This is a genomic window from uncultured Shimia sp., from assembly GCF_947498095.1.
Lineage (GTDB): Bacteria > Pseudomonadota > Alphaproteobacteria > Rhodobacterales > Rhodobacteraceae > Shimia.
Window position 1 is genome coordinate 168793 of the sequence record NZ_CANMJE010000004.1, and the last position, 100115, is coordinate 268907.

The 100115-nt window shown below is 56.2% G+C and carries 99 protein-coding genes and 1 tRNA gene (1 of these 100 running past the window's edge); 35 read left to right on the forward strand and 65 right to left on the reverse strand.

The features are described 5' to 3' along the window. Positions 1-288, forward strand: the 3' portion of a protein-coding gene (locus Q0932_RS09645; RefSeq protein ID WP_299351796.1) for a hypothetical protein. The gene continues 54 nt to the left of window position 1, outside the view; the window shows 288 of its 342 coding nt (coding positions 55-342); its start codon lies beyond the left edge, outside the window; it ends in the stop codon at positions 286-288. A 10-nt stretch (positions 289-298) separates the two neighbouring features. Then, positions 299-760, forward strand: coding sequence for a phage holin family protein (locus Q0932_RS09650; RefSeq protein ID WP_299351798.1), 462 nt, complete (start codon positions 299-301; stop codon positions 758-760). A 14-nt stretch (positions 761-774) separates the two neighbouring features. On the opposite strand, the gene Q0932_RS09655 is transcribed toward Q0932_RS09650, so the two are convergent. Continuing rightward, positions 775-1713: a mechanosensitive ion channel family protein gene (locus Q0932_RS09655; protein ID WP_299351799.1), complete on the reverse strand. Its 939-nt coding sequence runs from the start codon at positions 1711-1713 to the stop codon at positions 775-777. Positions 1714-2158: 445 nt separating this feature from the next. On the opposite strand from Q0932_RS09655, the gene cls reads away from it, so the two are divergent. After that, a complete protein-coding gene (cls, locus tag Q0932_RS09660; protein ID WP_299351802.1) occupies positions 2159-3568 on the forward strand; it encodes a cardiolipin synthase in 1410 nt (469 codons plus the stop codon). A 60-nt stretch (positions 3569-3628) separates the two neighbouring features. Here the strand turns inward: cls and Q0932_RS09665 are convergent, their stop codons facing one another. From Q0932_RS09665 to Q0932_RS09700, 8 genes are all read right to left on the reverse strand, one after another. Beyond that, the gene (locus tag Q0932_RS09665) at positions 3629-4918 is read right to left on the reverse strand and encodes an AI-2E family transporter (protein ID WP_299351804.1); all 1290 of its coding nucleotides are present in this window, start codon (positions 4916-4918) and stop codon (positions 3629-3631) included. A 263-nt stretch (positions 4919-5181) separates the two neighbouring features. Beyond that, positions 5182-5421 carry a hypothetical protein gene (locus tag Q0932_RS09670; protein WP_299351806.1) on the reverse strand — a complete coding sequence of 80 codons (240 nt, stop codon included), beginning with the start codon at positions 5419-5421 and terminating at the stop codon, positions 5182-5184. A gap of 108 nt (positions 5422-5529) precedes the next feature. Next, positions 5530-6447, reverse strand: coding sequence for a hypothetical protein (locus Q0932_RS09675; RefSeq protein ID WP_299351808.1), 918 nt, complete (start codon positions 6445-6447; stop codon positions 5530-5532). A 19-nt stretch (positions 6448-6466) separates the two neighbouring features. Further along, positions 6467-7252, reverse strand: coding sequence for a hypothetical protein (locus Q0932_RS09680; protein WP_299351810.1), 786 nt, complete (start codon positions 7250-7252; stop codon positions 6467-6469). A 2-nt stretch (positions 7253-7254) separates the two neighbouring features. Beyond that, positions 7255-8970 (reverse strand): alkaline phosphatase family protein, encoded by a 1716-nt coding sequence (locus Q0932_RS09685; protein ID WP_366141401.1) that lies wholly within the window; start codon positions 8968-8970, stop codon positions 7255-7257. 65 nt (positions 8971-9035) lie between these two features. Beyond that, the gene (locus Q0932_RS09690; RefSeq protein ID WP_299351814.1) at positions 9036-9632 is read right to left on the reverse strand and encodes an HdeD family acid-resistance protein; all 597 of its coding nucleotides are present in this window, start codon (positions 9630-9632) and stop codon (positions 9036-9038) included. Between the two features lie 89 nt (positions 9633-9721). Then, entirely contained in the window at positions 9722-10231 is a 510-nt protein-coding gene (locus Q0932_RS09695) for a DUF1269 domain-containing protein (protein WP_299351815.1), read from the reverse strand. Positions 10232-10382: 151 nt separating this feature from the next. Next, positions 10383-11960: an arylsulfatase gene (locus Q0932_RS09700; RefSeq protein ID WP_299351817.1), complete on the reverse strand. Its 1578-nt coding sequence runs from the start codon at positions 11958-11960 to the stop codon at positions 10383-10385. A 276-nt stretch (positions 11961-12236) separates the two neighbouring features. On the opposite strand from Q0932_RS09700, the gene Q0932_RS09705 reads away from it, so the two are divergent. Further along, a complete protein-coding gene (locus Q0932_RS09705; protein WP_299351819.1) occupies positions 12237-13244 on the forward strand; it encodes an AraC family transcriptional regulator in 1008 nt (335 codons plus the stop codon). An 82-nt stretch (positions 13245-13326) separates the two neighbouring features. Here Q0932_RS09705 and Q0932_RS09710 read toward each other — a convergent pair whose 3' ends face one another. From Q0932_RS09710 to Q0932_RS09740, 7 genes are all read right to left on the reverse strand, one after another. Further along, complete coding sequence (locus Q0932_RS09710) at positions 13327-14172, reverse strand: YihY/virulence factor BrkB family protein (RefSeq protein ID WP_299351820.1); 846 nt, start codon at positions 14170-14172, stop codon at positions 13327-13329. Positions 14173-14177: 5 nt separating this feature from the next. Then, entirely contained in the window at positions 14178-15071 is an 894-nt protein-coding gene (locus Q0932_RS09715; protein WP_299351821.1) for a YegS/Rv2252/BmrU family lipid kinase, read from the reverse strand. A 406-nt stretch (positions 15072-15477) separates the two neighbouring features. Then, the gene (locus Q0932_RS09720) at positions 15478-15696 is read right to left on the reverse strand and encodes a hypothetical protein (RefSeq protein WP_299351823.1); all 219 of its coding nucleotides are present in this window, start codon (positions 15694-15696) and stop codon (positions 15478-15480) included. A gap of 121 nt (positions 15697-15817) precedes the next feature. Beyond that, positions 15818-15894, reverse strand: a tRNA-Arg gene (locus tag Q0932_RS09725). Positions 15895-15903: 9 nt separating this feature from the next. Next, on the reverse strand, positions 15904-16860 hold the full coding sequence (locus Q0932_RS09730; RefSeq protein ID WP_299351825.1) for a Hint domain-containing protein: 957 nt from the start codon (positions 16858-16860) through the stop codon (positions 15904-15906). 3 nt (positions 16861-16863) lie between these two features. Further along, positions 16864-17346: a toxin-activating lysine-acyltransferase gene (locus tag Q0932_RS09735; RefSeq protein WP_299351827.1), complete on the reverse strand. Its 483-nt coding sequence runs from the start codon at positions 17344-17346 to the stop codon at positions 16864-16866. Between the two features lie 149 nt (positions 17347-17495). Further along, entirely contained in the window at positions 17496-17807 is a 312-nt protein-coding gene (locus Q0932_RS09740) for an ETC complex I subunit (RefSeq protein ID WP_299351829.1), read from the reverse strand. Between the two features lie 553 nt (positions 17808-18360). Here Q0932_RS09740 and uvrB point away from each other — a divergent pair. Continuing rightward, entirely contained in the window at positions 18361-20547 is a 2187-nt protein-coding gene (uvrB, locus tag Q0932_RS09745; protein WP_299351831.1) for an excinuclease ABC subunit UvrB, read from the forward strand. Positions 20548-20552: 5 nt separating this feature from the next. On the opposite strand, the gene Q0932_RS09750 is transcribed toward uvrB, so the two are convergent. Then, positions 20553-21356 carry a DUF3800 domain-containing protein gene (locus tag Q0932_RS09750; RefSeq protein ID WP_299351833.1) on the reverse strand — a complete coding sequence of 268 codons (804 nt, stop codon included), beginning with the start codon at positions 21354-21356 and terminating at the stop codon, positions 20553-20555. Positions 21357-21390: 34 nt separating this feature from the next. Here Q0932_RS09750 and Q0932_RS09755 point away from each other — a divergent pair, with 34 nt between their 5' ends. Beyond that, positions 21391-22368 carry a formate/nitrite transporter family protein gene (locus tag Q0932_RS09755; protein WP_299351835.1) on the forward strand — a complete coding sequence of 326 codons (978 nt, stop codon included), beginning with the start codon at positions 21391-21393 and terminating at the stop codon, positions 22366-22368. Between the two features lie 46 nt (positions 22369-22414). After that, positions 22415-22843 (forward strand): hypothetical protein, encoded by a 429-nt coding sequence (locus tag Q0932_RS09760; protein WP_299351837.1) that lies wholly within the window; start codon positions 22415-22417, stop codon positions 22841-22843. A gap of 57 nt (positions 22844-22900) precedes the next feature. Here the strand turns inward: Q0932_RS09760 and Q0932_RS09765 are convergent, their stop codons facing one another. The 5 genes from Q0932_RS09765 to Q0932_RS09785 form a co-directional block, all read right to left on the reverse strand. Next, positions 22901-23716: a sugar phosphate isomerase/epimerase family protein gene (locus Q0932_RS09765; RefSeq protein WP_299351839.1), complete on the reverse strand. Its 816-nt coding sequence runs from the start codon at positions 23714-23716 to the stop codon at positions 22901-22903. Positions 23717-23750: 34 nt separating this feature from the next. After that, positions 23751-24263: a hypothetical protein gene (locus Q0932_RS09770; protein ID WP_299351841.1), complete on the reverse strand. Its 513-nt coding sequence runs from the start codon at positions 24261-24263 to the stop codon at positions 23751-23753. Positions 24264-24275: 12 nt separating this feature from the next. Next, a complete protein-coding gene (locus Q0932_RS09775; RefSeq protein WP_299351843.1) occupies positions 24276-24683 on the reverse strand; it encodes a universal stress protein in 408 nt (135 codons plus the stop codon). A gap of 20 nt (positions 24684-24703) precedes the next feature. Continuing rightward, positions 24704-25111 carry a universal stress protein gene (locus Q0932_RS09780; protein ID WP_299351845.1) on the reverse strand — a complete coding sequence of 136 codons (408 nt, stop codon included), beginning with the start codon at positions 25109-25111 and terminating at the stop codon, positions 24704-24706. Positions 25112-25188: 77 nt separating this feature from the next. Beyond that, entirely contained in the window at positions 25189-25506 is a 318-nt protein-coding gene (locus Q0932_RS09785; RefSeq protein WP_299351847.1) for an antibiotic biosynthesis monooxygenase family protein, read from the reverse strand. Between the two features lie 138 nt (positions 25507-25644). Here Q0932_RS09785 and Q0932_RS09790 point away from each other — a divergent pair, with 138 nt between their 5' ends. The 3 genes from Q0932_RS09790 (at position 25645) to Q0932_RS09800 (ending at position 27862) form a co-directional block, all read left to right on the forward strand. Next, positions 25645-26289 (forward strand): hypothetical protein, encoded by a 645-nt coding sequence (locus tag Q0932_RS09790; protein WP_299351849.1) that lies wholly within the window; start codon positions 25645-25647, stop codon positions 26287-26289. A 130-nt stretch (positions 26290-26419) separates the two neighbouring features. Beyond that, positions 26420-26740 (forward strand): hypothetical protein, encoded by a 321-nt coding sequence (locus Q0932_RS09795; RefSeq protein ID WP_299351850.1) that lies wholly within the window; start codon positions 26420-26422, stop codon positions 26738-26740. A 156-nt stretch (positions 26741-26896) separates the two neighbouring features. Next, positions 26897-27862, forward strand: a complete 966-nt coding sequence (locus Q0932_RS09800) for a LysR family transcriptional regulator (protein WP_299351852.1) — start codon at positions 26897-26899, stop codon at positions 27860-27862. 4 nt (positions 27863-27866) lie between these two features. On the opposite strand, the gene Q0932_RS09805 is transcribed toward Q0932_RS09800, so the two are convergent. Then, on the reverse strand, positions 27867-29387 hold the full coding sequence (locus tag Q0932_RS09805; RefSeq protein ID WP_299351854.1) for a trimethylamine methyltransferase family protein: 1521 nt from the start codon (positions 29385-29387) through the stop codon (positions 27867-27869). Between the two features lie 179 nt (positions 29388-29566). Here Q0932_RS09805 and Q0932_RS09810 point away from each other — a divergent pair, with 179 nt between their 5' ends. Then, on the forward strand, positions 29567-31969 hold the full coding sequence (locus tag Q0932_RS09810; RefSeq protein ID WP_299351856.1) for an FAD-dependent oxidoreductase: 2403 nt from the start codon (positions 29567-29569) through the stop codon (positions 31967-31969). A gap of 61 nt (positions 31970-32030) precedes the next feature. Here the strand turns inward: Q0932_RS09810 and Q0932_RS09815 are convergent, their stop codons facing one another. Then, the gene (locus Q0932_RS09815) at positions 32031-32465 is read right to left on the reverse strand and encodes a low molecular weight protein-tyrosine-phosphatase (protein WP_299351858.1); all 435 of its coding nucleotides are present in this window, start codon (positions 32463-32465) and stop codon (positions 32031-32033) included. Between the two features lie 119 nt (positions 32466-32584). Between Q0932_RS09815 and Q0932_RS09820 the strand changes: the two genes are divergently transcribed. Further along, entirely contained in the window at positions 32585-33283 is a 699-nt protein-coding gene (locus Q0932_RS09820; RefSeq protein ID WP_299351859.1) for an NAD-dependent deacylase, read from the forward strand. An 89-nt stretch (positions 33284-33372) separates the two neighbouring features. On the opposite strand, the gene Q0932_RS09825 is transcribed toward Q0932_RS09820, so the two are convergent. From Q0932_RS09825 to meaB, 4 genes are all read right to left on the reverse strand, one after another. After that, on the reverse strand, positions 33373-33840 hold the full coding sequence (locus Q0932_RS09825; RefSeq protein ID WP_299351861.1) for a copper chaperone PCu(A)C: 468 nt from the start codon (positions 33838-33840) through the stop codon (positions 33373-33375). 63 nt (positions 33841-33903) lie between these two features. Continuing rightward, positions 33904-34251, reverse strand: a complete 348-nt coding sequence (locus Q0932_RS09830; RefSeq protein ID WP_299351863.1) for a hypothetical protein — start codon at positions 34249-34251, stop codon at positions 33904-33906. 106 nt (positions 34252-34357) lie between these two features. Beyond that, entirely contained in the window at positions 34358-34648 is a 291-nt protein-coding gene (gene rpmB, locus Q0932_RS09835; protein ID WP_299351865.1) for a 50S ribosomal protein L28, read from the reverse strand. A gap of 235 nt (positions 34649-34883) precedes the next feature. Continuing rightward, positions 34884-35867, reverse strand: a complete 984-nt coding sequence (meaB, locus tag Q0932_RS09840; RefSeq protein ID WP_299351867.1) for a methylmalonyl Co-A mutase-associated GTPase MeaB — start codon at positions 35865-35867, stop codon at positions 34884-34886. 301 nt (positions 35868-36168) lie between these two features. Here meaB and hrpB point away from each other — a divergent pair, with 301 nt between their 5' ends. From hrpB to Q0932_RS09855, 3 genes are all read left to right on the forward strand, one after another. Next, positions 36169-38613, forward strand: coding sequence for an ATP-dependent helicase HrpB (hrpB, locus tag Q0932_RS09845; RefSeq protein ID WP_299351869.1), 2445 nt, complete (start codon positions 36169-36171; stop codon positions 38611-38613). A gap of 100 nt (positions 38614-38713) precedes the next feature. Further along, positions 38714-39172, forward strand: a complete 459-nt coding sequence (locus tag Q0932_RS09850; protein WP_299351871.1) for an NUDIX hydrolase — start codon at positions 38714-38716, stop codon at positions 39170-39172. 91 nt (positions 39173-39263) lie between these two features. Next, complete coding sequence (locus Q0932_RS09855; protein WP_299351873.1) at positions 39264-40748, forward strand: anion permease; 1485 nt, start codon at positions 39264-39266, stop codon at positions 40746-40748. Here Q0932_RS09855 and gndA read toward each other — a convergent pair. The 4 genes from gndA to Q0932_RS09875 form a co-directional block, all read right to left on the reverse strand. Continuing rightward, on the reverse strand, positions 40741-42162 hold the full coding sequence (gndA, locus tag Q0932_RS09860) for an NADP-dependent phosphogluconate dehydrogenase (protein WP_299351875.1): 1422 nt from the start codon (positions 42160-42162) through the stop codon (positions 40741-40743). The two genes, Q0932_RS09855 and gndA, sit on opposite strands and share 8 nt — an antisense overlap. Positions 42163-42230: 68 nt before the next feature. After that, on the reverse strand, positions 42231-43265 hold the full coding sequence (locus tag Q0932_RS09865; RefSeq protein WP_299351877.1) for a 2-dehydropantoate 2-reductase: 1035 nt from the start codon (positions 43263-43265) through the stop codon (positions 42231-42233). A 236-nt stretch (positions 43266-43501) separates the two neighbouring features. Beyond that, entirely contained in the window at positions 43502-44428 is a 927-nt protein-coding gene (gene argF, locus Q0932_RS09870; RefSeq protein WP_299351879.1) for an ornithine carbamoyltransferase, read from the reverse strand. A gap of 4 nt (positions 44429-44432) precedes the next feature. Then, positions 44433-45614, reverse strand: coding sequence for an aspartate aminotransferase family protein (locus Q0932_RS09875; RefSeq protein WP_299351881.1), 1182 nt, complete (start codon positions 45612-45614; stop codon positions 44433-44435). A 304-nt stretch (positions 45615-45918) separates the two neighbouring features. Between Q0932_RS09875 and Q0932_RS09880 the strand changes: the two genes are divergently transcribed. Further along, complete coding sequence (locus tag Q0932_RS09880) at positions 45919-46794, forward strand: DMT family transporter (protein WP_299351883.1); 876 nt, start codon at positions 45919-45921, stop codon at positions 46792-46794. Between the two features lie 4 nt (positions 46795-46798). Here Q0932_RS09880 and Q0932_RS09885 read toward each other — a convergent pair whose 3' ends face one another. Beyond that, positions 46799-47599: an ABC transporter permease gene (locus Q0932_RS09885; protein WP_299351885.1), complete on the reverse strand. Its 801-nt coding sequence runs from the start codon at positions 47597-47599 to the stop codon at positions 46799-46801. A 125-nt stretch (positions 47600-47724) separates the two neighbouring features. On the opposite strand from Q0932_RS09885, the gene Q0932_RS09890 reads away from it, so the two are divergent. Continuing rightward, entirely contained in the window at positions 47725-48291 is a 567-nt protein-coding gene (locus Q0932_RS09890) for a GcrA family cell cycle regulator (protein WP_299351887.1), read from the forward strand. 35 nt (positions 48292-48326) lie between these two features. On the opposite strand, the gene Q0932_RS09895 is transcribed toward Q0932_RS09890, so the two are convergent. The 3 genes from Q0932_RS09895 to Q0932_RS09905 all read right to left on the reverse strand — a co-directional run bounded on the left by Q0932_RS09895 (position 48327) and on the right by Q0932_RS09905 (position 52436). Continuing rightward, entirely contained in the window at positions 48327-49106 is a 780-nt protein-coding gene (locus Q0932_RS09895) for a prephenate dehydrogenase (RefSeq protein WP_299351889.1), read from the reverse strand. A gap of 185 nt (positions 49107-49291) precedes the next feature. Continuing rightward, positions 49292-50491 (reverse strand): multidrug effflux MFS transporter, encoded by a 1200-nt coding sequence (locus Q0932_RS09900; protein ID WP_299351891.1) that lies wholly within the window; start codon positions 50489-50491, stop codon positions 49292-49294. A 16-nt stretch (positions 50492-50507) separates the two neighbouring features. Then, positions 50508-52436 carry an AsmA family protein gene (locus Q0932_RS09905; RefSeq protein WP_299351893.1) on the reverse strand — a complete coding sequence of 643 codons (1929 nt, stop codon included), beginning with the start codon at positions 52434-52436 and terminating at the stop codon, positions 50508-50510. Positions 52437-52570: 134 nt separating this feature from the next. Here Q0932_RS09905 and rimO point away from each other — a divergent pair, with 134 nt between their 5' ends. Next, entirely contained in the window at positions 52571-53956 is a 1386-nt protein-coding gene (gene rimO, locus Q0932_RS09910) for a 30S ribosomal protein S12 methylthiotransferase RimO (RefSeq protein ID WP_299351987.1), read from the forward strand. A gap of 226 nt (positions 53957-54182) precedes the next feature. Beyond that, a complete protein-coding gene (locus Q0932_RS09915; RefSeq protein WP_366141402.1) occupies positions 54183-54485 on the forward strand; it encodes a DUF393 domain-containing protein in 303 nt (100 codons plus the stop codon). 202 nt (positions 54486-54687) lie between these two features. On the opposite strand, the gene Q0932_RS09920 is transcribed toward Q0932_RS09915, so the two are convergent. The 8 genes from Q0932_RS09920 to Q0932_RS09950 all read right to left on the reverse strand — a co-directional run bounded on the left by Q0932_RS09920 (position 54688) and on the right by Q0932_RS09950 (position 58429). Next, positions 54688-55686, reverse strand: a complete 999-nt coding sequence (locus tag Q0932_RS09920; protein WP_299351895.1) for a helix-turn-helix domain-containing protein — start codon at positions 55684-55686, stop codon at positions 54688-54690. An 83-nt stretch (positions 55687-55769) separates the two neighbouring features. Then, positions 55770-56132, reverse strand: coding sequence for a diacylglycerol kinase (locus tag Q0932_RS09925; protein ID WP_299351897.1), 363 nt, complete (start codon positions 56130-56132; stop codon positions 55770-55772). 61 nt (positions 56133-56193) lie between these two features. Continuing rightward, positions 56194-56448, reverse strand: a complete 255-nt coding sequence (locus Q0932_RS09930) for a DUF6455 family protein (protein WP_299351899.1) — start codon at positions 56446-56448, stop codon at positions 56194-56196. Continuing rightward, positions 56445-56738, reverse strand: coding sequence for a DUF6455 family protein (locus Q0932_RS09935; protein WP_299351901.1), 294 nt, complete (start codon positions 56736-56738; stop codon positions 56445-56447). The genes Q0932_RS09930 and Q0932_RS09935 overlap by 4 nt, the downstream gene beginning before the upstream one ends. Next, a complete protein-coding gene (locus tag Q0932_RS09940; protein ID WP_299351903.1) occupies positions 56735-57013 on the reverse strand; it encodes a DUF6455 family protein in 279 nt (92 codons plus the stop codon). The genes Q0932_RS09935 and Q0932_RS09940 overlap by 4 nt, the downstream gene beginning before the upstream one ends. Further along, a complete protein-coding gene (locus Q0932_RS20555; RefSeq protein WP_366141403.1) occupies positions 57010-57273 on the reverse strand; it encodes a DUF6455 family protein in 264 nt (87 codons plus the stop codon). Before Q0932_RS20555 ends, Q0932_RS09940 begins: the two co-directional genes overlap by 4 nt. Before the next feature lie 80 nt (positions 57274-57353). Then, positions 57354-57710 carry a YigZ family protein gene (locus Q0932_RS09945; protein ID WP_299351904.1) on the reverse strand — a complete coding sequence of 119 codons (357 nt, stop codon included), beginning with the start codon at positions 57708-57710 and terminating at the stop codon, positions 57354-57356. Between the two features lie 5 nt (positions 57711-57715). After that, the gene (locus Q0932_RS09950; protein ID WP_299351905.1) at positions 57716-58429 is read right to left on the reverse strand and encodes a M48 family metalloprotease; all 714 of its coding nucleotides are present in this window, start codon (positions 58427-58429) and stop codon (positions 57716-57718) included. Positions 58430-58538: 109 nt separating this feature from the next. Here Q0932_RS09950 and Q0932_RS09955 point away from each other — a divergent pair, with 109 nt between their 5' ends. After that, a complete protein-coding gene (locus Q0932_RS09955; RefSeq protein ID WP_299351906.1) occupies positions 58539-58781 on the forward strand; it encodes a hypothetical protein in 243 nt (80 codons plus the stop codon). Here the strand turns inward: Q0932_RS09955 and Q0932_RS09960 are convergent. Both Q0932_RS09960 and Q0932_RS09965 read right to left on the reverse strand, forming a co-directional pair. Beyond that, positions 58778-59029 carry a DUF167 domain-containing protein gene (locus Q0932_RS09960; protein WP_299351908.1) on the reverse strand — a complete coding sequence of 84 codons (252 nt, stop codon included), beginning with the start codon at positions 59027-59029 and terminating at the stop codon, positions 58778-58780. The two genes, Q0932_RS09955 and Q0932_RS09960, sit on opposite strands and share 4 nt — an antisense overlap. Before the next feature lie 55 nt (positions 59030-59084). Beyond that, positions 59085-61010, reverse strand: coding sequence for a DUF3604 domain-containing protein (locus Q0932_RS09965; RefSeq protein ID WP_299351909.1), 1926 nt, complete (start codon positions 61008-61010; stop codon positions 59085-59087). Positions 61011-61205: 195 nt separating this feature from the next. Between Q0932_RS09965 and Q0932_RS09970 the strand changes: the two genes are divergently transcribed. The 3 genes from Q0932_RS09970 to Q0932_RS09980 are packed head-to-tail and all read left to right on the forward strand — an operon-like array spanning position 61206 to position 63682. Beyond that, positions 61206-62327 (forward strand): class II histone deacetylase, encoded by a 1122-nt coding sequence (locus Q0932_RS09970; protein WP_299351910.1) that lies wholly within the window; start codon positions 61206-61208, stop codon positions 62325-62327. A 57-nt stretch (positions 62328-62384) separates the two neighbouring features. Continuing rightward, positions 62385-62966 (forward strand): nitroreductase family protein, encoded by a 582-nt coding sequence (locus Q0932_RS09975; RefSeq protein WP_299351911.1) that lies wholly within the window; start codon positions 62385-62387, stop codon positions 62964-62966. Then, on the forward strand, positions 62951-63682 hold the full coding sequence (locus Q0932_RS09980; RefSeq protein WP_299351914.1) for an EI24 domain-containing protein: 732 nt from the start codon (positions 62951-62953) through the stop codon (positions 63680-63682). The genes Q0932_RS09975 and Q0932_RS09980 overlap by 16 nt, the downstream gene beginning before the upstream one ends. On the opposite strand, the gene Q0932_RS09985 is transcribed toward Q0932_RS09980, so the two are convergent. Both Q0932_RS09985 and mce read right to left on the reverse strand, forming a co-directional pair. Next, the gene (locus tag Q0932_RS09985) at positions 63618-63908 is read right to left on the reverse strand and encodes a DUF1467 family protein (RefSeq protein ID WP_299351916.1); all 291 of its coding nucleotides are present in this window, start codon (positions 63906-63908) and stop codon (positions 63618-63620) included. The genes Q0932_RS09980 and Q0932_RS09985 overlap by 65 nt on opposite strands. Positions 63909-63985: 77 nt before the next feature. Then, entirely contained in the window at positions 63986-64390 is a 405-nt protein-coding gene (mce, locus tag Q0932_RS09990; protein ID WP_299351919.1) for a methylmalonyl-CoA epimerase, read from the reverse strand. Positions 64391-64555: 165 nt separating this feature from the next. Between mce and Q0932_RS09995 the strand changes: the two genes are divergently transcribed. After that, positions 64556-65272, forward strand: a complete 717-nt coding sequence (locus tag Q0932_RS09995) for a response regulator (RefSeq protein WP_299351921.1) — start codon at positions 64556-64558, stop codon at positions 65270-65272. A gap of 7 nt (positions 65273-65279) precedes the next feature. On the opposite strand, the gene Q0932_RS10000 is transcribed toward Q0932_RS09995, so the two are convergent. From Q0932_RS10000 to Q0932_RS10025, 6 genes are all read right to left on the reverse strand, one after another. Next, positions 65280-65996 (reverse strand): GNAT family protein, encoded by a 717-nt coding sequence (locus Q0932_RS10000; RefSeq protein WP_299351923.1) that lies wholly within the window; start codon positions 65994-65996, stop codon positions 65280-65282. Positions 65997-66060: 64 nt separating this feature from the next. Then, complete coding sequence (locus tag Q0932_RS10005) at positions 66061-67287, reverse strand: DUF1501 domain-containing protein (protein ID WP_299351925.1); 1227 nt, start codon at positions 67285-67287, stop codon at positions 66061-66063. An 11-nt stretch (positions 67288-67298) separates the two neighbouring features. After that, the gene (locus Q0932_RS10010) at positions 67299-68684 is read right to left on the reverse strand and encodes a DUF1800 domain-containing protein (protein WP_299351927.1); all 1386 of its coding nucleotides are present in this window, start codon (positions 68682-68684) and stop codon (positions 67299-67301) included. A gap of 144 nt (positions 68685-68828) precedes the next feature. Further along, positions 68829-70679 (reverse strand): aspartate--tRNA ligase, encoded by a 1851-nt coding sequence (aspS, locus tag Q0932_RS10015; protein WP_299351929.1) that lies wholly within the window; start codon positions 70677-70679, stop codon positions 68829-68831. Between the two features lie 104 nt (positions 70680-70783). Further along, a complete protein-coding gene (locus tag Q0932_RS10020; RefSeq protein ID WP_299351931.1) occupies positions 70784-71434 on the reverse strand; it encodes an aminotransferase class IV family protein in 651 nt (216 codons plus the stop codon). Beyond that, positions 71389-72474: an aminodeoxychorismate synthase component I gene (locus Q0932_RS10025; protein ID WP_299351933.1), complete on the reverse strand. Its 1086-nt coding sequence runs from the start codon at positions 72472-72474 to the stop codon at positions 71389-71391. The genes Q0932_RS10020 and Q0932_RS10025 overlap by 46 nt, the downstream gene beginning before the upstream one ends. 231 nt (positions 72475-72705) lie before the next feature. On the opposite strand from Q0932_RS10025, the gene carB reads away from it, so the two are divergent. Beyond that, the gene (gene carB, locus Q0932_RS10030; protein WP_299351935.1) at positions 72706-76038 is read left to right on the forward strand and encodes a carbamoyl-phosphate synthase large subunit; all 3333 of its coding nucleotides are present in this window, start codon (positions 72706-72708) and stop codon (positions 76036-76038) included. 80 nt (positions 76039-76118) lie between these two features. Here carB and Q0932_RS10035 read toward each other — a convergent pair whose 3' ends face one another. From Q0932_RS10035 to Q0932_RS10045, 3 genes are all read right to left on the reverse strand, one after another. Further along, on the reverse strand, positions 76119-77426 hold the full coding sequence (locus tag Q0932_RS10035; protein ID WP_299351937.1) for an ABC transporter permease subunit: 1308 nt from the start codon (positions 77424-77426) through the stop codon (positions 76119-76121). Then, positions 77423-78229 carry an ABC transporter ATP-binding protein gene (locus Q0932_RS10040; RefSeq protein ID WP_299351939.1) on the reverse strand — a complete coding sequence of 269 codons (807 nt, stop codon included), beginning with the start codon at positions 78227-78229 and terminating at the stop codon, positions 77423-77425. The genes Q0932_RS10035 and Q0932_RS10040 overlap by 4 nt, the downstream gene beginning before the upstream one ends. Before the next feature lie 110 nt (positions 78230-78339). Beyond that, entirely contained in the window at positions 78340-79341 is a 1002-nt protein-coding gene (locus Q0932_RS10045; protein ID WP_299351940.1) for an ABC transporter substrate-binding protein, read from the reverse strand. 558 nt (positions 79342-79899) lie between these two features. Between Q0932_RS10045 and Q0932_RS10050 the strand changes: the two genes are divergently transcribed. From Q0932_RS10050 to Q0932_RS10060, 3 genes are read left to right on the forward strand one after another with little or no spacing between them, the layout of a single operon-like run. Beyond that, positions 79900-80367 (forward strand): MarR family transcriptional regulator, encoded by a 468-nt coding sequence (locus Q0932_RS10050; RefSeq protein WP_299351942.1) that lies wholly within the window; start codon positions 79900-79902, stop codon positions 80365-80367. A gap of 48 nt (positions 80368-80415) precedes the next feature. Next, positions 80416-82566: an indolepyruvate ferredoxin oxidoreductase subunit alpha gene (locus Q0932_RS10055; RefSeq protein WP_299351944.1), complete on the forward strand. Its 2151-nt coding sequence runs from the start codon at positions 80416-80418 to the stop codon at positions 82564-82566. Continuing rightward, positions 82563-84101, forward strand: coding sequence for an indolepyruvate oxidoreductase subunit beta family protein (locus tag Q0932_RS10060; protein WP_299351946.1), 1539 nt, complete (start codon positions 82563-82565; stop codon positions 84099-84101). The genes Q0932_RS10055 and Q0932_RS10060 overlap by 4 nt, the downstream gene beginning before the upstream one ends. A 57-nt stretch (positions 84102-84158) precedes the next feature. Here the strand turns inward: Q0932_RS10060 and Q0932_RS10065 are convergent, their stop codons facing one another. Beyond that, positions 84159-84314: an SDR family oxidoreductase gene (locus Q0932_RS10065; RefSeq protein ID WP_299351948.1), complete on the reverse strand. Its 156-nt coding sequence runs from the start codon at positions 84312-84314 to the stop codon at positions 84159-84161. A gap of 266 nt (positions 84315-84580) precedes the next feature. Here Q0932_RS10065 and Q0932_RS10070 point away from each other — a divergent pair, with 266 nt between their 5' ends. Next, positions 84581-85492: an AraC family transcriptional regulator gene (locus Q0932_RS10070; protein ID WP_299351950.1), complete on the forward strand. Its 912-nt coding sequence runs from the start codon at positions 84581-84583 to the stop codon at positions 85490-85492. Between the two features lie 66 nt (positions 85493-85558). Here the strand turns inward: Q0932_RS10070 and Q0932_RS10075 are convergent, their stop codons facing one another. The 4 genes from Q0932_RS10075 to Q0932_RS10090 form a co-directional block, all read right to left on the reverse strand. After that, entirely contained in the window at positions 85559-86155 is a 597-nt protein-coding gene (locus Q0932_RS10075) for a potassium channel family protein (RefSeq protein WP_299351952.1), read from the reverse strand. An 80-nt stretch (positions 86156-86235) separates the two neighbouring features. Then, complete coding sequence (locus Q0932_RS10080) at positions 86236-87441, reverse strand: cation:proton antiporter (RefSeq protein WP_299351954.1); 1206 nt, start codon at positions 87439-87441, stop codon at positions 86236-86238. Positions 87442-87475: 34 nt separating this feature from the next. Beyond that, a complete protein-coding gene (locus Q0932_RS10085; RefSeq protein WP_299351956.1) occupies positions 87476-88531 on the reverse strand; it encodes a hypothetical protein in 1056 nt (351 codons plus the stop codon). 31 nt (positions 88532-88562) lie between these two features. After that, the gene (locus Q0932_RS10090) at positions 88563-89627 is read right to left on the reverse strand and encodes an efflux RND transporter periplasmic adaptor subunit (RefSeq protein ID WP_299351958.1); all 1065 of its coding nucleotides are present in this window, start codon (positions 89625-89627) and stop codon (positions 88563-88565) included. A 1421-nt stretch (positions 89628-91048) separates the two neighbouring features. Here Q0932_RS10090 and Q0932_RS10095 point away from each other — a divergent pair. The 3 genes from Q0932_RS10095 to Q0932_RS10100 all read left to right on the forward strand — a co-directional run bounded on the left by Q0932_RS10095 (position 91049) and on the right by Q0932_RS10100 (position 93675). Continuing rightward, complete coding sequence (locus Q0932_RS10095) at positions 91049-92200, forward strand: lytic murein transglycosylase (RefSeq protein ID WP_299351960.1); 1152 nt, start codon at positions 91049-91051, stop codon at positions 92198-92200. A gap of 510 nt (positions 92201-92710) precedes the next feature. Then, positions 92711-92944 (forward strand): integrase core domain-containing protein, encoded by a 234-nt coding sequence (locus Q0932_RS20560; RefSeq protein ID WP_366141404.1) that lies wholly within the window; start codon positions 92711-92713, stop codon positions 92942-92944. 476 nt (positions 92945-93420) lie between these two features. Beyond that, positions 93421-93675: a hypothetical protein gene (locus tag Q0932_RS10100; RefSeq protein WP_299351962.1), complete on the forward strand. Its 255-nt coding sequence runs from the start codon at positions 93421-93423 to the stop codon at positions 93673-93675. A 254-nt stretch (positions 93676-93929) separates the two neighbouring features. Here the strand turns inward: Q0932_RS10100 and Q0932_RS10105 are convergent, their stop codons facing one another. Further along, a complete protein-coding gene (locus tag Q0932_RS10105; protein ID WP_299351964.1) occupies positions 93930-95321 on the reverse strand; it encodes a hypothetical protein in 1392 nt (463 codons plus the stop codon). 130 nt (positions 95322-95451) lie between these two features. Between Q0932_RS10105 and Q0932_RS10110 the strand changes: the two genes are divergently transcribed. From Q0932_RS10110 to Q0932_RS10120, 3 genes are all read left to right on the forward strand, one after another. Next, positions 95452-95679, forward strand: a complete 228-nt coding sequence (locus tag Q0932_RS10110) for a hypothetical protein (RefSeq protein WP_299351966.1) — start codon at positions 95452-95454, stop codon at positions 95677-95679. Between the two features lie 105 nt (positions 95680-95784). Next, complete coding sequence (locus tag Q0932_RS10115; protein ID WP_299351968.1) at positions 95785-97479, forward strand: sulfatase-like hydrolase/transferase; 1695 nt, start codon at positions 95785-95787, stop codon at positions 97477-97479. A gap of 70 nt (positions 97480-97549) precedes the next feature. Then, a complete protein-coding gene (locus tag Q0932_RS10120) occupies positions 97550-98359 on the forward strand; it encodes a hypothetical protein (RefSeq protein WP_299351970.1) in 810 nt (269 codons plus the stop codon). A gap of 142 nt (positions 98360-98501) precedes the next feature. Here the strand turns inward: Q0932_RS10120 and Q0932_RS10125 are convergent, their stop codons facing one another. Both Q0932_RS10125 and Q0932_RS10130 read right to left on the reverse strand, forming a co-directional pair. Beyond that, a complete protein-coding gene (locus Q0932_RS10125) occupies positions 98502-99293 on the reverse strand; it encodes a hypothetical protein (protein WP_299351972.1) in 792 nt (263 codons plus the stop codon). A 664-nt stretch (positions 99294-99957) separates the two neighbouring features. Further along, positions 99958-100115, reverse strand: a 158-nt coding sequence (locus Q0932_RS10130) for an integrase core domain-containing protein (RefSeq protein ID WP_299351989.1), incomplete at its 5' end; no start/stop codon positions are given.

The window sequence follows — 100115 nt, forward strand, 5'->3', positions numbered from 1 at the left end:
CTTAGAAAGAGGGGATTTATGGCGACCAAAGCGGAACTGGAAGCAGAGCTTCTAGACCTCAGGAGACAGTTGGCGGAACGCTCTTCGCAACAGGAAGAAGCACGCGAAGATGAAGACGTCGAAGCGCTGCCAGACAAGGATAAGGCGGAAACGCCTAGTAACCAAATGGATTGGGATAAAGAAGTTTCTGAAATCATGGCTGAACTTCATGACCTTCCCCACAAACAACAGCTGCTCATCGCGCTCGGCGCTTTCGCTATTGGCTTTTTAGCTGGCCGCGCAAGATAGGAACCAAATTATGAACCGTATTTCTAGAAACATCTCTATCGTGCTGCGCGCAGAGCGCCTGATCGCCCAGCGTCATCTTGCAGTTCTTCGGCGCCAAACCGGGTTGATGGCGGCCGCCGGAATTGCCGCAGGTGTCGGCCTGATTATGCTAAACGTATCAGCCTATCTGGCTTTGTCACAAACCATGCCCCAACCCTCGGCGGCTTTGATTGTAGCGCTCGTCAATATGGCGCTGGCGGTACTGTTGGTGTCATTGGCGAACAAATCCAATGTTGAACAGGAAACCGCCCCCGTCACAGAAGTGCGCGACATGGCACTGGAGGATATTGAAGCCGAAATGCGCGGATTTGCTGGTGAGGCGAAGGCAACGGCCGAAGCTGTCAAGAAAATGGCGAGCGATCCGTTTGGCGCCATTGCTCCTGGAGTTGCCGGGACAGTTGCCAAGGCCGTGATCAAGAACCTGAAGAGTTGACCTGAAGACCAGAGTTACAGGTCGGATGTACTGTCCGGCATGTTCAGCGTTTGCGTCGGGTAGGCGAGTGCAGTATCGCAAGCACTCGCCAGCTCCATAATCTTCAGGGTCAGACGCTCGGCTACTTCCAGATAGTTTGCGTAATCGGGATCGTTTGTCCAAGCATAGAACATCACGAGGACCGCACTGTCCGACAGGCCTTCGACGTGCACATACTGCGGCGCATCCTCAGAAACGTCAAAGTCACCGCTTTCTTTCAAGTGCTTTCTCAAGGTGTCGCAGAACTCCAAAATCTGAGCTTGGGTCGTCGCTAAAACCAAAGGTATGCTCAGTTTTACACGACGATTGCGTCGCTGCGAGTAATTCAGCACCACCGCGTTGGCGAGTTCTGAGTTGGGAATGTATCTAGGAATTTGGTCAAAGCCCCGAAGCAATGTCGACCTCAGGTCAATTTGTTCAACGGTGCCGACAAAAACCCCTTCGATCTGAACCACATCCCCAACAGAAAACCTCTTTTCACTGATGTTGTTCATACCGGCGACCAGATTTCGGATAAGATCCTGTGTCGCAATTGCCAGCCCTGCGCCCAAAACACCGACACCCGTCAAAGCAGATGAAATGTCCACTTCCCAGACGGTCAACAGTGCCGTGATCCCGAACAAAACGACCCCAAAACGGGCTACCCGCTCCATCCAACCACTTTCCATTTTCACGCCTAAGCGTGTTTCGCCGCTCAGAAGAGAAACAAAGGGGCCGCATAGATTATACCAGCCAGCAAACACGGCCAAAACGGCGATGGATGTCAGGACGCGACGCACGAGACCATCTGCAAACTCAGGAAGTTGCAAAACATCCAACGCCAGAAAGATTGATAAAGTCACGATCAAGATCGACGTTGGTACAGTTAACTCGGTTTTCGTTTCATCCGATAGGCCTACGGCAAGGCGGGTCATTAAACTATCCAACGCCCCAACAACCATTTTGGCCAACGGCTTGCGTAGCCAGATAACAATCGCAACAAAAACAATCGCGATGAGAACGCCAATCTGGTCCGCGGATGAAAGCCAACCTTGCACTCTCGCAACAAGGTCAGAAACTGCTTCCTTAAAGGGCATTTGGTTTTACCGTTCGCTGTTAATCTTTTTCTGGCAACCAACTATCGCCAGCGGTTATGTGGATCTGACTGGGATGCGCTTTACTTTACAGCGACAGAGTAAAAGAAAATGCAGCTTTTTCAATTTTTTGCAGTGCCTGCCTCTGCAATGGATCTTACGTGTATCTTAAATGCAAATTTTGAAATATCTTTGTTTTGTATTGCGGGTTCACTCTGAACAAAATTGATAATTGTGGTGTCATGCTCTTGAAATAATTCAGTTCTCCTTAGGAGGTTTTGCCAAGATGATAGCGTCATTCGCCATAGCGGCCCTAATCGTTCTCGAGATTATTGCAATCTGGTTTGCTTGGCGCGCTGTGTCGTCATCAAGGACGTCGCAAGGCGCCGTCGGTTGGGTCGTTTTCTTGATAACTGCCCCCTATCTCGGGGTTCCTTTGTATCTCTTTCTGGGGCATCACAAGTTCAAGGATTACCTGATTGCGCGCCGTGACAGTGAAGAAATCATCGAAGGTGTTCAGAATTACAAACTGGCCAACGCCCCTGTTTCAAACCCGGATTTCCCTGTAGAGCCGTTTGAGGCAATTTCAGAATTGCCCGCTGTTCGAGGAAACAACATGCGGATCTTGATCGATGGGGCGCAAACATTTGCGGCTATCTTCGATGCGCTCGACGCCGCTAAAGACTACATTCTGCTACAGTTCTACATCATCCATGACGACGAGATTGGACGTGAGTTAAAGACGCATCTGATAGCGGCAGCCCAACGAGGTGTCACTGTCCGGGTCATGTTCGATGCTGTTGGCTGCGTTGGGTTGCCTAGAGAATATCACGAGGAGCTTCGATCCTCTGGCGTTTTGGCCATTGATCCCAAAAGCACTCGAGGCCCGAAAAACAGGTTTCAGCTTAATTTTCGAAATCACCGAAAGACTGTTGTTGTGGACGGAACCGTAGCCTTCACAGGTGGGCTGAATGTCGGCGACGAATACATGGGCAAAAGCGCCAAATTCGGAGCTTGGAGAGACACGCATGTAGAGCTAAAGGGCCCAGTCGTTTCTCAGCTTCAGCTCATATTTGCAGAAGACTGGCACTGGGCTACAGGTGAGTTGATGGTAGACCCTCTGAACTGGGAAGCCCCTCATGCATCCGAGGATATGACCGGCATGATCGTCCCGACCGGGCCAGGCGATGAAATGGAAACCGGTGCGCTTTTCTTCTTCTCGGCCATTTGTGCTGCCAAAGAACGCGTGTGGATCGCGTCGCCTTACTTCGTGCCTGACACCGATGTTTTGACAGCTTTGAAACATGCCTCGCTTAGAGGTGTTGATGTTCGTATTTTAGTACCCGAAGTTATCGACCACAAAATCCCTTGGCTTGCGGCTTTTGCCTACTTCAACGAAATCCGGCAAGCGGGCGTAGAAGTTTGGCGCTATGACGAAGGATTCATGCATCAAAAAGTGGTTCTTGTGGATGAGAGCTTGGCGGCGATTGGGACGACTAATATGGACAACCGCTCATTCCGCCTGAACTTTGAAGCCATGGCCGTCATGTTTGATTCCGAGGCCGCAAAGCAAACCGCTGCCTTTCTGGAGAAAGATTTTGCGCGGGCATTCAAGTTAGACAAAGAGCTCTCAGAGCAACCGAGGCATATCCGGCTTGGCGCGCCCGTGGCACGGCTGTTCTCTCCGGTACTGTGAGACCAAGCAGCTACGCTAAACGGTAAGTTTGTTTTCTGATGCAACGCGAGATTTCACGCGTTAAGTGTCGTCTCTCGCCAGTTCGCGTTTCAAGGCCTCTACCTCTTTTTCCAGGTCGGCCTTTGATGCCGTGAACTTTCCTACCTGCCCACTGGCTGAAGGTGCGTCGACGGAATGCTGCTCATCTGGCTCAACCAACTGCTGGATCTCCGAGACAGTTTGGTCATCGCCAGGGCTTTCATCTGCCTGCTGCAACAAACTCGGTATTTCCTTCCAAACCGCAACAAACACTCCAGTGATGACCGGGCCAAAAACCAGCCCGGATGCGCCAAACAACGCAAGCCCGCCTAAGGTGCTGACAAAGATCATCAGATCCGACATTTGTGCATCACGTCCCACGAGCGATGGCCGCAGAACATTATCTATTGTCCCGACCACCAAGCCAGCCCAAAGCGCCAGCCCAATTGCAGCCGGAAATTCGCTGTGAAACGCCAGATAGGCTGCCCCACCAAATACCACGCCAGTTGCACCAATACCTGGAATAGCTGCTGCAATCGCCATCACAACGGCCCAAAAAGCAGGGCCCTCGATCCCTGCCGCCCAAAAACCAAGGCCCCCGAGTGCACCCTGTATCACGCCGATCAACAAAGTTCCTTTTATCGTCGCTCGGCTAACGGACACAATTCTTTCGTGCAGTTTGTCCTGAAGATCGACGCTTAGCCCGGAGTTCTCGAGGATTGGGCGAAATGCAGTGTCTTTTAGCGGTAAGAAAAAGAACATCGCATACAAGAAGGTGAAAAGGCTTAGGAAGAATTTTGCTGTACCATTGGTTAAGTGAGATAGTTCAGTCGTTAGGAACGAAGCCGCCGAACCTAGCAGCCCTTCTGCCTTTTCAAAAACCAGAGGGCCCGCTTCTGTCAGCTCCTTGGCAAACGGAACCCAGCTCGGAAATTCAAACGTTCCGCCTTTCAGGGCGGCGGCATCTTCGGATAGCGTTTCAATGACCTGATCCGCGCCTGCCACCAACCCGGAAGCCTGAACCGTCGCAAGATATCCCACTCCAATGAGCGGTCCCACTACAAGCAGCACGCCAACCAATACGGTAATGGTACTGGCTAGGCCTTCTCGTTTTCTGGTTCGGATCAGAACCCATGTGTAAAATGGTTGGACAAGTGCTGCAAAAATCGCGGCCAGTGCCAGCGCTGCCAGAAATGGACGAACGAGCTCTACAAAGGCAACACTGACTAAAAGTGCCAGGATTACAAAAGATGCCAAAGCAATTGTCTGACGCGAGACGGCAACAGCGGGCTCTCTGAATTCAGTTGCGGAGTCATCGGCATCATCAGTCATTCGTCTTGACCCCTTGCATCTTGGGAAGTGGTGCAATTTCAAAAATGGAACGCGCAATGCGGCAAAAAAAGGCCCTAGAGGCACCTGTTTCTAATAGTGACTAACATACTTAGGTTTCAAAGTAGAGGTCAGCACGTGAATCGAGCCAACCTCTACCAAATGGCGTTCAATCATTTTGCCGCCTGCAATCATGCCCGACGTTTGCCTAAGCCCAAACGACCCTCAAACAATAAAACTGATTTTGGAGCATTCTGGCCCGCCTGTTAACCAACTGCCTTCTTAGCGTTGTCATAGGCAGCTTTCATTTTGAGCCCAAGTTCACGGGCTGCTTCACCAACCTCGTCAGCAGTTTGGTCGAATTGGGATTTTGAAAGGAATTTGTCCCATTCAGATACAAGTGAATCCCACTCTTCCTCTGCTTCCATTGATCCGAGATGCAACTGAAGTTTGATCTCGTCTCGTTTTTGTTGAAGTTCAGCCATCATACTTTTTAGATCTGTCATTTCTTTTCCTTTCTTTAGATTGGATTGGCGCAACACTTTTTGCGACTAATCTGCGTCAGCTATTTTGGAAGACGCAAAATGCTATTCTTCAGCGTCTTAATAATTGATTCAGGTCAGAGCTTCTTTAGCCAGAGCCATTGATGCATCTAGCTTGGATTTACGTTCTTTGTAGTCAACCTGAATTTCAGCTTTGCGCGTTTCAAATTTTTGGCGGGTGTTTTCTTTGGCCGTTGCAATTTGCTCATCAATCGCTTCGAGCCTCGCCTCTGTTTGGCTGTCCAGTTCATCAATGCGATCTAAAATTTTCTCCATGGCTGCGTTTGCTTTGGACTTTGCAGCATCGATCTTGTCGTGGATTGCCTGTTTGGTCTCATCGCTTGATTGCTTCCACTCATCCTTGAGCTCTGCGATCTCCCGATCAAGCTCGGCCATGTCTGCTGCGTATTGTTCATCAATTGAATCGATGCGCGGCTTACGGAACACCACCCCACCAGCTTCACCCATTTTGACATCCAAGGGTGAGGTCCAGACTTCATCAACCGACGCCACCACGCAAGACTTCCCTGGAAGCAGTTCGACACTGACTTCATCAAGCATCGCAGAGTCAATTCCGGCCACCCAAAGGTCACGGTAAACACCGAACAGGCCTCCTGTCATTGATCCGACAGCCATTCCTGACGCAGCGGCAGACGCAGCGGCCGCAGAACCGGCGATTGCAGCACCGGACGCAACAGCCAGAGGGCCAGCCAAAACACCTACCATGCCGCCAATGACAAGGCCCAATGCGGTTCCCAATGGCCCTTCGTCTTCCACCTTCTTGACCTCGACTTTTCCGTCGAGATCTTTCCCGATCACAGCAGCCGCATACACAGCAAGTTCTCCTGTTGCATGCAGCCCTCGCAAGGCTGTCTCGCCTTTGAAAGCAGCGTCATCATTTTCAAAAACAACAGCGACAAATTTTTCCATAATAGCATTCCTGATTGTTGGGTTAGATTGATTGATGTGTTTCAAAACTAGGGCCGGCATGAGCCACGCGCCCCACGGGTCATTGGAACTGCATGTTGAGCGCCATGTAGATTTGCCACTTTGGCTGGCCGGCGCCCTTAGTGAAAACCGAGTACTGTGGCTCAACAAAAAAGTTGTAGACGGTGTTGCCGCGCTTGGTGACTTTCCCGAGCCTAAGACCCAGTGGAACCGCATAACTGTCAGTGGCAAAATCGTACGTCCAGATCGGGGCACCACCTGTGTAATACCCACCACCAAGCTGATAAAAAGCAAATGGCTGAATGGCGCCAAGACTTGCGCGTTGACGGCCGTTCGTATCCCCAACACCTGTGCGGTACGTCAAAAGATAGCCATACTGAAACACAGGCGATGTCGCATTGAAGTAGACGTTTGCCAACCCAAGCTGCCACTGATCCGCTCCCAGGCGGTCATCAGAGGCCGTTGGGGCCACCACTTGCGGGCCAAGTGCAAAACTAACTCCAGGATTGCCTGTATCGAATTGGTAGGCTGCAAAAACGTCGAAGTCTCCGATCCCGCTCACCTCTTGACCACCTGCACCTACAGGCAACGTATTAAACGGTAAAGAGGCCCGGATTAGCCAATTTGAATCACCGATTGTGACCGGCTTCGCGTATCGCAGAACAAATTGATTTCCAGTGGCATCACCAGGACCAGTAAACTCTCCGAAGTAGTAATTCTGGATGTTAAACGCAGTTATGTCCGCCAATGGGTTGTTGGCTTGGGCGGCGTCTGACTGGGCCAGAACCGGCGCACCAATTGTGCATAAAACGGCTATTTTTGCGAAGTGCTTCAGTAACGATCTCATGGTCAGTCCTTTATCCTTGGCATCGCTTCAGGTAGGGGAGCGCCCACTGCGCCGGAAGGCGGCTTGGTGCCTAAAATGGCCGCAATCGTTGGCGCGACATCTACAGTTTCGACACGTCGTACGACTGTCTTGGCTGCAATATTCTTTCCGGAAATAATCAAGGGAACATGGGTGTCGTATGTCCACGGCGAGCCATGTGCGGATGCAACGTGCAACCCGTCGAAATCAGCTACAAACCAATGCGGTTCAAACACCACATAGATGTCTCCGGATCGATCTGGATTAAAGTTTGCCAAGACTGCATCGCTAATCTTGGTTTTGGCAAACGCCCCTTTTCGCAAGTCCGAGCTACTGACGGCATAGGCAATTCCTGGGAGCTTCTGAAGTTCATCAGAAACCGCCCGTTCAACAACCAATGGATCCAAATCGCGTTCGGAAATGAGGTCTTTGTTCAAATAGACGTAAGGGTTGGAGAAGTTTTGAACCAGTTCTTTGGACTCGCCAAAATCCATTTGCAGCCGCACAAATCCTGGTTCCGTGTCGACGCGTTCAAAATCGAACAAACCCGCCTCAATGCCCAGTGTTGCAAGGTAGTCTGGGTGTTCAGGAGCACCGTGATCCGCCGATAACACGATCAATGTGTGTTCCAGCCCCACAACGGAGTCTACATATTGCAACAGGCCGGCAATTTGCCTGTCGAGATGGGCAAAGTTGTCTTCGGCTTCCAGGCTGGATGGGCCGAATATGTGGCCAACATAATCCGTCGATGACAAGCTGACGGACAGGTAGTCAGTCACCGCGTCTTGACCGAGCTGTTCTGCGTCCAACAGGGCCTTGGCAAAGTCGACAGTAATTTCATCCCCTGCGGGGCTTAGGGTTAGAAAGGTCGTGAAGTAGCTTCCGTCGGCCGGGCCCCAGTTGTGCGGGAATGTACGGCCAAATCCCGGCAATGCTGTTTCCCATGGCTGATCATCCCGGTCGGCAAAGGCATAATCCGAGGCGTCCCCCAAAAGCGTCCAATCGCGGTTGGCATAAGACGCGACAAGGCCCTTGGCATCCCATTCCCCGATCCAACTTGGGTAGGCGTCATTGTAAAAAGTACTTGTAACAAACCGGCCTTCTGACTTTGAGAACCAGTACGCTTTACCAGCGTGGCCCGCCATCGCAATTGCCCCGCGATCTTTGACTGACACCCCAAACACTTTGGGCGTCGGGCCAAAATGTAAGGCGATTTCATCGGAGATCGTTGAACTTATGATATTGCGTGGCGACCGCCCATCCGTTGTCGCAGCTCGCTGGGTTGGATCAATTTCATTGTCGGCGTCAATTCCAGAGGCCCCAACCAGCGGGTAATCTGGATCTTGCACGTTGTAAAACGGCGCACCTGTCTTTCGATCAAACCAAAGATTGGCGACCATGCCATGAATGGCTGGATCCGTACCAGTTGCGAGTGTTGTGTGACCAACAATTGTTTCGGTGTTGGCATGGCGGTGATGGGTGTTGGTGAAGTTAACGCCATTTTCCAGAAGGTATCGGAACCCACCATCGCCCAGGTGGGCACTGTATCTGTCGATTAGGTCTCCCCGCAACTGATCTACGGTTATCTGAAGTACCAGTCGGGGCTTTTCCTGAGCATTTAAAACAGATGGAATTGCGAAGCCCAGGCAAATGGAGACAAGTTTCAACACCGAAGGAGAAAGGCTAGAGCTGGGCATCATTTCGTCCCTTCAAGAGCGAGTACATTGGTGGCTGAACTATGTGGATCACAGTCGCCCGCTGTTGTTCAGACAGCGACTGACACGCCATTTTTCAAACCAAATGCAAAGCGGACGTACCCCGCGCCTTCGCTGACAAGCGACACACCTGCGACAATTCCCAACAAAGTTACACTTACTTCCGGGTAAACTGTGACTAGGTAGATCGAGGCGAGCACCGAGATTGCGCCACCAAAAATCACCCAACCAGAGCCAGCTTCCGGTCTGGCCATTACGCCCACCGCGATCCGGAGTAATCCATTCACAAAAAATGCCGTGATCATCACTAAGGTCAGTGCCATCAGCCCCTCAAGCGGGCGGAAAAGAAGCATGAGGCCGGCGAAAGTGTTGAAAACCCCAAGGATCAAATAAGTGATCCGAGCGTCCCAGCCATCGTCTGTCGTAAAAACCTGAACCAGCATTGTGATACCGGCAACTACAAAAAACACACCAACAATCACTTCAACGACCAAAGACACCATGAACGGCGCAAAAAACGCAGTGCTACCGCCGATTATCATCAAAATCCCGAGCGCCAAAAACCAGCCCCAGTTGTTTTGAACTTTGCTAGTAGTGTTTCCCATTTGCTTCTCTCTCTTTTGGAAATTTGGTTTGGTGTTCGCCAAGAAGCTCCACCCGCAGAAACTCGACTCGAGGTTCAGACCTTTTCCGGCGCCCAAAAATTTTTTGACTACCGGAAAAGAAATCGACTTGATTAACCTCCGGCCAAGGCTGCACGAAGCTCTTTTTCATCGCTGACAGACAAAGACGTCTCGATAACTTCGCCCTTCATTCCTTCCAGTTCGTTTAACAATTTCGTAGGGCGACTCGACCATCCAATCACGGCCAATGCCGAAGAGTCGGGGCCCATTTTTGACCCCACACGCGCCGCCAGGGCGTCTTCTTCGTCGGCCTGATCCAACATTCCAGCCAAGGTTCCGGACCCCGCTCCAAGAGCCGATCCAGCAACAAAACCAGCCGCCGGGTTACCAGCCATGGCGCCAATCAATGTTCCGGTCAGCGCGCCAATGGAAGTCCCTCCAAGGAACCCTGCCGCAGTCAGCGTGTCAGAGTTGCGCGTTCGTACGACACCGTTTTTGTCACGGGTCATCACGACGGCCTCGTCCAGATCAACTTCCCAATCCATGCTCATTTTCTGCAAGCGAAGCAGTGCTTCGTCGGCCGTGTGACGGCCTTCAAAAACAATTACGACTAAGTCAGTCATGGTCTCTCCTAATGATTTTCTAGAGTGCAATTCAGCGATGAAAATCCGCATGCGCTGCCAGCTAAACTGTGAATGTGTTTCAGTCCTGAGGCTCATGCGCCGCGAAATCTTCTTGTCGCGGCGCATGGCTAAGAGTTCTGCAAACTCGGGGTTACTTGCTCCCGTTGTTTGCCTCCATCAGCTCCATGACCTGATCGATGGAAAAGCTGGCTGGTTTCTGACGTGGTGGGAATTCCTGGAATGTCCCCAGGAACTGCCCCACATACTTCTGCGCCGGCACCAGGAAATAGATCCGATCAATCATCCAGTCGTAGTAAGTATTAGAAGTCAGATGAGCTTGCTCATACGGGTCACGTCGTAGGTTGGTGATCAAAGGAACGCGCAGGGCTGTCCAAGGCTCGATCCATGCACGCAGAGTCGAAACCGCTTTCTGCTCCAGGAAGATCAGTTTCCAATCGTCATAGCGCAGAGCCGTCAGTTCTCCTGTATCCGCGAAATAGAAAATCTCGTGGCGTGGCCCGTCTTTTGTCTCGCCAGTCAGAATGGGCAAGAAATTGTAACCGTCCAGATGAACCTTGTACTCGCGGCCAATCGCTTGAACGCCACCTGCTTTCAGCTGTTCCTTGATGTCCGGATTACCTGCCGCAGCAAGGAATGTCGGCAGCCAATCCATGTGGTGCATAATTTCGTTAGACACCGAGTCTGGTTCGATTTTGCCAGGCCAACGCACGAGCGAAGGCACGCGCCATCCACCTTCCCAGTTGGTGTTCTTTTCACTGTAGAAAGGGTTAGAACCGGCATCAGGCCAAGTGTTCTTATGGGGGCCATTGTCCGTTGAGTAGTGCACGATGGTGTTGTCAGCGATGCCCAACTCGTCCAGCACATCCAATAGTTGGCCGACATGCATATCGTGTTCGACCATGCCGTCGCCATACTCGTCTTGTCCCGAGATTCCGAAATGCTCGTCTTTCACGTGCGTGCGAAAGTGCATGCGCGTGCCGTTCCACCACACGTAGAAGGGTTTGCCTTGCTCATTGGCGCGCTTGATAAAGTCGATGGCGGCAGCAACAGTTTCATCGTCGACCGTCTCCATCCGTTTTTTGGTGAGCGGACCCGTGTCTTCAATTTTTCCATCGGCCGAAGCCTTAATGACCCCACGCGGTCCAAACGCCTCGCGAAATGTTTGCCCGTCGGCCAATACAGCATCACCGGGATAATCCCGGTTTTCCGGCTCTTCTTCGGCGTTCAGGTGATACAAGTTGCCAAAGAACTCATCAAATCCGTGGTTCGTCGGCAGCATCCGGTCCTGATCACCCAAGTGGTTCTTGCCGAATTGACCAGTCATATACCCCAGAGGTTTCAGAAGGCCCGCAATCGTTGGGTCTTCTTCCTGCATCCCCAGATCTGCCCCAGGAAGGCCGACCTTTGACAGACCTGTCCGATAGACAGATTGACCCATGATGTAGGACGAGCGGCCAGCGGTACAGGACTGCTCACCATAGTAATCGGTGAACATCATGCCTTCGTCTGCAACCCGGTCAATATTGGGCGTCTCATAGCCCATCAGACCACGGGTGTAGGCAGAGATATTGGATTGCCCAATATCGTCGCCCCAGATCACCAGAATGTTTGGTTTGTCTTGGGCCCAAACTGGCGCCGCAACAAACAGGACAGCGGCGGTAAACGCGCCCAGTTTTGCTGTCTTTGTTAAACTAAATCTGTGTTTCATGAGTTCTCCCAAAATTCTCAAAAAAACCGCACATCAATCCCGCGACTGACGGCAACGCGATCAGACTGTCAGTCGCCGCGAAGAATTGAATTTTAGCGAAAGTTGGACCCCGGCATGTCGGCAAACGCGAATCAAAGAGTCATTTAGGGCATATCTTTTAAAAAAATATGTATGCTACTCTTAAAAAGAGTAGCAATTTCACTTTGAGAGTAACGATAAAACAGCGGATCAAACGCAAGGATATCCGGCGTGCTTCGCTGGGTGTGTGCCAGATACATGACCACTAAAACCGATGAATTCACTATCAGAGCGGGTGCCTTCCACGGGCCTGCGCTGTTGCTGGCCGATAGCGTTCGAAAATCCCAAACGACTCTTCAATCTCTTCAGTTGCCGACAGACCCCGAACAGATTGTTGATGTTTCAACCTATCTGAAAGGCATGCGGTCAATAACCCGGCTGGCGGGGGACGAGGATTTCTTTGTATGGGCCGGCTTTGTTCAAAAAGTAGAGGAGTTGGGCTTTTTTGGTCGTGCCATCATCTCTGCCGAAACCTTGTGGGATGCGTTGCAGATCGCAAGATCGGCACTGTTGTACTATCAGAGTGACTCAGAGCTGGTGATCAGGGTTTACAACAAGCGCTGTCATATTTGGTATTTCAACCCATTTAACGAACGCCAAGGCATTCATGACGTTCAGTACACAATGGGCCTATTGGCCAACGTGATTTGCCTAAGCCACCTTCGGTTCGACCCTGACATTTTGATCGCATACCCAAATGGTTCAACGTCTCATTTTCCGCCTGAAAGCCCTATCAAACAGGTTCGAAACTCAAAACAAGGCTACATTTCTTTCGACGAACGACTGCTGAAATCGAAGATGACAGGAACGGATAGTCTGGGTGCTGAGGTGTTGTCGCGGTACTTGAATGATAGATCCATAAAGGTTGAGAACAAACCACTTTTGAAGGACGTTGTCGGTGGTCTTGTTCGCGCGTCTTTTGGCGTCGCCCCTTGGACACTGGTCAACACGTCTCAGGCATTGCAAGTGCACGAAAGGACCCTGCAAAATCGCCTAAAATCTGAAGGGACCTCATTTCGTGAAATCGTGCAGGCCGAACGCCACATCATGTCCAAGCGCCTTCTTTTGGCCGGGAGAAGTATCGAAGAAACATCCGAAGCACTCGGCTTTGACCATCGGCAGAGTTTTTCCGAAGCTTTCTCTGGATGGGAGGGCATGTCTCCATCCATATTCCTAAAAACGCAGGAACCGCAAAGCGCCAATTAGGCAAGTGGGTAAGAAGGCTTCGCATTCTTAGCTATCGATTACTTCGCACGGGTTCTAGGTGATAGGATACTTCCGAAGGATTCTACGCGTCGTCGATCTCATCACCACCGAATGCAATGAGGCGTCCGTTAACCTCAGCTCCGATAACAAATATTGTGGCCATCAAATACAAAAACACCAGGGCCGCCATGACGCCGGCCAATCCAGCATAGGTCACGCTATAAGAAGAAAAGCTTGTGACGTAGAGAGCAAAAATACGTCCTGAGGCTATCCAAAGTACCACCGTCAAAACCACACCTGGAGCGACTTGTTTCAAAGTATGATGGGTGCCGGGCAACCAAAGGTGGCACGCAAACACCGAAAAAATTAGCAGCACAAATGAAACCCCGAGCCGTAGGGTTTCGTGGCCGTACCATGTCGCGATATGCGTTTCATCACTCGTTTTCAACAAGTCAAAAAACAGCGGGACAGCAAAGGTCAAAAGGGCGGCAACTGTCAGAATTGCAGATCCACACAGGACAAACACAACACATAGCACTCGCGACTTCCAAAGCGGCCGGGGATCATTTTCGCGATAGGCATCGGTCAATGCTTGCCGGATTGCATCCACACCATTTGAGGCAAAAAATACCGCTAAGAGGCCCCCAACGGTCATTGCCTTAACACCGCTGTCTCGCAAAACAGCCTTCACTTCGATAACGATGGGCTCCGCTATACTATCCGGCCAAGTTCCATAGATGAATTCGACGACATCCAAGCTTGAGAATTCGGACGACACGGCTTGGGTCAAGGACAATGCAAATACCGTAAAGGGAAACAATGCCAGCATCATGGACATGGCAATATGACTGCTTTTGCTCCAGCCATGGTTTCCGTCAAACCGTACCAAGGCCGCCCAGAGGGCTTGTAAAATGGGCCTAAAACTCATTTGCGTTAGTTTGGAGCAGGCGCAACAAACAACAGGCGTCCTGGCAAAACATCTATTTCGAATTTTGTTTCAACCATAGGCTCTCCGTCGAGGTTCAGATGGAACGGCTTCTCGGTTTTCAGAACCACGGATTTTACCTGCGACCTGTTTACGATTGTCGAAGCGGGATCCTTACTCTCCAGCAATCCCGCAAACCCAGTTGAAACGGTTTGCAGGCTTTCTGTCGAAAGTAGGCCAAGGTCTAACAAGCCGTCTGAAACAGACGCCGCTGGAGCCACATCAAATCCACCACCGGCGTAGCGGCTGTTTGCAATGACCAAGGCGGTGACGGCCGTTGGAACAGCTGGCCCTCCATCGATACTGATTGACGCTTGTGCAGGTTGCAATTCGGAGATCCGCGCCAGCCCAGAGAGCGTATAGGCCAAGCCTCCCAATCTGCGTTTTACTTCTTGCGGCGTTGTCGCCGTTATCATGGCACCGAACCCGCCGCTGGCGACATTCACAAAATGCGTGCCGTTGATCCTGCCCACATCAATGGGGTTGGCTTGTCCTGTGGCGGCTACCCGGATTGAATGGCCCAGGTCGCGCCCAAAATCACCATAAGCTCGCGCAAAATCATTGGCTGTTCCGAGCGGCACCAATCCCAGCGAGACTTCGACGCCAGCAGAACAAGAAAGCAATGCATTTGTGACTTTGTTTAACGTGCCATCACCACCGGCTGCGATCACGCGTTTCGTTCCGCTCTTTATCGAGCGGCGCATTATCTTGCGGAGTTGCTTGCGCGACCATGGCACCCAAACATCGATATCCAGATCTTTTTGAATGGACTTCAGGACTTCGCGCACTTCCGGGCGGGCTGCGGATTTTCTATTCAAAAGAAGAATTGTTTTCTTGCTCATTAGTAACCCACAGATTTCATTAGTTGGAAAATAGTCAGGGTGCTCTCTATTTGGGCAGAGTGTCAAATGGAAATCCGGCGAACCAACACGGAGGACAATGGTTTAACACTAGGCTCAAGATTAGAAATCGCAGTAGAAAACAAGCGCGAAAAAATTGCCTGTCTTATGCCTCGATCCCCAGTGGACACGACGAGCCACAAACAACTTCTGACCAAATTACAATACTTCACAAACATGGTGCTGACGTAAACCAAGCCGCCATCGAAAGGTATTTCAGCGGTAGACGCCTTTTTTCTTCCTATCCGCGCTGCACACTAACTCGCTACCAGAGTTAAGCTATCAACCTTTTAAAACAACTGGATGAGCTCAAGTTCGAGTTAACAAATTGCCAAAACACCAACCCATCCTAGGAGTGGTCAATTTCACTCTGCCCAAAATCAACCAGAATCCGGATCAACTCTCTTGATCGGCGCAAGCTGGCACACCGTGAGAAATCAACAGCCAGCACTTCATAAGCCTCCATCGTAAGCGGGATCATCCATTGATCTACACCTCGTTCTTCTGCATAGGCCGCATGCATCGAGCGCAGAATTGCAGGAATATGGCTGTGTGTCGGTGTCCCCATCTTGCAGACCACACGTGTCGTCAAAGCCCAAAAACCTGAAAAAATCATTGACGCCGATTTGCACGAAACATGGGAAATTTGCACGCTTGTGCCCCATTGGCAGCAGAAAAACTCAGGAAATTGGCGATCCCGGAAGGACTCGAACCCTCAACCCCCTGATTAGAAGTCAGGTGCTCTATCCAGTTGAGCTACGGGACCGCTTGTCGGTTACCTAATCGAAGAATTCCGCTTTGCCCAGATGCTTTCTGCATCCGGTTCGGGCAACAATCGGTCTCGCATGACGCGCGCCTCAAAGCCTCGCAAAACGGCGCGGGCGGTGCGTCCGTAGCTCTGAGGCAAGGTGCTGAGGTCGGGAAAGAGAGTAAAGAGCTCTTCGCGCTGCGCTATGTCCAGCCCATCCATTCCGACCGTGCCGGGATAGAAACTCTCGCTGGCGCAACCGCTTGAGGTGACAACCTGATGCGTGTCGAACAAGAGGTGGATGTAACCCACACGATCAACCGCCTCGCGTCGAATTGAGAAATCATTGATCAAAGCATTGGCAGAACACAACACTTCAGGCTCGCCAAACAACAGTTCCGCATCCCTGTGTTCTATCAGGATACGATGCATCGGGCTGACCAAAATATCGCGGTCTGGAACACCAGGCCCAAACGCCCCGGCAGCAATCCGGATGGGTTGAAACTTTTGTGCGGTCTCGGGGTTGTGCAGCGCCACTTCGGTTCGTCCAACCCAGCGGATGGCTTGCGCGCCACCATCTCGTGTTAACACTAGATCCCCGGCAATCAGGCTCTCGACCGGTCGCGGCCCATGAGGTGTATCGATGAGCGTGCCAACAACAAAGCAGGGCGGATCTGTTGCACCGTTGATCGTAATCGTGATCGTTGTCGTGCCATTGTTCGAAGTGACTGTAAAAACTTCGGTCAGCGTCTCGCCATCGTCCAACTCGGCAATCGAGGGATGGTCATTGGTCGCGGAATAGGTCCACACACCATCGTCATCAATAACAAGTGTACTGCCATAGGCCCCGGAAATTGTTTCCGCTGTCCACTGGCCGGTATCGTCAGTCAGGAAATAGTCCACGTCACCGCTGGTGGAGATCAGACCGCCAACAACGCCGGAGTCTTCCGTAACTTCACCAGAGTCTGGGAGAGGAAAACCCATCGCCTAGCCCTCCGCCTTGCCAGAAAGGTCTGACCACACGTCCAAGCGCTGCCCCCGGGGTTTGCGAGCATCCCCCCTGACCACGCGGCGCACACGTCCGGATGCATCTATGCGGGCAAACTGAAAGGGTTCTGGCGGCGGATTGCGGGCAATGTTCCGGGCAACCACCCTGCCATGGCCAAAAGGCGCCAGCAGATCCAGAAACCAGAGGTTTTTTCCACTGACCCAATCTGCTTCGGTTGGCGGGATACGCTCGTAGAGCATACGCTCGCTGACGTCGTCAGACAGGCGCGCCCAAATCAACGCCGCAGCCGTCTTGCCATGCTCATTTTCAAAGAAGCGAACACAACCGCTATTGATTGCCGGGTGAAAGATGCGTGCGAGGGCAAAGGCAGGTAGCTGTCGATGCAGCGGACAATAGCCCGCAAGGAATTGCAGCCTTCCAATGGAAAGCAAGTCGGACTCTGTCGGTCCGACGCCTTGCATTTGCGTCGCCTTCGCTGACATGCTCAATGTACCTGCCTGCCCCGTTTTTTTGGTGGGGTCTTGCGAACAAGATAGTGCAGTGCGAATCACATGTCAAAAAGACAAAAGACCCGCCAGGGCAGGTCCATCAGGTCGGCTATCAGGCCGGTTTAATGCGTCCACGGACCTTTGCGGTTCGTAGCAAAGTTTTCACCATAGCCACCGGCACGAATGTTGGGCTTGCGCTTGTTGGGATCAACAACCTGAGCGTCGATGCCATTTTCTTTGGCATAGTCCAACGCGGCCTCTTTGCTTGTAAAGCGCATCTTAATCTGGCTTTGCGTGTCGCCCGAGCCTGTCCATCCCATCAACGGATCCACTTCGCGTGCCTCGGCAGGGGCGAACTCCAGAACCCAGTTCCTAGTTTTTGCCTGACCAGACGTCATGGCGTTGCGAGCGGGCTGATAAATACGGGCGATCATTGCAATCTCCTAGGGTCTGAGAACCTTATCCGGGATTCAAGCCGGGCGGGCAAGTCTGGATTGTGAGGTTTTCGGCAATTTGCGTGGGCAAAAGTGCCGCAAGCAGCCTTGACGACAGATCAAACCACGGGGAGCGAGGGGTGTGAATGCGGCCCAGCCCGTCGCCAAGTCTGCTGCTTGCCCCTTGACCATACCGAGCCAGCAATTTCGATAGCAAGCGGGCAAGTCAATTTATTTCATCTTTGGTGCGATTTCTTTGCAATTCTTACCGGACCGGCCAGATAGTTTGACCAATTTCACGAAATCCAAGGGACAAAACCACCGATTTTGGCAGCTGCAGCGCCGCTTATTCGCCCCACTGAGTGACCTAGGGTCAAGGAGATTCGAAATCGCGGCAGTTTCGGACAGTCAATTGACACAAACCCGATCGCATTTTCTGGCCATAAAGACGAATTGAGGCCCTCCTGACAATTAATGACAGCAGACCTTGGAAACAGGGCTTGAACCAGAACAAAAAGAGATCAAATCTAGGGAAGATCAAGGAATCCCCGTAATGCCCCATGTCCACACCGACTCGTCACTGCCAATGACGCAACCCATCCCGGCACGTCCCAAGCTGGAAGGTGGCAAGCAATTTGTTATGGCCACCGAGTTTGAACCCGCAGGCGATCAACCCACCGCCATCCGGGAACTCTCTGAGGCGATCACTGAAGGCGAGCGCAATCAGGTGCTTTTGGGCGCCACGGGGACGGGCAAGACCTTTACCATGGCCAAGGTGATCGAAGAGACTCAGCGCCCTGCCATCATCCTCGCGCCCAACAAGACGCTTGCGGCGCAGCTTTATGGTGAGATGAAAGGGTTCTTTCCCGACAATGCCGTGGAATATTTTGTCAGCTTCTACGACTACTACCAGCCCGAGGCCTATGTCGCGCGCAGCGACACCTATATCGAGAAAGAAAGCCAGATCAACGAACAGATCGATCGCATGCGCCACTCGGCCACGCGGGCATTGTTGGAACGCGATGACGTCATCATCGTGGCTTCGGTCTCTTGCATCTATGGCATCGGATCGGTTGAAACTTACTCGGCCATGACACAGGATCTGGTCGTCGGCAAAGAATACGATCAGCGCGCGGTGATGGCCGAATTGGTCTCGCAACAGTATCGCCGCAACGATCAGGCGTTTCAGCGCGGGTCGTTCCGGGTGCGCGGTGACAGTTTGGAAATCTTTCCAGCCCACCTTGAAGATCGCGCCTGGAAACTGTCGTTTTTTGGCGAAGAACTGGAGAGCATTACCGAGTTTGATCCCCTGACCGGCGAGCGCACCGGCACGATGGAGAAAATCCGCGTCTACGCCAACTCTCACTACGTGACGCCCAAGCCGACGCTCAACCAGGCCGTCATCTCGATCAAGGAAGAGCTGCGTCAGCGGCTCGACATCCTTGTAAACGAAGGCAAACTGCTAGAGGCGCAACGCCTTGAGCAGCGCTGCACCTTCGACATCGAGATGCTCGAGGCCACCGGTCATTGCAACGGGATCGAGAACTATTCGCGCTATCTGACAGGGCGCGCGCCCGGTGAGCCGCCCCCAACGCTATTTGAATTCATCCCCGACAACGCGATTGTGTTTGCGGATGAGTGCCACGTTTCAGTGCCTCAGATCGGCGGAATGTACAAAGGCGACCACCGGCGCAAATTCACGCTGGCCGAACACGGGTTCCGCCTGCCGTCTTGCATGGACAACCGCCCGCTGAAGTTTGAGGAATGGGACGCCATGCGCCCGCAGTCGGTCTTTGTCAGCGCCACCCCTGCCAAATGGGAGATGGAGCAGGCCGGCGGTGTTTTCACCGAACAGGTGATCCGCCCCACGGGTCTGCTTGATCCGCAGGTCGAAATCCGACCGGTTGAGATGCAGGTTGATGACCTCTTGGACGAGGTTCGCAAGGTCGCCGCTGATGGCTTCCGCACGCTTGTCACCACGCTGACCAAACGCATGGCCGAAGATCTGACCGAATACCTGCACGAACAGGGCATTCGCGTGCGTTACATGCACTCGGACATCGACACGTTGGAACGGATTGAGATCCTGCGCGACCTACGGCTGGGGGCGTTTGACGTGCTGGTCGGCATCAACCTGTTGCGCGAAGGGCTGGATATTCCTGAATGCGGGCTGGTGGCCATCCTCGACGCGGATAAAGAGGGCTTCCTGCGCTCGGAAACCTCGCTGATCCAGACTATCGGCCGTGCGGCGCGCAACGCCGAGGGTCGCGTCATCATGTACGCCGACCGCATCACAGGGTCGATGGAGCGCGCATTGAATGAGACCGACCGCCGCCGCGCCCGCCAGATTGCCTATAATGAAAAACATGGCATCACCCCGGAAACGGTGAAAAAGAACGTCGAGGACGTTCTGGCCGGGCTCTATCAGGGCGACACCGACATGAACCGCGTTACGGCCAAGGTCGACAAACCCCTGCACGGCGCGAATTTGGAAGCGGTCCTCGACGGCCTCCGCGCCGACATGCGCAAGGCGGCTGAGAACCTCGAATTCGAAGAAGCCGCCCGCTTGCGGGACGAGGTCAAACGGCTGGAAGCCGTCGACTTGGCCGTCGCGGATGATCCGATGGCTCGGCAATACGCCGTTCAGGCTGCAAGCGACGCCGCCAAGAAGGCCGGTGGTCGGTCAACCGCCGGGCGTGGCGGCATGCGCGGTGGGAATGTGAAGCGGCGGGGGCGGTAAGCAGGCTAGCCTCTGCGCAACGGAAAAGCCCGAAGAGTCTCCAACTGCTCCTTTACGTCTTCGTCTAACTTTAAGTCGTCTATTGAATGGATACACTTCAGTCCATTCTCAATGATTTTGCCGTAACGGTCTGCGCCAAAACGCTTGTGCAGTTCGGTGAAATACCGTGGCTCCGGGATATTCATGTTTGTTCGCGTCTTGTTTGTACATTGGTAGGTCGCGTGAGCGGCCAAGTCCGCAAACTTCAGCAATGGCTCTTCATCTTTTCCTTTCTCAAAAAACGCAAATGGATTGAATACCCTCAAGTTCTTTGCCTCTTCATGTAAGGGGTTGTCCTTGATGGACACTACATATCGGCGAAGCGCGTCGTATTTATGATTGCGTCTTTCGAAAATGACATTTGGAATGTGGTGGTCCAACCCTTTCCCGATCAAGTACTTTCCAACCTTTTCCAAAAGGTAGACTGTGCACTTATTATAGAATTTATCCGGGTTGTTTTTAATCATTATCGAATAGTCACCGAGAGTTTCCTTATTTGAGACGACAGCAAACATCCGGCAGTTCAGCTTAGCGGCCTCGCGCGACCAGAAGACGGTTTGAGCGTGGTTCAAGTCAGTCGCATGTGACCACTTCTTCTTAGGAATAACCTTATTTACATAGTCCAACGTTTCCAAAGCCGTCTTGAGCTCTTCTTCGGGAAAAACAACCGCTGCCAAGACGAAGTACGGCGACGAACCTCCAGTCGTCTCAGTACGTACTTTGGCAATCCCGGCTTCGCCACTTTCGTCAATAAGAACCGTGTAACCCACTAGACCCTCGAATCTGATGCTGATTAGCATCAGAATGGTAACCCAAGACTATAGGTTCAACCCCAAACTGCGCCCGATCCGATGGGTGGGTGCGGAACACGCCCGCCCAGTGGGGCGGGTCGGGCGCGTGCATGATGCGGGGCATCATGCATTCGGGGTGATGTTGGGGACCCATTCAACCTTGATCCGGATCAATCCGGTGTGCCACGAAATCCGTCATCCTTGTGGCATGACGCAGGACAACCCCACCGGGCTTGACGCCTATAAACCCGCCGAGATCGCGCATTTGGTTGAAACTGCAGGTGTGGCCAAGGCGAAACTCGGGCTTGCGCAGACGCTGTGTCTGGCTGTGCTGGCCGGGGCTTTCATCGGCTTTGGCGGGGCCGCCTACACAATGGTGATGACCGGGGCCGATCCGGGTTTTGGACCTGCGCGCCTCTTGGGTGGCGTGGTGTTCTCACTTGGGTTGATCCTCGTGGTCGTCGGTGGGGCCGAGTTGTTCACCGGCAACGCACTGATGGTCATGGCCGCGGTGGATCGCAAGATCACGCGCGCCGCACTCTTCAGGAATTGGGGCATCGTGTTTGTGGGCAACCTGATCGGTGCGGTCGGGCTGGCCGTTGCCTTTGGCATGACCGGGATACTGGACGGGCCGATGGGCGCTACCGCACGGGCCATTGCCGATGGCAAGGCAACCTTGACACCGATTGAGGCGTTGGTGCGCGGTGCGCTGTGCAACGCGCTGGTCTGTCTCGCGGTCTGGCTGACCTTTGCCGCCCGAACAGCGGCCGGTAAGATCCTCGCCATTCTATTTCCCATATCGGGCTTTGTGATGCTTGGCCTCGAACACTCCATCGCCAATATGTATCTCTTCCCCCAAGGCATCGCGGCTGGGTCGGATGTCACTGCGTGCGCCATTGTCGGCAACCTGTTCTGGGTCACATTGGGCAATATCATCGGGGGGGCTGGCGGCGTCGCGCTGTCATATCGCTTTGCCTATCTGCGCGGCTAGCAAGCCGGCCTTTGCCAATCGCGCTCACCGCCCTATCCTCCCCTTCATGCGCACGCTCCTCTTCGCCCTCACTCTCGCCGCCCCTGCCCATGCGTGGGAGGCCACCGTAGGCGAGATTTGCACGCTTTCGCACGACACAGAGGCCGCGCATATCTTTCTGACCTTTGATCCTGCGAAACCGCTCTATACCCTCGCGATCACCCGCAAGGACACAGCGTGGACTCCCGCGCAGTGGTTCGCCATGCGCTTTGAGGGAGGGCAGGAGATCACCATCTCGACGCAGTATCATAGGCTCTCGGATGACAACAAAACGCTGAACGTCGCCAACAGCGGTTTTGGCAATGTGCTGAACGGCTTGTTTTTCAACACAACTGCGCTGGCCTTTACGCAGGATCAGCGGGTCAGCTTCCCCCTGAACGGGGCCGCGCCCGAGGTGCAGAAGTTTCGCGACTGTGCAGCCCCGGCGGTGTCTTAAGGCGTCCACGCAGGCTCATGTCGCGTGACATCCGGACGATCAACATCGCGGTGTCGGCTATTGTGCCAGCCCAAGGCTTTCGAGGTAGCTCACGCTCTCAATCAACCGGTCAAAATCGTTGATCTCGACAATCAGATGCGGGTTGGCCTTGGTGTCCTTGATCGCCTCCATCACCCCGTGCCACGGGATATTGCCCGCGCCCAGATGCCAGTGGCGATCCGCATAACCATCAGTGTCTTGCAGGTGCACATGCCCCAGCTTGTCCCCTGCCAGACCAATAAAGCGATCCGCGGGAGGTGCACCGCACATCGTGTGTGCCCAATGGGCATGACCGGTATCCACCGACAGACGCAAGGCCGGGCTGTCGGCGGCCTCGACCACCATCATGCGGTCACGTGGCTCGCAATCTTTGATGTTCTCCAGAACCAGCGTCACACCCTGATCTTCCGCACGCCTTAGCGCGGGTTTCAGGTTTTTAACAATTGCCGCCGCGCGGTTTTCACGGGTCTTAGGACGCAGATCCAGATTGTCACGATCCCATGGATCATAGGGCGAATGGATCACCATTTGCACCGCGCCCAGCTTGTCGCAAACGTCCAGTGCCTGATCCATGCGGGTCTGGATGACGGCCTGAATGTCGCGATCCCCGCTATGCAGGTCGAACCCGGAGAACGGCCCGTGAATGCCCAAACGACCGTCCCAGCCGTCCAGTTTCTCGCGGGCCATGTCAATGAACACATCCGGGCTGCGCAAAATGTCCGCCATGCAGAACTCGGGCAGTTCGAGATCGCGGTTTTTCTCAAACAGCCAGTCGCGGTAACGATCCAGATCGAGGACTGTTAGCTGCGCGCCGACAACGGGTAAATCGCTCATGCCACCTCCCAGTGTTTTGCTCAGAGCCCTAGCGTTATTGCGGTATGGCGTCTTTGTACTTGCCTACCAGTTCGGCGATCGGCTCAAAGTACTTGGTTTCCGCGGCGGACCCGGAGCGCAAAATGTCCTCAGCCTTGGCCGCATTGTCCCGATAAAGCGCGCCCGCCTCTGGCAGGCTGCTTGCGGTGACTGCCTTAAGGCGAAACCCGCCCTCTCTGATCCGGTCCGCACTGCTGTCGCCGTTGGCCCGTACAAAGTTGTAGAGATTGCGACCCACCCGGGTCAAAGCCACTTCTGCTTCCCAGTAGCCCGCGTTGTTGCTGAGCAACCGTGCGCCGCTGCGATAAACCTGCTGAAAACAATCCGGTCGATAGGCAATTTCGACTCCCGCACAGGTCTCAAGACCGGGCGCCATCTGCGAAAGCACGCGGTTGGTTTGGGTGTCAGATAACCCCATCCCATCCCCGTCTTGGGCGTTGCCGGCACCGCCAAAGGCGGCAAGGGCCGCAAACACGGCCCCGCTTAACACGTTCCTGGTTTTGACCAAGTGATACGCTCCTTACCTCAGAACATGCACCGCACACTGCGCGTGGCGCACAACGCGACTTGCAGTTGATCCCAGAAAATAGTTGCTGAGATCAGGACGGTGCGAAGCCATTACGATGCAGTCAACACCGTGTTCCTCGGCCCAGTCAAGGATCGTCCGACCAGAATGGCCCGAAACAACCTCAACTTTGATGTCACCTGCCGCGTCCAAGGCAGAATGTAGTCCGCCCTCGATGGACTTCATATTCTTTTCAATCTGGCCCTCTGGCAGTTGTGTTGCGATGTATTCCGGGATCATTTCAACCACGGTAAGAGCTGTGAGTGTTGCTCCATCGCTGGCCAGCCGGCGCGCAACATCTAACGCGCGCTCGGTCTCGGGGTCATGGTCCGACGCAACTGGGATCAGAATATTCTTATACATGAGAGTTCTCCTTTCGCGCATCAGCGCAATACATGGACCGAGCACTGCGCGTGTCTGACGACCTGCGAAGCAGTGCTGCCCAGAAAATAGTCCTGCAAACCGGGGCGGTGCGAAGCGATCACGATCAGATCCGGGCCATTCTCTTCGGCCCAATCCAGAATCGTGCGCCCGGAATGACCTTCAACAACCACGCTTTCGGCATTGCCAATGTCGCCTGCCATAGCATCCATCGACGCGGCGATGGCCACCTTGGCATTGTCATGGAACCCTTCGGGGACGTAATTCACCGCGTAAGATGGGATTTGCTCCATGACATGAAGCAGGGTAATCCGCCCGGAGGCCGACACCATTTTGCGCGCAATTTCCAGGGATTGCGTGGCATTTCGGTCATCATCAAAAGACACGGGTACAAGGACATGGTCGTACATATCGATCCTCCTGTTTCACAACCTCACCTTATGAGAGGTAGCAACACAGAACCTTGATTCAAGTCAGACCGGATCGGTCAAAATGCAGCGGCCACATCATACATCACAGGTTCAAAGCTGCGGCAGAGTTGATTGATATTGCGGTTGCGTTCGCGCATCTCAGGGGTGCGTAGCATTGCCTGAAAGTCTTCGCGCCGCTCCCATTGCGAGTAGTTGGCAATGCGCGTTTGCGCGTCGTTGACATGCAGCCCGGCAGCGATGAACCCCGGCTGTTTGGAAATAAAGTCTTCATAGGCGGATGTCAGGGCATCCAAAAGATCCTGGCACGTGCCCGGGGTCATCTCAAATGTCGTAATGACGGTCTGTAGGGTGGCATCCTTGGAAATCGTTGGCATGGCGTCCTCCTTTGCATTGAGCTTAGACCAGCCCCTTGCGGACTGACCAGTGTCTTTGGCGCCGGCACTTCGGCTGTTCGTTAAAATTAACCGAAAATTCAGGAATTCTCTCAATTAGTTAACGAGAGGTTTTCTTGAATGCGCTTGGCTATCGTGTTTATTTTGTTTTGTACCGCCGCGTCCGCTGGCCCTTGGTTGCGCGCGCCCGGTCAGCAATTCCTGTCGCTCAGTGTTGAGGCCGATCTTAAAGGGGATCGCGCCGAAGCCTTGGGCTTGGCCTATTATGAACTGGGTCTTACGCCAAACATCACTCTTGGTATCGACGCCGGGGCCGACAGCTGGGGGCAATCCAGCACCCTGGCCTTTGCGCGATTTCCATTGCTTCGAAGTGACACCGGCCACGTGATCGCGACCGAGATTGCGCTTGGGCCTTACACGGGTACGACGGTCTCTGATTGGGTGATCCGTCCCGGCCTGTCATGGGGGCGCGGATTGGATTTCTGGCAGGGCGGTTGGATCATGGTGGACGCGCAATATGCCTATCTGATCGAAACCGGATTGGGGCGCAGCAAGCTAGAAACGACCCTTGGGCTAAATCACGGAAACAGGATCAAGTCTTTGCTCCAGATAACGGTTGAAAAAACAGATGGCGTCGACATTACTGTATCCGTCACCCCCGGCCTCGCGTGGCGCATCAGCGAACAGATACAGTTGGTTGGCGGGGTGATTTGGCGCAGCGATAGCAGCTCGGCGCTAAAGCTGGGGCTATGGCGTGAGTATTGACGCGAAACACCACGTCACTGTGAATTGAAATCATCGCCAAGCTACGCCATACTTGCACCAAGGCACCAGAATGCGGCACTACATCGTGACAACACGGGACCAAGTCGCGCCACATGATCGAGGCAGATCCATGAAGACAGTTTTTTGCGCCATTCTCATGGCAGGCCTGATGGTATCCATCGCTCCGGCGCCAGCCGCAGCCGGCACGATGTCCAACGCCTGTATGAAATCAGACCGCAAGGCCAAATCCCGCAAACTGTGCCGCTGCATGCAGCAAGTCGCCGACAGGGAACTGTCGCGCCGCGATCAAAAACTGGCAGCCAGCTTTTTCAAAGATCCGCAAAAGGCGCAGGACACCAGACAATCCGACAAGCGCAGCCAAGAGCAATTTTGGAAACGGTACAAAGCCTTTGGGAACACCTTTGCCGCGTCCTGTTCGCATCTGAAGTAAAACAACGTCGCATTTCAATCTCTGAAAATTACCCAGCCAACACAGGTGACGTTTCGACCCCGAAAACGCTTACCTGCATAGCTACATATCACAGTCTTTCCCTTGACGTCTCTCTGTGTCAAATTCACAAAAAGCAAAACTGTTTGGGAATGACACATGCTGATGAAGGGCGTAACCCTGCGTGGTCTCGAAGTATTCGAAGCGCTTGCGGCGTCGGGCTCGGTGGCTCAGGCCGCCGAAGTCACCGGCCTGTCGCAACCCGCTGTCAGCCAGCAAATCCGTAATCTCGAGGCCGCGCTGGGGATCGACCTCTTGGATCACAGCAAGCGCCCCATGCAGCTCACCCCGGCTGGGCGTAGTTTCCTGACGCGAACAGGCAGTGTTCTGTCAGAATTACGACTGGCACAGTCTGAGTTGACGGTGATGGACCTGACGCACCTCAGCACACTCAACATGGGGATCATCGATGATTTCGACAACGATCTCACGCCGCGTCTGGTAACCATTCTGGCAGAGAGCCTGACCCGCTGTCGGTTCAAGCTGATCACCGCCCCCAGCCATGAGATCACAGACGCCATGAAAGCGCGGCGCCTGCATATCGGCGTGTCGGCCTCGACCGGAGAGATGCTGGATGGTGTGACCGAATACCCTTTGGTGCGCGACCCCTTTATCATCGTCGCTCCACGTGGGTTGTTGCCGCCCGGCCCCTTTGACAAGGCTCTGCTGAATGACATCACGTTGTTGCGCTATGAAAAGGAACAACTAATCAGCCGCCAGATCGAAGCGCATCTGGCCCGCCAAAAGCTTGACTTTTCGGAGCGCTTTGAGATCGGCAGCCACCTCTCCCTGATGGCGCTGGTCGCCCGTGGGATCGGTTGGGCAGTGACCACGCCACTGGGTTACATGCGGGCGACGCGGTTTCACGACGAGATCGAGGCGCACCCCCTGCCCTTTAACCCGTTCAGTCGCAACATCTCGCTTTATGCCAGCGCGGACTGGGCTGACCGTGTGCCGCGCGACGTGGCGGGAACGGTGCGGCGCCTGGTGCAAAGCCAGATGATCGACCCGGCGCTGCGACGGTTGCCTTGGCTTGAGGGCGATCTGCGGGTTCTGGATGGGTAAACCTTCAGAGTCGGATGTCGAACCGGGCGCGGACGGCGCGTTCTGATGCGGCATCCAGATAGCCGGGGTCAGGTTTTGCCAATAGCTCTCTGGCGCGTGCATTGGCACGAGCCCAAGCAGCCTTGCGCCCCATTTCAGACCACGTGATGGGGGGATCGCGGTCGGCAAGATCTGGGTAAAAGTAATCGCGCTCCATCGCCGCCATGGTCTGGGCGCCGCCCAGGAAATGCCCCTCGCCTGTGACCGCCTGCACGATGTCGTCATACCCCAAGGTCTCGGGCGTGACTTCGACCCCACGCAGTGCGCGGTAGATATGCGCCAGCATGTCGTTATCCAACAAAAAGGCCTCGAACGACGCGCCCAACAATGACGCGGTCATGCCCGCGCTTTCGTAGATGAGGTTGCCACCGGCCAACCCGGCCGCCATGGCCGAGATCCCTTTTTCCATGCCGTATTGCGCGTCGAGCGCCTTGGCATCGGTCATCGAAGACGCGACCCCGGACACCAGCCCCAGCCAGTTTGAGATTTGCGCCGATGCCGCGTTCATCACGCTGATCTCGCCGCCACCGCCGCAAAAGGCCCCGGTGCGCAGGTCAATCACCAACGGCCAGTTGGAAAACACCATGGGATAGCCCGGCTCATAGACATGCACCATCACAAGGCTGGCCAGCGTTTCGGCCAAGGATTGCGCCAGAAACCCCGCCAGAGTTGCAGGGGCCGTAGCTCCCGACTGCGCGGCAGTGATGCAACTCATCGGCACGCCATGCCGGATGCATTCCAACGTCACGTCCACCGCGTCTTCGCCATAACGCATCGGAGAGATCACTGGCGAGATATGCGCCTTGATCCAAGGATTGCGTGCAAAACTGCCCACCCCATCGACCATGTCGACCATCTCAATAATCGGCGCGACATGTTCGGCCAGAGTAAAGGACGTTGCGACCGGCTTTGTCGTGCCCTTGAGCAGGGCAAAGACCGTGTTGACGTCCAGTGTCCACTCATCCGGCATGTCCGTCGCCACACAGCAGCGGGTGAACCAGCTGACATTCTCCAGCCCGTCTTGAAGCCGGGTAAAGTCGTAGAGGTCGCGCAGCGTGGTTGGCCGATAGTCGCCGCTGTCCAAGTCCAGCACCTGCACCGCCGCACCACCGGTGCCAAAATGTACACGGTCGTCGCCAACTTGAATGGCGCGTTTGGGATCCCGGCCATGCAGAGTAAACGCGCTGGGGGCCGCTGCAATCGCTGCCTCAACCAGTGCCGGCGGCAATTGCACCCGCTCGCCTTTCAACCTCGCGCCATGGGCCACCAGTTGGCCCTGCAAAGTTGCCGGGACTTCGCCCATGCCGAGATCATCCAGCAATCGCAACGCCGTGTCATAGATCGCACGGCATTCCCGTTCTGTGAGTGGGTTGTAGGTGCCGCCGACCTGCCCTGGCGGACAAGGGTTCACCGCAACAGGCGCCGCCCGCTGAGCCAGCTTTTCTTTACGCCCCGACCGGCGTTTAGCATTCCTTGGCGTATCCATGACCGATCCGTTGCCCCTTTTTTGCAATTCAGAAAGCACTCGAGCACCTTCGGGCAAGCTCATTTGACGTGTTTCAAATTCTCAAATCCATCATTTTTGATTTCCTTAATCTGCAAAATCACCATTGCGCCGGGTCATGCCAATCCCTGAAATCATCCGAACAGATTTAGGAGGCTTCCATGAAATCCACCACTCGGGTTGTTGTAATCGGCGGCGGTATTGCCGGATGTTCCGCGCTCTATCACCTCACACAAGAGGGCTGGAGCGACGTCGTTCTGGTCGAACGCAACGAACTGACCAGCGGTACAACGTGGCATTCAGCGGCGCAGGTCACCAATTTTGGCATGAACCAAACCATGGTGGGTTTGAAATCCCATTCGATCGAGCTTTACCGCGATCTTGCCGCTGATCCGGATTACCCGGTGGGCTATCATTATGGCGATGGCGGCATCCGACTTGCCAATACCGAGGCACAGATGGACGGCTACCGCCACTTTGTCAGCCAAGCTGCCGCCATGGGCGTTGAGTTTGAGGTGATCGACGCCGAAGAATGCGCCCGCCGCCATCCGTTGATCTCAACCGACAACCTCGTTGGCGGCCTCTGGGACCCGCATGATGGGGACATCGATCCGGCTCAGCTGTGCCAGGCACTTGCCCGACGCGCCCGCAAGGCAGGCGCGGAAGTCTATCGCAACACGCCCGTCACTGGCCTGACCCAACATCCCGATGACAGCTGGACCGTACACACCGAACACGGCGATATCGATTGCGAAATCGTGGTCAACGCCTGTGGCTACCGTGTGAACGAAGTGGGGGCCATGATGGGCGTACATCACCCGGTGACCTCAATGGAGCATCAGTACTTCCTGACCGAAGATATCCCGGAAATCATTGAAGCTGGCCACCGCATGCCATTGTTGCGCTGCCCGATCAGCGACTATTACAGCCGTCAGGAAAAGAACGGCCTCTTGGTCGGCTTTTACGAACAAGACTGCAAGACTTGGGGCATGGACGGTATCGATCCGAACTTTGTCAATGCGCTCTGTCCGGATGACCTTGACCGTGTGATGGACGTTCTGGAAGGGGCTTTTGCCCGCATGCCGGCCCTCGCTGAAACCGGTATTCGCACAATCGTGAACGGACCCATCACCTATACGATTGATGGCGCGCCTCTGGTTGGCCCGATCCCAGGGAAAAAGAATGCCTTTTGCATCATTGGCCTGCGCGCAGGCCTTGGAGAGGGCGGCGGGCATGGCTGGATGCTGGCGCAACAGATCGTTCATGGCGAAGCTTGCTATGATACATGGTGCATCGACCCACGCCGCTTTGCCGGGCACACCAACGTCGAGCTATGTACCTTGAAGGCCATCGAAGACTATCAGAACGAATTCCGCTTTCACTTCCCGCATGAACATCGCCCCGCCGGGCGCTTTGCCAAAACCACGCCCCTGACCCCTGTTCTGCAGGCCGAGGGCGCGGAATTCACACCCGTCAACGGCTGGGAGCGCACGGATTACATCAAGCCCTCACCGGATTTCCACGAGACCCACGGCTATCGCTTCAACGAAGCATTCGACGTGGTCGCGGCTGAGGTTAAAGCCGTGCAATCAGGCGTTGGCCTGACCGAGGTCAACGGCTTTAACCGTTTTGAGATCGAAGGAGACGGCGCGCGCGACTGGCTGGACACCATGTTCTGCGGATTTGTCACGCGCAAACCGGGGCGCGTGGGGTTGGGTTACCTCCTGAACCACCACGGCTGCATCAAATCCGAGGCCACCATCGCTAACCTGCCTGACGGGCGCATCTGGTATGGCTCTGCCGCAGCGTCGGAGCTGCATGACATGGATTGGTTGACCGCGCACGCACCCAAAGGCGTCAGCATTCGCAGCCTGACCAACGAACATACCATCCTTGTGCTCGCGGGCCCTCGCGCTCGAGACGTGCTTGGCGCGGTTTCTCGCGACGATTGGTCTGTCGAGGCCTTCCCCTGGCTGTCCGTTCGCAATGCCTTTGTCGGCTATGCCCCGGCCGTGGTCATGGCTGTCAGCTTCTCGGGTGAATTGGCCTATGAAATCCACGTCCCCAACGCTTCGCTCTATGCGGCCTACACCGCCCTGCGTGAGGTCGGAGCCGAGCACGAATTGACCCTGTTCGGAGCCCGGGCGGTTGAGTCGATGCGCCTTGAGAAAGGCTATCGCCACTGGAAGGCAGACCTGATCACCGAATTTGATCCGTTTGAGTCTGATTTGGCCCGGTTCGTGAAAATGGGCAAAGCTGATTTTATCGGCAAATCCGCGCTGCAGAAACGGCTGGACACACCCTCAGGCAAGACTTTTGCTACGCTCCGGCTCGCCACCACGGAAGCCCCGGCCCAGCCCGGCGCGTCTATTCGTGCGGGCGGTCAAATCGTCGGAACAATCACTTCTGGGGACTGGGGTCACCGGGTCAATGAAAACCTCGCCATGGGCTTTATCGACAAAAGTGATGCACCCCTTACCGTCGACATTCTCGGCCAACCCGTCGCTGCCGAGATCGTCCCGGCCTGCCGCTATGATCCGGACAATACACTAGTGCGCAGCTAGGTCTTCATTTTGGCGCAAGTACTCCCGCCGGAGGCACCCTGTTCTTGCCTTCGGCGCTATCTCACGTGATCGCAGCCGCCAATCCCCGCGAACAGTGCTCCACAAGATCAAGCGCCCCGTCGAAGTCGCGCGTGTAATAGGGATCAGGCACTTCCTGGGCGCCACTTTCCGGAGCATAGTCCGTGAACAGACGTACTGGCGTCTCATTCCCGGCAGGGCGCAACCGTTCGATGTTTGAGATGTTACTCGCGTCCATTCCAATGATCAGGTCAAATTGGTCAAAGTCCGCTGCTACAAACTGGCGCGCGCGCAGATCTGTCAGATCATAGCCGCGATCCCTTGCTGCCGTTTGCATCGGTCCATAAGGCGGCTCACCGACGTGCCAACTTCCGGTGCCAGCACTGTCCGTTTCCACATCTGCAGCCATCGTACGAAAGACACCTTCGGCGGCTGGTGATCGGCAAATATTCCCAAGACAGACAAACAGAACTCTCACTGAACACCTCTCATCATCCCGTACGACCGGTATTGGCCCAATCCAAACAGGCGTCAAGCCCGCTTGCCGCTCTGTGCGAGACCTGCCACCTTGGGAGCAAACCAAGCAACGAGGACCACATGGCGCATGAGAAGATCGTCATCCTGACTGGCGCAGGCATCTCGGCCGAAAGCGGGCTGGGTACGTTTCGCGACGAGGGCGGGCTTTGGGCGCAGCATCGGATCGAAGATGTCGCCACACCCGAAGGATTTCACCGCAACCCCGATCTAGTGCATGCGTTATACAATGCACGCCGGGTTCAAGCGGCTGAGGCCACACCAAATGCAGCCCATCACGCATTGGCAGAACTCGAACGCGACCACCCCGGTGAGGTCGTCATCGTGACCCAGAACGTCGACAGCCTGCATGAAAAGGCGGGCGTGCAATCTGTCCTGCACATGCACGGGCATCTCGCGGGCGCACTTTGTGGCTCATGTGGGCATAGATGGGAGGCCCCCGCGAACATGCACAAGACAGACAGCTGCCCAGCCTGCCAGCGCACCAGCACCCGGCCAGATATTGTCTGGTTTGGTGAGATTCCCTATTTCATGGACGTGATCTGGGATCACCTCGACAGCGCCGATTTATTTGTGGCCATCGGGACGTCGGGCGAGGTTTATCCCGCCGCAGCTTTCGTGCAAGAAGCCCAACGCGCAGGCGCACATACGATCGAGTTGAATCTGGAACCCTCTTCACGGGTTTCTGACTTTGCAGAGACCAGTTTCGGACCCGCCACGGAAATTGTCCCCCTTTGGGTCGCTCAAGAGCTTTCCCGGTAACGGCTGGCACAATGCAAACAGGCCGGAAAATCTCCCGGCCTGCGTTTCAATGAGGGCTTCCCGCGGGAGCCTGAGGTGGAACCCACCCCTTAGTGATTCATCTTGCCATGCATTGGCTTGCGCTCAAGGTCGACCGGGATCGACACTTCAACCTCCCCGGCCTTTTCAAATACCAGCGTCACATTAACCGTGTCACCATGTTCCAGCGCACGGGTTAGTCCCATGAACATCACGTGGTCTCCACCGCGCATCAACATATGCGAGCCACCCGCGGGGATGGCAAAACCTTCTTCGACGTGCATCATCTGCATCACGCCATCTGCGGTTTCCTTGTGCGTGTGCAATTCAACGCGCTTGGCCACATCGGACCGTGCCTCGATCAACTGGTCGTCCTCTGCCCCATGGTTCATCAGCGTCATGAACGCCGCGCCAGTTTTGGCAGATTTACCTGCCGTGCGGGCATAGGGGTCATCGACCATGATCATGCCATCGGCAAAAGCAGGCAGAGCAAAGGTGAGGGTCGCCGCAGCGATGGCGGCAATGGATTTCAGCGACATCAGTGTCACTCCTGTAAAAATTCGTCGTGTGTTGGGGGTTCGTCGAGATCAGAGCAAGATTACTCAGGACGCGCGCGGCGGTGCGCGGGCTGACGCCTCGACGGCTCGAATCACACCGAGCGAAACGTCATGAACACTGGTTATCTTCTGCCCGCGCGTCTCAACCGGAACCGCCAGCGCAGGGACAGGCGCTACGGCGTCCATCAGAGACAGGCTGAATTCAGGGCAGATATGGGTATGGCCGGTCGGATTGCCCTCGGCATCGACCGCAATCATCACGGGGCCGCTGCCGGTGCACAGTTCCATCACCCCCGAGGCCGTCGGCATGCCGCGCGCAATGGCCATGCTGTGCCCAGTCAACACCAAGACAGCCACCAATAGAATCGCGATTTGCTTGCGAAGCCGTATCATGTCGCCAATCTAAACCTTCCTCCGCAGGAAGCCATAGCGACAAAAGGAAACAGCCCCGGCGGAGTGTCCGCGCGGGGCTGTCTTCACTGTCCGATCGTCAAGTGGTTCAGGCGTTTGCAGCCTGTGCCTTGGCAATCTCTTTTTTCACTTTCAGCGCGTTTGCCGACAGCTCTTCGTCTTTGGATTTCGCCATGAAGGCATCCAGACCACCACGGTGATCGACGGTGCGCAGAGCAGCTGCTGAGATGCGCAGCTTAACGCCGCGACCCAGAATTTCGGACTGCAGGGTCACGTCATTCAGGTTCGGCAGAAAACGGCGGCGGGTACGGTTCTTTGCGTGGCTGACATTGTTGCCAGTCATCGGGCCTTTTCCGGTCAGTTCGCAACGACGCGACATGGGTTCATCCTCGTTTTTCGGTCCACGGGGTCAGACCCCGACAATACTAAAGGGCGCCGTCACGGCAGCGCCCGGAAATTCGTTCGGGGTGATTAGGCCGAAAAACAGGGGGCGTCAAGTGATTCAAGGCAAGGTTTTTGGCGAAACACTGCCGTTTACCTGATTTGTGGCAAGGGGCGCTGCCCCTCGCGCCTCATGGGCGCACACCCCGGAGTATTTTTGGCAATACGAAGCTCTAGTGAGCGGAGACGTCCAGAATGGACAAGACCTTGTCTGCCGCGCTCGACGGCGTCACCTCACCTGCAGCTACGCGGCCTTCGAGGGCCGCCAACGCCTCTTGTACGTCACCTTGTTGCAACCGTGCGAGCAAGCCCTGCTTGACCTCTTCGTGGAACCAGAACTGAGCCTGTTGAGCGCGGCGCCTTTCCCAATGGCCGTTTTCACGCCGCCAGTCTGTCAATGCGGTCATCTCGTCCCAGGCTGTATCCAGACCATTTTCCTCAACGGCAGAGACAGTCATCGCCTTTGGAAACCCAACTGGATCTTGTGGTCGTTTTCTCAGCAGACGCAAGGCGCCTGCATAATCGGCACAGGTGCGCATGGCGGCAGGCTTCAAGTCGCCGTCGGCCTTGTTCACCAGAATGATGTCAGCCATTTCCATGATGCCGCGCTTGACACCCTGCAATTCATCACCGCCCGCCGGAGCCAGCAATAGCAGGAACAAATCGGACATTTCTGCGACAACGGTTTCAGACTGCCCAACACCCACGGTTTCGATCAGGACAACGTCAAACCCAGCCGCTTCACACAAAGCCACGGCTTCGCGAGAACGCCGCGCCACGCCCCCCAGATGCGATTGGCTGGGCGATGGGCGAATGAATGCGTTTCTGTCACGGCTGAGGCGCTCCATCCGGGTTTTGTCTCCCAGAATGGAGCCACCAGACCGCGTCGAGGATGGATCAACCGCCAGCACAGCGACGCGCTTGCCTTGCGCTGTCAGCATCATGCCAAAGCTCTCGATAAAGGTGGACTTGCCGACACCGGGTGTTCCTGACAAGCCGACTCGCAACGCCTGCTTGCCCTCACCACGCAAGGCTTCGAGCAGCTCGGCCGCCTGTGTGCGATGATCCGCGCGGGCACTTTCGACAAGTGTGATCCCCCGGGCCAGCGCCCGACGGTCCTGTTTCAATATCTTGTCTCGCAGCTCTTCGATATTCATGGCAACTTCCAAACTGTCCGGCGCGTGCGCTTTGGTGTCTCTGCGGTGGTTACATGCCTTGCCCGCACTACAAAAGTCCAGAGCGTCCGGGTCGCACCCCAATCGCTTGCATCGACTTTTGTGCAGTGAGCACTGGTCACGAATATCGCGAAGCATTCCTGTGGAGCACCGTGATACCGACACGGGTCCTGCACAATGCGTCACCGCATGGATCCTTCGCTGCGTGCGACGTAGCTCTGCGGTGGGAACAGGCCGCTGAAGCACACTGGACCCGCCCTGCCCATTGCCAGATAAGGGTCACATGAGTGTTTTGCCGATCCACGATGTGATTGCCCCGCTGATGACCGCGCTGAAAACGCGCGGCCGGGCCGTCTTGCAGGCACCGCCCGGGGCCGGAAAAACCACGGTTGTTCCGCTGGAAATTCTCAAGGCAAACCTGACCGACAAGCGCATTTTGATGCTGGAGCCGCGACGGCTTGCGGCCCGCGCGGCGGCAGAGCGGATGGCAAGCACCTTGGGTGAGAAGACAGGCCAGACCGTCGGATATCGCGTCAGAGGCGAAAGCCGGGTCAGCGCCGATACACGCATCGAGGTGGTGACCGAGGGCATTCTGACCCGCATGATCCAGTCTGACGCCGAACTCAAAGGCATCGGTGTGGTGATTTTTGACGAGTTTCACGAACGCTCACTGAATGCTGATTTGGGGCTGGCCCTGTGTCTTGAGATCAGCGACGCGTTGCGCGAAGACCTGATCCTGTTGGCAATGTCGGCCACTTTGGACGCCGAGCCGGTGGCCGTGTTGATGGGCGACGCCCCCGTCATCACTTCTGAAGGGCAAAGCTATCCGGTTGAAACGCGCTGGCTTGAGAAACCCATGCGCAAAGAGGATCGGTTGGAACAGGCGACCGCGCGGCTGGTGCAACAGGCGGTGCAGGAAACCAACGGGGGCGTGCTGGTGTTTCTGCCGGGTGAAGGTGAGATCCGCCGGGTGAAATCTCTCTTGTCCCTGCCAGAAGACTGCCACCTGCGCCCTTTGTTTGGCGCAATGCCCTTCAAAGATCAGCAAGCTGCCATCCGACCCGCGGAAACGGGACGCAAAGTGGTTCTGGCCACGTCGATCGCGGAAACTTCGCTGACCATTCAGGACATTCGCGTGGTTGTTGACGCAGGCCGCGCACGCCGCGCCAGATTTGACCCAGGTTCGGGCATGTCGCGTCTTGTCACCGAGCGCGTTACCCGTGCCGAAGCCACCCAGCGCCGGGGCCGTGCGGGCCGGGTTGCTGAAGGAACGTGTTACCGGCTGTGGACCAAGGGCGAAGAAGGCGCGCTCTTGCCCTATCCGCCCGCCGAAATCGAAGCCGCAGACCTGACTGGCTTGGCATTGGAACTGGCCCTCTGGGGTGCCAAGCCAGAAGACCTCGGGTTTTTGTCTCCTCCCAATGCCGGGACTTTTGCTGAAGCCCAGACCGTGCTGCGGATGTTGGATGCCTTGGACAAAGACAACCGCATCACCGCCCATGGTCGCCAGCTCGCCGCCCTGCCCCTGCACCCGCGCCTGTCTCACATGCTGAAACTGGCGGGCCCCGAGGCCGCGCCGCTCGCGGCTTTGTTGGCAGCCCGCGACCCCTTGGGTCGCACGGCCCCCGTGGACCTGTCCTTGCGACTGGAGGCCTTGCGCGACCCCAAGGGTTTTGCCGAGCGACGCCCCTACCAGTTGAACCGCGCGGCGCTGAACACCATTCGTGACGAGGCCCGGAGGTTGGCCAAATCCACCAAAACCCCGGCAGGGGCACCCATGAGCCCGGCTGAAATGGCAGCGTTGGCGTATCCTGATCGCGTTGGCCTGCACCGCAAAGGCGATGCTGCGCGCTTTGTGTTGTCTGGCGGCAAAGGCGCCGTGATGCAAGACACCGATCCTTTGGCCGGTGCCCGGCTGATCGTGGTCACTGATACAGATGGCAACCCGCGCGAAGCCCGCATTCGACAGGCCATCCAGATCACCGAAAGCGAAATCCGCGACCGTTTTGGCGATCAGATTGCTTGGGTAGATCAATGCGCTTGGTCCAAACGCGAGCGCCGTGTGGTGGCGCGCCGCCAAGAGATGTTTGGCGCCATAGCCCTGGATGATCGCGCGTGGAACGACGCCCCGGACAGCGCCATAGCCTCGGCGATGTTGGAAGGCGTGCGCGATCTCGGCTTATCCTTGTCTGACGCGGCACGACGCTTTGTCGCGCGGGTGACGTTGCTTCGCGAAGCAGGACATGATCTGCCGGACATGTCTAATGAGGCGTTGCTCACAACGATCGACACTTGGCTCTTGCCGCATCTGGGCGGGGTGAAAACCGCGGAACACTGGAAGCGGTATGACGTACTGGATGCGTTGCGCGGCATGCTGGACTGGTCCCAAATGCAATTGGTAGACTGGCTGGCACCTGCGCATTTCACGACGCCGCTCGACCGGCGAATTCCAATTGATTACGCGGGGGAACACCCTGAGATTTCGCTGCGGCTGCAAGAAATGTTTGGCCAGACCAGCCACCCGATGGTCGGCAACACGCCATTGCGTGTGACGCTGTTATCACCAGCCGGGCGCCCGGTGCAGACCACTTTGGACATCCCCGGTTTCTGGGCCACATCCTATGTTGATGTGCGCAAGGACATGCGTGGCCGTTATCCGAAACATCCATGGCCCGAAGACCCGACACAGGCCGATCCCACGCTTCGCGCAAAGCGCCGAAAAAGCTGATTTCCTTTGGAATCAAAGGCTAGGGTTGAATTTTCTGCGACAGCATTGTATATACAAAGCACAGACATCACGCGAACAATACGAGCAGTCGGAAAAACCGATGACAGATACACTGATAAATGCGCTGCAAAGCGTGGTGACGCCATTGCTGCGTCGCCCCAAAAGGCTACAGGTCGCGGCACTGTGCCATCGCACCGAAGCTGGCACCAAAAAAGTGCTGCTTGTCACCAGCCGGGACACAGGCCGTTGGGTCATTCCAAAGGGCTGGCCAATCGATGGCAAAAACGCTGCCGAAAGCGCGTTGCAAGAAGCCTGGGAAGAGGCTGGCGTGAAAAAGGCAGAAGTTCTGGACGAAGCGCTTGGCACCTATGACTACGACAAGGAACTCAAGAGCGGCCTGCCGGTCCGAGTTGAGACCGTCGTGTTCTCGGTCAAAGTTGATCGGTTGAGCGACAAATACCCCGAGGCCAATGAACGTACGCGTAAGTGGGTCACGCCGCAAATCGCTGCGAACATGGTCGACGAACCGCAGTTACAGGAATTACTGCGTAGTCTGTGACACTTTTGTAATGTTTTTATGACAACCCGCTTGCTATGCAGAAGCGGCTCGCCTAGTGCGGGCTCAATTCTGCTGCCGAGGGGGACAACTTGTGAGCAATCAACCCAACGATGCCGATCATCTGGAAACACTTGATCGCGACCTGCACCGCTTTTCTCATCTGGAAACCGCCACACAATATGTGTCGCGCCCGCTGGTAGGTCTGGGCATTGCCCTGATCTTTATCGTTTCAGCCGGGCTTGTCGCCGGGTTGTTCTACGGCGACTACCCCTCGAACATGATCGTGATCACTGCAGCCGCCTTTGGCGCCTATATGGCGATCAATATTGGCGCCAATGATGTTGCCAATAATATGGGCCCTGCGGTGGGCGCCAACGCGCTGACCATGGGCGGCGCCATCGTGATTGCTGCCCTGTGCGAAAGTGCCGGTGCGCTTTTGGCTGGCGGAGACGTGGTGTCGACAATTTCCAAGGGCATTATCGACCCGGCAGGCATTGCAGATTCCAAAATCTTTATCTGGGCAATGATGGCGGCGCTGATTTCCTCGGCGCTTTGGGTCAATCTGGCCACCGTTTTTGGCGCACCAGTTTCTACGACGCACTCGGTTGTTGGTGGCGTTATGGGCGCTGGCATCGCGGCGGCAGGTTTTACCGCCGTGAACTGGCCCACGATGGGTAAGATTGCGGCCTCTTGGGTGATCTCTCCGGTTCTGGGCGGCGCCATCGCCGCAGCATTCCTGGCCTTCATCAAAGCCAAGATCATCTATCAGGACGACAAGATCGCCGCTGCCCGAAAATGGGTGCCTGTTCTCGTTGGTATCATGGCCGCAGCCTTTGCCTCTTACCTGGCGCTCAAAGGGCTGAAGCGGATCGTCAAGATCGACATCACGACAGCGCTGATGATCGGTGTAGTGGTTGGTGCCATCACCTATGTGATCACTGCACCGCTGATCCGCAAACAGTCCGAGGGGCTGGAGAACCGCAACAAGTCGCTCAAGGTTCTGTTTGGCCTGCCTTTGGTCTTCTCGGCGGCGATGTTGTCTTTTGCGCATGGCGCCAACGATGTGGCAAACGCGGTTGGTCCTCTGGCGGCCATCGTGCACGCGTCGGAATTTGGTGACTTTGCTGCCAAGGTTTCGATCCCGACATGGGTGATGATTATCGGCGCCTTCGGCATCTCGTTTGGTCTGTTCCTGTTCGGCCCCAAACTGATCCGCATGGTCGGTGAACAAATCACCAAGCTCAACCCAATGCGCGCCTATTGTGTGGCTCTTTCAGCTGCAATCACAGTTATTGTGGCGTCGTGGCTGGGCCTGCCGGTCTCTTCAACCCATATCGCCGTTGGTGGTGTGTTTGGGGTTGGCTTCTTCCGGGAATGGCATGCCGAGCGCCGCCTGCGCAAATCGGCCGCCACGCGCCCTGATACCAAACGGATTGCCCCTGAGGAGCGTCGCCGCCGCAAGCTGGTGCGCCGCAGTCACTTTATGACCATCGTCGCAGCCTGGGTCATCACGGTCCCTGCTGCCGCGATCATGTCCGGCGTGATCTTCCTGATCATCAACGCTGTGGTCAGCTAACAGGGTCTTCGGGATCAGCCCAGGGTCCATGATGGGCACCGGGCTGATCCAATCTTTCAAATCCATGACGACCAAAAAAGTCGCGCTGTGCCTGAATGACGTTGGCCGTGCCGCGGGCCTGCCGCAGACTGTCGTACCAACTGAGAACCGCGCTCATTGCGGGTGCAGGCAGACCATCCGTCACCGCAGCTGCCACAACCCGGCGCAAGGACGGGATCGCGGCGTTTAAACGCTGTGAGATGGCTGGCGCAAGTACTAGTGCGCCATGCGGCGGGTCGGTTCGGATGGCCTCGGCCAAATCATCCAGAAGGGCCGATCGGATGATGCAACCCGCGCGCCAGATTTCCGCCACCCGCGCCAGATCAAGGTCCCATTCAAACGCCTCGGACGCCGCTTGCAGAACCGCAAACCCCTGTGCGTGCGACAGAATCCGGGCGGCCTCGAACGCACGTTCAAGATCATCCAGCGTCGGCAACTCTTGCGCGGACGTGCCTGCTTCCAGAACTCTTGAGGCCGTATCGCGCAAGGCGATGTCCGAAGACCACCCCCGAGCCCCAACCGCAGCCTCGACCCCACTGGCTGATTGCCCAAGCTTAAGCGCTTCAATCACGGTCCAGCGCCCGGTGCCTTTTTGGCCCGCCTTGTCCTTGATGACATCGACGGCTGGCACCTCTGTTTCTGGATCCGTCGCAGCCAAAACCTGCGCGGTGATCTCAACCAAGTAGCTTTGCAGAGGGCCAGCGTTCCATCGGTCAAACACCCGACCAATGCGCGCCGCGTCCCAATCCGCGCCATCCCGCAGCAGGCCGTAGACCTCGGCAATGATCTGCATGTCGGCGTATTCGATGCCGTTGTGCACAGTTTTCACAAAGTGCCCGGCACCGTCCGGCCCCAGATGCGCTGCACAGGGCTGGCCTTCATATGACGCGGCGATGGCCTCGACCATCGGACTTAGCCGCTTCCAGCTGGGCGCACTGCCGCCAATCATCAGGCTAGGGCCGTGACGTGCACCCTCTTCGCCGCCAGAAACTCCCATCCCGACGAAATGCAAACCTTTTTGGCTGAGGTCTTTGAAACGCCGGCGCGTGTCGTTGAAATCGGCATTACCAGCATCAATCAGCGTATCCCCTGCATCAAGAAGCGGCGCCACTGAGGCAATCATCTGATCTAATGGGGCTCCCGAAGGGATCATGAACAGAACCAGCCTTGGCGGCTTTAGAGCTGAGATGAACTCTGCGAGGTCCGCATGCGCGTGAATACGCGGCGCAAGGCCCCCGGCCTCTTCCACGAAGGGTGCAAGCCACTCAGCTTCACGGTTACTGACCGCGACATCAAAGGCTTTTTCAGCCAGGTTTAGCGCCAATGCGCTGCCCATTGTGCCAAGCCCATAGATCCCGATGTCCGCTTTCGTCATGTACCCACTCGCAAAGCTGTTTATGAGGTCAACTTTGCGCTGGATTGGCTATAGCTGCAAGCTTAGCCTCAGCGGTGATGGCGGATCTCATGTGCGGACAGCCCCGGTGGTCCGTCCCCCCGCCGTTCGGCTTCGCGGATCAGTTCCGCCGCGTTCTGATTTAGAGGGGCGGTCATGCCGTTTTCGCGCGCCAGCTCAACGATCATCCCCTGCAATTCCTCAATCTCTGTTGGGCGTCCCTGTTCAAGGTCTTCCCACATTGAACTGCGCGCCTGCGGATCAATCGTCAGCATTGAGCGCGCGATCCGACGAAACAGCGGCGACGGCAGGCGGAGTATCTTGGGGATGAACCGCATGGGAATGGGCGTGCCCAAAGGTGGGGCAGTCTCAATCCCTGCCTTTTCCAGTACGCGCAGCGCTTCGGCCATCTGGTCCGACATCAATCGTCGCCAAGGCATGCTATCCAACTGTTCGCGCAAGGTTAATCCCGACAAGGCATTCAGTGCATTGTTGAGATTTATCAGCAGTTTGCCCCATTGAATCTGGATCATGGACTTGCGCTCATGAAAGGTCAAATCCATCACGCTCAGCGTGCGAGCCACGTGCCCTGGACCCTTTTGGATCAGGATGTCACCACTGGTGCCGCGATGAAACCGGCCCCCACCCAGGTTGACAACGTTGAAGGAAACCATGCCAGCGCGAACATCACGCTCGGGCAGCATGTCTTTGAGGATACCGGCATTACCCACGCCGTTTTGCAGGCTAACAATCACGGCATCTTCGGACGCGTATTGCGCAATCAAGCGCCCCATCTCTTCTGTGCTACCGCTTTTGACGGTGACAAGGATGATGTCAGCCTTGGCCAGACAGGACGGGTCAGTCTGAATACCAAACATGTCCGGAGACAACTCTTCGTCCATTCCCGTAAAACTGGTGAGTGTCAGACCTTGCCGCAAAAGGGTCTCGGCCAAAGCCGGACGGAGCAAGAGAGTTACGTCATAGGCGCCTCGGGCCAAAAGCCCGCCAACGAAGCAGCCAACGCTGCCGGCCCCCGCAACGACAATTTGTGGGCCCCCATGTTTGTTCATCGGTGCGTCGTTCATGTCTGTCCCCAGAAGCCAAACACATCAGCCTCACAAAAGAGAAAACCAAGAAACAAAACACTGGTCACAAAAGTCACAAGACCGCGGCAGTTCGCGACTCGCGAGATTGGGTAGAGAATAGGGCATTTTTGTGTCTTTTACTTCGAAAAAGCCGCAAGCACCCTGACATTTCTGCAAAATATAAACGGCCCTGCCCCAGGGCAAGGCCGTTCATATCTTGCATTTTTGGCTGTGTGTTACTGACCGAGGCACCACCGCATGACCGCTTTTTGCGCATGCATACGGTTTTCGGCCTCGTCAAAAATCACCGAATGTGGACCATCCATAACGGCGCTGGTGGCCTCTTCGTCGCGGTGCGCAGGCAGGCAATGCATGAACAAAGCATCGGGCTTGGCATGCGACATCAACTCTTCGTTGACCTGATAAGGGCGCAGTTGGTTGTGGCGGCGCTCGCGCGCGGATTGCGCGTCATGCATGCTGACCCAGGTATCGGTGACCACGAGGTCGGCACCTTCGACAGCTTTAACCGGATCGCGCTCGATTGAGACTGTCACGCCCTTGCTGCGCGCTTCGGCGACAAAGACATCTTCGGGGTCCAGCACCGCAGGCCCGGTAAACGTCAGGTCGAACCCGAACTGGCCAGCGGCATGCAGGAAAGAAGAGCAAACATTGTTGCCATCCCCCGACCAGACAACCTTTTTGCCTGTAATCGGGCCGCGATGCTCTTCGTAAGTCAGAATGTCCGCCATGATCTGGCAGGGATGCGAGCGATCGGTAAGGCCATTGATCACTGGCACGTCGGCATACTCGGCAAGTTCTAACAGGACCTGTTCCTCAAACGTCCGGATCATGATGAGATCGACATAGCGGCTGAGAACCCGCGCGGTGTCGGCAATGGTCTCGCCATGCCCCAACTGCATTTCCTTGCCCGACAGCACCATCGTCTGACCACCCATCTGACGTACGCCCACGTCAAAACTAACGCGGGTCCGGGTTGATGGTTTTTCAAAGATCAACGCCACCATGTGGTCCTTGAGCGGCTGCTCGTCGTCCAGTGCCCCTTTGGGACGCCCCAGACGCGCCGTTTTCATTGCAAGTGCGCTGTCAATCATGCCCCGCAGGTCGGCGACCTCGGTCTTGTTGATATCGAGAAAGTGTTTCATCGGATTAATCCTTTTTCGCGGCAACAGCTGCGGCCGCAGTTTCCAGCCGTTTGACGGCCTCGGAAATCTCGTCATCGGAAATATTCAGTGGCGGCAACAGGCGCACCACGTTGTCTGCAGCAGGCACGGTCACAATCTCGGCGTCATAGCCCGCAGTCACAATATCCATATTGGATGCGTAGCATTTCAGCCCCATCATAAGCCCGGACCCGCGCACCTCTTCAAAGAGGTCTGGATATGAGGCAACCAGCCCCTCTAGTTTCTGACGCAACAGCCCCGCTTTGCGGTTTACGTCGTCCAGAAAGTCAGGCGTCGCCACGGTGTCCATAACGGCGCAGCCGACGGCACAGGCCAGCGGGTTGCCGCCATAGGTCGACCCATGCGTGCCTGCGACCATGCCACTCGCGGCCTCTTCACTGGCCAGTACGGCGCCCAAGGGAAAGCCGCCGCCAATGCCCTTGGCGACCATCATGATGTCCGGTGTGATACCCGCCCATTCGTGGGCAAACAGCTTGCCAGTCCGGCCCACGCCGCATTGCACCTCGTCCAAAATCAGCAGAACGTCGTTTTCCTTACAGATATGGGCTAGCTCTTGCAGGTCGCCATCGTCCATCGGACGAATACCACCCTCGCCCTGCACAGGCTCGACGATCACTGCCGCGGTTTCCGGCGTAATCGCTTCGTTCACCGCGGCAACGTCGCCCCATGTCAGGTGTTTAAAGCCCGGTAGAAGGGGCCCGAAGCCCTTGGTCAGCTTTTCACCACCCGCCGCCGCGATGCCAGCAGACGAGCGACCATGAAAGGCCCCGTCAAAGCCGATGATCTCGACCTTTGCGGGTTGGCCTTTTTCATACCAGTATTTGCGGGCCATTTTGACGGCCAACTCGCAGGCTTCCGTGCCGGAATTGGTAAAGAACACCGTATCAGCAAAGGTTGCATCGACCAGCTTGTCGGCCAATGCCTCTTGTTGGGTGATGTTGTAGAGATTTGAGACATGCCACAGCGCATTGGCCTGTGTTGTCAGCGCATCAACCAGCACCGGGTTGGCGTGGCCAAGAACGTTCACCGCAATGCCTGCACCAACGTCGAGAAAACGTCGCCCATCCGCCTCGATCATCCATGCGCCTTCGCCTTTGACAAAGGTCAGCGGTGCCCGGTTATAGGTCGGTAAAACAGATGGGATCATGGTCCTGTCCTCGTATTCAGAAGCCCCGTGGTTGCCCCACGCGAGCGATCAAGTCAACAATGTGAAAGTGAGATGCGCGCATCCGGCGCAATTTATGGGAAGATGCTGCGCCTTGGGCGCAACGAAACGAACCGCTGCCGGGTTATCGGCGTCGGTTGCGTCGTAGGCGTCGAGCGCCGAAATATGCGTACTGGTTTCCCATGCGGCGTGCATAGCGGCCTTGGATGACCTTGAGAACCCCAAATTTGAGACAGCGACATATTTAGCCTTGTGCGACCCAGTGTCAGGGGCCAATCGTCAGCACATGACGCGCACGCCCCAAAACCCTGTTCTTGCCGCTTCGCTGACGGTGCTGGCCTCGGGCTTTGTGGCTGGGACAACCCTCTTGGCCAAAGCGCTCGGAACAGGAGCACTCGGCGCGCCGCTGCACGCATTGCAAATCAGTCAGGGGCGGTTCCTGTTTGCGTTTATGCTCATCTCGACAAGCGCAATCATTCTGCGCCCCCGATTGCAGCACCCGAATTGGGGGCTCCATCTGGGCCGGTCGAGTCTGGGATGGGGCGGCGTGACCATGATGTTTGCAGCCGCAGCTTTTATCCCTCTCTCGGATGCCACCGCCATCAGCTTTCTAAACCCGGTCTTTGCGATGATGCTGGCGATCCCTTTTTTGGGCGAGCGGGTCGGTCCTTGGCGCTGGCTGTCCGCCGTGATTGCCCTATTGGGTGCTGCAATCCTGATGCGCCCGAGTGCAGGTGCCTTGCAAGTCGGAGCCCTGATCGCGCTGGCCTCGGCCATGCTTCTGGGCGCTGAGCTGATCCTGATAAAACGCCTGTCTTCCCGGGAAAGCCCGTTCCAGATCCTGTGGGTGAACAACCTTTTGGGCGTGTTTCTGTCCAGCGCTGCGGCGAGTTTCGTTTGGATTGCCCCCACCCCTGCACAATGGGTCGCATTGGCCGGGATCGGAGGCTTGATGGCACTTGCCCAAACTTGTTTTGTCAACGCAGTGCGATTGGCCGACGCCAGTTTCGTCTCTCCGTTCTTCTACACAACGCTGGCATTCGCAACGCTCTATGACGCGGTGACTTTTCAGGTGGTGCCCGATCCGGTCTCATGGGCAGGTGCGGGACTGATCCTGACGGGTGCCGCGGTCTTGGCCTGGCGGGAATCGCGACGTCGCTGAGGCGTCAACTCTTAAGGCGAAAGCCAGTCTTCAGCATGGCCCAAGCCACCGTGCCCAAAACCAGTATCACCGCGACGACGACGATCAGCCCCAACTGAGGCGCGCTATCTGACACACCGATCATACCAAAGCGCAGCCCATCAATCAGGTAAAAGATTGGGTTGAAGCGGGTGACGGTCTGCAACACTGGCGGCAACGCTGTGACGGAATAAAACGTCCCTGACAAAAAGGCCAAGGGCGTGACAATAAAGTTTGTGATCGCGGCCATCTGGTCAAACTTGTTGGCAAACAATCCGGCGATGATGCCCACGATCCCCAACAGCGTACCGCCCAAACCAACAAACGCCAGCGCCCACAGCGGATGCGCAACGCCGATCCCGAGAAACAGCCAAAGCCCCAACGTAATGGCCAGCGCCACCAAAGTGCCGCGCACAACACCGCCCGCCAGATACCCCAGCACCAGTTCCAGCGGTGCCAACGGCGGCATCAGCGTGTCAACGATATTGCCTTGCACCTTAGAGATCACCAGCGACGACGATGTATTGGCAAAACTGTTCTGGATCACCGTCATCATCAGAATGCCCGGGGCCAGAAACTCGATGAATGGCACGCCCATGACCTCGCCCCGCCGCGACCCCACAGCGATGGTAAAGATCATCAGGAACAATCCGGCTGTGACCAATGGTGCCAAAAGCGTCTGCGTCCAGACCACTACGAAACGCGTAATTTCGCGCAAAGCCAGTGTATATAGCCCCAGCCAGTTCACCCGACCAAAGCGGCGCACGCCCATTTCAAGCTGATTCATGGCGTCCCTGCCCCGTTTCGCTGATTCTCTGCCTTGTAACTCGGACAGGGGTGACTACAATAGGCCCTCGACCAAGAAATGAAGGGCGGTCCGTCGGGGCCGCTTTATTAGTTAGGGAAGTTGCGATGTCCTGGACCGACGAGCGCGTAGAGCTTTTGAAAAAGATGTGGGGCGAAGGCCAGTCTGCAAGCCAGATCGCCAAGGAACTCGGCGGCGTGACCCGCAACGCGGTGATTGGCAAAGTCCACCGGTTGGGCCTGTCGAACCGCGCGACCAAATCTGACGCCAAACCCAAGGCCGAGGCAAAACCCAAGGCAGCCCCCAAGCCCAAGGCAGCGGCAAAACCCTCTGCGCCCAAGGCCGAGCCAAAGCCCGAGCCAGCACCGGCCAAACCGGTGATGTCTGCAGCCCGCAAGGCGATCATTCCCGCCGGCCAACCCCTGCCGCCGCAACCATCGGCCAATGAGATTAGCCCCGAGGCGCTTGCCAAGGTCAGCGAGATTGAGAAATCGGCCAAGAAGCTGTCGCTGATGGAACTGACCGAGCGCACCTGCAAGTGGCCGGTCGGAGACCCTGCAACCGATGATTTCTGGTTCTGCGGTTTACCGGTTCAAGCGGGCAAACCCTATTGCGATGCCCATGTCGGCGTGGCGTTCCAGCCCATGAGCGCACGACGCGACCGCAAACGCTAAGACTCAATCACTAAAACCTGTAACCCCCGTGGTCCTCAGGCCGCGGGGGTTTCCTTTTGGTAGCTGCCTTCTTCGGCCTCAAACCGTGTTCGCAAGTCTTCAGCACCTGCAAAAAACGCTTCACGCACCACAGCGGCAAAGGGGTTGGCCGCCTCAATGGCGTGCAGCACAGTGGGTGGGTCATCCTTCACCATACCCACAGCTTCGGCCAACAGGTCAAAGCTGGCGGTGGTCATGCGATGTGGTAAGGGGCCCATCCCGGTCAAAACCTTGGCGATCAAATGCGTCAGCCCCTGTACCATGGCCGCCTCTCGGTCATGGGCTTCTGCGCTCTCAACAATGACGTCCAACCCCAGCCAACGCAGGAAGGCCGCCACTTGCCGCCACGCCGCACCTCGGACCGGGCAGACTACCACCTTACGTCCCCCGATCCCCTCAGCGGCACTTTGTGGCCCAAACAAGGGGTGGGTTCCAACGATCTGAACATGATCTGGTAGGGCGTCACGCATGGCCACAATCGGCGCAAGTTTGACCGAGCCGACGTCAATCACCACGGCGCCGTGTTTTAAGAAAGGTGCGATCTCGGTGCAAAGGTGCCGCATCCTTGCCACCGGTACAGCCAGCACAACAATGTCCGACGCGGCAATCTCTTCCAACGATCCCATGGGAAGATCGCGACCGTCTGGCAATCTGGCCTGCCCATAGGCGGGATCAAACACGCGCAGATCAAAGTGCGCGATCAGGGATTGCGCGGCAAGGCGCCCAAAAGCACCAAATCCAAAAAGGCCCAAACTGGGCGGGTGTGAATGGCCCATCGTGTGGCTCCGTCATCAGGGCCGCGTGTTTGGATGGATGTTCTGCCTCTTGATGCTCAACCCGCCGTCACGCGGCGGTTAAACATGCTGAAAGCCCCGCCACTTATGTGATCAAGGGATAATAGACAACTGAGGTGAGGCATGTACGTGTCATGGGGCCAGATGTCACGATGGGCGCGATGGTGTCAATAGGTTGCGCCTTCGCGCAGATCGATGTGACGCACATAAAGCGCAGCCAGAAACGACACCAGAACCGACCCCAAAATAATCAGAAGCAATCGCAGTGCTGCGGTTTCCGGCGTCAAAAGCGCGCCTGTGAGGCTGGTGAGCAACGCCCCTCCTGCCACGGCCATCCCCCCCGACAATCCCGAGGCGCTGCCTGCAAGGTTAGGTCGCACCGACATGACGCCGCTTGAGGCCGACGGCAGGGTCAACCCGTTGCCAAGCCCAACAAACATGATCGCCCCGGTATAAGTCACAGGGTGCAACACCCCGGATGCCATAAGACTAAGCCCGAGGATCACGCCAAACATCGCCGAAACGCGTCCTGCGATGACCATCCAGAAAAGTGGCACACGGCTGGCAAATCGCCCGGACAGGTAGCTGCCCAGCGCAAAACCTCCGGTGATCGCGCCAACCGCAATACCGATGGATGAGGTGGACAGTTTGAACTCGGCGGCCCCAACCAGCGCGGCGCCAGTCACGTAGACGTAAAAAGCCCCAAGCGAGAATGTCTGGCAGATCGAATACCCCCAGAAACGGCGTGAGCGAAACAGGTCTGGGTAAGTGCGGAACTGACTGAGGATGGTTTTGGACTTGTTCATATTGGTTTCGCCCAGATCCCACCAACACAAGGCTGTCAGCGCCACGCCGACCACCGCAAAGAACAAGAAATTCGACCGCCAGCCAAACAGTTGATCCAGAAAGCCGCCAAACATGGGCCCGGTCATGGGCGCCACCGCCATCGCCAGAGAGATATAGCCCATCAGGGATGCCGCCGAACGTTCGTCATGCATGTCTCGCACCACCGCGCGGCTCAGCGCCATGCCTGCCACGATGGCGCCCTGAAACATGCGGAACACCAGAAAAACCCAGATATCTTGCGCAAACAGGCATCCAAACGACGCAACCGTGTAGATCAGCAACCCCGCCATCAACAAGGGGCGTCGCCCGTAGCGATCCGAAAGCGGTCCCATGATGATTTGCAAACATGCGGTGATCGCCAGATAGCCGGAAATCGACAGGTTCGCCATTGCATAGCTGACCTCAAAATCCTGGGCGATATGGGCCAGCGACGGCAAGTACATGTTGAGCGAGAGAACTGACACCGCCGTCATTAGGACCAGCGTTGACACCCGCGGCGGTGAGGTCGCGGCTTTCAGCATGAGAGTTGTCGCATTATCAGTCGCCGCCAAACAGTTTCAGAAGTTGGTCTTTGACCTCATCCTCAACCGCATCTTGAACAGCTTCTTCTGTCGAGCGCGTATCATCCGGCGCAAGGTTCAGTTCTTTTTCGACCTTTTCTTGCAAGTACTGGTCGGCCTCTTCTTTCAGTTTTTCCTTTTCCACCTCGAGATCAACGCCGAGAGCCTTGTCCAGCTCGGGGCGGATCGAGGGGTCATCCCAGCTGCCTTTGATGCGTACGGGAATGGCCAGACCCTGTTCATCCGACGATCGGATTTGCGGGGTAAACAGATAGTTGATGGTCCGCTCACCCAGACCCACGACACCTTCGCCTTTGGCCAAGACATTGGGTAACTCGAGCAACAGGTCGTCATTGCTCAGTACACCTGCCGCAATGGTCGCGGTTCCTGTCAGCGCGTCAAACACCGTTGTGCCGCCGCCAGGTTTGCCACGAAGCAGGCGATCAAGATCAAGTCCATCTATCGTGCCCTGCCCGACCTCAACCGACGCATCCCCCTTGAGCGAGTTCATGATCGCATGCACCGACTGGCCAACCCCGAGGAACGACAGGCTCAACCCCGCCTTGCCGGTAAATCGGTCAATGTCCATTGTGTCAGTCAGCAGACCTTTGAGCGCCATGCCCTGTGCTGTCATTTTGCCGCCCACTGACAGGCCACTGCGGTTGTTGGCGACGAATTGCCCGGTGATCTGCCCGTCATAAGCGTTAATTTCACGCAAAGTGAAAACAGCACGTGCATTGTCGACATTGACCGCCATGCGCGAGCGGCCCAGCTTTAGGTTGCCAAGGTCAATTGCCTCGGCCGCCAAAACAATCTCACCATCAAATGCGGCCAGCCCACTGGCATCAATCGGCGCCTTGGACCATCCGCTGTCTCCTGATCCGCTGGTGTCTGCGTTCGATCCATCGCTTTCACCGAATTGGCTAAGGTCCAGTTTTCCCGAAACAAATTGGGCAGTCACGACGGGTTTCGCGCCTGCTATCAGCACATCCGCCTGGGCGCTTAAAGAGTTGCCCAGTGCTGTCAGACTGCCATCGCGCAAGGTAAATCGCCCGTCTTGGGTATAGGTGATCTGGCCCCGCACCGACGCGGGTCCCTCGATCCCGGCCGCAGGCAGGCCAAGGGCGGCCATCAACTTGTCCGGGTTCGGCACGGACGCATCCAGCAAGCCCCCCAGCTGTGGCGTAATGCCGGCGCGCCCGTCAAACGAGAGGGTTGCGCCTGCCGCGTCCATCTTGGCCACGATCCCCGATACTTTCCCGGCCAACAACGTCTCAAGATCGGCAACAGTGGCCGTCACGGACACATCCGCGCCTGCCGGGCGCAGGATCAATGCCACATCCGCAGGTTTCCGCGGATCCGGCCATTTCAACCGCGCATCCACATCGGCGATCTCAAAACTGTCTCCGCCATGATCGATATAGCGCAGACGCGCGTCGCGGATCACCAGATTTTCAAGGATCAGCGCCCCACCACTTTCGTTCTGCCCGGCCTCTGCCGGAGCATCAGTGGCAGCCGCGCTGCCGAACAGTTCCCAGTTGGCGCGACCATCCTTGGCCACTTCCAACAGCACATCCGGGCTGACCGCCTCGATGCGCGTCACCCGGATGTCGCCGCCGATCAGGCTCATCACATCAACACCGATGGCAGCACTTTCGGCGCGGAACATCGGGCCCGCATCGGACCACTCAGCATTGCTTAAAGACACCGGCCCCGTCGCCACACCAAAGACCGGATACCAGCTGATCCCGACAGCCCCATCAAAGACCAGATCACGGCCCGTATAGGATTTCACCTGATCCGCCGCAATTTTCGCAATCCGCTCGCCGGGCAAGGCCACGACCAGCACCACAAGGCCGATCACCAACAGAACAACCGCAACCAACAAAACCCGGATCAAACGCATGGGACACCTCAACGTATACTGCTCAATCCCAGCCTAGACCCGCCCGGGGTCGTCAGGCAATGGGGATTGGGTCACGGGGTGGTGAGGCGCGATCTCTCTTTGCCTTCAATCCACCGATCCCCTATACGGCCCCCATGACCCAGAACCCGCCCGATCTGCGCCCCGATCTCGCCCGAGCCCAAGTCCGTGACACCGCCCGCCCCGGTCAGCCGACCGTGGGGATGGTCAGCCTTGGCTGCCCCAAAGCGCTGGTCGATAGTGAACGTATCCTCACGCGCTTGCGTGCCGAAGGGTACGGCGTTTCGCCCGACTATTCCGGCGCCGATGCGGTGATCGTAAACACCTGTGGCTTTCTCGACAGCGCCAAGGCCGAGAGCCTTGAGGCAATTGGGGAAGCGCTGAATGAAAACGGTAAGGTCATCGTCACCGGCTGTCTGGGCGCAGAACCCGAATACATCACCGGCGTCCATCCCAAGGTTTTGGCCGTCACCGGACCGCATCAATACGAACAGGTGCTGGACGCCGTGCACGCGGCAGTACCGCCTGACCCCGACCCCTTTGTCGACCTGTTGCCCGCCTCGGGCGTCTCCCTGACCCCGCGCCACTACAGCTATCTCAAGATTTCCGAGGGTTGTAACCACAAGTGCCGGTTCTGCATTATCCCCGACATGCGCGGCAAGCTGGCCTCGCGCCCCGTTCACGCGGTGCTGCGCGAAGCAGAGAAACTGGTCGAAAGTGGTGTGAAAGAACTCTTGGTCATCTCTCAGGACACTTCGGCTTATGGCCTCGATCGCAAGTATTCGTCCCATCCGTGGAAAGACCGCGAGGTACGCAGCCACATCACCGACCTCGCCCGCGAGCTGGGCCAGTTCGATGCCTGGGTGCGGCTGCACTATGTCTACCCTTACCCGCATGTGCGCGAGTTGATCCCGCTGATGGCGGAGGGGTTGATCCTGCCCTACCTCGACATCCCGTTCCAGCATTCTCACCCGGACGTGCTGAAACGCATGGCCCGGCCCGCCGCTGGCGCCAAAACGCTGGACGAGATCGCCAAATGGCGCGAGGTTTGTCCGGACATCACCCTGCGCTCGACCTTTATCGTCGGCTATCCGGGCGAAACAGAGGCCGAGTTCCAACACCTTCTGGATTGGATGGACGAGGCACAATTGGATCGCGTCGGCTGTTTTCAATACGAAAACGTCGATGGCGCGCGGTCAAACGATCTGCCGGATCATGTGCCGGGCGAAGTCAAACAAGACCGCTGGAACCGCTTTATGGAAAAAGCCCAAGGTATCTCCGAGGCCAAACTCGCCGCCAAGGTCGGTCAGACAATGGACGTGATCGTGGACGACATAGACGCCGACGGCGTGGCCACCTGCCGCACAAAAGCTGACGCGCCCGAAATTGATGGCAACCTGTTCATTGATGTGGGAACCGAAGGGTTGTCAGTCGGCGACATCGTCTCGGTTGAAGTCGATGAGGCAGGAGAGTATGATTTGTGGGGTGCGCTTCGGCCCTGACAACGTCAGGCAAATGATCTGGGTGACCATGTAAGTAACGAGCGGGTGGAGTCTCACTTGTTTCAGAGATCAATAAAAAAACGACGATCGCAGGTCTACCGTTGAACAACCAAGCTAGCGAAAGCGTATCGTCCACAACGATACAAGTTACCTGACACACCAAAACCTTGCATCCAATCTCCCACCCCATACGTATCCTCTAGGACCCTTCACCTAAGAGGCCCCCATGCCCACCGAAACCCGCGTCCTTTACAATGCCGAATGCCCCGTCTGCGACGCCGAGATCTGCCATTACGCGGCCTACACCTCGAAACGCGACCTTCCCGTTCGCTATGACGATCTGAACACTGAGGCCCGCGAGGCATGGGGCGTCGACGCCACCACCGCCGCGCAACGTCTGCACGTGATGCACAACGGTGAGATCCACGCCGGCCTTGATGCCTTCCGCATCCTCTGGTCGCAGATGCCCCGCTATCGCCCTCTCGCGTGGATCACCGGTCTCCCCGGCCTCTACTACGTGTTTAGCTGACTCTATGATCACGCGCTCGCCCCGGCTCTATACAACCGCCACCTCCGGCGACAAAAACGAACCAGCGATGATCTGGCGAAAAAATCCAATTCAGCTTCGTGAAACCACTTGTTTCCATCGCATCGACAAGTGCCCTTAAAAGCCCTGCGGCAGAGCTGTTCAACCGGGCATGTGGTGATCGTGAAGGGGGTCTGAGACCGTTCTACCCGGTGTCCGAGCGATCACGGAACACACCACCGGTTCGGATTCTATTCGGCGAGAGGCCGTATTGCGATTTGTAAGCGCTCGAGAGCGTGCCGGTCGACCCAAAGCCACAAGCCAGCGCAATATCTATCAGAGGCATCTTGGTGCTGGTGATCAGGATATGCGATTTCTTGACCCGAAGCTGTTTGTAGTATCGGGCGGGGGACGTATCCAAAACGGTTTGGAACAGACGTTCCAGGTGGCGAATTGAGACGTTAATGCGCTGGGAAATCTCAGTTGTCGACAAGGGCTCGGCAAGGTTGTCTTCCATCACGCGGATCGCGTGCTCGACCAGAGGATTAAACATGTTGGTCAGGAAGCTGGTGCCTTTGGGTTGCTCAGCGGCGGTGTCTCTGATTGTTTCAATCTGCAAAAGGCTCGCCAGTTCGGCAATCTCGTTGCGCGACAAGTGTTTGGCGACCAAATGCAGCGTCAACTCTGGTGTAAACCCAACCCCAGCGCAGGTCATAACGCCATTCGCGGTTTCCAGATAGCTGGTATTCAGGGCTGAATATGACCCCTCTTCGTTCAAGAGCGTGACATCGCGCCAATGGGTTGTCACCGGCAGATCAAAGGCTTTGGCGGCTTTGATATAGGCCGTCGCCGCATCGGACAGAACCGCGATGGGCCGTCTATGGCGCTGCATCGCCCGCACGCGGCCCAGCCACCCCTTTGGATCGCAGTTTTCGCCGCCGACAACGATCAGAATATCTGCGAGCGCGTGGTCAAAGATAGCCGGCTCTGCCCGTGCGAGAGTCCCGCAGGCCGCGGTCACAAAGCCCGGAACATCAGACACAACGTTCCAGCCAAACGCGACTGTGTTCGAGATCCTGTTGGCATAGTTCAGAACTGTGAGGATGGACGACAACTCAAATTCAGAGAACCCCGGTTGCACAAATACCTCGACCGAGATTGGCTCGGGCGCGCCGCCGCCTGCAGGTTTTTGGTGATGGCGCACGGAATTACTCATGCTGATACGACCATGGTGCCAATGTTTGTGATCTCAAGGACGGTGTGCACACGATCAAACAACAATCAGACCTAACCGCATGCTAACCGTATCAACACCACCACCCAGGCAACCCCGGCGGCCAGTGCGCTTACGAAGACCGCTCCGCTGCCGCAATCTTTGGCAGCCTTGGCCTTGGGGTGCTGTTCATCCGAGATGTAGTCGACCACCTCTTCGATCGCGGTGTTGACCAGTTCAAAGGCCATAACCAAAACACCCAGTGCCAGGATCAGGGCGCGTTCTCCGGGTGTGAGGGGGAGCGCGAGGGCGAGAGCGGCCGAGATGAGGTTGGCCCAAACCCAACTGCGGAACGAATGCTCTTGGCGCCAGGCATGCACGATACCTGCCCAACTCCAAATGATCCGATGATACAATCGCGTGAAGAAATACCGCATGTCGCCTCCTCCGGCACAAGATGGACCGGAGCGGCGCGCGGTTCAAGCGGCAAGCGGGGCGTCAACCCTCGGCAAGTTTGCCCAATAGCCCTCGGTTCAGGCAATAATCCGGGGCTTGCGGAGCACTGTCATGTTCGGCCAACCAACCTTTGCATTCGCCCACATCTTTGCAGTGCGTGCAGGTCATTACGGCGTTTCTGTACTCTTTGACCATTTCCGGGTTTTCAACCAGAACCTCTGACCAGTTCACGCCGACCTTACCTGACATAGTGCCCATCAGGTTCGAATGATCGTCAATTTTCTTAAACAGTTTCATGGTTTTCTCCTCCCGGCTGGGGGTGTCGGATGCTTAAGCGCCTGAAACAAGTCGGCATGCTGGCAACATGCCGGTGCGGCGTCGGCGCGGTGGCTTTGTTGGCCAAGCCAGGCTTCGCACTCATGCACAAAATGGCAGGATCGACAGCGTGTGACCAAATCGGCATAGGCTTTTTGAGACAAGTTGCCCTCGGCCATAGCCTCGCTCAGCGATACACCCATTGCCCGCGCGACACTGCGTGTCATCCAAAAGTGGCGCGCTGGATCGCCCAACGGCAACACGTTGCTCATGTCTCAATCTCCTCTAGGGCCGCCCGAAGGGCGGAGAAACGTTCTTGATTGCGGCAGGTGTCGGGCGCCTCTTCAACCGGCACGCCTTCTCGCAGGGCGAGGAACTTGCGGCACTCGCTGGTCCAGTCACACCCTCGGCATTCCTGAACCATCGCGGCCCAGTCCTCTTGGGTGAGTTTTGCGGCGTCCATGGCGGCGACCAGATCAGTTTCAGTCAGCTGCGCCATACGCTGTACCAACCAAAAATGTGCGTTCTGATCACCGAGAGGTTTCATCCATGTGCCTCTTGCAGCCGTCGGATCAATTGGGGATTGGTACAATGATCCGGAGGGGGCGCTGTCGCCACGTCCACGCGCTTGAGCCACAATGCGCAATCGTCGGAATGTCCGCAGCCTTGACACCTGATCACGGCTTCAACCGCATCATTCAACGAAGCGCGTGCCGAACTGGCAGACTGTCGTTGGTGTGTTGTCGGCCCCCGCCCCTTGCGATCGGGCTGGATCGTCGGGCGTGAATTCTTAAGAGGCATCGTCATTGGCAGGCTCCAGTTCGCGTTCTCGGTGTGAACGCTATCATGGGCGCGGGAAATTCCCTTTGACCTGCATCAACCGCCGGTCAGGCGTTGACCGCCTCGACGTAGGCGCGCACGCAATCCTGCACTCGGCGAAACCGATCTCCACCGAGTTTTGTTCCTCCATACCAACGGGTTACGACAACAATTTGATCGTACAAGCCTTCGCGTTCGAGCATGCGGACGATCACCATTCCGGCACCGCTCTCGCCATCATCGCCCTTGAGTGGCGTCCCGTCAGACCAAAGAACTGCCCAAGTATTGTGCGTCGCCTTGGCAAACTTCTTGTCCCGTTTGAGGGTCTTGAGAAATGAGTCGACATCAGAGCGGTTTTTCACCGGACCGCCAGAAACCGCGTATTTCGATCCGCGATCCGAAACCACCCCTGTCAGTTGCAGCATGCGCGTCAGAGACCCGCCGCTGTCTTCTTGACCACGGCTATACGTTGCGAGTTTGGCGGGTGCGTTCCGAGGAACTGGTTGCCCGGATCAGGAATACGATTGAAATACTCGACACCCCGTATCGGATTGTAACCTGATTTGTGCGTGATGACGGTTCCCAGACGGTCGGCCTCAAGCTCATAGTTCTTGGAATAGGCCCGTGACCCCACCGTGGCACCAACATCCATTGCCGCATCAATCACTGAGGCATCCGCCCCTGCTGCTGCGGCCAGAATGCCCACAATCACGGCCCCTGCCATCGCGTCATTCTGCGACCGTCCGATGTGACCCATCATGTGATGCGCGGCCTCATGGCCCATCACAAAGGCAAGTTCGTCGTTATTGCGGACCTCGGAGATCAGGGCCGAGGTAAAGGTGATCGTCGGGCGGCCGGCCTTGGTAAGTGACTGAAACGCGTTTGGCGGCGCATTGGGGTCTTTGTACACCTGAATCAGGAAATCACAGTTCATACCCTCGGTGCGGGCGCGGCATTCGCGCTCGGCAATCGGCTCCATCCGCGCTTTGATCGGCGCAAGTCGGGCATTGGCTTGCGACACGCTCAAGCGTGTGACGGTGCTTTGTTTTGGCGCGGCCTGTGGCGTGGGACTTGTGGTCGTCGTTTCACATCCGGCAACGGCCAGAAAAACAGCAGATAACAAGGCAATCAGGGAAACACGCATGGGTAAGCTCTTGAACTATGGCAAATACAGGCACTTAGCCTAGGCCCTGCACGCCAAGAGTCCAAGCCTTAATGCTTGCACGTCGCGTGTAAGGCGCTAGGCTGAAACCATGTTCAGCATAGAGCACGAATTTGACGCCACGGTTGTGACCCTCGTTGACGAGGGCAGCACGAACCTGACCGAAGATGTCACCATCAACATGTTCGAAGACTGCGTGACGGTCGAGCAATACGATCCGCGCACGGACAAGGTCCACAAGATCACCTTTTCCCTGCACCAGGTTCAAGAACTGGCGGCTGCGCTGGATCTGCCCGAAGGGGTCTACAAGTTACAATTGGATGGCAAAGACTAAGAATTGATGCGAAACACCTTGTCTCGCGAGGTTTGCCCTCGAACAAGCGTGATATGCGATTTTGCAATCCCCATCGCCTTGGCCAAAAGCTTCTGTACCGCGGCATTGGCTTTGCCGTTTTCCGGCGCTGAAGTGACATAGACGCGAATTTGCGTGTCATCGACGGTGACTTTGTTGCGTGAGGCTTTGGGCGTCACCCGAACAACAATCTCGGATCCGGGTACAGCGAAGTGTGTCAGATCAGTCATGTTGCCTCGAGAGGTGGCAGGTCGGACAAGATTGTCCGACCTACAGAGTTCGGGATCAGCCTTTGGGCGAATACCAGATGGGCGATGTATAGGCACGTTCCTGATGGGTGAGTTGTGCACCTTCAGGAATTTCAACACCCATGCGCAGCCTGTCATAGACGACCCAACGTGGGGTTGGGATCTCGATCACACGGGCATAATAAAAGGCATTCTCGCTCGCGTCGAAATCTGGATCCGTCCAGACCGTGGCCAGTTCGGGCGCGCCGATGGTGTTGGTGTAGCTGGCGGCCTCAAGATCAACGGTGCTGCCGACATCAGGCACCTTGCCGTCCGCCGTCCTGTCACGACCGTCTGACCAGACGACGTCGTAGACCTTTTCATGCAGCCCCCCGTCGGCGTCGATCCAACCTTTGACGACTTGAATACGGTCAAGGTTGGCGCCAATCGGATCGCGCAGGGCATAGACCATGAAGGTGGGCGCCGATGCACCGTCGGGCGCGCTCCGCATGTCACCGCCCATGGGCACGCCCCGTTCATACCCCGCGAAAGCCGGCTGGCGGCCACGCAGATCATTTTCAGTGTAATCCCACCCACCAAAGAAGCGCACGGCCATGCGTGGCCCGGTGGTGGCATAGGTTTCTCGCCGCTTCATCGCATCCCAGAGCGATTTGCGGGTGTTTTCTTCGGCCCAGACGCCGGTGTAACCGGACGCCACCAATTCGTAGCCTTCAAAGGTTCCCTGATCTGTTTTGGTAAAGGGATGCGCCATGCGGGTGGGTGACGGTTCCGCATTGGTCGCTTTGCCAAAGTAATTGTCGCTGTCGGCCGTTGCGAGCGACGTATGGCTGTCGGTCGCACCAGAGGCTCCGAACTTGTAGGGGTTCACGCCCAGTTTGCGCTCCAGTGCCAGCCCCTGTTTCAGCGCCTCGCGAGCGTATTCGCCCTTGAGCATTTCAGGCGTCTTGGCCTCGGTCAGGTCGAGGTTGCCTGCGTCCCAGGTCTCATAGTCGGCAAAATCGTCCTCGGGGCTGAGTACCGGGTGAGCCTCGCCGTCACCTTTGATCTGGGTGAACTCGTAAAGTGGCTCCCATTTGGCGCGAAGGCGCACGTAATTTTCATCAATCGGCGCACCGGTGAACTGCTGTTCCGTTGGGAACATCATACCATTGGACAGGTTGCCGTTATGGGCCAGTGCCAACGCCCGCCCCCCGGTTTTGGCTTCGTAATTCTCAAGCCATTGGTAAAGAGCCAGGGGATCGATTGAGCCAACAGGCTCTTGTGTCACCATGGGTTCGACCATCAGCGCCTTGTCACCATTGTCGCGCAAAACGACATTGCGGTGCAGGTTGTTGCCTTTGAAAAGCGAGGTCCATTCATAGCCGATCAGGGCGGTGAACACGCCGGGTTGATTGTATTCCTCGGCCTTTTCCACTGTGGTTTCCCAGACCGACGCATAGATCGGCGACCCGGGGGAATACTGCGCCATCAGCTCTGGATCGATTGTGCCTTGGGCAAAATTCGTGATCAGGTCGAGAGCGGCGGCAGCACTGTCCTCACCGCCAGCGGCCAGCCCTTCGGCCCAGCGACGTGATTGTTCAAAGGCCATGATGTTTTGCTTTTGATCGACCATGTCAAAGATCATGCCCATGCCATCAGAGTGATCCGTCAGAACCATCCAATCGAGCGGTCGCGACAGTTTCACAGGCTGGCCAGAGGCAGCCATGACCTCTTCGCCGCGGGCAAAGCGGTAGGCCGTGTCATGGCCGGTGGTGTTGCCAAAGAGGCCCGCATCGACGGAAAAGCCGGTGTGCAGATGGGTATCCCCCCAGAACACCTGAGACGGGAACCCCCGTTGGGCATAAGGCGAGTAGGCTTTGCCCGGATAAAGACCGTCAAGGGACTCTTTGGAAGGGACGAACTGCGCGACGGCGGGCAACGCGGTGGTGGTCAGAAAAGCGGCAATACAAATGGAACGAAGCATCTCATAATCTCCCGGATGATCTGAGAACATTATGATTGTGTCGAGGCGACTTGGGAACAGATTTTTGATCGCGACACCTTGGCCCAAAAGTATTGGCGCTCGCTGAGCACCATCGGTTAGGTGATGACCTCTTGCGGGGTTGAGCGCCTTCGGCGAGAGTATTTCGGGAAAAGATGAAGACGAGGGAGAGGTCAGATGGCGACGGGTTTTTTCTGGGATGAGCGGTGTTTCTGGCATTCAGGCGGCAATTACGCGCTGACCCTGCCGGTGGGGGACTTTGTGCAGCCACTGGCAGCAGGGGGGCTGCCAGAAAGCCCCGAAACCAAGCGGCGGTTGAAGAACCTGCTGGACGTAAGCGGATTGGCAGCGGAACTGGAGATGCGGTCTGCGCCGGAAGCGACTCGGGAAGATCTGGAGCGGGTGCATCCCGGGGCGTACCTTGACCGGTTCAAGGACATGTCGGATGCCGGTGGCGGAGAATTGGGTCTGCGCACGCCCTTTGGCAAAGGCGGCTATGAGGCCGCAACGCTTTCGGCGGGACTGGCCAAGGAGGCCGTGCGTGCGGTCTTGGCCGGAGAGTTGCAGAACGCCTATGCTCTGTCGCGACCACCGGGGCATCACTGTCTGCCAGACTGGCCAAACGGGTTTTGCCTGTTGAACAATATCGGCATTGCGATTGAGGCCGCGCAGGCAGCGGGAACGGCACGGAAAGTCGCGGTGATTGACTGGGATGTGCATCACGGCAATGGCACCGAAGCCGTGTTTCTGCGCCGCGATGATGTGCTGACCATCTCGTTGCATCAAGAGCGGAACTATCCGCTGGACACAGGGGGCGTCGCGGATCGTGGTGACGGCGATGGTCAGGGCCACAACATCAACGTGCCATTGCCACCGGGTGCCGGTCACAATGCCTATATCGAGGCGATGGGTAAGATTGTGCTGCCCGCACTCGAACGGTTCCAGCCGGATCTGATCATCGTTGCCTGTGGCTATGACGCGGCAGCCTTTGATCCTCTGAGCCGCATGCTGGCAACGGCCGAGACCTTTCGGGTTATGACCTGTCAGGTGATGCAGGCAGCCGAGGCGCTGTGCGACGGCAAACTGGTTCTGGTGCACGAGGGAGGATACTCCGAGGCCTATGTGCCGTTTTGTGGTCATGCCGTGATGGAAGAGTTGTCAGGCAGCCAGATTCACGTGCCAGATCCCATGGCCGAGACTCTGGCGATCCGCCAACCAGACGCGCGCTTTGATGGCTTTGTCAGCGAATTGATTGATGAAATGGCGGAAATCTTCGCGAAAATGCCGGAGGGCGGTTGAAACTGACCCGGCGATGGCCGACATCACTTGCGACGCAATTGAGTGACGGAACCTAACATGCCCGAAGCCAACCCTGAGGCGCTGGCGTTCTTGCTGAGCAGACGCTCGCGCCCAGCCAAGACCCTGACCACGCCGGTGCCCAGCCGTGAAGAACTGGCGCCAATCCTTGAGGCGGGATTGCGCGCGCCCGATCATGGCAAGTTGGAACCCTGGCGGTTGATCGTGATCGAAGGCCGCGCCGTAATGGATCGCCTCGCAACTCTGGCGCAGACCCGAGGTGAAGCGCTGGGTTTGGATGACGAAAAAATCGGCAAGGGCCGTGGGCAATTTGACATGGGCAATCTGGCCGTGGTCGTCGTGGAAAGCCCGGTGATTGCCGAAAAGGTTCCCGAAATCGAACAAACCTATTCCGCGGGTGCCGTGTGCCTGCAACTGCTCAATGCAGCCTTGGCGGCTGGGTGGGGCGCAAACTGGCTGAGTGGTTGGGTGTCGCACGACCGAGACTTTTTAACCGAAGGTCTGAGACTGTCCCCACATGAACGCATCGCCGGCATTATTCATATCGGCACCGAAAAATCGGCACCACCAGAGCGGCCACGGCCCGACATGGAGAAAAAGGTCACATGGGTATCACGCTGATCCTGTCCTCGTTTTTTAGCGCCATCGGGCAGCTGGGAGACAAGCGTTTTCGCCGTGTTTTATGGCTGGGTGTTGGCCTGACCTTTGCGCTGTTGGTCGCGGCCTATGCCGGATTGTTATGGATCATCGACTTTTTTGTCGGACCAGAAGCCTACGTGCCCATACTGGGCGAGGTGACATGGCTTAACGATCTGCTCGGGATTTCGAGCTTCATTTTCATGATGGTTTTGTCCGTGTTTCTGATGGTGCCGGTCGCCTCGGCGATCACCTCGATGTTTCTGGACGACGTGGCGCAGGCAGTCGAAGACAGGCACTATCCGCAGCTACCTGACGTACCGCGCGTGCCGTTTTCAGATGCGCTGCGCGACACACTAGGGTTTCTCGGCGTGCTGATCGGGGCCAACCTTTTGGCCTTTATCATCTACGCGTTCTTACCAATGTTCTCGCTGTTTATCTTTTGGGCGCTCAACGGCTATCTGCTGGGCCGAGAGTACTTTCAACTGGCCGCCATGCGCAGGATCGGCCGCGAGGGCGCCAAGGCTCTGCGCAAGCGGCATACCGGAACGATTTGGATCGCTGGCACATTGATGGCTATGCCACTGTCGGTCCCGTTGGTAAACCTGTTGGTGCCGATCTTAGGTGCTGCGACCTTTACTCACCTGTTTCACCAGATACAGGCGGCAGACGGTCCATCCAGTCAAAATCACGCACGGTGATAATCTCGTAGGTAATGATCCACCACAGGATCACCCACATCACCGCGGCCAGGGCAAAGGTGATCTTGGCCTTTTTCTTGAGGTTGTGATTGTGCGGCGCGCCGGCATGCGTACCGGGCACCACTTCGCCCACGTCACCTTGGGTTTGCAGGCGGATGGGGATCACGATCAGAAATGTCAGGAACCACAGGACGGCATAAAGCACGATGGCGGAAGTGATCGACATGTGTAAGTCTCCTGTGTCCTAACACGTCAGGGTGCGGGCGGCGAACACGCCCGCACACCTAATGTGCCAGATATGGGTCAAACTTGCTCGAGTTCCACGAGACAGCCGTTAAAATCTTTAGGGTGCAGGAACAACACGGGCTTGCCATGTGCGCCAATCTTGGGCTCACCCGAGCCCAGAACCCGCGCGCCGGTTTCCTGCAGATGGTCGCGGGCGGCGAGAATGTCGTCAACCTCGTAACACACATGGTGAATACCGCCCGAGGGGTTCTTTTCCAAAAAGCCGTTGATCGGGCTGTCGTCGCCTAGTGGGTACAAGAGTTCGATCTTGGTGTTGGGCAATTCGATGAACACCACGGTGACGCCGTGATCGGGTTCGTCCTGAGGTGCACCAACTTTGGCGCCCAGTGCGTTGGCATATTGGGCCGAGGCGGCCTCGAGGTCCGGTACGGCAATGGCCACGTGATTAAGACGTCCGATCATGTCCTGTCCTTTCGGGTTTCCTGATTTCCTGCCGTTATGGGCAAGGCCTGAACGTGATGCAAGCGACAGGGGGTCGCGCTGTGCTGGGAACGCGGCGGTATGCCTTAACCTCTTGTTCACCATCTCTGCACTAGCGTTGGACAAAGCTGCCTGAAGGAGATCCCCATGGATGAGTTTGACCGCATGACCGCACATCGGTTGCCAACGCCAACGCGCCCGCTGCTGGGCCTGACGGTCCTTGTGGTCGAGGACAGCCGATATGCTTGCGACGCGCTACGACTATTGTGCCTGCGCAGCGGCGCTCGGATCAGACGGGCCGACTGCCTGCGGTCCGCGCGACGTCACCTGCAGCTCTATCGCCCATCAGTTGTGATCGTCGATATGGGATTGCCAGATGGCTCAGGGGCGGAACTGATCGAGGAGCTGGCAGGCGCAACCCCGCGCGTCAGCGTGTTGCTGGGCATTTCCGGTGACAGTTTTGTCGAAGATATCGCCATCGCTGCCGGGGCCGATGGTTTCCTCAGCAAACCTTTGAATAGCCTCGCAGATTTCCAGCAAGCCGTGCTGACCCGCCTGCCCGCCGACCAACAACCATCAGGCCCCCGCGTGCTGCCGGATGATACCATCAAACCTGATCCGGTCGCCTATCGTGATGACCTGTGCCATGCCGCTGACACGCTTTCCGAAGGCAAGCAGGACGAAGTCATTGAATATGTGGCGCAATTCCTTGCGGGCATTGCAAGGAGCGCCCAAGACATGTCACTTGCCAACGCGGCCGAAGCAATCACAAACGCCTATGCGAAAGGCAAAGTTCTGAATGCGGATGTCGTAAGACTGAACCAGATGGTTCAAGACCGGTTAGAGCGCGAACCCGCCATCTGAAACAAGATCAGAACAGTGAGGGATCGTCGCTGACGCGGGCCAGTTGAGTCATATCGCCCAACCGTTCAATCTGACGTCCATCTGAGTCAAAATTTGCAGGCGATAACCATACATCATAGGCCGTGGACAAGGCTGGCCAATCCTTGTCAATCGCCGCGAACCATGCGGTGTCACGATTACGGCCTTTGACCACGACATGCTGGCGGAACACGCCTTCATAGCTCAGCCCCAAACGCTGTGCAGCACGGCGCGAGGGTTTGTTCAGCGCGTCACACTTCCATTCAAATCGACGATATCCCGCCTCAAACGCCCATTTCATCAACAACACAAACGCTTCGGTCGCCGCGCGAGTCCCCTGTAGCTGTGGTGAGAGGTTGATATGCCCGGTTTCAATGCTGCCGACTTCAGGTTGGATTCGCATCAGCGTTGCCACGCCGCCCCACGCGCCGCTGTCTTTGTCATAAATCGCATAGAAAAAAGGATCGGGTTGCTCAGCGATTGAGCGAACCCAACGGTGGTAGGCCGCAGCGGAATGAAACGGGCCATAGGGAAGATAGTCCCAAACCGCGTCCTGTCCCTCATAGGCCCGGAACAAAAGCGCGGCATGTTTCTCGGCGTTCAAAGGTTCGAGCCGGGCATACCGCCCTTCAATCACATCCTTGGATGGCACCGGAGGCGGCGTCCAGTTTTCCAGCACAGTGCCCAAAGGTCTTGCGTCTGCCATTGTCAATCTCCCAACGCTGTGCCCAGAGTTGCACAAACTTGGTCAACTTTCCAAGACCCTGATTTCAAAGAAGCATATTGGGATCGTCTGCAAGGTCGAGCCCCGGGAAAACCACTCGTTCCAGATGATCGCGCGACAGGCCGAAACTGCCGCGCATTGCCCAGGCCGCCCAGCGCCGCACATCGTCCGTTGGCATCAGATCGCGGCGGTCATAAAGTGCTGCCTCAGACAGCCCGGGCCAGCGACCATAGACCTTGCCACCCCGCAACGCCCCACCAGACAAAACCATGACCCCACCCGTTCCGTGGTCTGTACCCTTGGTGCCATTTTCGCGGACCGTCCGGCCAAACTCGGTCATGGCGATGACCGTGGTCTTACCCCAGACGTTCGCCCCTACCCCGTCTTTCAATCGTAGAATGGTATCTGCCAGTTTGCTGAGAGGTTTTGCCAAGACACGGGATTGATTGGCATGTGTGTCCCAACCTCCGATGGAAAACGAGGTGATCCGCGCGTCCTGTCTCAGCTGCTGGGCTGCGAAGTCTGCAATGCGCTCGTGACTTTTGGAGCCTTTCAGGACCTTTTGATCGGCCGCCATGCCCTCCATCATGTCCTGTTCGTCGGCCATGACCACCGGATCACCATCCTGATCGGCCAGGTTCACAGCCTGCGCCATCGCTTGGGCCAGCATGGGATCATCCTGCATGGTCAATTCCATCAGCATTAGCCCTTGCGCGCTCAGTCCGATATCCACCTCGGGTGTCCACCTTAGCACAAGAGCTGCACCACGGGTCAGCAACATGTCTTCACGTCCGATCGCATAGGTGGTGTCTGCGGTGACGTTCGGAACCCCCTGTAACATGCGGTTCAACCACCCGTCACGCAAACCTCCTTCGCGTGAGGCCAAACCGGCCTCCAGCAAATCCTGGCCGTCAAAATGGCTGCGCTTGTCGCGATAAGGTTGCGAGGCCGCGTGAACAAATCCCAACTCACCCGCCTGCCATAGTGGCATAAGTGGTGCGAGCGCGGGGTGCAGACCAAAATAGTTGTCCAGCGCCAGCGCCGGATCGCGTTCTGTAGCCAAACTGGGCCGTGCGTTAACGAAATCTGGATCACCCCAAGGCCGCACCGCGTCCAAGCCATCGAGCCCGCCTCTCAGGATGATGACCACCAAGCGGTTGTCCCATGGAGCCGATGCGAACGTCATAGGCGTCACCAAGGGGCTGGCGGCAAGAGAGCAACCGATTGCGGCGCTCCGCATCATGAACCCTCGACGTGACAGGATATGTGTCATCTCTCGCTCTCCTAGTGCCTCTGAAACGCCGGTGACATCAAAACAAGCGCGATGCCCTCCCGGCGGCTCTCGGCAGCCCCGGCTGCAAAGACAACCCGCTCGGGCGCATCCGGACCAAGCGCAACACGGACAAACTCGCGGGGGTCTGGCCTTGCTTGAGGAAGGATCTCAGGCAAGCTCAACGCCCATTGCGGCCGCGCGGCCAACCCTTGCGGTGAGGCCCATTGCTGATCGTCCTCGGACCAACCATCAGGGCCAGTTGCTCCCTCCCAAGGCTGCCCCATAAGGAGGAGAGGCGCCAGAAACTGCGTTTTGACATTTTTGTCTTCAAGCGCAGTGGCATCACTTTGTGCGAACCCCAACGCTCGCAAAGATGATCCTACAAATTCAACGGGTTGCTTCACATTGCCAGCGCCTTGCCAGGACAGAGTATGGGACAGCATGGCGTGATAGACCGCTGGCAAATGCCCGTCTGTATCAAGATATGCGGCTTCGATGGCTCGCACCAAAGCGTCGTCAGGCGCATCAGAGACAAAGTGCACGGCGAGCTTATGCGCAATATGCCGCGCCGTGGACGGATGTCGTGCCAAATCGCGCAGAACTGCATGGATATCCGCCAATTGCCCTTGCTGGGATCCGTACCATTTTCCCAAAACCCGCTCTGCCCCTGGCTCGGCGATTTCAGGTCGGTAGGCCAACCCAACATCAGTTTTCCATTGCAGCCCCGCAAACAGTTCCGCCAACTGGCGTACATCAGTCTGACTATATGGGCCTGCAACCCCCAGCGTGTGCAACTCAAGAACCTCTCGGGCGAGGTTTTCATTCAAACCAAACTGTTTTGCCTGACGTTTGAGGGCAAAAGGACTGGCGGGGCCAACCGACTTCTCTTGATCCAGGAAACTGAGCATCAACGGATGTGTGACCGCCGCGATCAGCATGTCCTCGAACCGCCCTGTTAGATGAGGGCGGATTGCGCTTTCGGCATAGGGGGCCGACGAATAGCGAAGCGCCTGCCTCTTGCCTTTGGCCGTAAAGTGATCGGCCCAGAAAAACGCCAATCTCTCGCGAAACCCCGCATCCGTTGAACTACGACGTAGCATGGATTGCACAAGCCAATGCCTCTGATCCACAGCACTCGCGCGCAAAAACACACGAAGCTGTTTTCGAAGCTCTTGAGCCTTATCCGGTCCGTTCTTTGCCCGAATTTTCTTGCGCGCCTCGCCCAGCACTAAAACACGCGTCAGATAGTGGTCAAAACTTGCAATCGGATACTGGGTTTCTACGTGACTGGGTTGGCTCGTGCCATCCAGAATCTCCGCAATCGTTTCTGGCGGCCTGACCACAGGAGATAGCCCACATCCAAAGCGGGTTTCCGCAATGATCGGATCAAAAGCCACGTGACCGCCCTTTCGTTTACGCCTACCACCCATTCTAACGCAGGATAGGCTGCTTTGGTGGTCACATCCACGACATTGGCCAAAACGTGCGAAAACAAAAAAGGGCCGCCAGTCTGGCAGCCCTTACAATGGATTTTTGATCGCCTAGTCTTGCGGGATGACCCGCAGTCCCAGCTCCATCAACTGATCCGAGGTCGGATCAGAAGGCGCGTTCATCATCAGGTCTTCGGCGCGCTGGTTCATCGGGAACATCACCACTTCACGAATGTTCTGCTGATCGGCGAGCAGCATGACGATGCGGTCGACACCGGCAGCACAGCCACCGTGCGGCGGCGCGCCGTATTTAAAGGCGTTGACCATGCCACCGAAACGCTTGCGCACTTCGTCTTCGCCGTAACCGGCAATCTCAAACGCCTTGAACATAATCTCTGGCTTGTGGTTCCGGATCGCACCGGACACCAGTTCATAGCCGTTACAAGCAAGGTCATATTGGAAGCCTGTCGCCGAAAGCGGATCGTTTTCCAAAATATCCATGCCGCCCTGTGGCATCGAGAACGGGTTGTGGTCGAAGTCGACCGCGCCGGTTTCCTCGTCTTTCTGGAAGATCGGGAAGTCGACAATCCATGCGAAAGCAAAGCGGTCTTCGTCCAGGAGCTTCAACTCTTTGCCAATCACGTCGCGGGCACGGCCTGCAACGCCTTCGAAAGCTTTGGGTTTGCCGCCAAGGAAGAAGGCCGCGTCGCCGACACCCAGACCCAGTTGCTGACGGATGGCTTCGGTGCGCTCGGGGCCGATGTTCTTGGCCAGTGGGCCTGCAGCTTCCATGCCACCGGGGACTTCACCGGATTTCAATTTGGCCTGCGCTTCCTTAACCGGAATACCCAGTTCCTGCGCCACGCTATCGGCAGTCTTATCGCGCCAGAAGATATAGCCCATGCCGGGCAGACCCTGTTCTTGCGCGAATTTGTTCATACGGTCGCAGAACTTGCGACCACCGCCGGTTGGGGCGGGAATGGCGCGCACTTCGGTGCCTTCCTGCTCAAGCAGTTTGGCAAAGATCGCAAAGCCCGAGCCACGGAAGTGTTCGGAGACTTCCTGCATTTTGATCGGGTTGCGCAGGTCGGGTTTGTCGGTGCCGTACCACTTGGCGGCATCGGCATAGGAAATTTGCGGCCACTCCTGATCGACCTTGCGGCCTTCGCCGAACTCTTCAAACACGCCTTGCAGCACCGGCTGGATCGTGTCGAACACGTCCTGTTGGGTAACAAAGGACATCTCCATGTCGAGCTGGTAGAAGTCGGTCGGCGAGCGGTCGGCGCGCGGGTCTTCGTCGCGGAAGCACGGCGCGATTTGGAAATACTTGTCGAACCCTGCGACCATCATCAGCTGTTTGAACTGCTGCGGGGCCTGAGGCAGGGCATAGAACTTGCCCGGATGCAGACGCGAGGGCACGAGGAAGTCGCGCGCACCTTCGGGGCTGGAAGCCGTGATAATCGGTGTCTGATACTCGCGGAAATCCTGCTCCCACATGCGTTTGCGCATCGACATCACAACGTCCGAGCGCAGTTTCATGTTGTCTTGCATGATATCGCGGCGCAGATCGAGGAAGCGGTACTTCAGGCGGGTTTCTTCGGGGTATTCCTGATCGCCAAACACCATCAGCGGCAATTCATCCGCGGCGCCCAGCACTTCGAGATCACGAACGAACACTTCGATTTCACCGGTCGGAAGCTTGGGGTTGATCAGGTCTTCATCGCGGGCCTTCACATTGCCGTCGATGCGAATGCACCATTCCGAGCGCACCTTTTCCATCTCGGCAAAAACCGGGCTATCGGGGTCACACAAAACCTGCGTCATGCCATAGTGGTCGCGCAAGTCGATGAACAGGATGCCACCATGATCTCGGATACGGTGTACCCAACCCGAAAGGCGCACGGTGTCGCCGACGTTGGATTTGTTCAGATCGGCGCAAGTATGGCTGCGAAAAGCGTGCATGATAGCTCCCTCGGACGGGTGAAGTGTGAAGTCGCGCCGATACACCTCTTTAGGGGGGCAAAGTCAAGGGAGGTTGGGTCGAAGTTGCCGCAAAGGCGGTGATTTCAGCGCTTAAGCCGGACTGGGATCAACCCGCGCAAGGAATTCCCCACATGAATGGCCTTGGCCGATTGCAGCATGGGCAGGTCGATGACGCCTTCTTGTACGTCCCCGGTCTCGAGCAAAGACTGACGTAAGACACCCGGCAAAAGCCCGCAGGACAGGTGCGGTGTGACCCTTGCCCCTGTTTCCAGTGTGACAAAGAGATTGGTGATTGTGCCTTCACACAGCTCACCGTGCTCATTGAGAAATAACAGCTCATCCACGCCCTGCGGCAATTCCTTGCGCGCCAGATCATAAACCGCGCGCTGCGTGGTTTTGTAACGCAACCAAGGATCGTCCGAGTGCAGGGGTTGATCCGCAATGGCGACGTGCCAGATCGCGGCGGTCTGAGATGAGAGTTCCGCCGTGGTGATTTCACTGGCACCGTCCTCAGACAGCGTTAGTCGACACCGCAAGTCAATTTGCCCACTCAAAGCCATAATGCAGGCCTGAAGCGCTTGGGCGTCGACTGGAAAGCCCATAACGCGCGCGGATCGCTCTAGCCGTGCCAAATGCAAATCCAATCGGGGCACCGATTGCGTCGCCGCGCAAAACCGAAAGGTTTCGATCAGGCGGGTTCCGGCAGGAATTGGCGCGCGAAACGGGCTTTCCATAGAGCTTCCTCAAATTCTGATGTGGCTGTGCTGTCCCACACAACACCCCCGCCTACGTTCAACGTGGCGGTGTCATCTTCGATCATCAGGGTGCGAATGGCGACGTTGAATTCGGATCTGCCGTCTGGCGCGGCCCATCCGATCGTCCCACAATAAATGTCGCGCGGCCATGGCTCTAAGTCGTTCAGGATTTCCATGGCGCGCAACTTGGGCGCTCCAGTGATCGACCCGCAGGGGAAAAGTGCGCGGAAGATGTCGGACAGGGTTGCATCCTGTTTCAATTGGGCTGCGACGGTTGAAACCATCTGGTGCACCGTCGCGTAGGTCTCAATCCTGAACAGATCGGGCACATGCACGCTGCCTGCCATAGCGACGCGACTGATGTCATTGCGCAAAAGATCAACGATCATAAGGTTCTCAGCGCGATTTTTCTCATCCTGAACCAACCAGAGTTTGCGACGTGCGTCCTCTTGCGGATCAATGGAACGGGGTTGCGTGCCTTTCATGGGGCGGGTCTCGATGCGCCCGGACGTATCCGTGCGGAAAAACAATTCCGGAGAGCGGCTCAGAAAGGTCGGAAGCCCCGGCTGCTGGATGTAGGCGCCATGGCCGACCGGTTGTCGCCGCGCCAGCGCATTGTAGAGCGACAAGGGATCGCCACGAAAGGCGGCTCGCATCGGAAACGTCAGGTTGGCCTGATAGATGTCGCCCTGCCCGATCAGGTCGCGCACTTTTTGAAAGGCTTGCTCATAGGCCAAGCTGCTCCAATTGGCGGCAAAGCTTCCAAGGTCAAAAGGCAATTCATGAAACTGCGGGATGATTTCGGGCGCATCAAAGGCTCCGAAACAGATCAGAGGAACGCGCCGATGTGCCGGCATTCTCTTTGAAAGACGCGGCTCCAGCGCATAGCCCATCTCATAACTGGCATATCCCGCCAGCCAGAAACCGTCCTGCCGCGTCTGGTCCAGGCGCTCAAGTGCTGCGGGGACATCCGCTTGAGTTTCGGCTACGATAAACCTCTTGGCAGCATGAAAAAACATGCCGCCTTGCCGTGGTCCCTGATCAAAACGAATCTCCAACGAAGCCCCCGATTAAGAATCTGCGTTTTGTGTAGGCTGATCTGCGAAAATGCCTATATTGGAAAGCGGCAATTTGTGTCACTGAACCGATCCCCCTTGCACCTTGCCCCGCGATAGTTATAACCCACGACAATTTGCGATTTCGGGCGACTCCCTCTCTGCTGCGGCTCGCCCCTGAACCCGAGGTCTGCCATGCCCAAAAGAACCGACATCTCCTCGATCATGATCATCGGGGCTGGTCCCATTGTGATTGGACAAGCCTGCGAATTTGATTACTCGGGCGCTCAAGCCTGTAAGGCGCTGCGCGAGGAGGGTTACCGGGTGGTTCTGGTCAACTCGAACCCGGCCACAATCATGACCGACCCGGAACTGGCAGACGCAACGTACATCGAACCGATCACGCCCGAAGTGGTGGCCAAGATCATCGAGAAAGAGCGCCCCGACGCACTATTGCCGACAATGGGTGGGCAGACGGGCCTAAACACCTCGCTCGCGCTGGAAGAAATGGGCGTTCTGGACAAGTTCGGCGTTGAGATGATCGGTGCCAAGCGGGGCGCGATCGAAATGGCCGAAGACCGCAAGCTGTTCCGCGAAGCGATGGATCGCCTTGGTATTGAGAACCCGCGCGCCTCGATCGTGACGGCTCCGAAGAAGGACAATGGCGAGGACGATCTGGACGAAGGCATCCGATTGGCGTTGGAGGAACTGGAAGACATTGGTCTGCCTGCCATTATTCGCCCGGCCTTTACGATGGGCGGCACCGGCGGTGGGGTTGCCTATAACCGCGAAGATTACATCCACTTTTGCCGCACCGGCATGGACGCCAGCCCGGTCAACCAGATCCTGATCGACGAAAGCCTGCTGGGTTGGAAAGAGTTTGAGATGGAGGTTGTGCGCGACAAGGCCGACAACGCCATTATCGTCTGTTCCATCGAAAACGTTGACCCGATGGGCGTGCACACCGGGGACTCGATCACAGTGGCCCCTGCCCTAACGCTGACTGACAAAGAATACCAGATCATGCGCAACCACTCGATCGCGGTTCTGCGCGAGATTGGCGTGGAGACAGGCGGATCGAACGTACAGTGGGCCGTGAACCCCGCAGATGGCCGCATGGTTGTGATTGAGATGAACCCGCGGGTGTCACGCTCGTCCGCGCTGGCTTCGAAGGCAACGGGCTTCCCGATTGCAAAAATTGCCGCGAAACTGGCCGTTGGCTTTACGTTGGACGAGCTGGACAACGACATCACCAAGGTGACACCTGCGTCGTTCGAACCCAGCATCGACTATGTCGTCACCAAGATCCCGAAATTTGCCTTTGAAAAGTTCCCGGGATCTGAGCCTTATCTGACCACAGCAATGAAATCTGTGGGTGAGGCCATGTCGATTGGCCGGACGATCCACGAAAGCCTGCAAAAAGCACTGGCCTCGATGGAATCAGGCCTGACCGGTTTTGACGAAATCGAGATCAAAGGCGCACCGGACAAGGCCGCCGTTATCAAGGCGATCAGCCAGCAGACTCCAGATCGGATGCGCACCATCGCGCAAGCCATGCGCCACGGGCTGACCGACGACGAAATCCACAATGTCACGATGTTCGACCCGTGGTTCTTGTCGCGCATCCGCGAGATCGTCGACACCGAGGCATATGTGCGAGAACACGGGCTGCCCTCGGATGAGCGCGGCCTGCGCAAGCTGAAGATGATGGGCTTTACCGACGCGCGACTGGCACATCTCACCGGCTACAGCGAACGCGATATCCGAAACAAACGGGTCAACGCAGGCGTCACCGCCGTCTTCAAACGCATCGACACCTGTGCCGCCGAGTTCGAGGCGCAGACGCCTTATATGTACTCGACCTATGAAGCCCCGATGATGGGTGACGTCGAATGCGAAGCCCGCCCCAGCGACCGCAAGAAAGTCGTCATTCTGGGCGGTGGTCCGAACCGGATCGGCCAGGGGATCGAGTTTGACTACTGCTGCTGTCACGCCTGCTACGCGCTGACCGATGCGGGTTACGAGACCATCATGGTCAACTGTAACCCCGAGACCGTGTCGACGGACTATGACACCTCGGACCGCTTGTATTTTGAGCCGCTGACCTTTGAACACGTGATGGAGATCCTGCGCGTAGAACAGGAAAACGGCACGCTGCACGGCGTAATCGTGCAGTTCGGCGGTCAGACCCCTCTGAAACTCGCCAACGCGTTGCATGACGAGGGCATTCCGATCCTCGGCACCACGCCAGACGCCATCGATTTGGCCGAAGACCGTGAACGCTTCCAGGCGCTGGTGAATGAGCTGGGGCTCAAGCAACCCAAGAACGGCATTGCCTCCACCGACGCCGAAGCGCTTCATATTGCAGAAGAAATCGGCTTTCCGCTGGTGATCCGCCCATCTTATGTTCTGGGTGGCCGCGCCATGGAAATCGTGCGCGACATGGCGCAACTGGAACGCTACATCGCTGAAGCAGTTGTGGTGTCGGGCGACAGCCCAGTTCTGCTCGACAGCTATCTGGCTGGCGCAGTAGAGCTGGACGTAGACGCCTTGTGTGACGGCAAAGACGTGCATATCGCAGGCATCATGCAGCACATCGAAGAGGCTGGCGTGCACTCGGGCGACAGCGCCTGTTCGCTGCCGCCCTACTCGCTAGAAGCCGAGATGATAGACCGGATCAAGGAACAGTCTGTCGCGCTGGCGCTGGCTCTGAATGTCGTTGGCCTGATGAACGTACAGTTCGCGATCAAGGACGATGAGATTTACCTGATCGAAGTAAACCCGCGCGCCTCGCGTACGGTGCCCTTCGTGGCGAAGGCAACTGACAGCGCGATTGCCTCGATTGCCGCGCGCTTGATGGCCGGAGAGCCCCTGTCGAACTTCCCGTTGCGTGCGCCCTATTCTGAAGGTGCCGACATTACGACACCGCAGCCCATTGCTGACCAGATGACCCTCGCAGACCCGATCATGCCCTGGTACTCGGTTAAAGAGGCCGTGATGCCGTTCAACCGCTTTCCTGGTGTCGATACGATCCTTGGGCCGGAAATGCGCTCAACCGGAGAAGTCATGGGCTGGGATCGGTCCTTTGCCCGCGCCTTTCTCAAGGCACAACTGGGCGCGGGGATGATCCTGCCGACCGGTGGCAAAGCGTTCATCTCGATCAAGGATGCGGACAAAACCGATCAAATGGTAGAAGCCGCTCACACGTTGACAGGCATGGGCTTTGACATTGTCGCCACCTCGGGCACGGCCAAATGGCTCAGCGAGCAAGGTGTGGCCTGCAAACGCGTCAATAAGGTCTACGAAGGCCGCCCAAACATCGTGGATGAGTTGAAAAACGGTGATGTCTCGTTGGTGATGAACACCACCGAAGGGGCGCAGGCGGTCAATGACAGCCGTGAAATCCGCTCGGTCGCCTTGATGGACAGAATCCCCTATTTCACCACCGCCGCAGCCAGCCACGCCGCTGCCCGCGCCATGAAAGCGCGCGAAGAAGGTGAGATCGAGGTCCGCAGCCTGCAGGGCTGATGCCACCTCTGACGTTTTGGATGCAAAAGGCCCCCGCAAAAATTGCGGGGGCCTTTTTGTTGTGACTTTTAGGGCTTGGATCAGCCTTTGCCTTTCCAAGGTACCAGCACCCGCTCGGCCCAGCGCATCAGCATGTCGATGCCAAAGCCGATTATGCCGATCAGGATGATCCCCATGATGACGATATCGGTCAGCTGGAACTTGGACGCGACCATGATCATCATGCCCGTGCCTTGCGACGCGGCGACCAGTTCGGCGGCAACAACCGTGCCCCAACAGACCCCCATCGCCACCCGGGCACCGGTAAAGATTTCCGGTAGCGAGTTGGGGATAATCACGTGGCGCATGATCTGTGGCTTGTTTGCCCCCAGACTATAGGCCGCATGCACCTTGGAGATGCTGACACCCGACACCCCGGATCGCGCGGCAATCGCCATGATCCATAGAGCAGCTAAGAACAAGAGAATAATCTTGCCCACCTCTCCAATCCCGGCCCAGATGATCACCAGCGGGATCAGGGCAAGTGGCGGTACCGGACGCATGAACTCTACGATCGGGTCAAACCAACCGCGGAACCAGTCACTGAGACCCATCGCATACCCCAAAGGAATGCCAACAAGCGCGCCAAAGAAGAAACCAACAATCACACGAAACAGCGAGTAGCCCAGATGTTCCAGCAGGGTCGAGCCCTGATATCCGTCAGAAGCGATTTCGATAAAGCGGTACCAGACAGCTTCAGGGGGCGGCAGCCAGATCGGCTCCATCTGCATACCCTTGGAGGGTGAGATGCTAAGCGCACCCTTGTCGGTAAAGGTCACAGTGCCGTTTTCGACTTGGACTTCAGGCTTGGTGTCGATGATGTTGTCATTGGCATCACGACGGTTGTGATCGAACTTAACCGGCTGCCCGTTGATCGCGACAATAAGAGCGCCGTCTTTGCGAGACGTAGCATCGTTCTTGTCCCAGCGGAGCTGCCCGCTGCGATACTTGCGGATCAGAACAGAGTCGTTCAGAGCCGCACCATCACCTTCGGGGGCATCGGGGGCGACGCCATCTTCGGTGTCAGAGACACGCCAGAACACTGTGGCATCATCGGTCGTGCCATCCGGTGCCTGAACCGTGATTTCAAACTGTCCGTCGCCAACATAAGGCCCGGGCATGTGCAAGAAGGATGGCAACAACACCGACCCCGTGAATGTGCCCCACATGAAAAAGATCGTCACGATCGAGATGATCGAAGCCGTCCGGTTTGACCGCACAGCGCTTTCGTCCCCGAAGGTTACAGTCTTCAGCGAGGTATAATCCTGAATCGCGGTGCGATGATGGATGAAGCGGACGATGTAGAATGCGCCGATAAAAATACCGGCATAGAGGAGAAACGGTATCATTGCGCGGCCTCCGTACGTCCCATGATTTCTTCTTCCATATCCCAGATCATGCCGAGGATCTCCTCGCGCCGTTCTGCGAATTCGGGATGCTTTTTGACGTCGCGAAGATCCTGCCCGACGCCCATGTCAGCAAATGGCAGCTGGTACTCTTTGTGAATACGCCCTGGACGCGGCGCCATAACGATCAACCGTTCCCCCAGCAACAGGGCCTCTTCAACCGAGTGGGTGATGAGGATGATGGTCTTGCCTGTCTCTTTCCAGAGTTTCAGAACAAGGCTCTGCATTTTTTCGCGGGTCAGCGCATCCAGCGCGCCGAGCGGTTCATCCATGAGGATGACATCAGGGTCGTTTGCGAGGCACCGAGCCAGTGAGACACGCTGTTGCATGCCACCTGACAGCTCATAAACCGCCTTTTCCTTAAAGTCCTGAAGACCAACGATATCCAACAGATGGTCAACGATTTCGGCTTTGTCGAGCTTGGGCATGCCCTTCATCGACGGGCCGAAGCCTACGTTCTCACGAACGCTCATCCATTCGAACAATGCGCCCTGCTGGAACACCATGCCGCGTTCTGCGTCGGGTCCCTGAACCGTATGACCATTCATTACGATCTGGCCCTCGGTCGGAGCAAGAAAGCCAGCAACGATGTTGAGCAAGGTCGTCTTACCGCAGCCCGAAGGCCCCAGCACGCTTAGCAACTCGCCTTCTTTGAGATGCAGGCTCACATCCTTCAGCGCTTGCACATGCCCACCGTCGGGCAAATCAAAGCGCATGGAAAGGTTCTCGATCGACAGTCCGGTCATGGTCCGCCTTTCACTATGTATTGTTGTTTTGGCAGGGCCTGACGGCACACCCGCCGAGTACGTCTAAAGGAGTGGGGGCGCATCGTCGTGCGCCCCCGTCCATAGTGCAATTACATGCTGCTTGCGGCGGTCAAAGGTGCGGCGTTCACAGCACCTTCGTAGCTGTCCAGCGCAGCATCGATGCTACCTGCACCCACGAAGACGTCAGCGACACCCTTCATGAATGTCGCAGCGCCACCACCGAGCCATTTGTCACCCAGCTGATCTGCTGCGCTTGGGAACGTAAAGGTCGCCATGGTCGCTGCCGCATCGGCTTCGTCCATACCTGCGTCTTTCGCGATCACCGGCAGCATTTTGGCCGCGGCATCACCACCAGCATTCCACATGTCATTGGCATCTGCCGTGACTTTCAGGAACTTAGCCAGCAATTCGCCTTCTTCAGCGACAAAATCGGCAGGTGCCGTGGTCGCGTCAAATACGAGAATGCCCAGAGCTTCTTTTTCTGCACCGGTGAGCAACACATTGCCGTGCTCGACCATGCGGCGCAGAGCACCACCCCAGCCACACGCCATGTCGACCGAGCCTTGTGCAAGTGCAGCAGCACCTTCGGCAGGCGCCATGTCAACCACGTCAAGACCACTGACATCCACACCAAAGTGGTTCATCTGGCTCAGGAAGCCAAAGTGCGCTGCGGTTCCGAGTGGAACGGCCACTTTCTTACCCGCCAGTTCACCGGCACTGTCTTTGTCGATTTCAAGCGCTTCTGATACGACGCAGTTGTCGTTCTCGGAATAGCTGACAGCGATGTCGACAACCTGAATGTCCTGACCAGCAGATGCGGCAACCACGAAGGGCGGCACACCTTGGCTTACCGAGATATGCACGTCGCCTGACGCCATTGCTGCGCTCATGGCTGTACCTGTGTCAAAGCTGACCCAGTTAATCTTGACGCCCATTGCTTCTTCATAGGTGCCCATAACTTTGGCGTACTGGAACGGCATCGGCCATTCGAGGAAATACGCGACAGTGATCTCTTCCGAGATCGCCGCCTGAGCGCTTGTCAGCAGGGCCAATGCGGCTGCTGCGCCGGCGAATTTCTGTTTAAATTTCATTGTAGTCTCCCAAGTTGGTCTTTGCAGGTGCGCGGTTTTTGGAACAGGCCTATTTAGCTTTTTGACTTCGGACTGCTCCCCACGCCTTCCTGACCATGCATTGAGCCGCAAAAAAGCACGTGCAAGCAAATCATTTTTTTCACGGCCCAATCCGCGACGACACCTTCCTCAGACGAATTCAAAGGTTCATGCCATTCATTAGTCGTTCTTTTTCAACACACTATTGGAATAGCGTTGCTTCAAAATGCCTCATCCCAAAGATTTCTGGACTCACAATGAAAAGCCATCTGGACACATCACTGCCCAAGAGGTCGCAACCATGCCCGAATTTCTTGCAGCCCGGGGAAACAGGGGCACTTTCAGAAACGGCGCTAAGGACAAGCGTGCATGCGCAGACCACCGGGCACACGGCCCATTTTCTATCATGCCGCAGACATCCCGATGGGGACTTGGATGGCGAAAATATGTATTTGCATGAAATTATTTGCAAATGGAAATAATTTTCGGTAACTTTCTGCGAGCCCAAGACCGTTAACACGGCTTACATCGCGAGACTACATGACCGAAACCGCCTCAGACCTCCGGCTGGAAGACATCGAGTTGGACAGTTTTGCCCCCTATCTGATGAACCGCATCATGGGGCGCTACAATGCGTCCATGCGCAACGACATGGCGCAGCTTGGCCTCACGACACCCAAGGTCAGAACCCTTGCTGTGCTGGCATCGCGCGACGGCATCCTGATCGGGCAGCTTGCGGTCTATGCAGTTGTTGAACACTCGACCCTGTCTCGGGCGCTGGACGGGCTTGCGGCAGACAAACTGATCCGCCGCGTCCCAGATCAGGAAGACGCGCGCGCGACACGCGTCTTTCTCACCAAAACCGGTCGCGAAACCTTTGATCGCCTTTGGCCCGGCATGGAAGGGTCGGTCGCGCAGATGTTTGACGGCATCTCATCCGAGGAGCGATCGGCCTTTGTGGCAACCCTACAGCGCGTCTTGAAGAACGTGCGCCACCACGACTTTTGACCCCTTCCGGAAATCCTCCGGGCGCTTTCAATCCAGATAAGGACAGACATGGCCGAACGTTCATTTAAGAAAGAAGTTGAAGAGCTTCGCGCCGGGGCGGGAGAGACCTTTACCGGTGAAGGTATTCTGGCCCTGACCAAGGCGCTGTTGGAAAACGGGGTTGGTTATGTCGGCGGATATCAGGGCGCGCCGATATCGCACCTGATGGATGTGCTGGCCGATGCACAGGAACTGCTGCAAGAGCTGGATGTGCGATATGAAGCCAACGCCTCGGAGGCTGCCGCCGCCGCGATGCTGGCCGCATCAGTGCACTATCCGATCCGTGGCGCCGTAACCTTTAAAGGCCCTGTTGGTGTCAACGTAGCCTCAGACGCGCTGGCCAACCTGTCGTCCTCTGGCGTAGCGGGCGGCGCCATCGTGATCGTCGGCGAGGATTATGGCGAAGGCTCGTCCATCATGCAGGAACGCAGCCATGCGTTTGCCATGAAGTCTCAGTTCTGGCTCATGGACCCTCGACCCAATCTGCCCTCCATCGTGAAATCCGTGGGTGACAGTTTTGAGCTGTCCGAAGCTTCGAACACACCGGTGATGTTGATGGTGCGCATCCGCGCGTGCCACGTGACCGGCAGCTTTGAATGCCGCGACAATCAGCGGCCGGACTTGACGGTCGAGGACGCGCTGAGCAATCCACGCCGGGATTGGAATCGCGTGGTCCTGCCCCCGATGTCCTATGCGCATGAACAGGACAAAATCACCACGCGCTGGCCCAATGCCCAGAACCACATCATGGAGCGCGGCCTGAATGAGGTGTTTGGTCCAGAAAGTGGAGAGTTGGGCATTATATGTCAGGGTGGCATGTACAACGGCGTTATCCGATCTTTGCAGCGCCTTGGCCTCGCGGATCTTTATGGCAATACGGACATCCCCATCTATTGTCTGAATGTCACCTATCCCCTTGTCGATGAAGAAGTAATCCGCTTTGCCACAGACAAAAAGGCCGTGTTGATCGTAGAGGAAGGTCAGCCAGAGTTCATTGAACAGGGATTGTCGACGATCCTGTTGCGCTCGGACCTCCAAACAATGCTTCATGGCAAAGATGTTTTCCCAATGGCTGGCGAATATACAGGCCAGATCATGTTCGACAGTATTGTCGCGTTCCTGCGCAAGTACGCTCCCGAAGACTTGCCAGGTCAGATGCGCGCGCCCAATCAACCCCTCCCCGCCATTCCGGACCTCAGCAAAACTGTGCCCATCCGCCCGCCCGGGTTTTGCACTGGTTGTCCTGAACGGCCAATATTTGCGGGGCTAAAGCTCGCTCAGCAAGAGCTGGGGCCGCACCAGATTAGCGCCGACATTGGATGTCATCTCTTTGCAGCCCTGCCCCCGTTTGAAATCGGTGGCGCAACGATGGGTTATGGGTTGGGTCCGGCCTCAAACGCTGCCTTTGACGGCGGTGGTGAAAAGCGCGCCATTTCAATCATTGGCGACGGTGGTTTCTGGCACAATGGCCTGTCTTCTTCGATTGGCAACATGGTGTTCAACAAATCCGACTCGGTCGCGGTGATCGTGGACAATTATTACTCTGCGGCCACGGGCGGTCAGGATGTTCTCTCAAGCCGTGCAGACAACCCGAGCAAGGCGACGCAAAACCCAATCAGCAAGGCACTTGAAGGCGTTGGGGTGAAATGGATTCGCCAGATCGACCACACTTACGATGTGGGCAAAATGCGCGAGACATTTGTTGAGGCACTGACCACAGACTATGACGGCCCCAAGGTGATCGTCGCTTCTTCGGAATGCATGCTGAACCGTCAACGTCGGGAAAAACCGGCACGCAACAAGGCGATCAATGATGGTAAACGCATCGAGGTCCTCCGCTTTGGTGTGGATGAGGACATCTGTACCGGCGATCACGCTTGTATCCGCCTGTCGGGGTGCCCGTCCCTGTCTGTCAAACATCTGGACGATCCACTGCGGGATGATCCAGTAGCCGCCATTGACCAAACCTGTGTGGGCTGTGGTAACTGCGGAGAGGTGGCAGATGCCGCCATCCTCTGCCCCAGCTTTTACCGTGCCGACGTGGTGCACAATCCCGGCAGTTTGGAACGCTGGTGGGCCGGATGGTCAGGTCGCGTGATCAGTTGGTTACAGGTCAGACGCGCCTCAAAACGACTGACATTTACGGAGGCAGGCCAATGAACGCGCCTATCGACCTCGTTGCGGGGCCACGCGACGACAAATTGCAGAGCATCATCAAGCTGGCGATCCTCGCGGTCGGCGGACAGGGCGGCGGCGTTCTGACCAACTGGATCGAGAGTCTTGCGCGTGCAGAAGGTTATGTCGTGCAAGCCACATCCGTCGCGGGTGTCGCCCAGCGCACTGGGGCTACGATCTATTACATCGAAATGGCCCCGGCCGGTGACACTGAACCCGTCTTTTCTCTGGCCCCCACCAGCGGCGACGTCGACATCATGATCGCCGCCGAAATGATGGAGGCCGGTCGCGCCATCATGCGGGGTTTTGTGACCCCCGATCGCACAACCCTCATCGCCTCTACACATCGCGCCTTGGCCGTATCGGAGAAAATGGTTCCGGGCGACGGCATTTCAGCGCCCGAGGATGTCCTGGAGGCCGCAAAGTTGATGTCTGACCGCCTGATCATGTTCGATATGGACCAATTGGCCGCCGAGAATGGCTCGGTCATCTCATCATCGCTGTTCGGGGCCCTCGCTGCCTCCGGGGCCTTGCCGTTCTCGCGCGATGCCTTTGAGCAAGCGATCCGCGCGTCTGGAAAAGCGGTGGACACCAGCCTGCGTAGTTTCGCGGCGGCTTTTGACCGAACTGAAGCAAGTGAGAGCGATGCAGACCCTGTTTTGTCAGCGCCCAGGAGAAACAATCATCACGTTGCAGGACCTGCGAGCGTGCTGAGCGACTGGCAGGCGCTTGAGGCTGAGGCCCTCGCCCTGCCCGCGCCGCAAATGGCAACGCTGGGTTTGCGCAAGGTCGTGGATTTTCAGGATTTGACCTATGGGCGCGAATACCTTGATCGGCTGCAACAGTTTTCAGGCCATGACACCGGGGACACCAAACTGTGTGAAACCGCTGCCAAACACGTCGCCAACGCCATGTGTTACGACGACATCATCCGAGTTGCTGACCTAAAGACGCGGCAGGGACGGTTCAACAGGATCAAAGCCGAGGTGACGCCGGGTGACGCGCCGATCAACCTGACCGAATTCTTTCATCCCCGTGGCGAAGAGATCATCAGCCTCTTACCAGCGGGTCTTGGCGTATGGATCGAGGCGCGACCACGCCTGGCCGCCTGGATCGACCGCCGAGTGAACAAAGGGCGTCGTCTGCGCACCCATAGACTAAGGGGCTTTCTAACGCTCTATTTTCTTGGTGGATTGCGCCGTACCCGCCGCAAAAGCCTGCGGCACAAGATTGAGCAGGATCATCTGAACGCATGGCAGGCGACCTGTCTGGAGGCGGCTTCGCAGAACGTGCCCTTGGCGATTGAATTGCTGAAATGTCGACGGTTGATAAAAGGTTACTCCGACACCCACGCCCGTGGCCTGTCCAAGTTTTCTCGGGTCATGGATGCGGCAAGTCTGGTCGCGGACCGCGAAGACGCGCCCCAGTGGATCGAGCGCCTGCGTGAAGCAGCCTTGCGCGATGAACATGGTGAGAAGCTGGACGGGGCAATTCAAACCGTGCGCAGCTTTGCCGACTGAAACGCTGGCTCTTTAGGCAGAAAATACGGCTAGTGAACTCCACTGACTGCCTTGGTTCTACGCCGCGCTGGTCGACACCGAACGAGTGATGCCACCGTCGACACGCTTGTTTTGGCCAGTGGTGTAAGCAGCCCCTACGGAAGCGAGGGCGGCAGCTGTGGTTGCAATCTCGCCGTGGGACTTACTGTTGCGCCCCATCGTGATCCTGACCATGAAATTCTGGGACCGCTGACTGGGCTATCAACCCGCAAGCTGACATCTTTGGCGACCAATCTCTAGAGAGAGCCTTTGACTTGTATCATTTTGGGGTCGGCACGAATGTGTGATGGAGGACTTCAATCATCAAACTTTCGGGGGGGGGAACTTTGATCGAGGAGAACATTCCAACCACAAGAGCAGCGCACCTCTTGCTCTATTGCGATATCCTCAGTGATATTGGAACGCCAGTTGATCGAGATATCGAACGGGCTGGCCTGCCAGTGAATCTGGCTGAGATGCCAGATGCCTTGGTCAACAACATCCTTGCAACAGAATTTGTTGGCCGTTGTGGCGGGCGTGAAGGTGTAGAAGATTTGGGCTGGCTTGGGGCAAGCCATTTCGCACTGCCAAGCTTTACCGCTGAGGTTACGGAGGGTCTCAAGTCACGAGCAAGCGTTGCCGGGAAAATAGCGCAGTTCAAAGAACTGTCATCTCTGGAAGACTCGCATCTAGAGATCGACCTTAACAAACACGGCGAATTTGCCACGGTGGTTTGTGATATGCTTTTGCCAACTGAGCTTGTTGGAATGAGCTGCAGCGAATGGGTGCAATTGGCAGTTATGATCGAGATTGTTCGCTCTGTTGTTGGTCCTCAATGGACTCCAGTTTCCCTAAATTTCAGAACCACGTTTAAACCGGCTAATGATGCTCGAACGGCTTTTCCGAACACGCAATTCAAGTTTGGACAACCCAAGACTTCGATGACCATCAACTCGGATTTTCTGGACTGCTGCAACCTTGGTGGTGCCTTTGACTCAAGCCATCAAACGTCACCCGTATCCCATTGTCAGATCAAGACGATCAAACAGCTTATCCGTCCGTATCTTTTGGCTGCCCCACCACCTATCGAAGTAATGGCTGAAATGGCTGCCAAAAGGCCACGCTCGTTTCAGAGATGGCTTTTGTCCAAGGGAACGTCATACAGAGAATTGGTGAACGAAGTTCGCATTGAAATGGCCGCGGAATTGTTGGCGAACGAAGACCTAAACCTGATCCAGGTGGCTATGCATTTGGGCTATGAAAACCAATCAAACTTTGGGCGCAGTTTCAAAAAAATGACAGGAATTTCGCCGGCAATGTACCGCCGCGGCCTGAAGAAAAACAAAGCCCTTCGAGATTTGAAACGAACCTGACCAGGGCGCGATCATGCCTTATCCCCTTTGCCTTTCGGCAGGCGCTGGAATTTTTCGCCCCAGGGCCTAGCTTTCGTTTTGCCGGTACGTCCCAACAATGCTGCCAATCATAATCGCCATGTACAGGACTCCCCCAACCGCTTCGATTCCGGCTGAGATTCGAGCCAGTGGAGAGATTGGCAGGATGTCCCCGTAGCCCAGTGACGTCAGGGTCACAAGGCTGAAGTAAATCGACGAGGTCCACAGTTCAGCGCCTTCTCCGAAAGCGATTGATCCCGGGTGCCAGCGTTCGATCTGGACATAAAACATGGCCCAGACCATCGCCAAAAGAACATATCCGAAAATACCGCCAAGCAGAGCGTCATAATCCCCAGCCTCGCGCTCCATTAGGTTTCGAAACGTCACAGCCAGCGCGCCGACGAGCATTGCACCAGAAAAGATCGCGACCATGCCCTGAACACCGTCGGTCACAAGTGCCAGCAACGTCGTGCCAAACCATCCGACGACAATCACCAACCCCAATCCCCTGTGCAATGTTCGATTGAGGCTTTTGAGGATTGCGGCAACGACAACAACTTCGATCAAAGCTACGCCAACAAGGGTTACCCAAGTCGCGCTTCCAAACAGAGGTTCTACGACCACTGCGACAAGAAGCAGAAGCAATAGAACTTCCCATCGGAGTAACCACGGTGCTGCTGGCATTTTTGCGATCCCCTATTTTCAAAACCCAAAAGGCAACAGGGTTAGTCGCCTGATTTATCGTTGGTGAACCGGAAGATTTCCGGCGCGTACTTGGCTGTAATCCCGTGAACAAAAGCCGAAATCAATACTGCAGTGATTGAAATCACCAGAATACCATCGATTTTTTCGACGCCTTCAAACTCCATCACCACCAGCACAGCAAACAATGCGGTCGCGAGGCCACGCGGGCCAAACCAGCCATAGAACAATCTTTCGTTCACCGTTGTGTCGGTCCCGATCAACGAACACCAGATCGCAATCGGGCGCACGACAAGCAATGACATTGCCACGATCAACAGGACCATGGGCGTCATATGGGACAGCGCTTCCGGTACAAACAGCGCCCCGATAAAGAAGAAACTGAGCATGGCCAGGAACTGCCCGTCACCTTCAAGGAAGTGGCGGGCATGATGCACGGACCCCGAGGCGGCATTGGCGTAGGCGATGCCTGCGACAAACACTGCGACGAATGAGTTGCCGCCAGCATGTTCTGCACCAAAGAAAATGAAGGCCACCATGATGAGCGAAGCAACCTGCCCAAGACCCTCATCCATCAAACCACGGTCCACGACAAAGTTGCGCAGCTTGCCAATAGCAAAGCCCCCTGCGATGCCGACAACAGCCCCAATACCAATCTGCGACGCGATCAAAGACATCAATCCTTCGCCGCCGTCTCCACCCCCGGTGCTTTCAATGGCGAGACCGGCAAAGAAGATGACGAAAGGTAGCGCCAAACCGTCATTCAAACCACTTTCTGCGTTCATAGCGTCACGAAATGTCTGGGGAATACGCTCGTTGGACTGAATTGACTGTCCCAGCGCCGCATCTGTCGGCGCGAGCAGCGCGGCCAGAAGGCACACCTCCCATAGGGGCCAGTCTGGCAACAGGAGCATGTTAACTACGGCCCCTAAACCGATGGCAATCGGCAGTCCCATCGCCAGCATTCGAAAGGTGCGCGTCCCGATCTTTTCCAGCGCATCTTTGCGCAGCGTTGTGGCATCTGCAAACAGCAACAAGGCCAGCGTAACCTCGGCCAGATCATGGAACACGCCAGCGCCTTCCAACGTCAAACCGGGGCCACCAAAACCTATGGCAACCCCAAGCGCGAGGAAGGCCATGGGCATTGTAATCCCCCACGATCCGATCTTTGCGGAAAACATGCAGTAAAGCAGCATCAGCAGCGCGATATATACGAGATAGTGTTCCATGTTTTTCTTGTCCCCAAGTGCCGATTTTGCCGGGCTACGCCTGTTGCGCGCCCTGTTCTGTTTCGTTGGTGTCGGATTGATCCAAGCGGGTGTTTAACCGCCGTTCAGGCAGGAGATGGTCAACTGTCACAAAGGACAGAAGTACCCAAGCCAGCGCCCCGCCCAATTGCAACAGACGGTCCAGCATTTTCACATCCACATCATCGCCAAACGGCGCCATAGAGCCCCCGAGCAAGATCAGGCTCGCGCTCAGCGCCGTGCCAGCCAGCGCAGAGGACGGTTTGCCGGAAATCAGCCAGTTCGACAGGATAAAGCAGTTCAGCAAAACAATGATGGCCATGAACCCGAACTGCGTGTTGATGACGATCAACTGATAGGCCACCCAAGCCATGAAACCACCAATCAAGTTGGCAAGTAGCATGGCTGTGGCCACCTTGGGCCCATCAGCGGTACTGGCAGCCAGCTGAAAGGAAAGAATGCCGACGAAGAGCAAGGTAATCACGGCTCCGCCATCCAGCATGAAAAACAGGACGACAAAAGGCGCGGTGACCAGCGTCATTCGCAATAGCCGGCGCATAGCGTCAAAGCTGGGTTGATCGACCGTCGGCACCGCTTCTGCCGGTGTTGACATCACCTGTGCCGGAATGAGGCCAAAGGCCACCCAGGTCGCCAACAAAGCGGCTGCCATGTTCAGAGGCAGTGCAATCGCGAAGATCAAGGCAATATCCAGCGACAAGTGAACGAGAAACGGCATCAGAACCGCCTCAATCAGAGCCAGAATGACGATCAACGGAGGTTTGCCCGTGACCGATAGGGAGAAGGCCCACATGAGCATCAAGACCTGCGCAATCATGAAGGTCGGGCGATAAGGTAAGAGCACTGAAAACAGTGCAAAACCAAACAGCAGCATCAAAACCGCCGTCAATACGGTCTTAACGCCCGCTCCAAACGACGGCGCGGCAGGCCCTTGCAAGAACATTGACGCGAAGACAGCGCCAAGAAACGCAAAAGGCCATTGCAACAACATCCCGGCGATGAAGACGCCAGCCACACCAATGGCCAGCCGCACGCCTTTTCGTTCGTCTTTCACGAAAGCAGGTGATGCTGTTTCAGAGGCGACATCAATAGGCATAAGACAGGAAGGCCATTAGGCGAATGTACCCCGCCCCCAAAGTGTTCAGAAAACCGTTGTCACCCGTGTAGATGATGACATCAGCCTGACCGTTCAGCTGAAAATAGACGTCGTCATCTGCGTTTCGACCACTTTCATAACCGGGCAGGATGATCCGCACGGGAAACCGTTGAGGATCCCGCATCCAGCCAACCGTTCTCGGAGGCATCGCCAATCCGTCAAGAGAGCCACCTCCGATTGATGCCGCCGCAGAAAAACTCTCGACTTTGCCTTTCAATATGCGCCCTGGATGAATGTCCAAAACGACTTCGACCGGCGCTCCGATGGCAACCTTGCTCAGGTTGTTTTCGGTCATGTATGCCTCGATCCAGATGTTCTCTGCGTCGATGTAGGTCATCAAAGGACGTCCGGCCGCTGCGAACGCACCAGGGGCAATATCCAGATTGCTTACGCCACCCGATGCGGGCGCCTTGATCTCGGTCCATGACAGCTTGAGTTCTGCATCTGCAAGTGCGGCGAGCGCTTTCTTCACGACCGGATTGTCTTCGCCCCGAGGCCCGAGTTGTTGCTTGGCTCGCTCAAGACCTGCCTCGGCACTGGCTAAGGCGCTTTCTGCTGCGGTCAATTGGGCGCGGGCATCATCGCCGCGCGCCGCGGCAACCAAACCCTTCTTTTCCATTTCAAATACGCGCGCGGTTTGAAGCTGGGTGTTTTTCAATGTCGAAGACGCCCGCGCAAGAGCAGCCTGGGCGGCTTCAACCTGTGCCGAGCCTACACCTACGTTGAGCAGAGCTGCCTGTAAGTTTGCCTGTGCCGTGTCTCGCGCAATCTCGTAGGCTCTGGCATCGATACGTGCCAAGATCGTACCCGCTTCAACGCGTTGACCGTTGACCACATTAAGCTCGACAACATCACCTGCGACTTTTGGGACAATCTGGGTAACCACAGCCTTTACCCGCGCGTTGCTTGTGAAGGGTGTCGTGCGATCAGCGGCGAGATACCAGATCATCAGAGCCATTGCGACAAATACGAGAATTCGGATGGTTGTTTTCATTATGCTCTCTCGGCACGTTTGTATTTGTATGTGTTTTGAAGGAGACGTAACTAGCTTTATGGTCATTTCACGTCACGTCGAGCATTTGGAAGGTTTTCTAAACCATAGAAATCTTAGTAATAGTAAAAGAGGAAAAGATTCAGTTCCTTTGCCGAGAAAAACCTTGTGTCTCGATGAACGTTACTAGATTTTGGCGAGGCTGGATGTTCTGTGTGATGTTTTTACGGGTCCTCAAACAATCGGCCTGACGATATAAAGGTTGCCGCGCCAAGCCCTGCTGGTACTTTGGAAAGAGCATAGAGAAACGTTCCGCATCCCAAAAAACATGGATCCTGATCAAATTAGAGCAACGCGATCCCAACAGCGTCAAAAACACTAATCTCCTAACCGCGCAAATTTAGTTTCCAGACTTTGGCAGAATCCTTCCGAACTACGGAACGTTCCGAGTTTGGGGAACTTCAGGTATACCTGAAGTTCCCCAAAGAAAATTCAAGCAAGTCCCAAAACTCGTACTGAAACGCAATCGTTTTGGTTGTTGGATGTGATGGTAGGAATTTCTGTCGACGCATAGGTAACATCGACTTACGGCAATTTCTGATCGAATTAGTGCAGATGCTGGGGTATTTCAGGTGCCACTACCACCAAGGCGAGCTCCTTTGATGGCACGACTGAGACCCGATTGCTTGGGCTGCCCGAGGTGTCGTGTGGAACTGATGGCGATCGGAGTACTAAGCAGCCGGCCAGTTTGCCCGGAGTATTCGGTATTTTGGCCGAGGAGCAGTTCTTAAGTTAAGCTATTGGCATTGCCATGGAATCGACGGGGCCAGAGGTACTCTAAGTCGACGACAAGCAGTTCCTCCAGCCAGCGCGGCAGCTATTTACTCGCGTACCTTCGGCAATTTTGAAGCCGAGTGTTTTCTGAGTCTTGCTCTGAAACATAGAAACAAACTCCTTGATCTGACCTGCCGCAAAGACATCTGCTACCTTCTCTTTGGTCAGATCGCATCCGCGTAAATTGTTATCTATGGTGAGATTGAACAGCACTCAATCACGACAGTTCTCGGCAATCTCCAGGCGCACTCGGATCACCCAGATTTGTTTGGCAAAAGTGGTGTTTTTGACCAACTAAGCATTCCTTGTTTCAGGCAGACGGGCAAGCGCTGGCTGGTAAATTTTGTGATTGTGCGATGGTCCTGCCGATACACCACGCTCTATCGCTAGGCCAACCAGACGTTTGCTAACCAAACCAGCAAATACAGTTGCCAACACCGTGATATTTCGGAAAAAGCCAACTCGGTCCATTTCAAGCTTTTACGACAATTCTTTGGGGGTACGGGACCCCTTTGCGACTATACCTCGCCTCTCTCGCAATTCTCTGGCAATCTCTCGATAAGCAACACAGGCAAAGAAGAGTAGTTTCAATGAATTCGTCACGTCGCAGCTTTGTTCTCGGGCTCTCGGCCCTGTCTCTTGCAGCCTGCCAAAGCTCCCTTGGCCCCAGATCAACATCGCCTGCACCCAGCTCACAGGGGTTGTCGGCGGATTTGCGCCCGACGCCAAATCGCGACTACTCGGCTTGGGTGGCCAGTTTCAAGGACCGTGCAAGGGCGCAGGGCATCACTGACACGACCCTAACCGCCGCGTTTCGCGATACTGGCTACTTGCCGGGTGTCATCACGCGGGATCGCAACCAGACAGAGTTCACCCGCACGCTTGAAGATTATCTGTCTATTGCAGCCTCGGATGAGCGCGTTTCCAAGGGCCGCGCCAGATTTGCCCGGCATGGCAACACGCTGAGCCGTCTGGAACAGAGCTACGGCGTGGATGCGGAAATCATTTGCGCCATTTGGGGGCTGGAAAGCTACTACGGCGAGCGCAAGGGCGACATTCCGGTGATCTCTGCCGCCTCTACGCTGGCCTTTGACGGGCGCCGGGGCAGCTTTTACGAAAAGCAACTGATCGCGGCGCTCAAGATTCTGCAAAACGGCGACATCTCTGTGCAGCGCATGACGGGCAGTTGGGCGGGCGCCATGGGGCACACGCAGTTTATCCCAACCAGCTATCTGGCTTTTGCGGTAGATTTTACCGGCGATGGTCGCCGGGACATCTGGTCTGATGATCCGACAGATGCGCTTGCCTCAACGGCCGCGTACTTGCAGAAGAATGGCTGGAGCCGCGGCACCAAATGGGGCAGAGAATTGCGCCCCGGGGAAACAGCGTCGCGTGTGATCCAACCTCAGACCGGCGGCCCGCGTTTTACGGTGACCGGCAATTTCAACGCGATCAAACGCTACAACAACTCCGACAGCTATGCGATTGGCGTTGGTCACCTGGCGGATCGCATCGGTGGTGCAGGGCCACTGCGTACTCCTTTTCCTCCCGATCAGTATGGGCTGACCAAGGACGACCGCATCGCATTACAGTCTCGCCTGACGGCACGTGGGTTTGACACCGGCGGCGCAGATGGCGTGTTGGGCCCAAAGTCGCGCGGCGCAATTGCTGACTATCAGCGTAGCATTGGAGCTGAACCGACGGGAGACCCATCGCCGACTCTGCTTGCGTCGCTGGGTTAAATCACCGGCTTCGAGGGGATCAAACCTTCTCGGTTGGATTGGCACATCGGACCAAAGGCGAACTCCGTGCCAAGTGCAGAAAAAGTCAATTTTTTAACCCTTGTGTCGATACGTGAGTAGAGAAGCAACAGAACCCAGTCCAACGCCATTCATGGCAGGTTTCCGGGACCACGGCTGGCCACGGAGAGGCCCGCTGACGTTAGGACTGGGACCCGATCGCTGAGGAAAACTTCGTTTCGACAGACCTTGCGTCAGAGACAATCCGGTAAACCCCGCCAAAATTGCCACCAGCAGAGAGGCAATGACCAGCCAGTAGTTATGGGTATACTCCAGATACTGCATGCCCAGTTCTATCTCCCCTCTAGAACGCGATCAAAAAATGCCCTCCCTTTGGCGCGTCCAGACCACCCGCACACTAGGGAACAGATCCCGCCTAAAATGCAAGGAGAACAGCCACTATTCCCTATCTTGTCAGTTTTCTGAAACGCTATCGACAGAGCCAAACATTGCGTGCAATTTTTCCAGTGTCTCGTCCGGCAATGGGCCCTTCGAGAGAGCTCAAGTTTTCGGCCAGATGCGCTACAGCCCCGGTTCCACACCACACAACAAGCCCAGTCTGCAATCAATGTTTGGCTCAAGCAGTACAACCAGGTCAGGCCTTATCACGCATTGAACATGCGCCCGCCGGCACCTGAAACCTTATTAGAGAAATCAAAAATTACTGGTACTGAAATTGGGGGCTAGACATTGGGAGGTCAGCGTTAGGTCTGAGTATAGTAAGCAGGGCTTGGGCATAGGGATAAGTAATGAAGGCGCAGGTAGAAGGAGCGGAGTAAGCGATGTTCTAGTCAAGGTGTTGGCACGGCCACCGGTGCTATAACAACCTCGCGTCCACCCCGTTCGCCTGACGATCTCTCTCGCCCCAAATGCTATCCGCACGCGACCCTATCTCAAAAAGTCGTAGGTTCATACGGCGCCGGTTATGACATCGATCCCGGACGACCTAGTAGCCGGACTTTACCTTCGCGCGACCGAGGGTTTTTCGGCGAGACCAGCACTTCAAAGGCACAGCCAACGCCCCCCATTCTGACGGCAACCCATAGCTGACTACCCCTACCGTATTTTGGCGGGGAGCCACCGTAGTGAAATTTAGAAAGCTCACTGAATTATGATCCAAGCATCTATCCGACGCGTATTAGTTGAACAAAAAGGAGAACAACATGTCTGGATTTAGTGAATATAAAAGTGATTGGGACGCGGTGATGGACGAGACTAAAAACCCATTTAAGACGTTGTCATTACCGACTGCGCATATGCTCATGCAACTGCTCGCATGGATGTGGAGTGCAGTATTCTCAATATCAGTTGGTAGTTTTTTGGTATTTGGAGTTACAGCAGTTGGTCACGTGCTGGTCATAGCTGGCATTTTCATAACAATCATGATGTTTAAAACGGCTGAGGAAGGAAGAGGATAATCCTGCTTGGGCTTTGTTCCTGTACGTAACATCGGCTTACGGCATCCTCTGACCATACTGCGGCGGCTTTGGCATAAAGAGGGCGCAGGACTAGAGGGTCGCGCCAAGGTCGGATGTGCGGAACGTTTTCCGTTCACGACTTTGGAGCAGGCGCGCGCTTCTATTGCGGAGCCACCTTTGTGCCGATTTTCGAAATGCTTCTGCGATACCTGAATTCGTCCGGCGACCTATTTGTTTGTAGGCGGTTTGGAAGCCTATCGTTCGCGCCCCTGCCATCCAGCCTCCAAAAGCTTGTCGGTTACAGCTTTCGCAAAAATAGGGTTCGAGTAAATCTGATCAAACACGACGGATGGGTTGAACTCTGGCCAGTTTTCCATAAGCTCCAACGCATACTTCCTGGCCTTGTCAGCCTCTACAAGTCCTTGGTAGGAGGCCGACAAATAAGCATAGTTGGGAGCTGAGATCGGAGAACCTGACAGGCTGGCCGCGATCAGGGTGTCGATGGCGTCCTGATAATGCCCAAGGTGAAAACTCGCGGCCCCATAGAAACTTTGATCTGCGTGGCGACCCAACGCTGATGTTCGTTTACGGTCTGGATCTGCGGCTTTTCGGGCGGCGTCGAATTCGCCGGTCAGCAACATCACCACGGCGTAGAAATCCAGAACGTTTCCGTCCTTTGGCGCAAGGTCGAGCGCGAGTTCGGCGTGTTCTCTTGCTTCGGCGTCGCGTCCCTCGATAAGAAGTGTCCAGGACAGCGCAGATTGAGTCCATGAGTTTGTCGGCGATTGTTCAATGGCGCGGTCGACCATTTTGCGAGACTCGGCCAGGAGGCTGTTCCGATCCGGGCCATCGGGCAAGAGCAGCGCCATTGCGGCAAGGCATTGCGCGGCGCCGGCATATCCGCCGAAGTAGGTGTCATCCTTTCGGATTGCCTGCCGAAACATGGCCAACGACAGCTTCAACTGCTCTCTCTCGAACATTGGAAAGATCAGATTCCGCGCTTGATCCGAGAGTGTCACGGCCTGCAGGCTGGAGGGTGATTTGCTCATCCTGGCGCGGCGTTCTGCTTCAAGCTTTGGGTCGCCTGAAGTAGGCGTTATTGCAGCTTCAGGGGCGTCGGGGCGCCCGAGCAAAGATGTGATGGTCCCGAGCAAGAAACCGCAGCCCAATGCAACCAGAACTGCGCCCACTATGATTATCGAACCCTTGCTGCGCCGAAGGTCGGCATCGGCGGCTTTCGGCGCGGCATCAAGGGGTGGCGTCTCCGGGGATCTAACCTCAAAACGGGGCACATAGGCACCGGGGTCGACGTGAATAAGGACCGGGTCGCTCTGACCTGGGCCAACATAATACTCAGCCAAACGCCGCCTCAGTCGTCCAGCATCAACCCGAACAATGTTGTGACTGTCGGTATCTTGGTCGATCGCCCGGTCGTAGAGATCTTCGGCAATGATCTTGGCAAGGATTTTGCGTTCTGGGTCGGCGAGATGCTTGGTTACGATGTAATCGAGCAAATCCACCAGCCGAGTTGACCCTGCAAACGACTCGTCCGACTTTATCCGCTCCAATGCATCCAGAATCTCTGTTCGCGACGCGAGGGCAGTGTTTTGAATGTTCAACTCGGAGTGGTTCTCTGCGCTTCCCATGTTATCCTCACTACCCGCAAAGGTCAGGATTTCAAAGGGTTTTACCCCCTTTTACACCGTGTGACACTCGCGCTGGAAACCTGTTGATGCAAACTGATCCCCGGAAATAGCCAAACGAACGGGACACCAGATGCACATCATGGAGGAGAGCTTTCCTGAGCATGCCGCTTCACTTCGCTATGGCCGTGGAGTGGACCCGGTACTGGACGAGATTTGCCGAGACTACGAAACGCTATCGATCGATCTGCAGAAGGCTGAACGCTCTGAGGGACGGTTAGACTACGGCCGTCAGGTGGAATTGCGCGACAGCCTCAAAGGTCTTCGAGAGGAGATCCTCGCCAAGCTGCGAATGCTCTGAACGGTGTTCAGGCGGCAGAACAACCAACCAGAAACAGCGGCACCCATCTGTGCAACGGAGCCACTGAATGAAGACGCACAACCAACAAGAGTATTGGGAGATATCATGACTATCAGAACCTCGCTCCTGACGGCCACTTGTGCCGTCACGGTGCTAACGACAGCGCCATTCGCCATAGCCCAAAAAGCGCCGATCGTCCGTGACGCGGAGTACCGGATCCTCGAACGCCAGCACGGTGATCGCTGGACTGCCGAAGACACAGAGATTGATGCCAAGCTGGCCGAATTCCGCGAGAAGAACGGCGGCAAGCCGCCCAACATCCTTTATATCCTGCTGAATGATATCGGCTTTGGCGAGTTCGGAATGCCGGACCTTGATGTCATTCGCGGATACTCGACCCCGCATATCTCAGACTTTGCCGAACAGGGTATGTCGATGATGCGGATGTACTCCGAGCCCAGCTGCACACCCACTCGCGTTGCCGCGATGACCGGGCGCCACCCGGTGCGCACCGGGTTTGACGAGGCCAAGGCGGTACCTGAGGGCGAAGGGCTGGCGGCGCGCGAAGTGACCATCGCCGAAGTCCTGAGCGATGCCGGTTATGCCACGGCCCATATCGGCAAGTGGCACTTGGGCGACATCGAGCAGAGCTATGCCATCAACCAGGGTTTCGACTACGCCGAACATCCGATCCACCAGCAGGCGCAACTCGCCCTGATGAACACAACCGCGCTGAACGAGGGCCATATAGCCGGCGTGGACATGCGCCTTCGTTCCGGCGAGTTGATGCTGGATGAGACTTTCCGTATCGATCCCTTCGCCATGGTCTACGGTATCGCCGGCGAGAAGGGCGGCAAGATGCGCGAGGTCGACATGGAACCGGGCCAGAAGTTCTCGCAGGCCGACTACAATGCGATGGGCCAGCGCTACCAGGACAAGACCATGGAGCAGCTGGAGCAAATGGCAGCAGGCGACAAGCCGTTCTTCCTGCAATACTGGCCGCTGATCCCAATCAGCTTCACGCGGACCGATATCGTGCAGGCCAAGACGCTGAATGGCGGGCCCATTGCTGAGGCCATCGTCAACATCGACACCTATGTTGGTGAAATTCTGGAACGGGTGGACGAGCTTGGCATTGCTGACAACACCATTGTTGTCATCATGGGTGATAACGGACCGTTCATGGAGTTCGTCGACCGCAGCGGCCAGTCGGATCGTATTTATCGTGGCGGTAAGACCGAGCATCTTGAAGGCGGTGTTCGCGTGAATGCCTTTGTCCGCTGGCCCGAACTCATCGAAGCTGGTTCGCGAGTCAAGGACATCACCCATGTGTCCGACCTGTTCACAACCTTTGCACGGCTTGGCAACGCCGAGGCAGGCATCCCGCGCGACCGCATCATCGATGGCGTGGACCAGCTGCCATTGTGGCTCAAGGGCGAAACATATGGTCGGCGCGACTACGTTTTCATCTACGAGGGGTTCGTGCTGAAATCGTTGGTCAAGCAGCAGTTCAAGATGCACTTACCGCCTCCGGGTGGAAACCCGATCCTTGCGTCGATGTATGATCTCTACAAGAACCCTCGGGAAGACAGGCCTCAGGATTCTATCCAGGTCGGAGTTGGGTTCGGCGCCAATTTCAGCCTTATGGCAAAAAGACATCTGGCAATGAAGAAACAATACCCTGATCAGGCTCCCGGACATGGTGAGCTATATGGTGGCATTGAGAACCTTCGACCAGAAACCAAAGCACTGGTCGAAAATATCATGTTTGGCCAGAGCTTAACTGCCGGATCTGAGTAAATCTCTATGAAAGTGAATTTGGGCCGGGAAAACTCGGCCCACAAAACAATTATTCTTCGGGAAAATTGGTATGGAAGACTTCAGTTTTGAGAGCACAAAGAGATGTTACTTGATCGCGATTGCGGTTTTTGGAGCCTTTTCGACTTCCGCACATGCAGAGCAGGCAGCATTCACCTATTCCGATGATTGGCAGTTTGACCTGACAGCCTATGCATTCCTGCCTGGTTCCTTATCGGGATCTTCTACAATTGCCGGACAAACAGTTCCACTGGATCTTGGCCTCAGCGATGCGCTTGATCTCTTGGATTTTACCTTTGCTGGTCGTTTTGAAGCTTGGAAAGGGGATTGGGGGTTCATTGCTGACGTGAATTACCTGGCACTTGAGATCAACGCTCAACCGGCCCCGCCTATCACGGCAGATGTGAACGTTGAACAAGCCTGGCTTGGATTGCTTGGTGCCTATCGCGTTGCATCAGGAAGCAATAGCAGAGGCAATACCTATTCGATCGATCTTCAAGGTGGCGCGAGGTACAATAGCTTGAAGCAAACTGTCGCCATCACAGGTGGTCCAGGAACTGGGGCAGCCTTGGGTGGTACCGAAACTTGGTGGGAACCAGTCATTGGCGCACGGGCCTTGTGGCAAATCAACGCTCTCTGGAACGGATTTGCAGCAGCCGATGCAGGTGGCTTTGGTGCTGGGGGAAATGACCTGGCATGGAGCGCCACCTTAGGATTGGGGTATGAGGTCGGTAAACACGGGACACTCAAATTTGGCCTCCGGTACTACAGTATCGATTACTCTACCGTCAGATCAGATGGCGTTTTTGCATACAAGGTTCAGCAAATTGGACCATTCGTCGGATATACCTATACCTTCTAGCCGGATAGATAAACGCTCCCCTATTGGGCTCGAACCTGACCTTAGCTGCAGTGATCACCAAAGTTGGTTAAGGGCTCAGGGCAGCCATTCGCTGCATGATTTTCCAATGCCTGCTATGACGGGTTTAATCTGACAGTGCCGATCAGACGGTTTGTAGGAACAGCGCAGTCGCATAGGCGCGAAGGCGGTTTTCGTCGATCATCTGGGCAACGCGGATCATGGTCATGCCTCGCATGATCAGGTTGGCCGGAATGAATGCCCATGCGCTGATCGTCCAGATCAAGGTTATCGGATCATCCAAATAGATCGGGTTAATCACGTCCGACATCATTTGAACAATCGCTGGGATCAAGAATGGCATCAAAAAACCTAACACAATGTTAAGACGTCCGTCGCGTTGTAAGCGGGGCAGTACGTCGCCCCCTGCTGTTGGATCAAACAATGGCAGGTTCACCCAAACGTTGAACGCGCCATTTCGTGCAGGCCAGCCAAGAATTCGGACGTAGAAGAAGAAAACGGTCAAGGTCAAGAGTGAGATGAAATAGGCCATTCCTGCGGCAGTGCGTACCGAAAGCACAAGCTCATAAGAGGCATTCTCTGGCAGTATGATGGCGATAGAACGCACCGGTGAATATGGAAAATTGATCCAATCTCCCACCACCATGCCCAAAGAGCGCAAGAAAGACGTCAGCGCACTTGGCTCAAACTGGCCTCGAGCAATGAATGAGAGTGACAAGACGCAAAGGAAAAGTGCCAAAAAGCGCAGCCGATTAAATGGTGGGGCATAGCGAAATTCCAGAATACTCGGGTAGCTCGACAGATATTCGAAGAAGACTAAAATGCCAGCAAACAAAGACAGTAGAACGACGATGTGAATGGCATCGGTTGTCGCATGCGGAAGAATCAGAGCAGGCGTCGCTATCAGCAACGCCATCAATATTGCACGCGTGAGTGCACTTACGAATTTTCCGATCACTGCCTATTCCCTTCTCCCTGGATGATCTCGATACATTGCCGCGATCTTTTTCCAACTTGATCTTGTCTTTTCTAGGCTCACCGAGCGCCCCGTTTCTGCAGTGTTGGAGTACCAATATGATGCCAAAACACGTTAGGCCGCTGGCTGTTGAACATGTGGTGCCTGTGAAGACTGAAGTGCCGAAAATGCAAGTATGCCTGCGGTGATGGACTGGGCGCCAGGGGGCCGCTGCCGGAAACGATAACAAGAGCAAAGCAAGAGCCATGAACGCGAAATGACTGGCTATCAGCGCAGTAATGGCGGCTGCGCCCCCTATACACAATACCAGTGCAAGAATACCTAACTTCACTGCTCCTCCGACGAATATGGCGTCTTGTGGATCAGGCTAAGCCTAACGGTTATGGCTCAGTAATCGCCGCTCCTGACCCTAATGGCATCTTTCGAGACCTTTGTGGTGAGAATGTGGCAAATTTGTGTGGCGAATGTGCGGATTGAAGCCTGGTCCAGCGGCCAACGGTGTCAGAGGAAACTAGGTTGTGAACCCGCAGCGAACGGCAGCTTCCCGCACTTATTTCCAGTTCGTGCTGATGAGCAGCCCTATCTGACGGGTCCAAGTTGATTGTTAGTGCATGATCGGCCTGGGTTCCATTGGTATGATGGTTTCCGGAGCCGGAGGGCGGTAGCCCAATGCACTGTGCGGTCGTTTGGTGTTGTAGTGTTTCCTCCATTCTTCGATGATGATTTGAGCCTCCCTAAGCGAGTAGAAGATTTCTCCGTTCA

Excerpts from the sequence above, each read along its gene's own strand:
- Q0932_RS09650 (WP_299351798.1), top strand. The coding sequence starts at position 299 with ATGAACCGTATTTCTAGAAACATCTCTATCGTGCTGCGCGCAGAGCGC.
- Q0932_RS09655 (WP_299351799.1), bottom strand. The coding sequence starts at position 1,713 with ATGACCCGCCTTGCCGTAGGCCTATCGGATGAAACGAAAACCGAGTTA.
- cls (WP_299351802.1), top strand. The coding sequence starts at position 2,159 with ATGATAGCGTCATTCGCCATAGCGGCCCTAATCGTTCTCGAGATTATT.
- Q0932_RS09665 (WP_299351804.1), bottom strand. The coding sequence starts at position 4,918 with ATGACTGATGATGCCGATGACTCCGCAACTGAATTCAGAGAGCCCGCT.
- Q0932_RS09670 (WP_299351806.1), bottom strand. The coding sequence starts at position 5,421 with ATGACAGATCTAAAAAGTATGATGGCTGAACTTCAACAAAAACGAGAC.
- Q0932_RS09675 (WP_299351808.1), bottom strand. The coding sequence starts at position 6,447 with ATGCCGGCCCTAGTTTTGAAACACATCAATCAATCTAACCCAACAATC.
- Q0932_RS09680 (WP_299351810.1), bottom strand. The coding sequence starts at position 7,252 with ATGAGATCGTTACTGAAGCACTTCGCAAAAATAGCCGTTTTATGCACA.
- Q0932_RS09685 (WP_366141401.1), bottom strand. The coding sequence starts at position 8,970 with ATGATGCCCAGCTCTAGCCTTTCTCCTTCGGTGTTGAAACTTGTCTCC.
- Q0932_RS09695 (WP_299351815.1), bottom strand. The coding sequence starts at position 10,231 with ATGACTGACTTAGTCGTAATTGTTTTTGAAGGCCGTCACACGGCCGAC.
- Q0932_RS09700 (WP_299351817.1), bottom strand. The coding sequence starts at position 11,960 with ATGAAACACAGATTTAGTTTAACAAAGACAGCAAAACTGGGCGCGTTT.
- Q0932_RS09705 (WP_299351819.1), top strand. The coding sequence starts at position 12,237 with ATGACCACTAAAACCGATGAATTCACTATCAGAGCGGGTGCCTTCCAC.
- Q0932_RS09710 (WP_299351820.1), bottom strand. The coding sequence starts at position 14,172 with ATGAGTTTTAGGCCCATTTTACAAGCCCTCTGGGCGGCCTTGGTACGG.
- Q0932_RS09715 (WP_299351821.1), bottom strand. The coding sequence starts at position 15,071 with ATGAGCAAGAAAACAATTCTTCTTTTGAATAGAAAATCCGCAGCCCGC.
- Q0932_RS09720 (WP_299351823.1), bottom strand. The coding sequence starts at position 15,696 with ATGGGGACACCGACACACAGCCATATTCCTGCAATTCTGCGCTCGATG.
- Q0932_RS09730 (WP_299351825.1), bottom strand. The coding sequence starts at position 16,860 with ATGGGTTTTCCTCTCCCAGACTCTGGTGAAGTTACGGAAGACTCCGGC.
- Q0932_RS09735 (WP_299351827.1), bottom strand. The coding sequence starts at position 17,346 with ATGCAAGGCGTCGGACCGACAGAGTCCGACTTGCTTTCCATTGGAAGG.
- Q0932_RS09740 (WP_299351829.1), bottom strand. The coding sequence starts at position 17,807 with ATGATCGCCCGTATTTATCAGCCCGCTCGCAACGCCATGACGTCTGGT.
- uvrB (WP_299351831.1), top strand. The coding sequence starts at position 18,361 with ATGCCCCATGTCCACACCGACTCGTCACTGCCAATGACGCAACCCATC.
- Q0932_RS09755 (WP_299351835.1), top strand. The coding sequence starts at position 21,391 with ATGGTAACCCAAGACTATAGGTTCAACCCCAAACTGCGCCCGATCCGA.
- Q0932_RS09760 (WP_299351837.1), top strand. The coding sequence starts at position 22,415 with ATGCGCACGCTCCTCTTCGCCCTCACTCTCGCCGCCCCTGCCCATGCG.
- Q0932_RS09765 (WP_299351839.1), bottom strand. The coding sequence starts at position 23,716 with ATGAGCGATTTACCCGTTGTCGGCGCGCAGCTAACAGTCCTCGATCTG.
- Q0932_RS09775 (WP_299351843.1), bottom strand. The coding sequence starts at position 24,683 with ATGTATAAGAATATTCTGATCCCAGTTGCGTCGGACCATGACCCCGAG.
- Q0932_RS09780 (WP_299351845.1), bottom strand. The coding sequence starts at position 25,111 with ATGTACGACCATGTCCTTGTACCCGTGTCTTTTGATGATGACCGAAAT.
- Q0932_RS09785 (WP_299351847.1), bottom strand. The coding sequence starts at position 25,506 with ATGCCAACGATTTCCAAGGATGCCACCCTACAGACCGTCATTACGACA.
- Q0932_RS09790 (WP_299351849.1), top strand. The coding sequence starts at position 25,645 with ATGCGCTTGGCTATCGTGTTTATTTTGTTTTGTACCGCCGCGTCCGCT.
- Q0932_RS09795 (WP_299351850.1), top strand. The coding sequence starts at position 26,420 with ATGAAGACAGTTTTTTGCGCCATTCTCATGGCAGGCCTGATGGTATCC.
- Q0932_RS09800 (WP_299351852.1), top strand. The coding sequence starts at position 26,897 with ATGCTGATGAAGGGCGTAACCCTGCGTGGTCTCGAAGTATTCGAAGCG.
- Q0932_RS09805 (WP_299351854.1), bottom strand. The coding sequence starts at position 29,387 with ATGGATACGCCAAGGAATGCTAAACGCCGGTCGGGGCGTAAAGAAAAG.
- Q0932_RS09810 (WP_299351856.1), top strand. The coding sequence starts at position 29,567 with ATGAAATCCACCACTCGGGTTGTTGTAATCGGCGGCGGTATTGCCGGA.
- Q0932_RS09820 (WP_299351859.1), top strand. The coding sequence starts at position 32,585 with ATGGCGCATGAGAAGATCGTCATCCTGACTGGCGCAGGCATCTCGGCC.
- Q0932_RS09825 (WP_299351861.1), bottom strand. The coding sequence starts at position 33,840 with ATGTCGCTGAAATCCATTGCCGCCATCGCTGCGGCGACCCTCACCTTT.
- Q0932_RS09830 (WP_299351863.1), bottom strand. The coding sequence starts at position 34,251 with ATGATACGGCTTCGCAAGCAAATCGCGATTCTATTGGTGGCTGTCTTG.
- rpmB (WP_299351865.1), bottom strand. The coding sequence starts at position 34,648 with ATGTCGCGTCGTTGCGAACTGACCGGAAAAGGCCCGATGACTGGCAAC.
- meaB (WP_299351867.1), bottom strand. The coding sequence starts at position 35,867 with ATGAATATCGAAGAGCTGCGAGACAAGATATTGAAACAGGACCGTCGG.
- hrpB (WP_299351869.1), top strand. The coding sequence starts at position 36,169 with ATGAGTGTTTTGCCGATCCACGATGTGATTGCCCCGCTGATGACCGCG.
- Q0932_RS09850 (WP_299351871.1), top strand. The coding sequence starts at position 38,714 with ATGACAGATACACTGATAAATGCGCTGCAAAGCGTGGTGACGCCATTG.
- gndA (WP_299351875.1), bottom strand. The coding sequence starts at position 42,162 with ATGACGAAAGCGGACATCGGGATCTATGGGCTTGGCACAATGGGCAGC.
- Q0932_RS09865 (WP_299351877.1), bottom strand. The coding sequence starts at position 43,265 with ATGAACGACGCACCGATGAACAAACATGGGGGCCCACAAATTGTCGTT.
- argF (WP_299351879.1), bottom strand. The coding sequence starts at position 44,428 with ATGAAACACTTTCTCGATATCAACAAGACCGAGGTCGCCGACCTGCGG.
- Q0932_RS09875 (WP_299351881.1), bottom strand. The coding sequence starts at position 45,614 with ATGATCCCATCTGTTTTACCGACCTATAACCGGGCACCGCTGACCTTT.
- Q0932_RS09880 (WP_299351883.1), top strand. The coding sequence starts at position 45,919 with ATGACGCGCACGCCCCAAAACCCTGTTCTTGCCGCTTCGCTGACGGTG.
- Q0932_RS09885 (WP_299351885.1), bottom strand. The coding sequence starts at position 47,599 with ATGAATCAGCTTGAAATGGGCGTGCGCCGCTTTGGTCGGGTGAACTGG.
- Q0932_RS09890 (WP_299351887.1), top strand. The coding sequence starts at position 47,725 with ATGTCCTGGACCGACGAGCGCGTAGAGCTTTTGAAAAAGATGTGGGGC.
- Q0932_RS09895 (WP_299351889.1), bottom strand. The coding sequence starts at position 49,106 with ATGGGCCATTCACACCCGCCCAGTTTGGGCCTTTTTGGATTTGGTGCT.
- Q0932_RS09900 (WP_299351891.1), bottom strand. The coding sequence starts at position 50,491 with ATGCTGAAAGCCGCGACCTCACCGCCGCGGGTGTCAACGCTGGTCCTA.
- Q0932_RS09905 (WP_299351893.1), bottom strand. The coding sequence starts at position 52,436 with ATGCGTTTGATCCGGGTTTTGTTGGTTGCGGTTGTTCTGTTGGTGATC.
- rimO (WP_299351987.1), top strand. The coding sequence starts at position 52,571 with ATGACCCAGAACCCGCCCGATCTGCGCCCCGATCTCGCCCGAGCCCAA.
- Q0932_RS09915 (WP_366141402.1), top strand. The coding sequence starts at position 54,183 with ATGCCCACCGAAACCCGCGTCCTTTACAATGCCGAATGCCCCGTCTGC.
- Q0932_RS09925 (WP_299351897.1), bottom strand. The coding sequence starts at position 56,132 with ATGCGGTATTTCTTCACGCGATTGTATCATCGGATCATTTGGAGTTGG.
- Q0932_RS09930 (WP_299351899.1), bottom strand. The coding sequence starts at position 56,448 with ATGAAACTGTTTAAGAAAATTGACGATCATTCGAACCTGATGGGCACT.
- Q0932_RS09935 (WP_299351901.1), bottom strand. The coding sequence starts at position 56,738 with ATGAGCAACGTGTTGCCGTTGGGCGATCCAGCGCGCCACTTTTGGATG.
- Q0932_RS09940 (WP_299351903.1), bottom strand. The coding sequence starts at position 57,013 with ATGAAACCTCTCGGTGATCAGAACGCACATTTTTGGTTGGTACAGCGT.
- Q0932_RS20555 (WP_366141403.1), bottom strand. The coding sequence starts at position 57,273 with ATGACGATGCCTCTTAAGAATTCACGCCCGACGATCCAGCCCGATCGC.
- Q0932_RS09945 (WP_299351904.1), bottom strand. The coding sequence starts at position 57,710 with ATGCTGCAACTGACAGGGGTGGTTTCGGATCGCGGATCGAAATACGCG.
- Q0932_RS09950 (WP_299351905.1), bottom strand. The coding sequence starts at position 58,429 with ATGCGTGTTTCCCTGATTGCCTTGTTATCTGCTGTTTTTCTGGCCGTT.
- Q0932_RS09955 (WP_299351906.1), top strand. The coding sequence starts at position 58,539 with ATGTTCAGCATAGAGCACGAATTTGACGCCACGGTTGTGACCCTCGTT.
- Q0932_RS09960 (WP_299351908.1), bottom strand. The coding sequence starts at position 59,029 with ATGACTGATCTGACACACTTCGCTGTACCCGGATCCGAGATTGTTGTT.
- Q0932_RS09965 (WP_299351909.1), bottom strand. The coding sequence starts at position 61,010 with ATGCTTCGTTCCATTTGTATTGCCGCTTTTCTGACCACCACCGCGTTG.
- Q0932_RS09970 (WP_299351910.1), top strand. The coding sequence starts at position 61,206 with ATGGCGACGGGTTTTTTCTGGGATGAGCGGTGTTTCTGGCATTCAGGC.
- Q0932_RS09975 (WP_299351911.1), top strand. The coding sequence starts at position 62,385 with ATGCCCGAAGCCAACCCTGAGGCGCTGGCGTTCTTGCTGAGCAGACGC.
- Q0932_RS09980 (WP_299351914.1), top strand. The coding sequence starts at position 62,951 with ATGGGTATCACGCTGATCCTGTCCTCGTTTTTTAGCGCCATCGGGCAG.
- Q0932_RS09985 (WP_299351916.1), bottom strand. The coding sequence starts at position 63,908 with ATGTCGATCACTTCCGCCATCGTGCTTTATGCCGTCCTGTGGTTCCTG.
- mce (WP_299351919.1), bottom strand. The coding sequence starts at position 64,390 with ATGATCGGACGTCTTAATCACGTGGCCATTGCCGTACCGGACCTCGAG.
- Q0932_RS09995 (WP_299351921.1), top strand. The coding sequence starts at position 64,556 with ATGGATGAGTTTGACCGCATGACCGCACATCGGTTGCCAACGCCAACG.
- Q0932_RS10000 (WP_299351923.1), bottom strand. The coding sequence starts at position 65,996 with ATGGCAGACGCAAGACCTTTGGGCACTGTGCTGGAAAACTGGACGCCG.
- Q0932_RS10005 (WP_299351925.1), bottom strand. The coding sequence starts at position 67,287 with ATGACACATATCCTGTCACGTCGAGGGTTCATGATGCGGAGCGCCGCA.
- aspS (WP_299351929.1), bottom strand. The coding sequence starts at position 70,679 with ATGCACGCTTTTCGCAGCCATACTTGCGCCGATCTGAACAAATCCAAC.
- Q0932_RS10020 (WP_299351931.1), bottom strand. The coding sequence starts at position 71,434 with ATGGAAAGCCCGTTTCGCGCGCCAATTCCTGCCGGAACCCGCCTGATC.
- Q0932_RS10025 (WP_299351933.1), bottom strand. The coding sequence starts at position 72,474 with ATGTTTTTTCATGCTGCCAAGAGGTTTATCGTAGCCGAAACTCAAGCG.
- carB (WP_299351935.1), top strand. The coding sequence starts at position 72,706 with ATGCCCAAAAGAACCGACATCTCCTCGATCATGATCATCGGGGCTGGT.
- Q0932_RS10035 (WP_299351937.1), bottom strand. The coding sequence starts at position 77,426 with ATGATACCGTTTCTCCTCTATGCCGGTATTTTTATCGGCGCATTCTAC.
- Q0932_RS10040 (WP_299351939.1), bottom strand. The coding sequence starts at position 78,229 with ATGACCGGACTGTCGATCGAGAACCTTTCCATGCGCTTTGATTTGCCC.
- Q0932_RS10045 (WP_299351940.1), bottom strand. The coding sequence starts at position 79,341 with ATGAAATTTAAACAGAAATTCGCCGGCGCAGCAGCCGCATTGGCCCTG.
- Q0932_RS10050 (WP_299351942.1), top strand. The coding sequence starts at position 79,900 with ATGACCGAAACCGCCTCAGACCTCCGGCTGGAAGACATCGAGTTGGAC.
- Q0932_RS10055 (WP_299351944.1), top strand. The coding sequence starts at position 80,416 with ATGGCCGAACGTTCATTTAAGAAAGAAGTTGAAGAGCTTCGCGCCGGG.
- Q0932_RS10060 (WP_299351946.1), top strand. The coding sequence starts at position 82,563 with ATGAACGCGCCTATCGACCTCGTTGCGGGGCCACGCGACGACAAATTG.
- Q0932_RS10065 (WP_299351948.1), bottom strand. The coding sequence starts at position 84,314 with ATGGTCAGGATCACGATGGGGCGCAACAGTAAGTCCCACGGCGAGATT.
- Q0932_RS10080 (WP_299351954.1), bottom strand. The coding sequence starts at position 87,441 with ATGGAACACTATCTCGTATATATCGCGCTGCTGATGCTGCTTTACTGC.
- Q0932_RS10090 (WP_299351958.1), bottom strand. The coding sequence starts at position 89,627 with ATGAAAACAACCATCCGAATTCTCGTATTTGTCGCAATGGCTCTGATG.
- Q0932_RS10095 (WP_299351960.1), top strand. The coding sequence starts at position 91,049 with ATGAATTCGTCACGTCGCAGCTTTGTTCTCGGGCTCTCGGCCCTGTCT.
- Q0932_RS10100 (WP_299351962.1), top strand. The coding sequence starts at position 93,421 with ATGTCTGGATTTAGTGAATATAAAAGTGATTGGGACGCGGTGATGGAC.
- Q0932_RS10105 (WP_299351964.1), bottom strand. The coding sequence starts at position 95,321 with ATGGGAAGCGCAGAGAACCACTCCGAGTTGAACATTCAAAACACTGCC.
- Q0932_RS10110 (WP_299351966.1), top strand. The coding sequence starts at position 95,452 with ATGCACATCATGGAGGAGAGCTTTCCTGAGCATGCCGCTTCACTTCGC.
- Q0932_RS10115 (WP_299351968.1), top strand. The coding sequence starts at position 95,785 with ATGACTATCAGAACCTCGCTCCTGACGGCCACTTGTGCCGTCACGGTG.
- Q0932_RS10120 (WP_299351970.1), top strand. The coding sequence starts at position 97,550 with ATGGAAGACTTCAGTTTTGAGAGCACAAAGAGATGTTACTTGATCGCG.
- Q0932_RS10125 (WP_299351972.1), bottom strand. The coding sequence starts at position 99,293 with ATGGCGTTGCTGATAGCGACGCCTGCTCTGATTCTTCCGCATGCGACA.